Below are 111,676 nucleotides of genomic sequence, written 5' to 3' on the forward strand. Positions count from 1 at the left end.
GAACCGCATCGTCGAGGCCTACGACAAGAACCCCTCGCTCGAATCCCTGCTCGTCGACCCGTACTTCGCGAACGCCGTCGCCGAGGGTGAGGCAGCATGGCGGCGCATCGTCGGGATCGCCGCCGCGTCGGGGATCCCCGCGCCCGGATTCAGCTCCGCGCTGGCGTACTTCGACTCCCTCGCCTCCGACCGACTCCCCGCCGCGCTCATCCAGGGCCAGCGGGACTTCTTCGGCGCGCACACCTACCAGCGCATCGACAAGGACGGCACCTTCCACACCCTCTGGTCCGACGACGACCGCCGCGAGGTCGAACAGGAACCCTCCACCCACTGAGGAAGGCGGACCATGACCAACCGACCGGCCTCGCTCGACGTCGCCGCCCTGGTCGCGGAGCCCGAGGAGGCGATGGGCACACGGGTGTCGATGCCGTTGCAGCCTGCATCGACGTCGCGGGAGGCGCTGCGGGAGGGGCTGCGGCGCGCCATCGAACTCGGGCTCCTGAGACCTGGAACGCGATTGCGGCGGGGGAACGACATTGCCCGCGAAGTGGGCCTCAGCCGGAGCACCGTGAGTGCGGCCATGCACGACCTCGTGCACGACGGCCTCATCGACCGCTGCTCCGGCGGCGGCGCCGTCGTCCGCACGCGGGAGGATGACCACGTCCTGGTGCGGGTCGTGCCGTTGACCGAGGAAGTGGAGGGCGTGCTCGTCGAGGAGGTCGGGATCCTGGACTTCCCGGGTGCGGACGCACGCATCCGACGGTTCACCCAGTACCTGTGGGGGCGCAAGGTCGCCGAGGTGCGCATCGACTGCGAACCCCGCTGGTGGTCACCCGCTCCGACGCTCCGGTGGCGCGACCGACTCGCACCCCGACGAGGCGTGGTGTCCGCGACGGTCCAGGTCCACGAGGTGCTCGAATCCTCCGGCGACCGCCTCGTCCACGTGCAGACCGAGTACGTCGGTGCCCTCGGGACCTGCATCGTCGAGACGACCGTGGTAAAGGGGCTGTACGAGGTCCAGATGGCGTAGGTCCGGTGGCGACGATGCGCAGAGCGCTGGTCGATCGGATCAGGGGTGGGGCCAGGAGCGGCCACCCGTGCGCTCGATGTCGGCGTTGAAGCGCTTGAGGTACCCGGCGAACGCGTCCAGGTCGTCGGGGTCCCACTCCGACAGCACGGTGCCGAGCGCATCGACGAACCGGCGTCGTGCCTCCTCGAGCTCGGACGAGCCGTGATCGGTGAGCCGGAAGCGTCGGGCCATGCCCCCGTCCGGGTTGGGGATCCGCTCGAGCACGCCCGCCTTCACCGCGGCCGTCGTCTGCCGTTGCAGCGTGGACGCGTCCAGGCCGAAGGCCTCGCTCAGTTCACCGATGGTCATCGGGCCCTGCGCATTGATCCTGCTCAGCAGGAGGTAGGCACTGCGCTCGAGCGAGCCCTCTTTCCGGTGTTGCGCCTGGGAGTGACGGGCGAGCAGCATCTGGGCGTATTCGATCTCCGCGATCTTGTCGTCGACGGGCTGCGTCACCGTGCCGGCCGCTCCACCGCGGTCGAGGCCGCTGCCGAGTGGGGCCGGGTCGGCCTGATCGGTGAGAGCGGTCGCCTCGAGACCGAGGTCTCGGACACGCTGCTGCACAAGCAGCTCACGCTGACGGCGTCCTGGGTGACATCGCTGCAGGGGATGGAGGACGTGACCCGGATGCTCGCTGAGGGCGGCCTCCACCCGGAGATCGTCGTGTCGCACCGCCTCGGTCTGCTGGACGCAGACGAGGGGTACCGCATCGCAGCCGCGGGGGCGACCGGCAAGGTCGTCCTCGTCCCCCACACGGCGCCCGTCCGGTGACCGGGGCGCTGTCACTGACCACGATCGAGCGTGGTCCGCTCCGGGCGGTCTTCGCTCCGACCCGCGGTGGTCGTCTGCTGTCGCTCCGGATCGGGGAAGAGGAACTCCTCTGGCAGAACCCGTCCCTGCTCGGTCCCGACCCCAGCAGCTCAATGGGCCCTCCGCGGACCTGTGACACCGCCGACACCGCCCACGAACGGCCAGTCTCCGCGCATACCTCCCCTGCACCGATCAACGGTTCAAGGATGGAGACGACATGTTGCAGGCAGGTACGCTCGTGGTAGCTCTTCAGGATCACGGCGGTGTGAGCCGGTCGTTCGTCCGTAGCGGCGAGCAGGGCGTGGTCACGCAGGGCGGGTGGTGGCCGGTGCAGGTGCGGTGGCAAGGGCGGTCCTACAGTCAGCCTGCCTACGTCGACGAGATCGCCTGACAGGCAGCGCGGCGTCGTCACTGCGTTGAGGATGCGCGCGTCCCGAGCGCCCGCTCCCACACGCGGCGGGTACGGCGCGCGGTCGGGGTGTCCTCGCCCAGTCCGTCGCAGAACGCGCGGACCCAGCTCAAGGCGTCCTGCCGAGGCACTCGGAACTCGTTGCCCACGTAGTAGGCGGAGTCCGGCAGCGGCACGACGTTGATGATGTAGTACAGCGACCGGCGCGGCACACCGATCTCATCCGCGATCCAGCCCAGGCCGACGGAGGAACGGTCGGGGTGGCGGTGGCGGGGGAACGGTCGGCGGCGGGTGGTGCGACGCTCTTCCACGAACTGGCGGGCATCGTCGATGGGGATCTGGATCGAGTTGCCGATGCGGCGGGCAGAGTCGGGGAGGGCACCCTCGGAGCTGAGCACCCACACGCGTCGCTGGGTCACGTTCAGCTGCGCGGCGATCCACGCGAGGTCCACGGTCTCGACGTCGTCCGGGAAGGGTTCGATGCCGTACCCATAGAACCGGCGCTTGTCGGATCGGCGTTCCTCGATGAACGGCTCGGCGCTGGTGAGGGGGATGCGCAGTTTCCCGGTCTCGTCCCGGTAGGTGCCGGCGGGCAGTTTGCCCTTCGAGGACCAGGCGTAGGCGCTCCCCATCGCGACACCGACGGCGCCGGCGAGCTCGCGGAGGGTCATGGTCTCGGTCACCGGGACGTTCTTCGTGCTGGTGGTCATCTGGGGCTCCTGGTGCTACGGGCCGACCTGTTGACGACCTCATCGACATGTATGCGGCGAAACCAGGACGAGCTGTGGGTGCCGGTCGTCGTCAGTCGGTCAGCGGGGCCGGCTTCCCCGCCGACTCCACGTCCGGAAGTCGGAGCTATCCGGAGGGGCATGCCGATCGGCGGGGTTCCAGGGCACTAGTCTCGTCCCCTCCGGCCGGAGGGTAAGAGCTATGGATGGGGATCTATATGTATGGGGGAGGTGGGAGGGGAAATGTATCCCTCTTCTTCTTCAGATCTATATCTGTGTTCAAGAAGTTAAGAAGAAGAAGAAAGAAGGCCCTACTTCCCCAGCAGGCTGCGGATCTGGCTGACTTGCCAGACCGCTCAACCCGTTGAGCGTCAGCCGTGATCTTTGCAAGCCAGGGGCTGGATCAACTCGGGTTTCGCCGCATCGTGTTGAGCATGGCCAGCACGACCCACTTCTCTCGGTTCACCTCAGGACTCTCGCGCTGCCCGGGAGCCGAGCTGGAAGCCGAACCCATGGACCTCACGACCGCGGTTGGACTCCCGGTGACCACGATGATCATCAGCTGCGGCAGAGACTGCGCGGTCGTGGACGATGCGACGACCGCATTGCAGTGGATGCTCCGGGGCGCGACCACTCGGGCAGACTTCGCCTCCAGGACTGCCGAGGCCGCTCAGGCCGCGGAGCGAGCGCACTACGAACAGGTCCGGCGGTGCGTCGCTGCCCACAGGATGTCCGCTTCGCAGCACCGGCTCTACGCAGCACCGAAGGACACCCACTTCGACGGGCCGCTTCCGTTGCGGTGGCTCGGAGTCCCGCCGCTGTACCTGACGGGAACGCAGCTCGGCGAGCGACCGCTCCCGAGCGGTCTTACTGAACGGGTGTGCGGAGCGCCCGATGCGTGCTTGCGGCTGCTCGCTGACGCAGGCGTCATCGAGTTGTGGTGAATCGACGTGGGTTGCCCTGGTCCGCGCATAGGTGCCCCGAGGACGACAGCCGTCGTGGACGGGGATCCGGAACGGAGAAGCCACGTTGACCGAGGTACACCCCGAAAGGACGATCGAGCACTGGGGCGGTGTCCTCGTCACGCTGGACGGCGCGTCGGGCACTGAATGGCGCGAGTTGCCGTGGTCCCTCCTGCGCGAGGCGCTCCGTGCGCACGCGCTCGGTCCGGGCGGGGAACTGCTCGTCATCGAGTGCCGCGACACCGATGCCGAAGACGCCGCGGTACGCGGGCGAGCGCAGGTGCTCTCCCTCGGTGCCGGGTACGGCGTCATCGTGGAACTCCGGGACGACACCAAGGACGTGTCGTTGTACGAGCGCATCGCACTGCGCGACGAGCCTCGGGATGTCCTCCGACTGACGCTCTCTCCGACCTGGACCGCCGTCGTGCGCCAGGCCGAGATCCTCTCGCCGTGGCAAGCTGCCTCTGTCCTCGGGTGGATGATGCCCTGCGACGTTCCTCTGCTCGACGACTACTGGACGTCAGAGCAGGCTCTCGACTTCTGGCAGGACGTCCGAGCGGGCCGTCGCCGCCCACCGGTGTGATGCCGGACGACATCGTCTCGTCGCCAGTTCGTGGCACGTTTCTTGGCACGAATCTGTACGCATCGCCGTTCATCACCGTTGATGTCGGTTCCATCCGGAAGCCCGCACCGGCGCGGATCTCGGGGCAGATGCCAGCCACGACGGGCAGGCCGTTCGACGGCACATTTCCCTGACACGGAAGAGGTCACTGGTTCGATCCCAGTATCGCCCACAGCAGAGAACCCCCCGGTACCACCGGGGGGTTCTCGTGTTTCCGGGGTCGCCGCAGCAGTGGCGGACATCCTGCCTCCGGCCCTACGTCAGGTCGATGCCGTCCCGACGCACACCGACGACGAGTCGTCCCTGTCGAGTTGTCCGCGGATCCAGGTCGCTGCTGCAAGGAGCGACGCCGGCGTCCGCATGCGGATCGTTCAGCGCGACGCAGGAGTTTCGAGGTCGAGTCTGGAGGCGATGAGTTGCGCCGTTCTGCCTGCGCGGAGATCGCTCGTGTCGAGCCACCAACCGCGGTCTCCGAAGCCGCGACGCATCGACCGGTCAAGTTCGTCGTACCCGTCGAAGGTGAACCGCTTGCTCGCTTCTCTCCCTGCGTCGCGCTCCTTGCACGCAGTTGCGCCCGGGGCAAGAACAACCAGAGAGAAGGAATCCGACGAGAGGTGCCGGAGTAGCCGATCGAGGTGCGCACCATCCGGAATGACGCAGTCGATGACGGTGACGAACCCGGCCTCGGTGAAGTTCGCGGCCAGCGCGGCGAGATTCCGGTAGCTGAGCTCGACCTGGCGGGCGGCCTCTTCCGCGGGTTGACCAAGTGGCCACACGGCACCGGCGGTGATCATGGCGTTCAGTTCATCCGCTGCGATCCGCGCGGCGCGCGGCAGCCTCGTCGCGAGAAGTCGACTCACGGTGGACTTGCCGGCGCCGGGTACACCGGTGAGGATCACTGTCTGCACGAAGCCACCCGATCACGTCCGCGTTCTTCCGGCCTCGAAGTGAGCTACTCGACGTCGGCTTGGTCCGAACAGCCACGGGCAGCCGGTGCCCGGTAGCCGATCGTTGAGCGGACGATGCTCGATCTGCCGGGATCTTCCAGTTCGGTCCCCCTCGGCATGGCGTGAAGCGCACGGGATGTGCCGCAGATCCCGTCGTGGTCCCCGATGGGGTCGGAATGCCTTTCCGTGTCGGGCGAGATCTCGCGCACGATGGCGGTGTCACGTTGGCGGACCCGGATCCGGAGGGACCCTCGATCGGCGCTCTCGCGTGGCCAGGGCTCTTCTCCATCGCCTCGCAGCGTTCGGCTGACCTGACTCGGGCGGAGAGGGGGCTGCCCGTACGGAGCTTCCGCACGGGCCGTGACCGCTCTACGGATCCGGAGGTCGATCCTGAGCTACGGCGTACTTCCGTCGCTTCTTGCCCCCCGGCCCTACTGTGAAGTACGTCTGAGCAATCCCTGCTCCTACGAAGACGACAGCGACAACGATGATCAAGAACACATGCACAGAGCTGGACGGTACTGAGGCCCCTCCGCCTCGGACCGGTTGCTGTGGTCATTCCCACGCTCGACACCCGGGACCCCTCGGTAGCCGCTCGGCTTCCGAACGGCTTGCAGGATCGACGAACCTTGGGTCGAACCCGCTCACGGCCCGACTACGGTGCACTGCATGCGGCGCTTCGCAGCTCGTCCCCTCATCCTCGGCGTCGTCATGGCGATCGTCTCGGTAGCGGCCTCCCTAGCGCCACGCCACACGTCACAGACGGCGACCACCGGAGTGGTCCTGGCTGTCCTGTCGGTAGCGGCTCTCGTCCTCTCCGCGGTGGAGGCTCACCAGGATCGTGCGTCGACAGTCCTCCTCGTGTGGCGTCGGCACGACACCGGAGAACGACGTCCACGGCTGAGGTGAGGTCGGCGGAGCTCCTGAGGGGTCTGGGCTCCCGCCATCGGGATCGCGACCCTGTCGGTCCTCGCGAGCACGATCGCACCACAGCAGGCGGCGGGAGCCTTGCGCGGAAACGATGCCGTCGTACGCTCGAGGCATGACTGGAGTGGGGACCTGGCTCAGGAAGATCTTCGATCGACGCGACGCCGCAGCCGAACAGTCGGCGGCACTCGTGGACGAGCACATCCGCAACGGCTCGAGCATCGCCGTCGGCGAATCACTCGCGTGGGAAGTGCACGACGCGGAAGAAGACGCACCAGCGACGATCACTCTCACGCTACGGGAGCAGATTGAACGGGCACCGTCCGTGCACCTGAAAGGATTCGTCCTCGACAGCGCCTTCCACCACGCGCTGCCGGAACGCTGGAGGGCTACGGAGACCTACCGGGGGTCGCTCGACGACGGCTCCGAGATCGACGTGATCGCGCCGCTCGTAGTGGCCCCAGTGACCAATCTCGTCCCCGGCAAGCCACACACCCTCGCGATCCCCGTGCCGCTCGAGCGCATCGTTGCCCTGCAGTTCGGATCACTGACCAACAAAGCCTGGGTCGAGCGCGACGGCGAACACGTGTGGCTCGTCGACCACGATCGGTCGCCGCGCCTTGGTGACTGGTTGGCGCAGATGGGAACCGACCCGCTCGTCAGGCGCGTCGCCCTCCGCACGGACGGACCACTGCGGCTCGAGCCGGTAGAGGAGGTCCTCCTCAGCGAGCTCCATCGCCGCGGCGGCCAGTGAGACCTGGGGAAGAGAGCACCGACCGTCTCGATGGCCGATCGGCAACCCGACGCCCGACGGGTCGACCTCATCGGGTGTCCAGGCGGCGGTACGTCGTCATGGTCTGGTCCGGCCGATCAGCGACGTCGAACGAGGTGTAGGCGAGGCGTTGCACCTGCCCGTCGGCCTGCCTGACGCGCTTGATGCCGGCTCCTGGCGTCCCGACGTCGTACCGCGGCCACCACCGGTCGGCCTCCGGGCTGGCCCCGCGGAGATCGGCCTCGAGTTCCGCGTAGACCGCGACGCCGGGATGCCGTCCGGCTCGGGTCCGGAGCCGTGCGAGGAGTCCCTGGGCGACGTCGGTCCAGTCCGGCAGGACCTCGCGTGCATCGGGGGTCAGGAACACCCACCGGACCAGGTTGGGGTGCTCGCCGTGGTCGAGTGCGCCGCGGAACAGCTCGGTCGCTGCCGTGTTCCACGCGAGCAGGTCGAAGGTCCCCCCGGTCACGTAGGTCGGGGCGGGGTCGAGGAGTTCGACGACCCGCGCAACCTCCGGGTCGAGGACCTCGTCGGAGCTCGTCGGTACGGGCGCGTCGACGGCGATGGCGAAGAGGTGCTCCCGCTCCACCGCGGCGAGTCCGAGCGCGCGAGCGATCGCGTCGAGCACCTGACGCGACGGTCGGACGTCCCGGCCCTGCTCGAGGAACGTGTACCAGGTGGCGCTGATCCCGGCGAGCATCGCGAGCTCCTCGCGACGGAGGCCCGGGGTGCGACGGCGGGTCGATCCCGGCAGCCCGACGTCGACCGGGCTCACCCGTTCCCGTCGAGCCCGCAGGAAGGCGCCGAGCTCCCGACGCTGCTGCTCGGTAACGTCGCTCACGCAGTCCTCTCCTGGTGGTCCGGGTACCAGTATGCGGCGGCTCTGGATGGTCTCCTGCTGCCTGCGGAGACTGAGGGCATGCAGGCATGGACACTGGACGGACTCGGCTCACCACTCAGCGTCGAGGAGGTCCCGGACCCGCACGTCCGCAGCGGCGGTGTGGTGCTGCGCATGCTCGCGGTGCAGGTTCCCGCGTACACGCGGGTGCTCGTCGAGGGCGGCCGTGGCGGTATCGCCACCCCGACGGTGCTCGGCATCGGTGGTGTCGGGATCGTTGAGGAGGTCGCGGACGACGTCACGACCGTCCGGCCCGGTGAGACGGCGCTGTGCACCGGGTTCCTGCGGAGCGGTCGGGTCGCAGAGCCCGAGGAAGTCCTGCTCGGATGGACGGGGATCGGCGGCCGCGGGGCGACGACGGCGACCACGGACCGGATGCATCGGGCCTGGCGGACCGGCACCTTCGCCGAGCGCACCGTCATGCCCGGATCGGCCGTGCTCGCGCTCCCCGGTGCCGAGTGGTACCCCGACCCGACGAAGCTCGCGTTCCTGCCCTGGTTGAGTGTCGCGGCCGGCGCGGTCGAGCGCAGCGGCATGACCGCCGGCGACCGTGTCGTCGTCCTGGGCGCCAGTGGCCAGATGGGCGGAGCAGCGGTCCTCCTGGCGCTCGCCCGTGGCGCCGGTCGCGTCGTCGCCGTCGGCCGGGACACCGGGAGCCTCGGGCGTCTGGCGGCGCTGGACCGCCGGGTGCGGACCGTGCGGTCCATCGGGGTCCGCGACGAGGATGCGGCGGCGATCAGCTCAGCCCTCGAGGGTGAGGCGGAGATCGTCATCGACGCGCTCGGGCCGACACCGACCCCGGACCTCACCATGGCCGGGTTCGACAGCGTTCGGACCGACGGGACGATGGTCCTGCTCGGCGGCGTCCGGCAGCCCCTCCGGATCCCGTACGACCAGCTCATGCGACGCCGGATCACCCTGCGCGGCTCGTGGATGTGCTCCGAGGAGACCGCGTACCGGGTCTGGCGTCAGGTGCAGGCGGGCGTCATCGACCTCAGCGCCCTGCAGGTGACCACCGTCGGCATCGACGACCCGGCAGCAGCGCTCACCCAGGCGGAACAGATCCGAGGACTCTCGATCGCGGTGCTGACGCCCTGACGGCAAGACGAGCGCTCGAGATCCTCCACCGAGACCGGAAGGTGTCCGGTGAACGATCCGTGCGACTCGCAGATCTGCAGGCGGACGCGCCGGCACCACCGGTGCGGCGCTCGGCTGTGTGCTCGATGCCATGCTGACGCAATGGACCACAGCATCGTCACCGAGCACGCCGAGTCTCGGGACGGCACCTCGATCGGCTACCTCCGCCAGGGCACCGGACCAGCCAGCGTCCTCGTGCAGGGCGCAATGGCTGACGTCCACGCCTACCGGGAACTCGCCCTCGCCCTCTCCTCCTCGTTCACGGTCATCACCGCCGAACGACGCGGCCGTGGCATCAGCCCGCGCCCGTACACGGCCGACCACACCATCGCCCGCGACGTCGAGGACCTCGACGCGGTGATGACCGCGACCGGCGCGACGAAGCTGTTCGGTCTCAGCTCCGGCGCCGTCATCGCTCTGGAAGCCACGCGCACCCTGTCCAGAGTGGAGCAGCTCGCGGTCTACGAGCCTCCGTTCTACCGGGACGGCATCGACCGCGACGGTGTCCGCCGGCTCAACGCCGAGATCGAGCGCGGACAGTCCGGCGCTGCGCTCATCGACGCGCTCGTCGTCGCAGGGACCGCACCTGCGCTCATCGCGCGCGCCCCGCGGGTCGTCGCCCGAGCCCTGGGCCGTGTCGTCCTCGCGGTCCAGTCCCGGCAGCGGGGGCCGGCGTCATCGCTCGGCGACCTCCTCCCGGGCGTGCGCTACGACTTCCGCGCCGTCGCCGAACGCGACGGTCACGTGCAGGAGTACGCGAGCATCGACTGTCCGGTGCTGCTGCTCAGCGGGACCGCGAGCCCCGCGTTCCCCCGCGCTACGATCCGTGACCTCGCCCGGAACTCCCCGACGCGCGACACGTGGAGTTCGACGGCCTCGGCCACGACGGCCCTTGGAACGGTGGCGGGCCCGCGCAGATCAGCGCCGCGCTCCACGCCTTCTTCACACCTTGATTCCGTCTCAGCGGCGACGACGGTGCACCCGGGGAGGTGGCGGAGACGGGCACGTGCTCGACCCGGTCGACCACGGGTGTGCAGCCTGAGATCCACTCGAATACGATCGCTGCTGGGGGGATCGTCATGTGGAGATGCAGTACGGCGAGACCGACGGGACCGCTGTCGTGAGGGCAGTCGGAGCAGGTGACGGCCACACGGTCGAGACCGTCGCTCGGCAACGGACGAGCGCCAGGCTCGCGCCCGCGGTAGCCATCGTTCTCTCGCTCGTCCTGACCAGCTGTGCTGACAGCAGCACCACTCCGGACGGGACCACTGTGCGGGGATCCGAAGCCGAGAAGTCCATCGTCGACCTGGTCGAGCGTTCCTCGGAAGCGATCGGTGGAGAGTGGCAGGTGTCCCTCGGGCCGTCGGCGGAACCGTGCGGCGAGGATGTCGAGGATCGTGTGCGGTTCGTCTACGTCCTGGAACGCGACGGTTCCCCGGAGAGCGCCGAACAGGACATCACGACTGTCCAGGAGCTCTGGGAGCAGGACGGCATCGAGGTGTTCGAGACGGAGACCGGCGGGGACGAGCCCCTCCGGCGCATCCGGGGCAGGGGCGGCCCCACCACATCCGTCGGGTTCAACGCCTTCCCGGCGCGCTACAGCTTGTCCGGTGTCTCCGCATGCGCGGCGGGGAGCGCAGACGAAACGGGACACGAATGATCCAGAGCATCACCGCCCGCAACGGTGAACTCATCGGTCGTGCGGCTTGCGTTGCCGCACTCGCCCTGCCCATCCTCACCGGCTGCGCAGGCACCAGCACACCGCGGGATGCCCCAGACACCGACCCGAGGTCGGCGAAGCAGTCCATCGTCGATCTCGTCGAACGGTCGACGGCTGCGGTCAGGGGAGAGTGGACGGTCTCCCGCGGCCCGGCGGTCGAGCCGTGCGGACAGGACGCGGAGGACAGCGTCAGGTACGTGCACATCGTGGAACGAGCGGGAGCCACCACTGGTCTGCAGCACGATGTCGAGGTGGTTCGAGCCGTGTGGGAGGACGCGGGCATGGACGTGGTCGACACGAGCAGCGGCGGAGGGAGCAAGCCTGTCGGCCTCCGCGGGACCGGCGACCCCGTGACCTCGATCGGCTTCGACGCGAAGCCGGATCGCTCCAGGATCTCCGGCGTCAGCGTGTGCGCCGCCGGCAACGCGACGGAGCTGCGCGACGGGGAGATCGGGGACGCAGGATGAGTCGCCGGTCGAACTCGAGCGTCGCCCTGCTGGTCGCGACGGCGGCGGTGCTGACGGCGTGCACCGCCGACCCTGGTGGAATGAGGGCGGACGCGTCCGAGGCGAAGCGGTCGATCGTCGACGTGGTCGAGCACACGACGGCGTCGATCGGCGGCGAATGGAGTGTGTACAGCGGTCCCGCGGCGGAGAGCTGCGATCGTGCAGGCGCTGCGCCCGCCGCCCGGTGGAGCTACATCGTCGAACGGGTGGCACCGACGGGAGTCGACCCGGCCGCGGACGTCGAACGGGTCGAGCAGGTGTGGGAGGAGCAGGGCATCGCCGTCGAGCGCTTCGAGAGTGGAGGGGCGGACCCGCTGCTCGGCGTCCGCGGGAGCGGGGGACCGGTCACGACGATCGGTTTCAACGCCTTCCCGCAGCGCTACAGCGTGACCGGAGTGTCGACCTGCTTCGACGGGAGCGTCGACGACCTCCGAGGAGGAACGCCGTGAACGACGACCAGCGCACCGACCGGGACCGGCGCACCTACCGGATCATCTCCCGCACCGGCTTCGTCGCTGCTCCGGCGATGTTCTTCCTGCCGCTGCTCGTGCCCGTGTTCTCCGTCGGCTACCGGTCGTGGCCGATCATCTGCATGACGGCGGCGTTCGCGGTGCTCGTGTCCGCGTCCTCGTTCGCCGCCATGGCGAGTACGCCGCCCGACGAGAACCCCGGGAAGCACCAGCTGTGGGCGATCCCCGTGGCCGTGTTCGCCCTGCTGCCCGGAGCGGTCCTGTCCTCTGGGCTGTACCTGACGGTCGTCTCCTTGCTGAGTCAGGCAGCGGCGACAGCCCCGGGCTGACGGGAGACGCCCACCTGACAGGACACGCCGGCCCGACGCCGGACAGGGACGGCCCGTGTCAGACCGGACGGTAGATCGCGATCGGGGGAGCGGACGGGTCGCCGTCGTCGTGCGCGTCGCCCGTCGCGAGCCAGGTGCGGCCCTCGTGCTCGATCGTCGTCGGCAGGTCGCCGTGCACCAGGATGCGGACCGCGGGCGCGTCGCCGTCGATCAGGTCGACACCGTGTGCTTCGGTCCCGCCGGGGTTGTCGTGCACGTAGCTCATGCTCCGAGTGAACCCGGTCGGCCCTGAGAGCCCGGGACCGCCCGGCCGCTCGCAGGGTTCGGGTCGCCGCGAACGGCCGGACGAGGGGTGGGTGGCCCCGGTGCTCCGGTCGGGCAGGTCCGGGCACCGAGGAGAGATCCGGAGACGACGGACATCCGGATTGGTCGGCGTCGAGGCCTTGCGGCTTCCCGCAATCCTGCAACACGGCGACCGCGGAACCGCAACCTCCCGTGCGCGGCGGATCCCCACGACGCGCCCGGCCGCCCCGCAGATCACGGGCGCGGAACCGATCCGGGGTAGAGTGTCTCCGTACGCGGATGTGGCGCAGCGGTAGCGCATCACCTTGCCAAGGTGAGGGTCGCGAGTTCGAATCTCGTCATCCGCTCGGAACACGAAGGCCCTGGTCACCGACCAGGGCCTTCGTCGTGCAGCAGCCGGTCCTCGCCGTCACGCGCCGCCGAAGCGCTCCGCCCGGACCTCCGACAGGTCGTGCCCGAGCTCGCCGAGCCACCGCAGCACCTGCTCGACGAAGGGCGTCGAGCCGCACACGTAGACGAGCGCGCCGACGTCGGGCCCCAGCACCGACGCACCGAGACGCTCCCGGGTGAGCCGGCCCACCGGCTCGTCGGACCCGAGTGGTGCCCGCCGGCTGAACACGTGCGTGACCTCGAGCGGCGCGGACGCGTGCACGGCGGCCTCGAGCTCCTCGCGGAAGAACACGTCCTCCGGGGTACGGGTGGCGTAGAGCAACCGGAACGGCGTCGCATCGTCAGCCTCGGCGTGCGCGGTGACCATCGGGAGCAGGGGGACGATGCCCGACCCGCCGGCGATCAGCTGCACGGGTCGGCTCGACTCGCCGGGACGCCACACGAACCACCCGCCCAGGGGACCGTGCACGTCGAGGGCGTCGCCGACCTCGATCGCGTCGACGAGGAACGGCGAGACCTCGCCGCCCTCCACGCGGTCGACCGCGAGCGTCACCCGGGTGCCCTCGCCGGCCGAGGCGATGGAGTAGGACCGGGACGCCTGGTAGCCGTCCTCGGCGGTGAGCCGCACGTCCAGGTGCTGACCCGGGTCGTTGCCGGGCCAGGTCGGGACGTCGAGGACGATGCGGCGCGCGGCCGGGGTCTCGGGCGCGACGGCGGCGACGGTGGCGGGGTGCCAGGCTGGCCGCCTGCGGACGGGGGCGGGCCCGCGCGGGGTGATCCGGGCCTCCAGGCCGTCGACGGGGGGCCTGCTCACCAGTACCGCTCCTCCTTCCAGGGGTCGCCGTGCATGTTGTAGCCGGCGTTCTCCCAGAAGCCGGGCTCGTCCTCGGCCTGCATGACGATGCCGCGCACCCACTTCGCGCTCTTCCAGAAGTACAGGTGCGGGACGAGCAGTCGGGCCGGGCCCCCGTGCTCGGGGGTCAGGGGCTCGCCGTCCGCCTCGAAGGCGATCCAGGACTGCCCGTCGAGGAGCTCGTCGAGCGGCACGTTCGTCGTGTAGCCGCCGAAGCTGTGCACCGTGCAGAAGTCGAGCGATGTCTCGACCTCTGCGAAGAGCCGGTCGAGGGGGACGCCGCGCCAGGGCATGTCGAGCTTCGTCCAGTGAGTGACGCAGTGGATGTCGACGGTGACGTCCTCGACGCCGAGCGCGTGGACCTCGTCCCACGTCCAGGTGTGCAGCCCGGACTCGGTGCGGATCGAGAAGCTCCAGTCCTCGGGTGCGATGTCCGGCGTCGCCCCGGCGGAGAGCACGGGCCAGTCGCGCACCAGGGTCTGGCCGGGTGGGATGCGCGGGTCGTCGCGGTCGTCGCGTCGGCCGCCGAATCCGCGGGTGAACGTCGCCATCGTGGTCCTCCTGCTCACTGGTGGTGTGGCCATCCTGCCCCGTGGACCGGTCCGCGGCCCAGCGCGCGTCCGGCGCGCTCCGCGTCACGAGGACCGGCCGGGAGGCTCGTGGCGCCTCCTCGGGACGGCGCACGTCCGCCGCGGCGCCGGTCCCGGCGCGGTGGTCGCCGCTCAGCGACGGTGCGGGGCCGTCTCGTGGTCGTCGAAGAGCACGTCTGGGGCGTCGACCCGACGATCGGTCACGGTGGTCGGGCTCTCCAGGTGCACGGCGCCGGACGGCAGGATGCCCGCGCCGCCGAAGCGCTCCATGACCCGCCACTGCGCGACGACGTCCTCGCCCGAGTGCTGCGGGGGCAGGGCGTCCCAGAACCGGAAAGCCCCGACCTGCTCGAGCGCGGCGCGGTCGTACACGACGCACGCGCCGACCCAGGCGACCCGGTAGGGCACCCACCCACCGGTCTCGACGTCGAGGTCCGCTGCGACGTGCGCCGGGTTGGCGGCGTTGTGCAGCGACAGCCGGTCGAAGCCGGGCGTCCCGCGGCGCACGACCTCGGGCACGACCGGGCCGTCCCACGGCTCGAACACGGCCGTCTCGTGCGGACGGCGGTCCTGCAGGTACGAGAGCCCCTGCACGGCGCTGCCGACGAACCCGCACCCGAGGTCGCGGAGCGCGTCGAGCATCCGGCGGACGGTGCCCGGCTCGAGCCAGACGTCGTCGTCGAGGTAGAGCACCGCGGGTGCGGTGGCGTGGTCCAGGAGGTGCTGGCGGTGCTCTGCCAGGCCACGCCGTTCCGGGTGGGCGAGGAGCGTGACGGGCCGGCCCTGCGCCTCCAGGACCCGCAGCATGGCGGCGACCGCAGGCTCGGAGGCGGCGTCCTGACCCGCGGACTGGTCGCTGAGGACCAGGCGCAGGTCGACGTCCGTCTGGGCGGCGAGCCCGGCGAGCGTCGTCGCGAGCTCGGCGGGTCGTCCGACGGTCGGCACCAGGACGTCGACCTCGGCCGGACCGCGGTCGTCCGTCAGGGGACGCGCCCAGGCGCCGGACCAGCGGGCGGCGGTCACGGTGCCGGGTCGGGCTCGACGGCGGGCGCCGATGCGTCAGTGGTGTCGGTCGGCGTCGAGCCGGCTGCTGCGGCCGCTGCGGCGGTGGCCTCGCGGATGCGGCGCACGACCGCGGTCGTCGAGTGCTCCGGCACGTAGTCGACCATCACGACCTCGCCGCCGTACGCCCGCACGACGCCGGTCTCCTCGAGCATCTCGGGGGAGTAGTCGCCGCCCTTGACGTAGACCTCGGGTCGCAGGCGCTCGATGAGCGGGATCGGGGTGTCGGTCGCGAACACGGTGACCAGGTCGACGCAGGCCAGGGCGGCGAGGACACCGGCACGGTCCTCGGCGGTGTTGATCGGGCGCTCCGGCCCCTTCAGTCGGCGGACCGAGTCGTCGTCGTTCAGGGCGACGACGAGCAGGTCACCGAGCTCGCGGGCCTGCCGCAGGTAGGTGGTGTGTCCACGGTGCACGACGTCGAAGCAGCCGTTCGTGAAGACCACCCGGCGTCCGGCGGCGCGGGCCGCCTCGACGGCCAGCGCGAGGTCCTCGTGGTCGACGACCGTCGCGGCGGGTGCCGTCACGGAGTCGATCAGTGCGGCGGCGGTGCAGACCGAGGTGCCGGCCTCGCGGACGACCACGTCGGCGGCTGCCTGGGCGACGGCGATCGCGTCGCGGAGCGGGGCCCGGACGGCGAGGGCGACCGTGGCCGCGGCGCAGAAGGTGTCGCCCGCGCCGGACGCCTGCTGCTCGGACGCGGGGGTGGCTCGGGTGCGGAAGGCCTGGTCGGTGCCGGGCTCGAGCAGGACGGTGCCGTCGCGGTCGAGGGTGACGACGGCCGCACGGGCGCCGCTGCGGGCGAGGACCTCGTGGCGGGCGTCCACGACGACGGGGACCCGGGCGGAGCCGGCGCCGAGGTCGCGTCCGAGCAACCCGGCGGTCTCGCCGGCGTTCGGCGTGACGAGGTCCGGGTGCAGGTCGGCCCAGCGCGTGAGGTCGTGGGCGTCGACCACGACGGCACCGGGGCGGTCGCGGTCGAGCACGGGCACGACGTCCTCGGGCTGCACGCCGAGGCCGTAGTCGCACACCACGGCGGCGTCGGCGCACCGGACGGCGCGGGCGACCGCGTCGGCGAGACGGGCTCCCGCGTGTGCGTCGGGGGTCGCGGCGATCTCGTCGACGCGGACGACCACACGGTCACCGCCGACCACCCGCGACTTCGTCGTGGTGCGTGTGCCGGTGACCTCCACCAGGTACGTCGTGTCGACGCCGGCGGTCTCGAGCCGCTCGCGGAGCACGCGGCCGGACTCGTCGTCGCCGATCAGGCCGACCATGCGGACGCGGGCGCCGAGGGCTCGGGCGTTCACCGCGGTGTTCGCTGCGCCGCCCGGCACCGCCACCGTCTCGGTGACGCGCACGACGGGTGCCGGTGCCTCGCGGGAGACCCGTTCGGCCTCGCCGACGGTCCAGCGGTCGAGGATGCAGTCGCCGATGACGACGACGAGGGGTTCGCGGTCGTCTACCGTGGCGACCAGGTCGCGGACGAGGCGGACGTCGGCGGTCATCGGGTTCCTCCGGAGGTGGTGCGGGCGGGAGCGGGTTCGAGGTGCACGACGGTGGTGGTCGTCATCTCGTCGAGCAGGTGCGGGCCGTAGCCGAAGCCGGCGCCGGACGCTCCGCGGGGCTGGGCGCTGCCACCGGGGGCGCCGCCGAACACGGCGTTCACCTTGACGGTCCCGACGGGCAGCTCGGCCGCTGCACGGAGCGCGTGCCCGGTGTCGCCGGTCAGCACCGTCGCGGCGAGGCCGTACCGGTCGGCCGCGGCGAGGCGGAGGCCCTCGTCGAACGACTCGACGACCCGGACCGGTGCGATCGGACCGAAGGTCTCCTCGGTCATCACGAGCATGTCGTCGGCGCAGTCGGTGAGCACGGTCGCGGGGTAGAACGTGCCGACACCGCCGGGCGTCGTCCCGCCCGTGCGGACCACGGCCCCGCGCTGCACGGCGTCGTCGATGTGTGCCTGCACCGCGGTGCGGAGCCGGTCGTCGACGAGCGGACCGAACTCTGCGGCGGGCGATGCCGTCCGACGCTCGGCCTCGGCGACGAGCGCCGCGGTGAACTCCTCGGCGACGTCGCGGTGCACGTAGACGCGCTCGACGCTCGTGCAGATCTGGCCCGTGTTGGCGAACGCGCCGAGCGCCACCTGCGCCGCGGCCCAGGTCGGGTCGACGTCGGCGTCCACGACGACCGCGTCGTTGCCGCCGTTCTCGCGGATGACGTGCGCGCGGGTCCGGGCGGCGACCTCGGTGAGCCGGTCGCCGGTCGCGGTGGACCCGACGTGGGCGTAGACGTCGATGCCGTCCTGCTCGAGCAGGGCCTCGCCGGTCGTGGCGTCACCGTCGACGCCCACCAGGACGCCCTCCGGCAGGACCTCGGCGAGCAGTGCGTTCAGGCGGGCGATCGTGCCGGGGCACCGCTCGCTGCCCTTGTGCACCACGGTGTTGCCGGTGACGATCGCCGCACCGAGGATGCCGAGTGCGACGGCCACCGGGTCGTTCCACGGGGTCAGGGCGAGCACGACGCCACGGGGGTGGGGGACCGACCAGTCCGCGGCGCCGAACTGCCCTCGGAGGGCCTCGCCACGGTGGACCGGGCCGAGCTCGGCGTACTGCACGAGGGTCCCGATGCCGGCCTGGACTCCGCCCATGGCGTCGCCGGGGACCTTGCCCGTCTCGCGGGTGTTCAGGTCGGCGAGCTCCTGCGCGTGGTCACGGAGGTGCGCGGCTGCGGCGTGGAGCAGGGCGCCCCGCTCCGCCGGGGCCGTGCGCGCCCAGCCGGGGGCGGCTGCCCGTGCGCGCGCGACAGCGTTCGCGACGTCCTCGCTCGTGGAGCGCGGGGTCGTCGTGGCGATCGACCCGTCGACGGGGTCGGTGACGACCAGGTGGTCGGTGTCGGTCGCGGTCGCTGACGGGGTGGCGATGCTCATGGTGTCCTTCCGGAGACGGGCGTACCGCTCCACGTTCCTCGGGGGTACCTGTGCGGGGCGTCGGTTTCGCGCCCTCGGTCCGCGGAACGCACCGGGAGGCCCGCGGCGGACCGCTCCCGGTGGTCCTCACGGGTCGCGACGGGTAGACGGGTCTGGTGCAACTGATCGGCAACGGTGGAGACCGCTTCGACGACGTCCGGGAGATCGCGGTGCTCCGAGGTGGTGGCCTGGGCGACCTGATGTTCGCGGTCCCGGCGCTCGAGGCGCTCCACGCCGCGTACCCGGACGCCCGCGTCACGCTGCTCGGCAGCCCGCTGGCGCCCGCGGTCCTCCGCGGACGCACGGACGCCGTGCACGCGTTCGAGGAGCTCCCGGTGGTCCCCGGCGTGCGCGACGGCGGCAGCGGAGCACCCACGCTCGAGGACTTCGAGTCGCGGCTGCGGGGTCGGTTCGACCTCGCCGTCCAGCTGCACGGGGGAGGGCGGAACTCGAACCCGTTCCTGCTGCGCCTCGCCGCGCCGCACACCGTCGGCACCGCCACCGAGGACGCCGAGGTGCTGGAACGGTGGGTCCGGTACGTCTACTACCAGCACGAGGTGCTGCGCGGGCTCGAGGTCGTCTCGCTGGCCGGCGCCGCACCGGTCACCCTCGACCCGCGTGTGCACGTGACCGCGGAGGAGTGGCACGCGGTGCGGGACCGGCTCGGTGTGCGCGGGCACCTGCTCGCCGTTCACCCCGGCGCGACCGACCCCCGCCGGCGCTGGAGCCCCGAGCGGTTCGCTGCCGTCGTCACCGCCCGGCTCGACGCCGGCGACGACGTCGTGCTCGTCGGTGATGCCACCGACGTGCCCGCGGCCGAGGCCATCCGCGGCGCCGTCCCGGTCGCCCTGCAGGACCGGCTCCACGACCTGACCGACGCCCTGCCGCTCGCCGAGCTCCCCGCGGTGCTCGCGGCGGCCGACGTCGTGGTCGGCGACGACTCCGGTCCGCGCCACCTCGCCGTCGCCGTCGGGACGCCCACCGTCGGGGTCTTCTGGTTCGGCAACGTGGTGAACGCGGGACCGATCGACCGCGGACGGCACCGGGTGCACCTGTCCTTCGTCACCCGCTGCCCGGTGTGCGGCGTCGACGTCACGCAGGTCGGGTGGACCGCGGAGCGCTGCGAGCACGACCCGTCCTACGTCGACGAGGTGCAGCCCGAGGCGGTGCTCGCCGATGTCGAGGACCTGCTCGCCACGGTGCGGCCCCGGGAGCGCGCGGTCGAGCCTGTCGCCTGACACGGCGCCAGCAGTCACCCGGGTCGTTCCGGTCGCACGACACGGCACCAGCGGTCGCCCAGGTCGCACGACGTGCCGCCCGACTCGAAGTCGAGCGGCACGTCGTGCGACTCCGAGTGGGGCGAGCGGGCGAGACACGCGGCTCGGCGGAGGGTCGAGCGGCACGTGGTGCCACCCGAGCGGGCACGACACGCCGTGAGCGTGCCACGGCGCGGGTGCAATCCGTCGCTTGACGGCGCCGAGTGTGACAGATCTGGCCCGCTCGGCGGAGCGGGACCGGGCAGCAGACGCAGAACGGGAGGCGCGGCGCCGTCCGGCACCGCGCCTCCCGTTGCGTCGTCGGGCAGGGCCTACGGCCAGCTGGGCTCCGTCGCCGGCATGATCGACAGCTCCCGGATCTCGCACCCGGCTGGCTGCGAGAGCGCGAACAGGATCGAGTTCGCCACGTACTCCGGCTCGATGAGCTGCGCGTCCGGACCCGGCTTGTACTGCTCGGTCCGGCCCTCGAAGAACGCGGTGCGCATGCCCGCGGGGATGATGTTCGTCACACCGATGCGACCCGCGGTCTCGGCAGCCAGCGCCTGCGAGAACCCGCGCACGCCGAACTTCGACGCCGAGTAGGCCGTACCGTCGCCGACGCCCTTCAGCGCGAGCGACGACGAGATCGTCACGACGCGGCCGTGCGTCGCCTCGAGGGCGGGGAGCGCGGCGCGCACGACGGCGGCGGTGCCGAGCAGGTTCACACCGACGATGCGCTCCCAGTCGCCCGACGAGATCCCGCCGATCGGGGCGGGCTTGTCGATGCCCGCGGCGGTCACGACGGCGTCGAGCCCACCGTGGCGCTCGGCGGCCTCGCGGACGGCGCGCTCGGTCGCCTCGGTGTCCGTGACGTCCACGGCGACGGCGTCGGTGCCCTCCGGCACGCCGTCGACGCGCAGGTCGAGGACGATCGGGGTGCCGCCGGCCTCGGCGACCGCGGCGACGACCGCCGCGCCGAGACCCGAGGCGCCGCCGGTGACGAGGACGCGGCCGATGGGGGTGGTGGGGACGGGCATGGACTTCCTTCCGGGAGTGGCGTGGTGCCGGTCCGTCGGCGGTGCCGACGGGACGTGTGTGGTGACCGGTGCCGGACGGGAGGCTCGTGGCGGCGGTGCGCCGCGCCTCCCGTCCGGCACGCGGTCGGGTGGGTCGGGTCAGCCGACCGCGGCGAGGGCCGCGGCGAGCCGGGTGGTGGACCGACCGGGGTGGAACGGGACGGTGACGACCCGGCCGCCCCACTCGGCGAGCGTGGCCGCCTCGGGGAGCTCGCTCGCGGCGTAGTCGCCGCCCTTCGCCCAGACGTCCGGCCGGAAGCGGCGGAGCGCCTCGTCCGGCGTGTGCTCGTCGAAGACGACGACCGCGTCGACGCAGTCGAGCGCGAGCAGCAGCTCGACCCGGTCGTCCTGCGTCATGATCGGTCGCTCGGGGCCCTTGAGCGCGCGGACCGAGTCGTCCGAGTTGAGGCAGACGACCAGGCAGTCGCCGAGCGCCCGGGCCGCGGAGAGCGTGCGGGCGTGCCCGGCGTGCAGCAGGTCGAAGCAGCCGCCGGTCGCGACGACGGTCCCGCCGGCGCTCCGGACCTCGTGCACGACGCGCAGCGCGTCGCGGTCGACACCGGGGACGGGCACGGGTGCGGGACCGGCGTCGGCGAAGAGCGCGGTCACGCCGCCGGCCGCCAGGTACTCCGACGCTGCGAGCACGCCCGCGGTGACGGCCTCGGCGACGTCGGCGCCCTCGGCGAGGGCGATCGCGACGCCCGCGGCCAGGCGGTCGCCGGCGCCGCAGGGGTCGCCCGCCGTGACGGACGGGGCGGGGACGAAGCGGCTGTCGAGCGCTGCCGGTCCGGTGCCGTCACGGCCGCGGCGGGAGGCGACGAGTGCCCCGCGGTCGCCCATCGTGACGGCGACCGCGGCGACGTCCCAGGTGCGGACGAGCTCGGCAGCGGCGTCGGTGGCGAAGGGGACGCCCTCGCCGGACAGGTCGGTGAAGCGGCGGGCCTCGCTGGTGTTCGGCGTCACGACGGCGGTGCCGGCGACGGGGGCGGCGCCCTTGGGGTGCGGGTCCCAGACCACCGGCGTCGTGCGGGCCGCGGCGGCCAGGGCGTCGCGGAGCCCCGCGGAGGCTGCGACACCGCGACCGTAGTCGGCGACGACGATCGCGTCGGCGACCTCGAGCGCTGCGGTCATCTCGGCCGTGGTGTCGGGCACGGGCGGCGTGGCGCAGCCCTCGTCGATGCGGACGAGAGCGTGGTCGACGACGCGGACGCGGGTCTTCACCGGGGTCGGTGCGCCGGAGGGACCGGCGACCACCCGGACGTCGGGCAACAGGGCGCGGATCTCCGCGGCGCGGTCGTCGTCGCTCAGGACGGTGACGAGCGTCACGTCGTGGCCGTCGCGTACGAGCATCGAGGCGACCAGACCGGCACCACCGGCACGGCGGTCGTCGGTGCGGACGTCGACGACGGGCACCGGGGCGTCCGGGCTCAGGCGCTCGCTCGTGCCCGAGACGTCGACGTCGAGCAGCGTGTCACCGACGACGACGATGCGGCGCCGCGTCCCGTCGGCCTGCGCGCGGTCGGCGGTGCGCTGCGACGTGGCCCCGGTGTCCCCGGCGCGCGGTGCGGTGGTGCCGCCGTGGGCGGTCACCGGCGGCCGCCGCGGCGCAGGGCGGGCTCCATCGCGCGGCAGAGGGCGTGCACGAGGACGAGCTGTGCCTCCTGCACGTTGGCCGAGGGCCCCTCGATGCGGATCGCGTCGTCGACCGCGTCCGCGAGCGGGTTCGGGCCGGGGCCGGTCATCGCGATCGAGCGGGCGCCGACGGCCCGCGCGGCCTCGGCGGCGCGGAGCAGGTTCGGGCTCTTCCCGCTCGTGCTGAGCAGCACCACGACGTCCCCGGCGCGCGCGTGCGCCGTGACCTGGCGCGCGAAGACCTCGTCGTAGCCGTAGTCGTTGCCGATCGCGGTGACGGCGGAGCTCTCGGCGTGCAGGGAGATCGCCGAGTACGCCGGGCGGTCCCCGTCGAAGCGGCCGGTCAGCTCCGAGGTCAGGTGCTGCGCCTCTGCTGCTGACCCGCCGTTGCCCGCGGCGAGCAGTCGACGACCGGCCACCAGGCGTGCGGCGATGTCGTCCGCCCAGGCGGCGATGTGGTCCTTGTGGTCGACGAGCGAGGCGATCACGGGGACCGAGGCGGCGATGTGGTCGACGACGGTCCGGACGCTGGCGCTCCCTGTGTCCGGCTCGCGGGTGCCGGTCTGCTGCTCGATGGTCATCGTGCGGTCCTCTCCGTCGGGTGCGGCAGCACCGCGGGCGTCGGACGGGCGGTCCGTCCGGCGCGTCCGGGACGAGCGCCCGGGGTGGTCGTGGCGGGGGTGATCGTGACCGGGTCGTTCGACCCGGGTGCCGTGTCGGTCCCGGTGGCCGCAGCCGCGGGGGCGGCGAGGGCGTTCGCGGCACCGGCGACGAGCCGCTCGTAGACGCGCTCGCTCTCGGCGGCGACCTTCTGCCAGGTGTACCGGGCCTCGGCACGCTCGCGTCCGGCGCGCCCGTAGGCCTCGCGGCGCTCGGGGTCGTCGAGGATCGCACCGACGGCGGCGGCCACGGCGTCCTCGTCGCGCGGCGGGACGTGCAGGCCCGTGGCGTCCTCGACGACGGTGTCGATCAGGCCGCCGACGCTCGACGCGACGACCGGACGACCGCAGGCCATGGCCTCGAGCGGCACGATGCCGAACGGCTCGTACCAGGGCGCGCACACGACGACGTCGGCGCTGCGGTACACGGCGGGCATGTCGTGCTGCCCGAGCTGGCCGCGGAAGGTCACGTGCTCGCGGACCCCGAGCGACCGGGCCAGGGCGTCGAGGCGCTGGTACTCCGGGTCGTCGGCCAGGTCCGCCCCTGCGGTGCCGGCGCCGCCGACGACGACCAGTTCGGCCTCGCGGCCCTCGTCGAGCAGCTTCGCGAGCGCGGCGATGGTCGTGCCGACGCCCTTCCGGCGCACCAGGCGGGACGCGGTCAGGACGCGGAAGGGGCGCCCGCGTTCCTCGACGGGCCCGTCCGGGCGGAACAGGTCCGTGTCAACGCCGCACGGCACGACCGAGATGGCGTGCAGCGGGACGCCGAGCGCCTTGAGCTCGAACGCCTCGTCGGAGCACGTCGCGACGACCTGGTCGACGCTCCGGCCCACGGCGGGCTCGATCCACTCGCGCTCGGCGGGGCTCGTGTCGGCGGTGCCCTGGTGGCGGCGCTTCACGACGCCCAGCGCGTGGAAGGTCTGCACGACCGGGATCCGGACGCCGCCGGTGCGGGCGTGGACCTGCTTGACGGCTTCGAGCGCGGCGTGACCGGACATCCAGAAGTGCCCGTGCACCACGTCGGGACGGTCGACGAACCACTCCGCCGCGAGCACCGAGGCGAACGTGTCCATGAACGGGAACAGGTCGTCCTTCGGCACGTGCCGCGCAGGACCGGCGTCGACGTGCACGACCTCGACCCCGGGGCGCAGCAGCACCCGGACGGGCTGGTCGGCGTCGTCGCGCCGCGTGTACACGGTCACCTGGTGGCCGCGGTCCGCCAGGGCCCCGGAGAGCTCGGCGACGTGCACGTTCTGTCCGCCGGCGTCGACTCCGCCGAGCACCGCGAGCGGGCTCGCGTGCTCGGACACCATCGCGATCTTCATCGGAGGCTCCCTTCCAGCGCGGCGTCCGCCGCCGCGCTTCCGCGCCGCGCACCCCGCGCGACGGCGTCGTCGAGGAGGTCGTCCCAGTCCGCCAGGTACCGGCCGAGCGCGTGCCGCGCGAGCGCGGCCTCACGCGCGACGGCACCGCGGCGGCGGGCCTCCTCGGGGTCCTCCAGGAGCGTCCTGGAGGCACGGACCAGCTCGTCGACGTCGGTCGCGATCGCGCCGGCATCGGCGGGCACCGTCCGGGGTGCGTCGGTCGTCGCGAGCACGAGGACCGGCATGGCCATGTGCATCGACTCGATCAGTGACAGGCCGAGCGATGTCCAGCGGTTCGGGTGCACGTAGGCGCGTCGTTGCGCGAGCGCGGCGTGCATCGGGGCGGCGGGGACGTCGCCGAGGGCGACGACGCGGTCGCCGAACCCGAGCTCGGGCAGCCGGTCGGTGCCCATGCCCCAGAGGTCGACGGGTGCGACCTCGGCGAAACGGGGGAGCAGGTCGGTGCCCACCACCCGACCGCGACGGACCGGTTCGTTGATGACGACGCCGAAGCGTTCGAGCTCGCCGGTGTACAGCGGGCCCGGGTCGACGACGCCGTGCTCGACGACCGTGGTGCGGGTCGTGCCGCAGTCCCACATCAGGGCGTTCCAGTGCGTGACGTGGGCGATCACCAGGTCGTCGCGGTCCCGCATCGGGTGCAGGCTGCTCGGGACGTCGATCCGCGGGGCGTTGTGCTCGACGAAGACCATCGGCACCTCGCGGCCACCGAGCAGGCGTCGGGCCTCCTCGAGCTCCTCGGTGCGCTGCAGCACGACCACGTCGACCTCGGCATCGGCGAGGTCCGCGGGGTCGATCTCGATCGCGTTCGTCGGCCAGTCGCGCCCACCGCGTCCGAGCCCCCAGCCGTCGCGGGCCGGGGTGGTCGGGATGAGGTACTCGTGGGGGCCGCGGACGAAGGCGTCCATCCAGCCGCCGTGCACGTGCCACACGAGGATCCGCATGCAGGGCCTTCCGTTCGTTCGGTGCCCCTCCGGACGGCTCGTGACGCGGGTCCGCGCGGTCGCGCGGGCGCCCGTGCGAGGAGCAGGAGGAGCAGTGGCGCACGCTACGGGAGCACTGCTGGTGCTCCTCGCAGCTTCTCCTGCTTCATCCGCTGAGCGCAGTGCGGTGCTCGTCGGCGGTGGAGCCGGCCGCACGCGCGAGCAGGCGGTCGTGGGCTGCGAGCACGTCCGACACGCCGACACCGGAGAGGCACGGGTGACCGGGGACCGGGCACTCCCGCGCACGGCTCAGGCGGCAGGCGGCCGTCTGGTCGCCGAGCAGTTCGACGTTCGGCGTGTACGGCGCCCACTTCACGGCGGGCACGACCGGGGAGAACAGGCTGACGATCCGCGCGCCGACCGCGGCGGCGAGGTGTGCCGGTCCGGTGTTCCCGACGACGACGACCTCGGCGCCGGCGAGTACGGCGGCGAGTTCCGCGGGCGAGGTCCGACCGCCGAGGTCGACCGCGCCGTCGCCCGCGACGGCCGCCGTGAGCGCCCGCTCGCCGGGGCTGCCGGTGACGACCACCGGGACCCCGCGCTCGGCGTAGGCCGCGACGAGGGCGCGGTGGTGGTCCTCCGGCCAGGAGCGCGCCGGGACGCTCGCTCCGGGGTGCACGACCACGTAGCGGCCCAGGGCGACCACCTCGGGCGGTGCGACGGCGTCGTGTCGGACCGCGAGCCTCCCGTCGTCCCCCGGCGGCAGCGAGAACCCGGCGGCCTCGGCGATGCGGAGGGCGCGCTCGGGTTCCGGCAGGTCCTCGGGCAGGTCCTCACCCGGACGGAGTCGGACGTCGAGCAGCGACCCGGGGTGGTCCACCGATGCGCCGGAGACTCGCGGGACCCCGGCGAGACGGAGCAGCAGGGCGACCGGCAGGGGTGACTGGTGGAACGAGGTGAGCACGACGGCCTCGTCGGGCTGCTCCTCGGTGACGAGCGCGCGGAACTCGCCGAGCAGCGCGTCGTCGATCGGTCGGGCGGTCTCGGTCACCCACGGCGCCGCCCACACCCGCACCCGGTCGACGCCGGGCAGCAGGTCGGCGGCGGGGGAGCCCTGGGGGCCGCAGAGCATCGTGACGTGCGAGGCGCCGGCGGCGACGGCGCGGACGGCGGGACCGGCGACCAGGACGTCGCCGAACGAGTCGAGCCGGACGACGAGGACGCGGGGTCCGGTGCGAGGGCCGCTCGTGCGCGGGCCGCTCGTGCGCAGGGCGGGACCGCTCACGCGTGCGCCGCCGGGACGCGGGCCAGCACGAGGGACACCGCGTCGTCGAGGGAGGCCGCGACGGTCTCGGCCGCGTCCACCTCCTCGGTCCGTGTCCGGGGAGTCGGCACCAGGATGCCCTGGGCACCCGCGGCGGCTGCGGCGCCGACGTCCGCGCCGATGTCCCCGACCACGACGAGCTCCGCCGGGTCGAGCCCGAGCCGACGGGCCGCGTCGAGCACCATGCCGGGACGCGGCTTCCGGCAGTCGCACCCGTCGTCGGCGTCGTGCGGGCAGACGCACCAGACGTCGAACGGTCCGACCAGCTCGTCCACGCGGGCGTTCGTCGCGTCGACCTGCTCGCGGGTCGCCAGTCCCTTGGCGATCGCCGACTGGTTCGTCACGACCCCGACCCGCAGTCCTGCGGCGCGTGCGCGCTCGACCGCCCGGTGGGCGCCGGGTACCGGCACCACCTTGTGCGGGTCGGCGTTGTAGGGGACGTCGATGACGAGCGTGTCGTCACGGTCGAAGAGCAGACCGCGGACGGGGCGGTCCTTCGCGAGAGCCATGCTCCTTGGTACCGCCCGGAGGCCGGGAACCGGCCCAGGCGCGGCCGGATAGCGTCGGACCGTGACCGCCGTCCCCGCCCTGCCCCCGTCCGACGGACGCCCCGACCTGCTCGTCCTCCGCGCCATCAAGCTCGGCGACGCACTCGTCGCCGTCCCCGCCCTGCACGCGCTCCGCCGGGCGTTCCCCGGCCACCGGATCACCCTGGCCACGACCGCGTGGCTCGCTCCGGTCGTCGAGCTGCTGCCGGTGGACGTGCACCTCGCGCAGCACGGGCTCGACCACCCGATCGCCGCACCGGCCGGCGCGGTCGACGTCGCGGTCAACCTGCACGGCGCCGGACCGGAGTCGTCCGACCTCGTCGCCGCCCTCGGCGCCCGTCGCGTGATCGGACACGCCGACCCGACCCACGGGTACGAGGGTCCGGTGTGGCCCGACGACGTGCACGAGCGGGAGCGCTGGGCGGACCTGCTCACCTGGCACGGCATCCCGGCCGACCCGGACGAGGTCGCCATCGCCCGCCCCGCCGCGCCGTCGGTGGCGCCCGGCGCGGCGGTCGTGCACGTCGGCGCCTTCCACGGCGCGCGGCACTGGCCGACGGACCGCTTCGCCGCCGTGGTGCGCGGGCTCCGCGAGCGCGGCCTCGAGGTGGTCCTGACGGGAGGCGCGGACGACGTCGAGCGCGCCGCCGCCGTCGCGCAGGCGGCCGGCCTGCCGCCGGAGGCGGTCCTCGCCGGTGCGCTGGAGCTGCAGGCCTTCGCGGGCGTCATCGCGTCGGCCGCGCTCGTCGTCACGGTCGACACCGGGGCCGCGCACCTCGCCTCCGCCTACGGGATCCCGTCGGTGGTGGTGTTCGGTCCGGCGCCGCCCGAGGCGTGGGGTCCGCCGGCCTCGGGTCCGCACGTGGTGCTCACCGACGCGTCCGTCCGACGGGGCGACGTGTTCGCCGAGGACCCGGACCCGGCGCTGCTCGCGGTCGGGGTCGACGACGTGCTCGCGGCGGTCGACTCGTTGCCGGTCCGTTCCGCCACCTCGCCGTGAACCTGGCAAGGGCTCGCCGGTAGCGTCGAGGGGTACCTGTCCTGCTCGAAGGGAGCGCCCCGTGTTCGAAGCCGCCAACATCCGTGACTGGATCGGCCTGCCCGTCGTAGACGAGACCGAGGACAAGATCGGCACGCTCGAGAGCATCTACTACGACACCGCGACGTCCGAGCCCGCGTTCGGCGCCGTCACGATCGGGCTGCCCGGGTTCCAGAAGCTGCTCTTCGTCCCGCTCGTCGGTGCCACGGTGGCCCCGAAGCACCTGGTCGTCACCTTCCCGAAGAAGCTTGTCAAGGACGCGCCGTCGATCCCGACCGACGGCGAGCTCGAGGCCTCGACGGAGCCGGTGCTCTACGAGCACTACGGGCTGCAGTACCAGACCGGCAGCAACGGGGAGCGACGCCTGGGACGCCGCTGACACCGCCGCTCGGGTCGGGCAGGTACCCTTGCCCGACCCGAAGCCGTGCCCACCCGGAGGACCCCCTGCACCGCACCGCCCGCCCGAAGCGGCTGACCGCCCTCGCCGTCGTGCTGGCGGTCGTCGTCGCGGCGGTGGTCGCACCATGGGGTCCCGTCGCGGGCGCGTCGAGCGACGCGGCGGTCGCGGCGCCGATGTGGCCCGTCCCCGCGCCCTACCCGGTCACGGACGACCCGGTCGAGACCCTGGCCGACCTGCCGCCCGGCAGCGAGTACGTCGCACTCGGTGACTCGTACTCGGCCGGCTACGGCCTGTCCGACCCGACGCACCTGCCGACGAGCGCCTGCGGCCAGTCGGCGCGGGACTACCCGCACCGACTCGCCGCGCAGTTCGGCTTCGCGCTGACGGACGTGACGTGCGCGGGCGCCACCAGCCGCGACGTCGTCTCCGGGTACCAGTTCCGCGGCGTGCCGCCTCAGGTCCGCGCCCTGTCCGAGGACACCCGACTCGTCACGCTGACGATCGGCGGCAACGACGCCGACCTGTTCGGCACCGCCGCATCCTGCCTCGCGCTGTCGTCCCGCGGCCCGGTGTTCTCCGGCCGGGACGCGCCGTCGTGCCGCAGCACGCTCGTGCACGACGGTGTGGACGACCTCGAGGTCCGCATCCGGTCGCGGGTGGCCCTGGGGATCGCGGACACCCTCGCCGCGGTCCGACAGGCCGCCCCGAACGCGGTCGTGGTGTTCCTCGGCTACCCGGCGATCTTCCCGGACGCGGCGCACACGCCGGCGAAGGGCTGCTTTCGCTCAGCGCTCGACCTCGGGTCCCTCGTCGGCTCGTTCCCGCGGGACACCTACCCCTTCACGAACAGCGACGTCCGGTACCTGCACGGGGTCCAGGAGTCCCTCGACGAGGTCTCGGCGTCCGCGGCCGAGGCGGCCGGGGTGCCCTTCGTCGACGTGTTCGCCGGGTCGCAGGCGCACTCGGCCTGCGCCACCGACCGACCGTACGTGTCGGGCGTCTCGCTCTCCGGCACGGGCGACCTCAGCAGCATCGACATGGAGCCCGGCGCCCTGCACCCGAACGGTCGCGGGGTCGCCTGGCTGACGCGGCAGCTCGCGGCGGAGCTCCGCACGCTCGCCGGGTGAGGGCCGCCGACGATCGGCTGACCGCCGACGGCGGCGGTCGGCGTCATGCGGTGCGTCCGGCGGCTGCATCGACGTGGGCCGCGGGCGGCACCACGCACACCGGCGCCACGGTCTCGCGCAGCACGTCGTGCAGGACCGACCCGGACAGCGCGTGCACGTGGCCGACGCCGAGCACGACGAGCGAGGCCCGCCGGGTGTGCGCGGCGATCGCACGACCCGGGTGGCCCTCCACCAGCAGCGGGTGCACCCGGACGTCCGGGTGCCGCGCGCGCACCCCGGCGGCGACCCGCTCGAGCAGCTCGGCGTTCCGGGACCGCCACCGCAGGGGGTCCTCGGCGAAGTCGGTGAGCCCGGTGCGGGTGAGCACCGGCATCTCCCACGCGCGCAGGAGCGTCAACCGGCGGTGCGTGCGGCGCGCCTCGGCGACGGCGATCGCCTCGGCGTGCTCGTCGACCGGCTCGTCGACGGCCAGGACCACGTCGCCCGCGATCGGGTGCGGCCCCTCCGGCACGACCACGGTCGGCACCGACACCCGCTCGGCGATCCGGGCCGCCTCGCTGCCTGCCGTCGATCCGCGCCGGTTCCGGAAGGTCCCGACGACGAGCAGGTCACCGTCGTCGGACTCCTCGACCAGTGCGAGCGTCGGGTGCCCGGCGTGGCGACGGACCACCACCCGGGCCTGCGGCAGCGCCGACCGGACCGCTGCCGCGACGGCGTCCGCGACCCGGCCCCCGGTCCATCCGGTCCGGCGCTCGCTCGCCGGGTCGGCCCCGATCACGTGCACACGCTCGACGCCGGTCCCGACGTGTGCGGCGAGCCACCGGACCGCCTCGTCGTGGGGTCGCGCCGCGTCCGCCGCGAGCGTGACCGCGGCCCACCGTCCGTCCATCCCGACCGACCTCCTCGTCGTGCAGGTCCAGCGGGGCGTCGCCTGGCGCTCCTGCGGTGCAGGGTACGCCGGCACGGCCGTCCGCGGCCGTCCGCGGCCGTCCGCGGACGATCCGGGGTCGGCCGTCGTACGCTCGGGGCGTGGTCACCAGCGCCGGACTCCTGCTCCACCGCAGTGCACCCGTCGACGGGACGACGCAGGTGTTCGTCGCGCACATGGGCGGACCGTTCTGGCGGAACCGTGCGAGGGCGTGGTCGATCCCCAAGGGGCTCCTCGAGGACGGGGAGGACCCCCTGGCCGCAGCCCGCCGCGAGTTCGCCGAGGAGATCGGCGTCGCCGCGCCGGACGGCCCGGTGCTGGACCTCGGCGAGGTCCGACAGGCGTCGGGGAAGCGCGTCCGGGTCTTCGCCGTGCAGGCGGACGACTTCGCGGTCGACGCGGTCCGGAGCAACACCGTCCTGGTCGAGCTGCCGCGCGGGTCCGGCCGGTCCGTCGAGGTACCCGAGGTCGACGACGCCCGCTGGGTGGCCGTCGACGAGGCGCGCGAGCTGCTCGTGGCCGGTCAGGTCGCCGCGCTCGACCGTCTGCTCGTGGCGACCGAGGGTCGCTGACCCGCGACCGGCATCCGGACCTGCCCCGGCATCCGCACCCGGGTCTGGCCCTCGTTCGCGTCACGCGGATAGCCTGAGGAAGCGTCGAGGATCGCTCGACGCCGACACAGGGGAGCACACATGCGCAGACGGCGCACCTTCACCGCCGGCGGCCTCGCCGTCGCACTCGGGGCAGCACTGGCGGTGAGCGGCGTCACGAGCGCGACGGCCGCGACGACCGGCAACTGGGGCACCTTCACCGTGGACGGGTCGACCCAGGCGTACACCGGCTCGGTCGCACTCCCGGGATTCCCGGAGACGACCTTCACCTCGACGTCACGCCAGGCCGGCGTCGTCTCCGGCGCATCGACGTGGCAGGGGCCGTCCACGCCTCCGGGCGCCGCCTACGGCACCAGTCGCGGCGAGACCTACCTCAACCAGCGTCCCGCAGCGGACAACGCGCAGGGTCCGGCCGTCACGACCTACACCTTCGACGGCGGGACGCCCGGCGCCGGCGGGTGGTCCTTCGTCCTCGGGGACATCGACGCGGACCAGGCGACGATCTCGGCGACCCTCGCCGACGGCACGCCGGCCACCGTGGCCCAGCTCGGCTACGAGGGGTCCTACAACTCGTGCTCGACGGTGTCGCCCGGCGGGTGGAGCTGCCCGCGCGACCCCGGCGACGTGGCACCGGGGCAGGACCGCCCGACGTGGGACCCCACCACCGGGGTGCTGCGGGGCAACGACGCCGCCAACGACACGGCCGGCGCCAGCGCCTGGTTCACGCCGACGACCTCGCTCGCCACGCTCACCATCACGTACCAGCAGCGCAGCGGCTTCCCCGTCTACCAGACGTGGTTCGCGAACCGGACGTCGTCGCTCTCCGGCACCGCCCTGCTCGACGGCGGGCCGCTGGCCGACACGCTCGTCACCGTCACCGCGCCCAACGGCACCGCGTACACGACGACCACGGACGCGGACGGCACCTACACGTTCGACGCGCTGACCCAGGCCGACGACTACCGAGTGTCGATCGCGACGCCGGACAACGCCACCGTCGACGCCGCACCGGCGCCCGTGAGCCTGCGCAGCGACGTCACCGGGGCCGACTTCGCGTTCAGCACACCCCCGGGCACCGTCGACCTCGACGGCACGGTGGTCGACGCCGACGGCCGGCTGGTGGCCGACGCCGAGGTGACCGTGACGGACGCCGCGGGTGTGCCGCTGGCGACCGTCGTGACCGACGCCGACGGTCGCTGGCGTGCCACGGGCCTCCCGGCCGGCACCGCGGTCGTCGCGAGTGTGGTCGGTGCCCCGCCGGTGACCGGCACGACCGGGGCCGACGGCGCCGCGGCCACCGTGCTCGACCCGATCGTCCTCCCGATCAGCGTCGGGACGCTCGCGGGGCGGGTGACGCTCGACGGCGCCGCCCCCGCCGCGCCGGCGCTCGTCGAGGTGCTCCAGGGCGACACGACGGTCGCCACGGTCGAGACGGAGGCCGACGGCACCTACGCCCTGGCGCTCCGACCGGGCACGTACACGATCCGGACCCAGGCGCTCGTCGTCGGAGCCGCGGAGCCCACGGAGCTGACGGTGACGGTGACGGCGGACGGCACGGTCCGTGCGGACTTCCCGTTCACGACGCCGACGCCGGAGACGGTCCGACAGGACGGGACGGTCCGGTACGAGGACGGCACGGCGGTGTCGGGTGCGGCCGTCACCGCCACGCCGGTCGAGGCCGGATCGGGCGCGATCGTCACGACGGCGACGGCGACCGACGGGAGCTTCTCGCTCGGCGGGCTGACGCCGTCGACGGGCTACACGATCAGCGTCGACGGTGCTCCGGCGGTGACGGTCACGTCCCCGGCGACGGGCACCGCCACCGATCCCGTCGACTTCGTCCTGCCCCTGCCGACCGTCGAGCAGCCGGGCACGGTCAGGGCCGCGGACGGTACCGCTGCCGCGGACGTGCCCGTGGTGGCGACACCGACCGGTGACGACGACGGTGCGGCCGTGACCACGACGACCGGTGACGACGGTGCGTTCACGCTCGCGGGGCTCCGTCCGGAGACCGAGTACGCGGTCTCGGCCGGGACGGGCGACGAGCAGTCGGACCCGGTGGTGATCACGACGGCGGCCGTCGGGACCACGCCGACGCCCGTCTCCCTCGTCCTCTCGGCGGTCGCCGGCACGCCGACGCCCACCCCTACCGGGACACCGCGACCCACGGACGGACCGACGCCGGGCACGGCACCCGTCGCCGGGGGTCCGGGCTCGAGCGTCGGCGGCGGAGCAGGCGGCGGCGGACTCGCCTTCACCGGCGCCGATGTCGCCCCCGCGGTCACCCTCGCCGCGCTGCTGCTCCTGGCGAGCGGCGCGCTGCTCTCCGCCCGTGCCGCACGTCGTCGGCGGGTGCCCGAGCAGGACTGACCGGGACGCCGAGACGCAGGGACACGCGAGCGGGGCGGGTCGACACCGGTCGACCCGCCCCGCTCCCGTCCGACCGCGTCAGCGCCGCCGCTGGGCCTGCATCGACCCCGTCGCGGTCGAGACGGATCCGGTGACCACGCCGACGGACCCGGTGATGGTCGCGATCGCCCGACTGACGACGGGCACCGAGGACGTGACGACGGCGAGCGACGAGGTGATGGCCTCGACCGAGGTGGTCGACAGGTGCTCCTGCGCGTGCGTGTGCACTGGGAAGCCACGGCGCGCCGCGAGCACGACGCCGAGCGAGCCGACCAGGACGACGGCTCCGGCGAAGGGCAGGTACTGCAGACCGACCGCGCTGAGCGCCTGACCGCCCACCGCTGCACCTCCCGCGATGCCGATGTTCGACGCGCCGTTCACCAGGGCACCGGCGATGTCGGGGGAGACGCCTCCCGTCCGGATCGCCGCAGCCATGAACAGCGTGCCCGTCGTGCCGTTCGCGGCCATCCAGACGCCCGCGACCACCATGGTGCCGAGCAGCGACCCGTGCACGAACGGCAGCACCGCGAACGCGACGGCCATCACGGCCACGGCGGCGATCAGCGTCTGCCGCGGTGCCCGGTCGACGAACATGCCCGCGAGCCACAGCCCGACGATGCCGGTCCCGCCGAGCACCAGCAGCGCGCCGCTCACCATGCCGGCGTCGAGTCCGGCGTCGATCGCGTAGGGGCCGATGTAGGTGTAGACGACGTAGTGCCCGGCGAAGAGCAGCAGGTCCGCGACGACGACCGAGAGCAGGCCGGTCCGTGCCCAGGCCCGCGGCGAGCCGATGTGCGGGGAGGCGGTCCCGCTCACCGCCGGCAGGAACGCGAGGGCGACCACCGCGAGCACGGCCGCGGCGAGCGCCACGGCACCCACGGCGGGGCGCCACCCGATCGTCTGTGCGACCCACGTGGCGAGCGGCACGCCGAGGACGAACCCGAGCGAGCTGCCGGAGTAGACGAAGGCGATCGCCCGCCCGGCGAGTCGCGGCGGCACGATGCGGGTCGCGTACGCGGACGCCACCGAGAAGAAGAGTGCGTGCGCGACACCGCCGACGACGCGGCCCGCGCACACGACGGCGAAGCTCGGTGCGACGGCGACGAGCACGTTCGAGACCGCGTAGCCGACGAGCGTCGCGACCAGCACCGCCTTGCGGGGGAGCCGTGCCGTCAGCGAGGTCAGCGGGAGGGCGAGGATCGCCACGGCCGCCGCGTAGACGGTGACGACGATGCCCATCGTCGACTCGCTGACGTCGAGGTCACGGCTCATCGTGCCGAGCAGCCCGACCGGCATGAGCTCCGTGGTGATCGCGAAGAAGGTGGCGAGCCCGAGCACGGCGATGCCGACGATCGACTGGGTGGTGACGGTGATCGGCCGCGTGTTCGTCGACACGGCCGAGGTGGTGGTGTTCGTGGACACGCTGCTGACCTCCTCCGGGGAACGCCGGAGCGCGCGTCGGACCGGCCGTCGTGACGGCGGTGCGCGGTGCGCGCTCGCGGTGGGTGTGGTGCGGGTCGGACGACCCGGTGATGTGACGACTCCACGGCGAGTGCGCTCCTCCAGTGTTGCACGGAGCATCCGGATCGCGCGAGGGGGTCGCCGAAGATTCTTGTAGCGCTCCAACGAGATGCACGGGAACACATTCCTGATCGGGCCCGATCAGTTCTCGTTCGTCACCGTGCCCTGCACGCCGCCACCGCGCAGCGTGATCGTCAGCGTCCCGCTCGTCGACTGCGCGGAGAGCGAGACGTTCCCGTGCAGGGCGTCCTCGCGCGGGTAGCAGGCCGTGGTCGACTCGAGGCGGTTCGCGGTGGCCACCAGGCAGATCGTCTCGCGGTCGGTCCCGACGCCCGCCCACACGTTCCACGGGGTCTCGAACGAGCTGCCGTCCAGGGCCCGGTTCGTGAAGACGAGTCGCGTCGACCGGAGGCTCACCGGGGCCTCGACCGGCCCGGGCAGCTGGTCGGCGTAGGTCTGCGGGATGTCGAGGAGCTCCTCGAGCGTGATCGCCCCGGGTGTCGGCGTCGTGCTCGGCGCGGCGACCCGCTGTCCGTCGGAGGTCCCGACCAGCGTCCCCGCAGCGAACGCCAGGCCGACGACGACCGCCGCTCCGAGCGCGATCCACACGCGGGGTCGCGCGGTCCAGAGCAGCCCGCTCGCGCGCGTCCGCCAGGTGGGCCGCCCGGCCGGGAGGCCCATCCCACCGCCGTCGGGGACCGCGCCCGGTCCCGTGGTCGGTCGCCCGTCCGCGGCCGCCTTGCCCGGTCCGGTGACGGTCCGCGGCGCGTCCGCTTCCGGTGCCGGTCGTGTCGCGTCCGGCACCGCTGCGGGTGCCGGTCGTGTCGCGTCCGGCACCGCTGCGGGTGCCGGTCGTGTCGCGTCCGGCACCGCTGCGGGTGCCGGTGCCGGTTGCGTCGCGTCCGGCATCACGGCCGGCGAGGTCGCTCCCCGGATGGTGGCGTGGTCGGCGCTGTTCCCGGTGCCCTCGAGGTCGCGGAGCGCGAGTCGAGCGCGCGCGGCGACCTCCGGCTCGACTCCGGCGCCCCAGGCGAGGGCCTCGAGTCGTGCCCGTTCCGCCGTGACGTCCTCGTCGGCCATGCGCGCTCCCCGTCCGGACGCACCGGACACGCTCATGCTCCCACCCGGACGGCGTCGCGTCCGGCCCCCGAGCGGGTGCTGTCCAGTCCCCGAGGGGTAGACGGGACCCATGACCACCGACGCAGGAACCGGCCACGGCGCCCCAGGACACGACGGCATCCGGCACGACGGCACCGGACACGACGGCACGCCGCAGGACGGCACCCGGTACGACGCCGTCCGCCACGACGCTGATCCCGAGATCCTCGAGGCGCTCAGCCACGACACCCAGTCCGGCGAGGCCGACTACGTGGCGACCAGCCCGGGCGGCACCGGCACGGAGCGGCACGTCCCCACCCCCGACGAGGAACAGGGTCGCGGCACCGAGTACGACCCGGTCGACCAGGGCCCGCAGCAGGAGGGCCAGGGCGGCTGACCCACTGACGGCGTCGGGTGTGGGCCCGGTCTCAGCGCACCAGGCGCCGTAGCACCGCACGCTCTCCGAGGGCCCAGACGGCGCTCGTGACCACGTACAGCGTCGCGGCCAGCGGCACGACCGCGGCGAAGACCACGGACACGAACGGCGCCCACCGGGCCGACGCCGTCGCGATCCCCGCTCCCGGCTGCCCGGGGCCGGGGGCCTCGACCGGGTTCCAGTGCGCCGCGGCCCGACGCGAGACCTCGACCGCCACCGCCAGGACGGCGAGCAGCACGAGCACCACCCAGGCGTGGCTCCACAGCGGTGACGTGACGACGGCGAGCAGCGTGTGCCCGAGCGGGATCCCGACCAGCGTCGCGTCGAGCAGGGTGTTCGCGGCGCCGGCGATCGAGGCATGGGTGAAGAGGGCGTACACGAGCGACAGGACGGGCGCCTGCGCGAGCACCGGCAGGCACCCGGCCAGCGGGGAGACGCGTTCCGAGGTGTACAGCCGCTGCACGGCTTCCTGCAGGCGGCGGTTGTCGGTCCCGTACCGTCGCCGGAGTGCGGCGAGCTGCGGCGCGAGCCGTCGACGGTCACGCTCGGCCCGGACCTGCAGGACGGAGAGCGGGACGAGCACGATGCGCACGCCCAGGGTGAGCGCGACGACCGCGAGTGCGGCGGCCGCGCCCCCGGCGACCGGGGCGAGCAGGGCGGTGAGGGAGGTGAGCAGATCGGCGCCGGCGTGCAGCAGGCCGCCGACGACGGGCCCGACGACGGGCAGGGTGGAGAGGTCCATGACGTTCCGTTCGGTGGAGGGGTGCGTGACGACGTGACCCGACCACCCGCGGGCGGTCAGGCCGGTGTCGACGCTCCCGGCGCTCGCGACCGCACCTGGCCGTCCGCGTCCGGGTGGCTCCACGCGATGCGCGTCGGCCGTTCCACCGCCGCACCGGTCCGCGCGGCGGGACCGGCGTCCGGGTCGACCCCGAGTGCCGTCGCGAGCAGGCGGACGACGATCACCGTGACGGCGACCGCGGCGAGCCCGAGCGCCGCGACGGCGAGCAGGGGTGCCGGGGACCCACCCGGGCCGAGCAGGGCGGCGTCGCCGGTCTGCAGCACCGCGAGGGCGCGCAGGAGGAGTTCGACGACGGTCATGGTCCGTTCAGCGTAACCCCCGCGTGCCGCAGCCGACCGGCAGGTCCGGGCGGGCAGGATCGGGCCATGACCGCAGGATCGCCGAGCACCCCAGCGACCCTCGCCCTCGAGCGGGCGGGGATCCCGTTCACCCCGCACGTGTACGAGCACCACGAGACTGCCACGAACTTCGGCGAAGAGGCGGCCGCGGCGCTCGGGCTCCGCGAGGACCAGGTGTTCAAGACCCTCGTGGTCTCCGTGGACGGTCAGCTGGCGGTGGCGGTCGTCCCCGTCGCGAACCGGCTCGACCTCAAGGCGATCGCGGCGGCGCTCGGCGGGAAGAAGGCCTCGCTCGCGCAACCGGCCCTCGCCGAGAAGCGCACGGGCTACGTCGTCGGCGGGATCAGCCCGGTCGGCCAGAAGACCCGGCTGCGCACGGTGGTCGACGCATCCGCCCTGGAGCACCCGAGCATCTTCGTCTCCGGCGGGCGACGCGGGTTCGACATCGAGGTCGCTCCCGAGGACCTCGTCCGGGTCACCGAGGCCTCGACGGCGTCGATCGCTCGGACCTGAGTCGAGCTGACGCAACTTTTTCAGCCGACCGGGAATGGTCGGGTCCTCCATGCGTTGCATTGAGTCGAAGGCACTCAAGTTCCCAGGAGGTCCCGTTGCCAGCACCATTTGGCCCGACCGGTGGCGACGACGCGTTCGACGCGTTCCTCGCACGGCTCATCGCGGCCCAGCAGGCCGGCGCCCAGCGATCCGCACCGCTGGGACGCCCGGTCGACATCACGCGGCTCCTCAGCCGCCGCACCCACGAGCTGCTCCAGCGCACCGCCGAGTACGCCGTCACGCAGGGCCAGCACGAGATCGACGCCCTGCACGTCCTGCACGTCCTCGTGCACACCGAGCCGTTCACCGCGGTCGTGCGCAGCGCCGGTGTCGACCCGGAGCAGCTCGCCGCCGAGGTCGAGCAGCGGCTCCCCGTCCCGGCGGAGTCCCGTCCCGAGCGCACCGGACAGCCCGCGCTGACCGGCACCGCGCAGCGGATCCTGCTCGAGGCGACGCAGGCCGCCCGGGCCTTCGGCAGCACGTACACCGACCCAGAGCACGTCTTCTTCGCGCTCGTCACCGACCAGGACACCGTCGCCGGGCAGCTGCTCGCGAGCGCCGGCGTCACCCCGCAGCACCTGCAGGAGCACGCCCAGCAGGCCGCGGCAGCAGCACGAGAGGGGCGACCGATGCCCGGAGCCACCGACACCACCGCCGAGTCCACGAGCGACACCCCGACGCTCGACCGGTTCGGCACCGACCTCACCGAGCGTGCCCGCGACGGCCGCATCGACCCGGTCATCGGCCGTGCGGACGAGATCGAGCAGACCGTCGAGGTCCTGCTCCGCCGCACCAAGAACAACCCCGTCCTCATCGGCGAGCCCGGCGTCGGCAAGACCGCGATCGTCGAGGGCCTCGCGCAGCGCATCGCCGACGGCGACGTGCCCGCGCTGCTCCAGGGCAAGCGCGTCGTGGCGCTCGACCTGGCGGGCATGCTCTCCGGCACCCGGTACCGCGGTGACTTCGAGGAGCGCCTGACCACGGCGATGGACGAGATCGCCGCGCACGCCGACGAGCTGATCGTGTTCGTCGACGAGCTCCATACCGTCGTCGGCGCCGGTGGCGGTGGCGAGGGCGGCTCGATGGACGCGGGCAACATCCTCAAGCCCCGTCTCGCCCGCGGCGACCTGCACCTGGTCGGCGCGACGACGCTGAACGAGTACCGCCGGATCGAGAAGGACGCGGCCCTCGAGCGCCGCTTCCATCCGGTCACGGTGGGGGAGCCGAGCGTCGAGGACGCCGTCGCGATCCTCGCCGGGCTCGCCCCTCGGTACGCCGAGCACCACGACGTCACCTACACCGACGCCGCCCTGCGCGCCGCGGTGGAGCTCTCGCACCGGTACGTCACCGACCGGCACCTGCCGGACAAGGCCATCGACCTCGTCGACCAGGCCGGTGCCCGTCGTCGCCTCGCCCTCTCGGGCGACGTCGACGTCGAGGCGCTCCGCGACCAGGTCGGGGAACTGCAGGCCGACAAGGACCGCGCGGTGGCAGAGGAGCTGTACGAGGAGGCGTCGCGCCTGCGCGACGAGATCGACGGACTGGAGGCGCGGATCACCGCAGCCTCGACGGGTGACGCGAGCAGCGCCTCCCGTCCGACCACCGCCGACCGCGTGATCACGGAGGCGGACATCGCGGAGGTGGTGTCCCGTGCCACCGGCATCCCGGCCACCCGCCTGTCCCAGGGCGACCGGTCCCGGCTCGCCGCGCTCGAGGACGAGCTCCACGAGCGCGTCGTCGGCCAGGACGACGCCGTGCGCGCGATCGCGACCGCGGTCCGGCGCAGCCGGACCGGCATGGGCGACCCGCGTCGCCCGGTCGGCAGCTTCCTGTTCCTCGGCCCGACCGGCGTCGGCAAGACCGAGCTCGCGAAGGCCCTCGCCGGGTCGCTGTTCGGCGACGAGTCGGCGATGCTGCGCTTCGACATGAGCGAGTTCGGCGAGCGGCACACCGTGTCGCGCCTGGTCGGTGCCCCTCCCGGGTACGTCGGCTACGACGAGGCCGGCCAGCTCACCGAGCGCGTGCGCCGCAACCCGTACTCGGTCGTGCTGCTCGACGAGGTCGAGAAGGCTCACCCGGACGTCTTCAACCTGCTCCTGCAGGTGCTCGACGACGGTCGCCTGACCGACGGGCAGGGGCGGACGGTCGACTTCCGGAACACGGTCGTCATCATGACGTCGAACATCGGGTCCGAGTTCCTGGCGTCGCGCTCCGGTGCGCTCGGGTTCTCGGCAGTCGGGTCCTCCGACGGGTACGCCGAGGAGGACCTCCGTGCCCGCGTGATGGGCAGGCTGCGCGAGGCGATGCGGCCGGAGTTCATCAACCGCATCGACGAGATCGTGCTCTTCCGCAAGCTGGAGCGCTCGCAGCTCCGGTCGATCGTGGACCTGCTGCTGCAGGACACCGCGCTCCGGCTGCTCGCGCAGGGGATGACCCTGTCGGTGTCCGCCGCGGCGACCGACTGGCTCGCCGAGCACGGTTACGAGCCGGAGTACGGCGCGCGTCCGCTCCGTCGGCTCATCCAGCGCGAGGTCGACGACCGCATCGCGACCCTGGTGGTCGACGAGCAGGCGCACGACGGCGACACCGTGCGGATCGACGTCGAGGACGGCCGACTCGTCGCCCGCGTGTCCGCCCCGGCGACGGTCTGATCCGACCCGCTCGCACAGCACGGCCCCGGTACCCCAGCGGTACCGGGGCCGTTCCGCGTCCTGCGTCGTCCTCGTGTGTCCCGCGACGCAATTCCAGAAATGTTCGAGAAAGGGGTTGCGCTCGCATTCCCGGCCCCGATAGTGTTCACGAGCATCACCGGCTGTACGAGACCGAGAGGGGGCCGACACAATGATGATCTTCACGACGAACCCGTTCCGTGGAATCCGTGGGATCGGCGGCACCCCGCTCCGGTCGCACTGACGCGGGACGTCCCGCTCCAGCCGTTCCCCTCGGTCGCCGAGGCGACTGCACCGCTGCCGTAATGGCGTGGTGACACCGCACCGGTCGACCCGGCACAGCCCTGCTGCGCCGTACCCCACCTCCAGCGCCCGCTGCGGCCGCTCGTCGTCCTGACGGGCGTCCGAGCGGTCGGATGCCCGTCCTGACGGCAGCCGCGCGCTCGGCGAGTGGATCGAGGTCGGACCGCGAGCGGACGACGTCTCCCGCGACGGATCCACGCGGTGACCGCAACCGGTCATCGACAATGCAGCGTGGCGCATTCCTGCGCGCCCTGCGATCATTCTCGCCCGCATTCCTCGGGCGTTCTCCCGAACCCGTTCCCGACGCATTCGTGCGCTCGGCAGTCGGGCTCACCGTCGTGCCCTCGGGCACGCAGTATCCGTGCCCTCGGGCACGCGGAATCCATGCCCTCGGGCACCCACCAGTCATGCCCTCGGGCACACACGAAAGGCACCATCGTGTCGAACGACATCGACGTCCGTCCCCCCGATACCCGCGCGGTGCGCCGCCGGGTCACCCTCGCCGACCGCATCGCCCTCCGGATCGGCATGTCGCTGATCATCTGGAGCCGTCGGACGCACCACGTGCGCCCCTCGGTCGACTTCGCCACCCGGCAGCGGCTCGACCGCGAGCGGCGTGAGCGCGAGCTCGACCTGCTCGTCCGGAGCGCCGCGATGCACATGTGGCGCTGACCAGCGCCGCACCGCGCGCACTCGGCGGCGGTCCGCCCCGCGGTCGAACCACGGAGACGACATCGAACCAGCGTGCGCGCCTGGTTCGATGTCGTCCTCCTGGTTCGGCGCCGGGAGCACGCGGCGCTGCCGACCTCCCGGCCGCGCTCAGCGCTTCCGGTTCGCCACCAGTGCGACGGCGTACGACGGGAACCACGTCCCCGCCGCCGGTCCACCGTTGCAGGTCCCGTCGCTCGCACCCGGCGTCTTGATCCAGAGCAGCGCGTCGAGTCGTGTCCGTCCCGCAGCCACCTGCGGACTGCGGCCCAGGCCGGCCCCCGTCGGGTTGCACCAGGTGCCGAGCCACCCGCGGGCGTTCCGCGACGTGTCGATGACGTACCGCGCACCACCGGTCAGGGCGCTGAGCCGCTCGGCGTACGCCCGCTCGCCGTCGACGCGGTAGAAGTTCGCCACGTTCGTGAAGAAGCCGCGGGCCTCGGCGATGCCGGCCTCCCGCAGGTACGTCGCCTGCAGCTCGGGGCTGTTCCAGTTCTCGTTCCCACCGTCGAGGTAGGTGGGGACGCCCGCGGCGGCGTACTCGTGCACGGCCCCGGCGATGATCCCCGGGCGCCGCTCGCGTTCGGCGGTGCAGGAGCTCAGGTGGGACAGGGAGTCCGGCTCCACGATCACGACCGCCCGGTGCCCCCTGAGGTCGGCCGCGATGCGACGGTTCCACTCCGCGTACGCCGTCGGGGAGAGCCCGCCCGCCGAGTACCCGCCACAGTCGCGGTTCGGGACGGCGTAGGTGACGAACACCGGTGTCCTCCCGACCTGCTCGGCGGCGGCGAGGTTCCGGGCGATCACCCGGTCCAGTGCGTCGCCGGTGTACCACTCACCCAGCCAGATCGCGACCGGCTGCTGCGCGATGGTCCTGGCCGCTGCCGCCTCGGTCGCCGTCCCCGACGTGCTGAGCGCCGTCGCCGCCTGCGCGGCCTGGCTGTCCGGCTGCACGAACAGTCCGCCCGCGAAGACCTGCCCGGGCGTCGCGGTGTGGAGTGCTGCGGGCGGCAGCGGTGCGACGGCAGCTGCCGACGCGGCGGTCGGCGTGGTCACGACGATCGTGCCCGCGACCGTCGCGGCGAGCGCGGTCGCGAGCGCGAGGGCGCGCGCGACCGTCGTCCTGGTCCTCGAGTGCATGGTCCCCGTCCTGTTCCCGTCCGAGCGGGAACGATCCGGACGCCCCTTGCGCCCGTTCCACCTGTCGCAGACCATGAGAACCCACGGACCGGTACCCCGGCGATCTCCAGAACGAGGGACAGGCGTCGTCCCGGCGCACAGAGCCACCCTCGCCGTCGCGTACCGTTGTGCGGTGACCGAAACCGCAGCTGCACTCGTCGAACGCCTGACCGCCATCGTCCCGGACTTCCCGAAGCCGGGCATCCTGTTCCGCGACGTGACGCCGGTGTTCTCCGACCCGGTGGCGTTCGGTCGCGTCTGCGAGGCCCTCGCTGCACCCTTCGCCGTCGGCGCGGGCTTCCAGGCGGTCGCCGGGATCGAGGCCCGCGGCTTCGCGCTGGCGGGTGGCATCGCGGCGCAGCACCAGGTCGGCGTGCTGACCGTCCGGAAGGCCGGCAAGCTCCCCGGCGAGGTCCTCAGCGAGCAGTACGCACTGGAGTACGGCGAGGCCGAGCTCGAGCTCCGCCCGGGCCAGCTCCCGCAGGGCACACGCGTGCTCGTCGTGGACGACGTCCTCGCGACCGGCGGCACCGCGGCGGCGACGATCACCCTGCTCGAGCGCGCCGGGTACGAGGCGATCGGCTTCGCCTCGCTCCTCGAGCTCGACGGGCTCTCGGGCCGGGAGCGCCTCGAGCCGCGCCTGCCCGTCACGACGCTCGGCCGCGTCCCCGCCTGAACCGCCGCGGCCGCGCACTAGTCTTGACCCACCCCTGAACCAACCGAGGAGCACCACGATCGTGACCGACGCAGTCGCACCCGAGCCCGCAGACCTGCCCCAGGCACCCGAGCCCCGCACCGCGACGACGGCCACGACGGGCACCGAGCTCTTCGACGGCGAACGCGGCGTGGTGGCCATCCGTGTCGACGGCGTCCTCAAGGACCTCGCCGCCGACGTGCAGGCCGGTGAGACCGCCGAGGCCGTGACGCTGCAGGAGCAGGACGGCCTGGACATCCTCCGGCACTCCGCCGCGCACGTGCTCGCCCAGGCCGTCCAGCAGGCCAACCCGGACGCGAAGCTCGGCATCGGTCCGCCCGTCACCGACGGCTTCTACTACGACTTCGACGTCGCCGAGCCGTTCACGCCCGAGGACCTCAAGGCGATCGAGAAGGGCATGGACCGGATCATCCGCCAGGCCCAGCGCTTCCGCCGCGTCGTCGTCACCGAGGACGAGGCGCGCGAGCGCATGGCGGGGGAGCCCTACAAGCAGGAGCTCATCGGCCTCAAGGGCGCAGCGGCCGAAGGCGATTCCGGCGAGAGCGTCGAGGTCGGCGCCGGCGAGCTCACGGTCTACGAGAACGTCGACCCGAAGTCGGGCGAGGTCGTCTGGCAGGACCTCTGCCGCGGCCCGCACGTCCCGCACACCCGGTGGATCGGCAACGCATCGAAGCTCATGCGCGTCGCGGCCGCCTACTGGCGCGGGTCCGAGAAGAACCCGCAGCTCCAGCGCGTCTACGGCACCGCCTGGCCGGACAAGGACCAGCTGAAGGCGTACCTCGAGCGCCTCGAGGAAGCGGCCAAGCGCGACCACCGCAAGCTCGGTGCGGAGCTCGACCTGTTCTCGTTCCCCGACGAGATCGGCTCCGGCCTGGCGATCTTCCACCCGAAGGGCGGCATCATCCGCCGCGAGATGGAGGACTACTCGCGCCGCCGGCACGAGCAGGAGGGCTACTCCTTCGTCTACACGCCGCACATCACCAAGGGCGATCTGTTCGAGCAGTCCGGCCACCTCGGCTGGTACAAGGACGGCATGTTCCCGGCCATGCACATGGACGAGGCCCGCGACGAGGACGGCAACGTCACCCGCCAGGGCGCGGACTACTACCTCAAGCCGATGAACTGCCCGATGCACATCTTGGCGTACCGCTCGCAGGCCCGGTCCTACCGCGACCTGCCGCTGCGGATGTTCGAGTTCGGCACCGTCTACCGCAACGAGAAGTCCGGCGTCATCCACGGCCTGACCCGTGTCCGCGGCATGACCCAGGACGACGCCCACATCTTCACCACGCAGGAGAAGATGAAGGAGGAGCTGACCACGACGCTCGAGTTCGTGCTCTCGCTGCTCCGCGACTACGGCCTGGACGACTTCTACCTCGAGCTCTCCACGAAGGACCCCGAGAAGTACGTCGGCGACGACGAGGTCTGGGAGGTCGCGACGAACACCCTCCGCGAGGTCGCCGAGGAGTCGGGCCTCGAGCTCGTCCCGGACCCCGCCGGCGCGGCGTTCTACGGCCCGAAGATCTCCGTGCAGGCCCGCGACGCGATCGGCCGCACCTGGCAGATGTCGACCGTGCAGCTCGACTTCAACCTGCCGGAGCGCTTCGAGCTCGAGTACACGGCACCCGACGGCTCCCGGCAGCGCCCGGTGATGATCCACCGCGCCCTGTTCGGCTCGATCGAGCGCTTCTTCGGCGTGCTCACCGAGCACTACGCGGGGGCGTTCCCGGCGTGGCTGTCCCCGGTGCAGGTCGTCGCGATCCCGGTCGCGGCGGAGTACGGCGACTACCTCGACGAGGTCGTCGCGAAGCTCCGGTCGCACGGCGTCCGTGCCGAGGTCGACCACTCGGACGACCGCATGCAGAAGAAGATCCGCACGCACACCAAGGCGAAGGTGCCGTTCCAGCTCATCGCGGGTGGCGACGACCGCGACGCCGGTGCGGTCTCGTTCCGCTTCCGCGACGGCCGCCAGGACAACGGCGTCCCGGTGGACGAGGCGGTCGAGCGCATCCTCACCGCCATCCGCGACCGCGCGCAGGTCTGATGGACGAGGCGCAGCCGGGAGGCACCGAGCACGTCCCCGGGACCGGTCACGTCGTCGACGCGGCCGGCTCCGGGGCCCCCGGTGCGTCCGCCACGTCGGCTCCGGCAGGTGCGATCGGCGCCGCGGGCACCGGCGGCACCGACGACCCGCTGGTGATCCGCGACGCCGCGACGGGTGCCGCGGTGCCGGACGCCTTCCAGCGGCTCTGGAACCCGCACCGGATGGCGTACATCGACGCCGGGCGCGAGGGGAAGGGCCGCGGGCACGAGGACGACTGCCCGTTCTGCGAGGCGCCGCAGAAGTCCGACGAGGACGCCCTCATCGTCGCCCGCGGCGAGCACGCCTACGTGCTGCTGAACCTGTACCCGTACAACAACGGTCACCTGCTCGTCTGCCCCTACCGCCACGTCCCCCTCTACGACGAGGCCACCGCGGACGAGACCCGCGAGATGGCCGCGCTCACGCAGACCGCGATGCGCGTCCTGCGTGCGGTGTCGCACTGCGACGGCTTCAACATCGGCATGAACCAGGGCGAGATCGCCGGCGCCGGGGTGGCCGCGCACCTGCACCAGCACATCGTGCCGCGGTGGGCGTCCGACTCGAACTTCTTCCCGATCATCGCCCGCACGAAGTCGATGTCCCAGCTGCTCGGGGACACCCGCCGACTCGTCGCCGAGGGCTGGCCCGCTGCGGACTAGACTGTCGGCATCATGAGCGACAGCACCAGCACCTCGGGCACCAACGGCACCTCGATCACCGGCTCCGACCGCGTCAAGCGCGGCCTCGCCGAGATGCTCAAAGGTGGCGTGATCATGGACGTCATCGACGCCGAGCAGGCCCGCATCGCGGAAGAGGCCGGCGCCACCGCCGTCATGGCCCTCGAGCGCGTCCCCGCCGACATCCGCGCGCAGGGCGGTGTCGCCCGCATGTCCGACCCGTCGATGATCGAGGAGATCATCGCCGCGGTGTCGATCCCGGTCATGGCGAAGGCCCGCATCGGCCACTTCGTCGAGGCCCAGGTGCTCCAGGAGCTCGGCGTCGACTACATCGACGAGTCCGAGGTGCTGTCGCCCGCCGACTACGTCAACCACATCGACAAGTGGAACTTCACCACGCCCTTCGTCTGCGGTGCCACCAACCTGGGCGAGGCGCTCCGTCGCATCACCGAGGGCGCCGCCATGATCCGCTCCAAGGGCGAGGCCGGCACCGGTGACGTGTCCGAGGCCACGAAGCACATCCGCACCATCTCCAAGGAGATCGCGGCGCTGCGGTACCTCAAGGAGGACGAGCTCTACGTCGCCGCGAAGGAGCTGCAGGCCCCGTTCGACGTCGTGAAGGAGGTCGCACAGACCGGCAAGCTCCCGGTGGTGCTGTTCACCGCCGGTGGTGTCGCGACCCCGGCCGACGCCGCGATGATGATGCAGCTCGGCGCGGACGGCGTGTTCGTCGGCTCCGGCATCTTCAAGTCGGGCGACCCGGCCAAGCGCGCCGCGGCGATCGTCAAGGCCGTGACCTTCCACGACGACCCGAAGGTCATCGCCGAGGTCTCCCGCGGGCTGGGCGAGGCCATGGTGGGCATCAACGTCGCCGACGTCCCCGCCCCGCACCGCCTCGCCGAGCGCGGCTGGTGAGCGCCCGACCCCGCATCGGGGTCCTCGCGCTACAGGGCGACTTCCGCGAGCACATCGCGTCGCTGACGGAGCTCGGCGCCGACGTGGTGCCGCTCCGTCGGCCCGAGGAGATCGACGCGCTCGACGGCGTCGTGATCCCCGGCGGTGAGTCGAGCGTCATGGACAAGCTGTCCCGGACGTTCGGTGTCGCCGAGCCGCTCAGCGCGGCGATCCGTGACGGGCTCCCCGCGTACGGCACCTGTGCCGGGATGATCATGCTGTCGTCCCGGATCGCCGCTGGGATCCCGGGGCAGCAGACACTCGGCGTGCTCGACACCACGGTGCGCCGCAACGCGTTCGGCAGCCAGAACGACTCCTTCGAGACCGACATCCCGATGCCGGCACTGGGGGAGGCCCCCGTGCACGCGGTGTTCATCCGCGCACCCGTGGTGGAGCAGCACGGCGACGGCGTCGAGGTCCTCGGTGCCCTGGCCGACGGACAGGTCGTCGCGGTGCAGCAGGACAACGTGCTCGCGAGCGCGTTCCACCCCGAGGTCGCCGGCGAGGACCGTTTCCACCGCCGCTTCCTCGACCTCGTCCGCTCCGCCTGACCCCCCCCCGCTCGAACGACGCGGAAGGGAACCAGGTTCCGGACACGGAACCGCGCTGCTTCGTGGTGCCGTGTCCGGAACCAGGTTCCGCGGGGATGGCGGAGCGGACCGGGTCGGGCGCGACCCGCGGGGCGGCGGCGATCCGCGCCTCCCGGCCGGTACACTGGTGCGGATCTTCCGCTAGACGCAAGGAGCACCGTGTCCGGGCATTCCAAGTGGGCAACGACCAAGCACAAGAAGGCGGTCATCGACCAGCGCCGTGCGAAGTCGTTCGCCAAGCTCATCAAGAACATCGAGGTCGCCGCGAAGATGGGCGGCGCGGACCTGTCGGGCAACCCGACGCTGGTCGACGCCGTGCAGAAGGCGAAGAAGACCTCGGTGCCGAACGACAACATCGACCGCGCGATCAAGCGCGGCGCCGGCCTGACCGGTGAGTCGATCGAGTACACGACGATCATGTACGAGGGCTACGGCCCGAACGGCGTCGCCATGCTCGTCGAGTGCCTCACGGACAACAAGAACCGTGCCGCGGCCGAGGTCCGGACGGCGATGTCCCGCAACGGCGGCACGATGGCCGACCCGGGCAGCGTGGCGTACAACTTCTCGCGCAAGGGCGTCATCTCGGTGACGAAGACCGACGGCCTCGACGAGGACACCGTCATGACGGCCGTGCTCGACGCGGGTGTCGAGGACGTCATCGACCAGGGCGGTGGCTTCGAGGTCATCACCGAGGCGACCGACCTCGTCGCGGCCCGCACCGCGCTGCAGGACGCCGGGATCGACTACGACTCCGCCGACGCCGAGTTCGTGCCCGGCGTGAAGGTCCCGGTCGACGCCGAGACGGCGCGCAAGGTGTTCAAGCTGATCGACGCACTCGAGGACAGCGACGACGTGCAGAACGTCTACGCCAACTTCGACATCCCCGCGGACGTCCAGGCCGAGCTCGACGAGGACGAGGACTAGTCCGGTGCTCCGCGTGCTCGGGGTCGACCCCGGGCTCACCCGGTGCGGTGTCGGTGTGGTCGAGGTCACACCGAACCGGCGCGCACGGCTCGTCCACGTGACGGTCGTGCGCACGCCTGCGGACATGGCGCTGGAGCAGCGTCTCCTGCGCATCGCTGACGGCATCGCCGCCGAGATCGACGACCACCGCCCCGACGCGGTGGCCGTCGAGCGCGTGTTCGCGCAGGCGAACGTCCGCACCGTCATGGGCACCGCACAGGCGGCGGGGCTGGCCCTGCACGCCGCGGCGGCCCGCGGTCTCCCCGTCGGGCTCCACACGCCGTCCGAGGTCAAGGCCGCCGTCACCGGGTACGGCAACGCCGACAAGCGCCAGGTGCAGACGATGATCGCGCGGGTGCTCGGCCTCGACGAGGCGCCGAAGCCCGCCGACGCCGCCGACGCGCTCGCGCTCGCGGTCTGCCATGCCTGGAGGCTCGGATCACCGGATCGCGTCGGCCCCGGCCCGTCGACGCTCACGTCGGCACAGCGGGCCTGGCGGGACGCGCAGGCCGGGGCCGCGGACTCCCCGCTGGCGCGCGCTGCCGCCGCTGCGTCGCGCCCGGGCGCCGGTGGCGCAGCCGCTGCACGCCTGGGTGCCGCTGCCGCCGCGCGGCGGTCCGGTTCCGTCGGTGGGCGGCCCTAGGCTCGTGGGCATGATCGCGAGCCTCCGGGGAACCTGCATCGACGTCTCCGGATCGGCCGTCGTGGTCGAGGTCGGGGGAGTGGGGTACGCCGTCACGGTGACGCCCGCGCACGCCCTGACGATGCGCCAGGGCACCGAGGTGTTCCTGCGCACGGCGATGATCGTGCGCGAGGACGAGCACCTGCTCTTCGGGTTCGAGTCGGCCGACGCCCTCCAGGTGTTCGACCTGCTCCGCAGCGTCTCCGGCGTCGGGCCGAAGTCGGCGCTCGGCGTCCTCGCCCACATGGACCCGGCGCAGATCGCGAACGCCGTCGCGAGCGAGGACGACGCGGCCTTCCGCAAGGTCTCCGGCATCGGCCCGAAGACCGCGAAGCTCATCACGGTCGCCCTGTCCGGCAAGCTCGTCGCGTTCGAGCAGGCCCCGACGGCCGCGGTCGGCACGGGCACGGCGGCGCACCCCGCGGCGGTCGACGTCGTCTCCGCGCTCGTCGGGCTCGGCTGGCGTGAGGACGCCGCGCAGTCCGCCGTCGACGCCGTCGTGGCGAACGACCCGGGCGCCGCGGCCATGGGCACGCAGGCGCTGCTCCGCGCCGCGCTCGGCACGCTGCGGCCCACGGGAGCGGGACGGTGAGCGGCATCACCTCGGCCGGCGCCGAGTCGCAGGAAGAACTGGCGTTCGAGGGCGCGCTGCGTCCGAAGTCGCTCGACGAGTTCGTCGGCCAGCGCAAGGTCCGCGGCCAGCTCGACCTGCTCCTCAAGGCCGCGGCGCTGCAGGAGCGCACGCCCGACCACATCCTGATGGCCGGCCCGCCGGGGCTCGGCAAGACGACGCTCGCGATGATCGTCGCCCACGAGTCCGGTCGTCCCCTGCGGATGTCGAGCGGCCCCGCGATCCAGCACGCCGGTGACCTGGCCGCCGTGCTGTCCTCGCTGGTGCCGGGCGAGGTCCTGTTCATCGACGAGATCCACCGCATGGCGCGCTCGGCGGAGGAGATGCTCTACCTGGCGATGGAGGACTTCCGCATCGACGTCATGGTCGGCAAGGGTGCCGGCGCGACGAGCATCCCGCTCGACCTCGCACCGTTCACGCTGGTCGGAGCGACGACCCGCGCGGGCCTCTTGCCGAACCCGCTGCGCGACCGGTTCGGCTTCACGGCCCACCTCGAGTTCTACGAGAAGGACGAGCTCGAACAGGTCCTCATCCGGGCGGCACACCTGCTCGAGTTGCAGATCGACCGGTCGGCGTTGCGCGAGATCGCCGGGCGCTCTCGCGGCACCCCGCGCATCGCGAACCGACTGCTGCGTCGGGTCCGCGACTACGCCCTCGTGCACCGCACCTCGGACGGCATGGCCGCGGTGCAGGGTGCCCTCGACCTGTACGACGTCGACGAGCTCGGGCTCGACCGACTCGACCGCGCCGTGGTGGAGACGATGCTCACGCGGTTCGACGGCGGTCCGGTCGGCCTGAACACCCTCGCGGTGTCCGTCGGCGAGGAGTCCGAGACGATCGAGTCGGTCGTGGAGCCGTTCCTGGTCCGCGTCGGGCTCGTGACCCGGACGCCCCGCGGCCGGATCGCGACGCCGCAGGCCTGGCGCCACTTCGGGATCACCCCGGGCGAGGGCGTCGGCGGGCAGCCCGGGCTGTTCGACGACTGAACTCGTATGCAGTATTCTGAGTGATCAGCAGCATCATCGTGGGACCACGCTCAGGTGGCTGCCCGATCACGGACACGCCCGTGCCCTAGACTGCTACGGCCCGAAGCCGAGCAACGTCCGCTCCGGCTGGATCCGAGCAACCAGAGAAGGCAACGCCCCCATGGACCAATCACTCTTCCTCATCGTCATCATCGTCGCGTTCGCCGCCTTCATGTTCTACAGCAGCCGCAAGCGCAAGAAGCAGCAGGCGGAGCTGCAGACGAAGATGGTCCCGGGCGCCCGCGTCATGCTGTCGTTCGGTCTGTACGGCACGCTGCTCTCGGTCGACGACGAGAAGGTCACCGCCGACGTCGAGATCGCGCCGGGAACGGTCGTCACCGTCCACCGCCAGACGCTGTCGCGCGTGGTCGACGAGAACGCGTCCGACGTCGAGACGGCCGTCGTGGCCGATGACGACACCGCGGCGCCGAAGCCGGTCGCCGAGCTCAACGGTGAGCCGGTCTACGGCGAGCGGGTCGACGAGACCGACCCGAACAAGCGCAAGACCGAAGACTGACGCCCTCGGTCGCCGGGTCAGCAGACCCGGCGACCCCCACCGCCGCCGGCCGCGTCGCCGTCGGTCCTGAACAGAAAGACGAGACGACCGGTGGCACGATCGACACCCGTCAAGAAGGCGCTGCGCTCGCTCACCTGGTTGGTGATCATCATGGCGGCCCTGGCCGGCCTGAACACCGCTGCGTCGGTGCTCGCGGCCAACAGCAAGGACGACACGAACGAGTGGTTCGCCGGTGCGAGCTGGGTGCCGGAGCTGGCACTCGACCTGCAGGGTGGCACGCAGCTCACCCTCGCCGCGCAGAACACCGAGGGCGGGTCCGTCACCTCGCAGCAGTTGAACCAGGCGGTCAACATCATCCGCCAGCGCATCAACGCGACGGGCGTCTCCGAGTCGCAGATCAACACGCAGGGCACGAACAACATCGTCGTGTCCATCCCGGGCAAGCCGGACAAGGCGACGATCGACCGCATCGAGGCGGCCGCGAAGCTCACCTTCCGTCCGGTGCTCTACACCGAGGCCGCGACGAACACGGCGGTCGGCGGGGACGGAGCGACCGCGTCGCCCACGCCCTACTCGCCGCCCGCGTCGCTCGAGGCGACCCCGAGCACCAAGCCGACGAACGGCAGTGACCTCTCCCAGGTCACGCCGGCGCTGCAGGACCTGTACACGAACTACAACTGTGCGGCCCCGGACGACGTCACCACGGCGCCCGACGACGAACCGCTCGTCACGTGCGACCAGGACGGCACCGCCAAGTACATCCTCGGCCCCGTCGAGGTGTCCGGTTCGGGCATCAGCAACGCGACCTCGGGCCTCGCCACCGACTCGCAGGGCGCGACCACCGGGCAGTGGGCCGTCAACCTGACGTTCTCGGGCAAGAGCTCGGAGGACTTCCGCGACGTCACGAGCCGCCTCGTCAAGCTCCCGTCGCCGCAGAACCAGTTCGCGATCGTGCTCGACGGCACCGTCATCACGGCGCCCGCCTCGAACGCGGCGATCACGAACGGCAAAGCCCAGATCACCGGCAACTTCACCGCCGAGTCGTCGAAGACCCTGGCGGACCAGCTGAAGTACGGCGCCCTGCCGATCAACTTCCAGGTGCAGTCGAACGAGCAGATCACGGCGACCCTGGGCACGGCCCAGCTCGTCGGCGGACTCGTCGCCGGTCTGATCGGTCTGATCCTCGTCGTGATCTACTCGATCATCCAGTACCGGGCGCTGGCGTTCGTGACGGTGCTCTCGCTCGGTGTCGCAGCGGCGCTGACCTACCTGGTGATCGCGATCATGTCGTGGCGGGTCGACTACCGCCTGTCGCTCGCGGGCGTCGCCGGTCTCATCGTCGCCATCGGCATCACGGCGGACTCGTTCATCGTGTACTTCGAGCGCATCCGTGACGAGCTGCGGGACGGCCGCGGGCTCGAGAGCGCGGTGGAGTCCGGGTGGAAGCGCGCCCTGCGCACGATCCTGGCGTCCGACTCGATCAACTTCCTCGCGGCGGTCGTGCTCTACATCCTCGCCGTGAGCGACGTGAAGGGCTTCGCGTTCACGCTGCTCCTCACGACCCTGATCGACGTGATCGTGGTGGTGCTCTTCACCCACCCGATGATGCAGCTCATCGCCCGCAGCCGGTTCTTCGGCGAGGGGCACCGGTTCAGCGGACTCGACCCGTCCGCCCTCGGCGCGGTCTACCGCGGCCGGGCGCAGTTCCGTGCGCCGGTCGTGGACGGCAAGCGCCAGCGCAGCGCGGGCGAGGCCCAGCGCCGCCAGACGATCGCAGAGCGGAAGGCCCAGCAGGCCTCCGGCGGCAACGGCTCCACGCCGGACGGGAAGGACGACTGATGGCCAGCTTCAGCCAGTTCGGCAGCGACCTCTACACCGGGAAGCGCTCCTACGACATCGTCGGGCGCCGGAAGACCTGGTACCTCATCGCCCTGATCGCGATCGTGATCTCGCTCGTGGTGCCGTGGCTCCGCGGCGGATACCACCTCGGCATCGAGTTCACCGGCGGGTCCGAGTTCACGATCTCGAACGCGAAGACCCTCGACCAGTCGATCGCCACGCGGACGGTCGAGTCGGTCGTCCCCGAGGGGATCCCGCGCGTCTCCCAGCTCGGTCAGGACGGCATCCGCGTCCAGACCGAGCAGCTGACGGACCGCGAGACGACCGAGGTGCAGGACGCCCTGGCGCAGGCCTACGGCGTGTCCGAGGACCAGGTCGCCTCCACCTACATCGGTGCGACCTGGGGTGCGGACGTCCTCGCGCAGGCGATCCGCGGTCTGGTCATCTTCCTCGCGCTGGCGGCCGTCGTGATGGCCCTCTACTTCCGCACGTGGAAGATGTCGGTGTCCGCCATGGTCGCGCTGCTGCACGACCTGCTCATCACCGCCGGCGTCTACGGCATCGTCGGACTCGAGGTCACGCCGGCCGCGGTGATCGGCTTCCTCACGATCCTCGGCTACTCGCTGTACGACACCGTCGTGGTGTTCGACAAGGTGCGCGAGAACACCTCGCAGGAGTCGCACCGCACCTTCGTGCAGTCGGTCAACCTCGCGGTCAACCAGACGCTCGTGCGCTCGATCAACACGTCGGTCGTGGCGCTGCTGCCGGTCGCGGCGATCCTCTTCATCGGGTCGTACGTGCTCGGTGCCGGCACGCTGCGGGACATCTCGCTCGCGCTCTTCATCGGCATCATCGTCGGCACCTACTCGACGATCTTCATCGCCTCGCCGATGTACGCCCACCTGCGCGAGAACGAGCCGAAGGTCAAGGAGGCCGACGCGAAGAAGACGCGCGCGGCCGAGAAGCGCCAGCGCGAGCTCGACGCCGCGGCCGAGGTCGTCTGATGGCGGTCGAGGTGCACGACGTCGACGTCGCCGAGGCACGTCGGCGGCTCGGTGCGGGCGCGCGCCTGTTCGACGTGCGCGAGCAGGGGGAGTGGGACGAGGTCCACGCACCCGAGGCGACCCTGGTACCGATGTCCGAGCTCGTCGCGCGCTGGCAGGAGATCGACGGCGGCGACCAGCCGGCGATCGTCGTCTGCCACTCCGGCGCCCGGTCCGCGCGGGTCGTCGCGGCCCTCGAGCAGTCGGGGGTGCCTGCGGTCAACCTCACCGGGGGCATGGTCGCCTGGGAGCAGGCGGGCCAGCCCGTCGTCCGGGCCGCAGGGGCCGACGACGCCCAGGGCGAACCGCGTCACGAGCACTGACCGGACGCGCGTAGGCTTGCCAGATCGTACCCGGACACCGGTCGCAGGAGGCGCATCATGACGGACACCCGTGAGTCCTCGTCCCAGGGTGCGCCCACGCCCGGCGCGAGCCGTCCCGGTTCCGCGCCACGACCCTCCAGTCCGCTGAACGCGACGACCACCGGCAATCTCGGGTCCCTCCGGTCGCTGTTGCCGCGCCTGTTCTCGCGGGCGCAGCCCGCGGGTGCGGTCGACACCCTCATCCGCACCGTCCGGTCACACCACCCCAAGGCCGACGTGACGCTCATCGAGCGGGCGTACTCGGTCGCCGAGCGCGCGCACGACGGGCAGAAGCGGAAGTCGGGCGAGCCGTACATCACGCACCCGGTCGCCGTCGCGCAGATCCTCGCCGACCTGGGGATCGGGACGATCACGATCGCCGCGGCCCTGCTGCACGACACCGTCGAGGACACCGACTACCAGCTCGACCAGCTCCGGTCCGACTTCGGCGACGAGATCGCGATGCTCGTCGACGGCGTCACCAAGCTCGACAAGGTCAAGTACGGCGACAGCGCGCAGGCCGAGACCGTCCGCAAGATGGTCATCGCGATGTCCAAGGACATCCGCGTCCTCGTCATCAAGCTCGCCGACCGCCTGCACAACGCCCGTACCTGGGGCTTCGTGGAGTCCGCCTCGGCCACGCGCAAGGCGAAGGAGACCCTCGAGATCTACGCGCCGCTGGCGCACCGGCTCGGCATCCAGATGATCAAGCTGGAGCTCGAGGACCTGTCCTTCGCGGTCCTGCACCCGAAGCTCTACGTCGAGATCGACAGCCTGGTCAAGGAGCGCCAGCCGAAGCGCGAGCAGTTCGTGCAGAACGTCATCGGCACCCTCAAGAAGGACCTGAAGGCGGCGAAGGTCCGCGGCGAGGTCATGGGCCGGCCGAAGCAGTACTACTCGATCTACCAGAAGATGATCGTCCGCGGGCGCGAGTTCGACGAGATCTACGACCTGGTCGGCATCCGCGTGCTCGTGCCGACCGTCCGCGACTGCTACGCGATGCTCGGGTCGGTGCACGCGCGGTGGACCCCGCTGCCCGGGCGGTTCAAGGACTACATCGCGACGCCGAAGTTCAACCTGTACCAGTCCCTGCACACCACCGTGCTCGGACCGCAGGGCCGTGCCGTCGAGATCCAGATCCGCACGCACGAGATGCACCAGCGGGCCGAGTTCGGTGTCGCGGCGCACTGGAAGTACAAGCAGCGTGCGCAGGGCCGTGACGTCGACGCCTCGTCGACCACCGACGACCAGGACATGGCGTGGCTCGCCCACATCACCGACTGGCAGGCCGAGACGAGCGATCCGGGCGAGTTCCTCGACTCACTGCGCTACGAGATCGGCGCGAAGGAGACGTACGTCTTCACCCCGCAGGGCAAGGTCATCGGCCTGCCCGCCGGCGCCACCCCGGTGGACTTCGCGTACGCGGTGCACACCGAGATCGGGCACCGCACGATGGGTGCCAAGGTGAACGGCCGGCTCGTCCCGCTCGAGAGCACGCTGTCGAGCGGCGACGTGGTGGAGATCTTCACGTCGAAGAACCCCGACTCCGGCCCGAGCCAGGACTGGCTTACCTTCGTGCGGAGCCCCCGGGCGCGCAACAAGATCAAGCAGTGGTTCACCAAGGAGCGCCGCGAAGAGGCGATCGAGCAGGGCCGCGACGCCATCGCCCGCGCGATGCGCAAGCAGAACCTGCCGCTCCAGCGCATCATGAGCCAGGACTCCATCGCCGAGGTCGCCTCGTCGATGCGGTACGACGACGTCTCCGCCCTGTACGCCGCGGTGGGCGAGGGCCACGTCTCCACGCAGTCCGTCATCGAGAAGGTGCTCGGGAACGTCCAGGCGGAGACCGAGACGGACGAGCCCGAACTCGCCTTCCCGCGGCAGGTCACGAGCCGACAGCTCCGGAACAGCGACAGCGGTGTGCTCGTGCGTGGGGCACCGGACATCCTGGTGAAGCTCGCGAAGTGCTGCACGCCGGTGCCGGGGGACCAGATCGTCGGCTTCATCACCCGCGGCCAGGGCGTCTCGGTCCACCAGGCGTCGTGCACGAACGTCAAGTCGCTGATGAACGAGCCGGACCGGATGATCGAGGTCGAGTGGGCCCCGTCGTCGAAGTCGGTCTTCCTCGTACAGATCCAGATCGAGGCGCTCGACCGCTCCGGGTTGCTCAGCGACGTCACCCGTGTGCTGACCGACCACCACGTGAACATCCTGTCCGCGACGGTGTCGACGTCGTCCGACCGCCTGGCGCTCAGCCGGTTCGTGTTCGAGATGGGCGACACGACCCACCTCGACCGGGTGCTGAACGCCGTGCGGCGCATCGACGCGGTGTACGACGTGTACCGGGTCAGCGCGGGCTGACCCCGGTCAGGGACCGCGGTCAGCGCCGGCTGACCCCGGGCACCGACCGCCGTCAGCACGGGCCGACGCCGGCCGGGACCCACCCGGCGGTCGCCAGGTCGAGTCGGCGTTCCGCCTGACGCACCATCGGGATCGTCCCGAGCGCGTCCAGGCGGCGGTGAACATCGACCGTCGAGACCGCGCCGATGGCGACGAGTCCACGGAGGGCGTCGCGTGCCGACGTGTCGAAGGGCCCCGGCGCGCGGAGCAGGTCCACCGCCGTCCGCTCCGGCGTGGTGACCCGGGTCCGACCGAGGCGCACCGTGTCCTCGGTGGTGAGCCGCACCTCGCGGAGCCGGACGTCCGGGTCGACGCGCAGGCGGAGGGTCGGCGGCACGCTCACCTCGATCGGCGACGGCGGACGCGACGTGGCGCCCCAGATCCACGCGGCGGACCGACCACTGGCCACCAGCCGGACGTCGGGCACTCGCCACGCGTGCGCGGCGGCGCGCAGTCCGGGCGTCTGCGGCTCCGCGGGGGAGGCCCAGCACCACCCGACGGGGACGAGCTCACCCGCCAGGACGGCGGCGCGGAGCTCCGCCTCCGGCCAGTCGTCACTGGTCAGCAGGCGAGGCGTCGGCACCCGCTCATCCTGCCGGACGGGCGGCGGTCGCGGTCAGCCCTGTGGAGAGCACCGCGCCCCTGACTCAGCGCAGGACGTCCGCGCGGTGCACGAGCGCTGCTGCCCCGATGAGCGGGCCGTCCTGGGACAGCCCGGTCGGGACGATCCGCACCTTCGTGACGAAGCCGAACTCGACGCGCTCGGCGACGGCCTCGCGGGCGTACTCGAACAGGTCGGGCGTGACGTGCGAGAACCCGCCGCCGATCGCCACGACCTCGAGGTCCACCAGGCTCGTGGCCGCCGCGATCGCCTGCCCGAGCGCGCGACCGCTCCGTCGGACCGCGGCCACGGCGACGTCGTCACCGGCGGCGTAGGCCGCGGAGAGCTCCTCGCCGGTGCTCCCGGTGAACCCCTGCCGCTGCGCCCAGGCGACGGTCTTCGGTCCGCTGGCCACGGCCTCGAGGCACCCGGTCCCACCGCAGGCGCACGGGTCGTCGAAGCCGCCGCACTCGACGTGCCCGATGTGGCCGGCGTTGCCGGTCGGGCCGCTCACGGTGCGCCCGTGCAGGATCAGCCCGCCGCCGACGCCGGTGGACACGATCATGCCCATGACGTGGTCGGACCCCTGTGCCGCGCCGACCCAGTGCTCGGCCAGGGTGATCGCGAGGCCGTCCATCCGGAGCGTGACCGGGACGCCCTCCGGGACGAGGGCCGCGATGGCGTCGCGGAGCGGCCACCCGCGCCACACCGGCATGTTCAGGGGGGAGACGAGGCCGTGCTCCTCGTCGACGGGTCCGGCAGCGCCGACGCCGACACCCACGAGCTGCGCGTCCGCCGGCAGCGTCGCGAGCGTCGCCGTCACGACCTGGTCGACCGCAGCCTGCAGCTCGTCCGCGCTCCGCAGTGGCCCGGTCGGCTGGCGGTGCCGGGTCCCCGGCAGGACGACGCCCTGGTCGGAGACGAGGGCCGCCTCGACCTTGGTACCGCCGAGATCGACGGCCAGCGCGATCGCGGACGAGGGGGACTGGGCTGCGGTGCTGGACATGCGCGCTCCGATGCGGCGGTCTGGAGGCTCGGCTCGCCGTGACGACGCGACCTCGCGTCGGTGCGGGCCGGCCCGGGCGATGTGGTCGGGTCGGGTGGTGTCGGTCCGGCCGCGGCCGGTCCGGGTCGTGCTCTGGGTGGTGTGGTCTGGGTGGTGCCGTCCGGGGGAGCGGACGGCGGGTCGTCAGTAGGAGGAGCTGTCGTCGCCGAGTGCGGACGCGGAGCCGGTCTCGGCACGGTGCGCAACCTCGTCGAGGATGCGTGCCGAGGCACTCGTGCCGATCCGGTCGGCACCCGCCTCGACCATCTCGAGCAGGGTGTCGAGGCCACGGACGCCACCGGACGCCTTGACGCCGGTGTCGGGGCCGACGGTCTCGCGCATCAGCCGGATGTGCTCGGCCGTCGCGCCGCCGCCGGCGAACCCGGTCGAGGTCTTGACGAACGCGGCACCCGCGCGCTGGGCGGCCCGGGACGCGGCGACGATCTCGTCGTCGGTCAGGAACGCGGTCTCGAGGATGACCTTGACGACGGTGTCGCCGGCTGCGTCCACCACCGCGCGGACGTCCTGCTCGACCCGGTCCCAGTCACCGGACCGCGCCGCGCCGATGTTCTGCACCATGTCGAGCTCGAACGCGCCGTCGGCCAGGGCCTGCAGCGACTCTGCGACCTTGGCGGCGGTGGTCGTGGTGCCGTGCGGGAACCCGATCACGGTGCCGACGCCGACGCCGGTGCCCTGCAGGCGCTCGACGGCGTGCGCGACGTCGCTCGGTCGGACGCAGACGCTGAAGACCCGGTGGGCGGCGGCCTCGTCGAGCTGCGCGTCGACGTCGGCGCGGGTCAGCTCGGGCTTGAGGATCGCGTGGTCGATGAGGGCGCGCACGGCGTCGGCGCCGAGGTCGTGCTGGTCGGCCCGGTGCTGGTGTGCGGGGATCGCTGCGTTGTCCACCCGGAAAGCCTACCCGGAGGCGACGCGCGTACCGTGCCCTGCATGCAGGTCCTCGTCACCGGTGCGACCGGGTACATCGGTGGGCGTCTCGTCCCCCGCCTCCTCGAGGCCGGACACGACGTCCGCGTCTTCGTCCGCACGCCGCGGAAGCTCCAGGACGTGCCGTGGCACGACGACGTCGAGATCGCGGAGGGCGACCTGCAGGACGCCGACGCAGTCCGTTCCGCCGTGCGGGGCATCGAGGCCGTCTACTACCTCGCGCACGCCATGGGTGCCGACGGGGACTTCGAGCGGGCCGAGCGGGACGCCGTCGAGACGATGGCGCGCGAAGGCCACGGCGCCGGCGTCCGGCGGTTCGTGTACCTCGGCGGGCTTCACCCGGACGGCGAGCTGTCGAAGCACCTCCGGAGCCGGAAGGAGGTCGGGGACGTGCTCCTCGCCTCCGGCGTCCCGACCATCGCCTACCAGGCGGGCGTCGTCATCGGGTCGGGGAGCACCTCGTTCGAGATGATCCGGCACGTGACCGACGTGCTGCCCTGGATGCCCGCGCCCCGGTGGGTCCGCAACCGCATCCAGCCGATCGCCGTCCGCGACGTCCTGTACTACCTGGTCGCGGCGCTCGACATCCCCGCGGACGTCAACCGCACGTTCGACATCGGCGGCCCGGACGTCCTGAAGTACGGGCAGATGCTCAACGGCTACGCGGTCGAGGCCAAGCTGCCCCAGCGGCGCTTCACCGTCCTGCCCGTCCTGACCCCCGGTCTGTCGGCGCACTGGTTCAACATCGTGACGCCGATCCCGCGGAAGCTCGCGACACCGATCATCGAGTCGCTCCAGTTCGAGTGCGTGCAGCGCGAGCACGACATCGACGACGTCGTGCCGCGGCCTGAGGGCGGACTGACCTCGTACCGCCGGGCGGTCCGTCTCGCCCTGACGAAGATGCGCAAGGGCGAGGTCGAGACGAGCTGGCGGAGCGCCACGCTCACCGCGACCCCGGCGGACCCGCTGCCGAGCGACCCCGAGTGGGCCGGGCACACGGTCTACGTCGACGACCGGAAGCGGCACTCGAGTGCCAGTGCCGAGGACGTCTGGCGCGTCGTCGAGTCGATCGGCGGCGAGAACGGCTGGTACTCGTTCCCCCTGGCCTGGGTCGCGCGCGGCTGGATGGACAAGGTCGCCGGCGGCGTCGGACTGAACCGTGGTCGCCGCGACCCGCACCGCCTCGAGCAGGGCGACGCGCTCGACTGGTGGCGCGTCGAGCGCCTCGAACGGGGGCGCTACCTGCGCCTCCGCGCGGAGTTCAAGTCCCCCGGTCGCGCATGGCTCGAGATGCGGGTGTCCCCGAGCGACGACGGCGGCAGCGACTACCACCAGCGGGCGATCTACTTCCCGCAGGGGCTGCCCGGACGCCTGTACTGGTACGGGATCCTGCCCTTCCACGGCATCATCTTCCCCGGCATGGTCGAGCGCATCACCGCCGCGGCTGAGCGCGAGTCGCAGCACACGGAATCGACGGGGCGGAACTGGACCCAGCAGAATGGGGCGCAGGAACCGGTCCACGAGGAGGCAGCATGAGCACCGAACACCCCACCGTCCTGTTCCTGGGCGACAGCATCACCGAGCAGGGGTCCTGGGACCAGTGGCTCCCGGCGGAGCGCACGAGCAACCAGGGCGTCGGCGGCGACACCACCGACGGTGTCCTCGCCCGCCTCGACGCCGTGATCGCCGAGCAGCCCGAGGTGATCGTGCTGCTCATCGGGACCAACGACTTCGGCAACCACCGGTCGAGCGTCGAGCACGTCGTCCGCGGGGTCGAGTCGATCCTCGTCACGCTGCGTCGGGAACTGCCGGGCGTCCGGCTGCTGCTCGTGTCGATCCTGCCCCGCCAGGCCGACTGGAGCGCGAAGATCGAGGAGGCGAACCGGCACCTGCGGCAGTTCGTCGCGACCTGCCACGCGCAGTACCTCGACCTCTGGCCCGCGCTGGCCGAGGACGACCACCTGGCCGAGCGCTTCACCGAGGACGGCCTGCACCTCAACGCGGACGGCTACCGTGCCGTCGTCGACGAGCTCGTGCCGGCGCTCGAGCGCGTCCGGGACCTCCCGCCGATGTCCCGGCCGATCCAGGCGATCGACCTCGAGGAGGCCGGCGCCTGATGGCGCGGAAGGGTCGGCCCCCGGCCGGGTCCTCGCTGCAGGGCCTCCCGACCGACCGGCCCGGACCAGGGCGCCCGGCCGCTCCGTCAGCCGGCCCGACCTCGGCCGATGGCACACCGCCCTTCACGCGTCCGGCCCTGGCGCCGTCGCTGCTGGCCGCCGTGGTCCTCATCGCGTTCGTGGCCGTCATCGACTCCTCGGGCTTCGTCTTCGTCCGGTGGGGCGTGACGGTGCTCGCCCTCATCGTGCTCGTCTTCGCGTTCCGCGGTCGCACCTGGTGGGCGGTCGCGCTCACCGCCGCGATCGCGGTGTGCTGGAATCCGGTCGTCGTCGTCACGATCCCCGGCCAGGTCTGGGCGGGCCTGCAGCTCGTCGCAGCGGCCGCGTTCATCGTGGTGGGGATCACGGTCAAGGTACGGCGCGGGACGGACGCGGGGCGCGCCTCCCGTCCGTCCGCCTGAGGCCAGCGGTACCGACGCGACCGGTACCGGGCTCCCACGGCCGACGCGCGCTCCCGGCGCGCCGCCGGACGGTAGGATCACAGGAGCCGGGCACAGGGTCCGGCGCACGCGATGCGAAGGGCATGGATGAGCCACGAGACCGAGCCGGCGACCGAGAGTCCTCTGCTGAACCCTCGACCGTCCTCCGGCGGTCTCGACCGACCTGACGTCGTCGTCCGCAAGGGACGCCTGACCCTGGTCAACGGGCACCTGACCCCCCAGCAGTCGATGATCGAGGACCTGTTGTTCCTCGACGACGCACTCACCGCCGGTGACGTCGACCACCTGCTCATCCGCGGCAACGACCGACGACCGGTGATCGCCGTCGACGAACGCGACCGGCAGCGCGCCGAGAGCGCGATCATGGCCGCCGCAGCCAACGAGCCGTTCTACGCGAAGCCGCCGGGGGAGCCGGCAGTGCTCGTCCTCGACGACGGCCTCGGCTCCGTCGACGAGCCGGTGCTCCGCGTCTTCCGGCCCCGGCTCGAGCCCATGGGTCGGCTCCGCTACGGCGCCGAGACGAGCGTCCAGCTCGAGTTCTGGCGCGTCACCGACACCGAGGTGCTGGCGCCCGTCGAGAACGCCCTGATGCGTCGCAGCCTGCCGATCGACGAGTTCGTGCTCGTGGACATCGAGCGCTACGGCCGCACCTGGCGGACCGTGGAGCACATGTTCGACGACCACGTGTCGGACATCCGCTTCCCGATCGACATCGTGTTCTCGTGGGTCGACGGCAACGCGATCGAGTACCAGCGTGCCCGCCAGGCGGCTCAGGCGAACGCCGTGCTGGGGGAGGGCGACGACGCCCCCGCACGTTTCCGGCAGATCGACGAGCTGAAGTACGCGCTGCGCTCGGTGCACACCTTCGCGCCGTGGATCCGTCAGATCTACATCGCGACCGACTCGCCGGCACCCGCCTGGCTCGCCGACCACCCGAAGGTGCGGATCGTCCGGAGCGAGGAGTTCTTCGCGGACCCCTCGGTGCTCCCGACCCACAACTCGCAGGCCGTCGAGTCCCAGCTGCACCACATCCCGGGCATCAGCGAGCACTTCATCTACTCGAACGACGACATGTTCTTCGGGCGGATGGTCGAGCCGTCGGTGTTCTTCAGCCCGGGCTCGGTGTCGAAGTTCATCCTCGCGACCACCCGTATCGGCCTCGGCTCGAACAACGCGGCCCGCAGCGGGTTCGAGAACTCCGCCCGCGTCAACCGCCGACTGCTGCAGCAGCGGTTCGGTGCGGTGACGACGCGGCACCTCGAGCACGCGCCCACACCGCTGCGCGCCTCGATCATGACCGAGATGGAGCACGAGTTCGCGGCGGAGTTCCGCGCCACGGCGGCCTCACGATTCCGTGCGGCGGACAACATCTCGGTGACGAACTCCCTGTACCACTACTACGCGCTGCTCACCGGGCGGGCGATCGTGCAGGAGAACGCGCCGGTGCGGTACGTCGACACCACGATGCAGTCCGGGCTCAAGGCGCTCGACGAGCTGCTCAAGAAGCGGAACGTGGACTTCTTCTGCCTGAACGACGGGAGCTTCCCGGAGGTCTCGGACGAGGAGCGCACCCGGCGCGTGACGGACTTCCTCGAGAAGTACTTCCCGTTCCCCGCGCCGTGGGAGAAGCCCGGCACCTAGGACGCGCCGGGCGTGCCTCCGGGTTCGTCCCGGTCGCTGCGCTTTGGGCGGGTTGCCGTCACCTGCGCCGAGCGTGCACCATCTGTCACCTTCGACCGTGTCGAGCGACGCATCACGCCCGATGCCGGATCGACCGGCGGCATGTCGTGCCCGTTCGGGGGCCGCTGCGGGCTCGGCTGCCGCTGCCGGTCGGGGTTCTCGTCGCGGCCGGCTGAGGTTCTCGTCGCGGCCGGCTGGGGTTCTCGTCGCGGCCGGCTGGGGTTCTCGTCGCGGCCGGCTGGGGTTCTCGTCGCACGACCTGCCGCTCACCTTCGACGGCGGCGGCATGTCGTGCGACCGGAACGACCGGCGACGGCACGTCGTGCGACCGGGAGCGCAGGATGAAGCAGCGGGCAGCAGGCAGCGGGCAGCGGGCAGCGGGCAGCGGGCAGCATGCAGCAGGCAGCGAGCACCCGGCAACAGGCCGCCGGCAACCGGCCGCGGGCACCCGGCAGCCGGCCGCCGGCAACCGGCGGCCGGTGCCTCAGCGGCGGATGGGGGAGGTCGGCACCGTGTCGAGCGTGAACACCGGGATGCTCGCCGTGACCGGAGCGGGCTCGACCGCGGGCGCGATCGTGACCCCCGCAGCGGCGAGCCGTGCCTCGGTCTGTTCCGACGACACGGGTTCGCCGACCGTCGAGTAGTGCCCGATCGGCACGACCGAGTGCACGACGTTGTTGCCGTAGACGTGCACGAGGTTGAACGACTGGGCGCCGTCCTGCCCGCGGGTACCGCCCTGGTACTCGGTGAGGTCCTGGGTGTAGCAGGTGGCACTCGCCACCGACACCGGGACACCGGCGAACACGGCGCTCGTGGAGTAGTGCAGGTGCCCGGCGATGATCGAGATGACGTCAGACCCCTCGACCACCTCGGCCAGGGCTGCCTGGTCGCGGAGCTCGACGAGGACCGCGAGGTCCTGCACGCTCGGGACCGGCGGGTGGTGCATCGCGAGGATCGTCCCGTGCGGTGCCGCTTCGGAGAGGACCTCGGCCAACCAGTCGAGCTGCGCGGGGGAGACCTCGCCGTGGTGTGCGCCGGGCACGCTGGTGTCCAGGGTGATGACGCGCAGGCCGTTCACGTCGTAGACGAAGTCGACCGGACGATCGGTCGGCTGGAGTCCGAAGAGCTCCTGCCGGAACGCACCGCGCTCGTCGTGGTTGCCCATGGCCCAGATGACCTGTGCGCCGATGCGGCGCGCCGCCGGTTCGACGATGTCGCGGATCCGTGCGTACGCGCCGGGCTCGCCCTTGTCGGCGACGTCGCCGGTGACGACGATGGCCTCCGGGTGGGTGCCGGAGGCCTCGATGTCGGCGATGATCGCCGAGAGTCGTGCTGCGGAGTCGACGTCGCCGTAGAGCACGCCGTCACCTGCCACGAGGTGGGTGTCGCTGAGGTGGAGCAGGAAGTGGTTCGGCCTGGGGTGTTCGGCCGTCCGGCTGTCCATCGGTCTCTCGTTCCGTTGGCGGATGCGTGGTGCAACACGTTGCCACACCGTCGAGGACGAGTCCAGCACGCCACTCTGAATGCACGGTGAACCGGAACCGGCGGCTTCACGGCGAATGACGGAAGGCCCTCGACCACGAAGTGGTCGAGGGCCTTCCGTTCTTGCCGAGCGGTGCTTGCTGGCTAGTGGTTGCCGGCGCCGAGCGCGGGAGCCTGGGCCTGGAGGTCGGCCTCCAGCTCCGGGCCGTGGTGCGCGGCGTGCGCTGCCTCGAGTTCCGCCTTCGTGACCGGCGCGATGCGGTCCTCGAAGAAGAAGCGGGACAGGTTCGCACGGACCTTCTGCACGCCGGTGATCCGGCCCTTGGCGTCCGGACGGACCATGAGCGGCTTGTACTCGTTGAACTGCAGGAGCTTCCAGCGCTCGTACTCGTCGAGCTGCTCGTGGACCTCGATGTACTCGCCGTGCGGCAGTCGGACGATGCGACCCGACTCGTAGCCGTGCAGGACGATCTCGCGGTCCTTCTTCTGCAGCGCCAGGCAGACGCGCTTCGTGATCCAGAAGGCGACGAACGGGCCGAGGACCGTCGTGGCCTGGATGACGTGAATCACGTGCTCGATCGACACCATGAAGTGCGTGGCGATGATGTCGGACGAGGCAGCAGCCCAGAGCGACGCGTAGAGCGTGATGCCCGCTGCACCGAAGGCGGTGCGGGTCGGGGCGTTGCGCGGACGGTCGGCCAGGTGGTGCTCACGCTTGTCGCCGGTGACCCACGCCTCGAGGAACGGGTAGGCGAACATCGCGATGATGAGCGCCATGAGGACGGCGATCGGCACGAGGATGTTGAACGACACCGTGTAGCCGAACCACACGACCTCCCAGTGCGGCGGCACCAGACGGAGCGCGCCGTCCGCGAAGCCGATGTACCAGTCGGGCTGGGTACCGGCGGACACGGGGGACGGGTCGTACGGGCCGTAGTTCCAGATCGGGTTGATCGTGAACAGCGACGCGATGAGGGCCAGGATGCCCGCGACGATGAAGAAGAAGCCACCGGCCTTCGCGGCGAACGCCGGGAGGATCGGGACGCCCACGACGTTGTCGTTGGTCTTGCCCGGGCCCGCGAACTGCGTGTGCTTGTTGATGACGACGAGCACGAGGTGCACGCCGAGCACCGCGACGAGGATCGCCGGCAGCAGCAGGATGTGCAGCGTGTAGAGGCGGCCGACGATGTCGGTGCCCGGGAACTCGCCGCCGAACAGCAGGTAGGCGATCCAGACGCCGATCACCGGGACACCCTCGATCATGCCGACGATGATGCGGAGACCGTTGCCGGAGAGCAGGTCGTCGGGGAGCGAGTAGCCGGTGAAGCCCTCGGCCATGGCCAGGATCCACAGCACGAAGCCGAAGACCCAGTTGAGCTCACGGGGCTTGCGGAAGGCACCGGTGAAGAACACGCGGGCCATGTGCAGCATCACCGAGGCGACGAACAGCAGGGCCGCCCAGTGGTGGATCTGCCGGACGAACAGACCACCGCGGATGTCGAACGAGATGTTCAGGGTGGACTGCAGGGCGGTCGACATCTCGACGCCCTTGAGCGGCACGTACGAGCCGTTGTAGACGACCTCGGTCATCGACGCCTGGAAGAAGAACGTCAGGAACGTCCCCGAGAGCAGGACGACGACGAAGCTGTACAGCGCGACCTCGCCGAGCATGAAGCTCCAGTGGTCGGGGAAGATCTTGCGCCCGACCTCCTTCACCAGGCCCGAGATGCTCGTGCGCTCGTCGATGTAGTTGGCGGTGGCCCCGATGAAGCGGGACCCGCGCGTCGGCTCGGGCCGGGTGGCCGTGGTCGGCGCGCTCGTGGTGGTGGTGCTGGTCATCAGCGTTCACGCTCCCAGAAGGACGGTCCGACCGGCTCGTGGAAGTCGCTCTGCGCAACCAGGTAGCCGTCGTCGTCGATCGCGATCGGAAGTTGGGGGAGGGGACGTGCAGCCGGGCCGAAGATGACCTCGCAGTTGTTCGAGACGTCGAACGTCGACTGGTGGCACGGGCACAGCAGGTGGTGCGTCTGCTGCTCGTAGAGCGCGACCGGGCACCCGACGTGGGTGCAGATCTTGGAGTAGGCGACGATGCCGTCGTACCCCCAGTCCTCGTGCCCCTTGGCGGGGTTGAGGTCCTTCGGGTCGAGACGCATGAGGAGGACGGAGGCCTTGGCCTTCTCCTCCAGCATGTGCTCGGAGTCGAGCATGCCGTCCGGGATGACGTGGAAGACCGAACCGATGGTGACGTCCGACGCCTTGATCGGCAGACCCGTCGGGTCCTTCGTCAGGCGCATGCCGGACTTCCAGAAGGTGTGGCGCAGGAGCTCGTTCGGGTCCTCAGCCGGGGCGAAGTCACGGACGAGGACGACGCCGGGCAGCGGGAAGGCAACCAGGGCACCGATCATCGAGTTACGGATCAGCTTGCGACGGCTGAAGCCGGACTCCTTGTCGGCGAGCTGGAACGCCTCCACCGCCTTGGCGCGGGTCGCATCGGTCCCACGGGTGCTGTGGCGCATCTCCGTGATCTCGCGGTCCACCACGAGCGACTTGGACCAGTAGACGGCGCCGAGGCCCAGCGCGAGGAGGGCCAGGGCGATCGCCAGACCGAGCCAGAGGTTGCCGGCGCGGACGGTGCCGAAGTCCTCGGGGTCGATCGGGAAGGCGATGTACGCCGCGATCGCGAGGACGCTGCCCACGATGGACAGGTAGAAGAACGTGGCGACCTGACGCTCGGCCAAGCGCTGCTTCTTCGGGTCGACGTCGGTGCGGCGCGCGCGGTGCGGCGGCTCACCCGGGTTCTCGAACGGGTCCGCGGGGACGACCGCGGTCCCGGCCGACGTGCTGGTCGCGCCGTGCTTCTCGACAGCCGAGGACGAGTTCAGTGCCTCGTCGTCGTGCTCTGCCATGGTGTTCCCTTCAGTGTCGTTCGACACGGACGATCAGTTGGACTTCGCGGTCAGCCAGACGGTCATCGCGACGACCGCGCCGAGTCCGAAGATCCAGATGAACAGACCCTCTGCCACCGGGCCGAGGGAGCCGAGGGCGAACCCACCGGGCGACTTGTTGTCCTGCACGTACTTCAGGTACGTGATGATGTCGGCCTTCTGCTCCGGCGTCAGGTTCAGGTCGTTGAAGACCGGCATGTTCTGCGGGCCCGTGACCATGGCCTCGTAGATGTGCTTGCCGGAGACCGTCTGCAGGTTCGGGGCGTACTTGCCCTCGGTCAGCGCACCGCCGGCGCCCGCCACGTTGTGGCACATGGCGCAGTTGATGCGGAAGAGCTCGGCGCCCTCGGCCGCGTCTCCCTTGCCGTCCGTCAGGGACGAGGAGGGGACCGACGGGCCGGGTCCGAGCGATGCCACGTAGGCACCCATGGCGTCGATCTGCTCGTCCGTGAACTGGGCGGGCTTCTCCTCGGCCTGGGGGCCCTGCGCGGCCATCGGCATGCGGCCGGTGCCCACCTGGAAGTCGACCGACGCGGCGCCGACACCGATGAGGGACGGACCCTCGCTGGTGCCCTGGGCGTCGAGGCCGTGGCAGGTGGCGCAGTTCGAGGCGAAGAGCTTCTCGCCCTCGTTGACCTTGGACTGGCTGGACACCGCGGAGGTGGTGCTGTCGTCGGCGTTCGCCGTCGAGCTGAACAGCGCGTACGCACCGCCGGTGGTCATGAGACCGACGACGATGAGCGAGACGGTCGCCATCGGGGAACGGCGGCCCTTCTTGGACTTGCTTCTGGTGAACATGCGGTGGGGGGTGTCCAGTTCCTACTTGAGAAGGTAGATGACAGCGAAGAGGCCGATCCAGACCACGTCGACGAAGTGCCAGTAGTACGACACGACGATCGCGGTGGTCGCCTCCTTGTGGCCGAAGTTCTTGGCGGCGAAGCCGCGGCCGAGGGTCAGGAGGAAGGCGATGAGACCACCCGTGACGTGCAGGCCGTGGAAGCCGGTGGTCATGTAGAACGCGGAGCCGTAGGCGCTCGACGAGAGCGTGACGCCCTCGTGCCAGAGGTTCGCGTACTCGAAGACCTGGCCGCAGACGAAGATCGCGCCCATGCAGTACGTGACGAAGAACCACTCCGTCATGCCCCAGTCCTTGGGGTTCCAGCTCGTGCGGTGCACCTGGAAGCGCTCCGCGGCGAACACCGCGAACTGGCAGGCGAAGCTGGACAGCACCAGGATGATCGTGTTCACCGAGGCGAACGGCACCTCGAGCTTGGCGGTCTCGGTCGCCCAGAGCTCGGGCGAGGTGCTGCGCAGCGTGAAGTAGATCGCGAACAGGCCGGCGAAGAACATGACCTCGCTGCCCAGCCACACGATCGTCCCCACGGCAACGGCGTTCGGCCTGTTCAGGACCGGACCGCTGGCGGATCTGGAGAGAGGGGTGCTAGTCACGTCCTCCATTATGGCCGAAACCACTGACAGTGTTTTCGCAGGACACTGGCGGGTCGTTCGAACTCAGTACCATCGAGTCATGTCCCTCACACTCTCCTGGCCTGCAGTCATCAGCGCGCTCATGGCGCGCGAGGACCTCTCGATCAGGCAGTCCACGTGGGCCATGGAGGAGATCGTCCAGGGACGCGCGACCGCCGCCCAGATCGCCGCCTTCGCGGTGGCGCTGCGGGCGAAGGGCGAGACCGTCGACGAGGTCGTCGGGTTCCGCGACGCGATCCTCGACGCCGCCGTCCCGCTGGACGTCGACCCGATGGCGCTCGACATCGTCGGGACCGGCGGCGACGTCGTCGGCACCGTGAACGTCTCGACGATGGCCGCGATCGTCATCGCTGCCGCGGGCGTGCCGGTCGTGAAGCACGGCAACCGCGCGAGCTCGTCGAAGTCCGGTTCGAGCGACGTGCTCGCGGCGCTCGGCCTCGACCTCACGATGGACGCCGCGCGTGTCGCGGACACCTTCCGGCGTGTCGGTCTGACCTTCGCGTTCGCGAGCGCCTTCCACCCCGGTTTCGCCCACGCCGCACCGGTCCGGCGGGAGATCGGCGTGCCGACGGTCTTCAACTTCCTCGGACCGCTGGTGAACCCGGCCCGGTGCGAGGCCAACGCCGTGGGCGTCGCGCAGCTCGAGCTCGTCCCGATCATCACGGGCGTGTTCCAGACCCGCGGCGCGACCGCGCTCGTGTTCCGCGGCGACGACGGCCTCGACGAGCTCACGACGACCGGTCACTCGCACATCTGGGAGGTGACGGGCGGTCGGGTCATCGAGCACGACCTCGACCCGCGCGACCTCGGCATCGCCCGTGCCCGGACCGAGGACCTGCTCGGCGGGGACCCCGAGCACAACGCCGCGGTGGTCCATCGTGTCCTCGCGGGGGAGACGGGCCCGGTCCGCGACATCGTCCTGCTCAACGCCGCCGCGGGGCTCGTGTCCTTCCGTCTCGCCGAGGACCCCGAGCAGGCGGACCGACCGATCCTGCAGCGCTTCCGCGAGCAGCTCGCGGTCGCCGCCGATGCCGTCGACTCCGGCGCCGCTGCGCAGAAGCTCGCCGACTGGGTCGGCGTCGCTCCCGTGGCCTGACCACCCCCGCCCTCGAGACGCCGGCGTCGACGCGAGACGCACCGAGCACGACGAGACGCCTCCGAATCCGGGGGCGTCTCGTCGTGGAGCGGGCGTCTCGCGAACCGGCTCGGGCTGTGCGCGTCCGCTCGCCACCGGAACGGCCTGGAGGCGCGGTGCCGGCCCGACGGACCGGCACCGCGCCTCCGGGCGGTCACCGCAGCTGTGTGTCAGCGCACGTCCTCGTCGACCCAGTCGAAGGTCTTCGTGACGGCCTTCTTCCACAGGCGGAGCTGGCGGTCGCGCTCGGCGTCGTCGAGCTGCGGCTCCCAGCGCTTGTCCTCCTGCCAGTTGGCACGGAGCTCGTCGAGGTTCGCCCAGAACCCGACGGCCAGGCCGGCGGCGTAGGCGGCACCGAGGGCGGTGGTCTCCGCGACGACCGGTCGGACGACCGGCACGTTCAGGATGTCCGCCTGGAACTGCATGAGCGCGTCGTTGGCGGTCATGCCGCCGTCGACCTTGAGCTCGGTCAGGTCCACGCCGGAGTCGGCGTTCACGGCGTCCAGGACCTCGCGGGTCTGCAGCGCCGTCGCCTCGAGGGCGGCACGGGCGATGTGGCCCTTGTTGACGTAGCGGGTCAGGCCGACGAGCGCGCCGCGGGCGTCCGGACGCCAGTACGGCGCGAAGAGCCCCGAGAACGCCGGCACGAAGTAGACGCCACCGTTGTCCTCGACGGTCTTGGCGAGGGCCTCGACCTCGGGCGCGCTGCCGATGATGCCGAGGTTGTCGCGGAGCCACTGGATGAGCGAGCCCGTGACGGCGATCGAACCCTCGAGCGCGTAGTGCGTCTCCTGGTCGCCGAGCTTGTAGCCGACGGTGGTGAGCAGCCCGTTCTCCGACCGGACGATCTCGGTGCCCGTGTTGAAGATCAGGAAGTTGCCGGTGCCGTAGGTGTTCTTCGACTCGCCCTGGTCGAACGCCGCCTGGCCGAAGGTCGCTGCCTGCTGGTCGCCGAGGATGCCGGCGATCGGGACCTCGCGGAGCAGGCTCGACGACTCGACGTGACCGTAGACCTCGGACGAGCTGACGATCTCGGGGAGCATCGACTTCGGCACCCCGAAGTCGGACAGGATGTCGTCGCGCCACTGCAGCGTCTCGAGGTCCATGAACAGCGTGCGGGACGCGTTCGTGACGTCGGTCTTGTGGACGCCGCCGTCGGTGCCGCCGGTCAGGTTCCAGAGGACCCACGTGTCGGTGGTGCCGAAGAGCAGGTCGCCCGCCTCGGCCTTCTCGCGCGCACCCTCGACGTTCTCCAGGATCCAGGCGATCTTGGTGCCGGCGAAGTAGGTGGCGAGGGGCAGGCCGACGATGGCCTTGTAGCGGTCGGTGTCGCCGTCGGCGAGCTTGTCCACGATCGACTGCGTGCGGGTGTCCTGCCACACGATGGCGTTGTAGACCGCCTTGCCGGTGTTCTTGTCCCACACCACCGCGGTCTCGCGCTGGTTCGTGATGCCGACCGCCGCGACGTCGTGGCGGGTGATGTCGGCGCGGGACAGGGCCTGGCCGATGACCTCACGGGTGTTGTCCCAGATCTCCGCCGGGTCGTGCTCGACCCACCCGGCGCGCGGGAAGATCTGCTCGTGCTCCTTCTGCCCGACCGAGATGATCGAACCGGAGTGGTCGAAGACGATGGCTCGCGTCGAGGTCGTGCCCTGGTCGATGGCGACGATGTAGTCGGCCATTGGTGCTCCTTACGGGTGTGTTCGGTGTGTGGAGAGGGTTCGGTCTGCAGCCGTCAGGAGACGACGGGGAGCAGGAAGGTCGAGGCACCGGCGGCGAGGGCGCCACCGATGAGCGGGCCGACGACCGGGACCCAGGCGTAGGACCAGTCGCTCGAGCCCTTGCCCTTGATCGGCAGGATGGCGTGGGCGATGCGCGGGCCGAGGTCACGTGCCGGGTTGATGGCGTAGCCGGTGGGGCCACCGAGCGAGACACCGATCGCGATCACGAGGAAGGCGACGGGGACCGCGCCGAGTTCGGCCGGCGTCTTGCCGTTGGTGAAGGCGAGCACGACGAAGACGAGCACGAAGGTGCCGATGATCTCGGTGACGACGTTCCAGCCGTAGCTGCGGATCGCCGGGCCGGTCGAGAAGACGCCGAGCTTCGCGGCGGCGTCGGGCTCCTCGTCGAAGTGCTGCTTGTAGGCGAGCCAGACGATGACGGCACCGATGATCGCGCCGATGAGCTGCGCGATCCAGTAGAGGAACATCTGACCGACGGTGATGTTGCCGAGCAGGGCCTGCGCCAGGCTCACCGCGGGGTTGAGCTGGCCGCCGGAGCTGTACGACACGCTGACACCGGCGAAGACCGCGAAGCCCCAGCCGATCGTGACCATGAGGAAGCCGGCGCCGAAGCCCTTGGACTTCGTCAGCGAGACGGCGGCGACGACACCGCCACCGAGGATGATGAGCAACGCCGTACCGACGAGCTCTGACATGAAATTGACGCCGATGCCGTCCATCGGTGACCTCCAGTGCGAGTGGTGGGGGTCCGGTGGCTGCTGCGTCCGGCACTCCCCGTCGAGTGATTGGGGCCGAGCATAGTGAGGCCGATCGCCGCGACGCGATCACGGAGCGAGCCGAGTTCGCGAAACTGCACGAACGTGCACACCCGGTGTGCGGTCGAGCATCGCGCGGCGGGGCTGCGGCGGCATCCTGCTGCACGAACGTGCACCGGAGTCGAACGGGCGGTCGCTGTAGGGTGAACGCACTCCGGTCGACGACGGCGGTGTGTCTCCGCCCGCGGTCGGCCACCGCACCCGTGGAGGTCCGTCATGAAGAAGCTCATCAACGATCCGCACGACGTCGTCACGGAGACCGTCCGTGGGTTCGCCCGGGCGCACGAGGGGCACGTCGTGCTGGTCGAGGACCCGATCCACCTGCACCGCGCCGACGCACCGGTCCAGGGCAAGGTCGGCATCGTCAGCGGTGGCGGCAGCGGGCACGAGCCCCTGCACGCCGGGTTCGTCGGCCACGGCATGCTCGACGCGGCCGTCCCCGGTCCCGTCTTCACGAGCCCGACCCCCGACCCGATCGTCGCGGCGACGAAGGCGGTGGACGGGGGAGCGGGCGTGCTCCACATCGTGAAGAACTACACCGGCGACGTCCTCAACTTCGAGACCGCCGCCGAGCTGGCCGCGATGGAGGACATCCGCGTCGAGTCCGTCGTGGTCGACGACGACGTCGCCGTGCAGGACAGCCTGTACACGGCCGGACGTCGCGGCGTGGCCGGCACCGTCGTCGTCGAGAAGTGCGCCGGTGCCGCAGCCGAACGCGGCGACGACCTCGACGCCGTAGCGGCGGTCGCCCGTCGGGTCAACGAGGTCACCCGGTCGATGGGCCTCGCCCTCGGCTCCGGGACGGTGCCGCACGCGGGGGAGCCGTCCTTCGCCCTCGCCGACGACGAGGTCGAGCTCGGCATCGGCATCCACGGCGAGCCGGGACGCGAGCGCATCCCGATGGCACCGGCCGACCAGCTCGTCGACCGCGTGCTCGAACCGGTGCTCGCGGACCTCGACGCCCCGGCCGGCTCGCAGCTGCTGCTCCTGGTCAACGGCATGGGCGGCACCCCGCTCTCCGAGCTCTACATCGTGTACCGACGCGCCGCCGAGGTGCTCACGGAGCGCGGCCACCACGTCGCGCGTAGCGTGGTCGGCGACTACGTCACGTCCCTCGAGATGCCCGGCTTCTCGATCACCGTCACGGTGCTCGACGAGGAGCTCACGGCCCTCTGGGACGCCCCGGTGGAGACCCCCGCGATGCGCTGGGGTCGCTGACCACCGTCCACCATCCAGGAAGGAACACGAATTGGCGCTCGACACCGCATGGGCCATCGACTGGGTGCGCCGCACCGCCGCGACGATCGACGACCACCGCGCCGAACTGGTCACGCTCGACCGTGAGATCGGCGACGGCGACCACGGCGAGAACCTCGACCGGGGCTTCCGCGCCGTGGTCGAGGCCGTCGACGCCGGGTCGTTCGACACCCCCGGCGCGGTCTTCAAGACGGTGGCGACGAAGCTCATCTCGACGGTCGGCGGCGCCGCCGGTCCGCTCTTCGGCACCGCGTACCTCAAGGCCGCGCAGGCCGCCGGCGACGCGACCGAGCTCGATGCGGACGCCCTGGTCGCCGTCCTCACCGCCGCCCGCGACGGCGTGGTCTCGCGCGGCAAGGCCGAGGTCGGCGACAAGACGATGGTCGACGCGTGGTCGGCCGCCGTCGACGCCGCCGCCACAGCGGCAGCGGCGGGCGAGGGCCCGGAGCGCGTGCTCGAGGCCGCCGCCGACGCCGCCGTGACCGGCGCCGAGTCGACCGACCCGCTCGTCGCCCGCAAGGGCCGCGCGAGCTACCTCGGGGAGCGGGCGGTGGGGCACCGCGACCCGGGCGCCCAGTCGACGGCGTACATCCTGCGCGCCGCGGTGGACGCCGCGTGACCGTCGGCATCCTGGTCGTCTCGCACAGCGCGGCGATCGCGACCGGCACCGTCGAGCTCGCCCGCCAGATGGCCGCGGACGTCCCGCTCGTGGCCGCCGGCGGGACGGACGACGGCGGGATCGGCACGTCGTTCGAGGCGATCACCGACGGCATCCACGAGCTCTCCTCGGCCGACGCCGTCGTCGTGCTCTGCGACCTCGGGTCCGCCTACCTGACCACCGACACCGCGCTCGACTTCCTCGACGACGCCGACCGCGGGCGCGTGCACGTCTCGCAGGCACCGCTCGTCGAGGGCACGGTCGCCGCGGCGGTGGCCGCGCAGTCGGGCGGCGACGTCGACGCGGTCCTGGCCGCCGCCTCGACGGCCGCAGGGTCCGCGGACGACGGCGGGGGAGCCTCCCGTCCGGACGGGGACCAGCCGGGAGGCGCGACCCGCGTCGACGACGACGGTCCTGCCGACGGAGCGGTCACCGCGACCGTCGAGCTGGTCAACGAGAGCGGGCTGCACGCCCGTCCGGCGGCCGAGTTCGTGAAGGCCGCGGCGAAGCACGAGGCCCGCGTCCGCGTGAACGGCGTGGACGCCAAGAGCCTCCTGGCGATCATGGCGCTCGCTCTGCCGAAGGGAGCGACCGTGACGATCGAGGCGGACGGACCCGACGCGCAGGACGCCGTGGACACGCTCGTCGCGCTCGTCCGTTCCGGCTTCGGCGAGTGACGCCGGCGCCTCCGCGCCCGTCCGCCGGACGGGCGCGGAGGCGATCGCGCCCGTCCGTCAGGTCGGTCACGGTGACGACCACCTCCATCAGGACGTCGCGAACTCCTGCAGCCCGGTGACGCGGAGCAGGTCGAGCTTCGCGGCGTCCTCGCTGCCCGGCACCGCCGTGTAGACGACGATCCGCAGGTCGCTGCCCGGGACGCTGAGCACGTCGCAGTCGACCTCGACCGGACCGACGGGCGTGTGCACCACCTTGCGGCTCGTGCGGTGCTCGGCGATGCGACCGCCGTGCCAGCGCCGCTCGAACTCCGGGGACTCACGGCGGAGCCGGGCGACCAGCTCCGCGAGCCGCCGGTCAGCGGGGTAGCGCCCGACGGCGGCGCGGAGGTCGGCGACCAGGTCGCTCGAGAACTCCTCCTGGTGGGTGTCGTCCCACTCGACGCCGTCGTGCCCCTGTGTGAAGTGCCGCCACACCAGGTTGCCGTCGAGCCCGGTCCAGGCGCCCGGGTCACCCGACACCGCCGCCCACAGGTCGTTCCAGAGCACGATGTCGTGCGCCGCCGTGAAGACCGCCAGGGGGACGTCCCCGAGCCGGTCGACCATCCGGTGCACGCCCGGTGGGACGTGCCGCGGGACCTCGGCTCGCGACGGCACCGCGGCGCCCGCGACCCGGAACAGGTGGTCGCGCTCGGCCTCGGTCAGCCGGAGGGCGGTCGCGAGGGCGCCGAGCAGCTGGGGCGACGGGTTCGTGGCACGACCCTGTTCGAGCCGGACGACGTAGTCGACGCTCACCCCGGCGAGTGCCGCGAGCTCCTCACGCCGGAGCCCGGCGGTGCGTCGTCCCGGCCCGGCGGGCAACCCGACCTCCGCAGGGCGCACGCGGTCCCGCCAGGCACGCAACACCTCCGCGAACTCGCTCATGCGTCCATCATCGCCCCGGTCGGCCGGACGGTCCTGGTACTGCCGGTCCCACCGTCGAGGGGTGCCTGGGAGGACGGGCACGGCGCGAGCACCCTGGAGCCATGACCACCACACTCATCACCGGAGCGAACCGCTCCCTCGGGCTCGAGACCGCACGCCGACTCCTCGAGGCCGGCCACACCGTGTACGCCGGGATGCGCGAGACCGCGTCCGGCGATGCCGTCCGCACGCTCGGCGCGCGCCCCGTGCAGCTCGACGTGACCGACCAGGCGAGCGTCGACGCCGCGATCGCGTCGCTGCCGGAGCTCGACGTCCTCGTGAACAACGCCGGTGTCCTGGGCACCTCGTTCGGCGTTGACGACCTGGACGCCGACGCGATGACCGCGGTGCTCGACACGAACGTCGTCGGGGTCGTCCGGGTGACGCAGGCGGCCCTCCCGCTGCTGCGCCGCTCGTCGCACCCGGTGATCGTCAACGTCGCGTCCGGGGTCGGCTTCGCCCGCTGGCTCACCACCCCGGGGCACGACGAGTACCCGGTCGCCGCCGTGCCGTACGCGGCGTCGAAGGCGGCGCTCATCGCGGCGACGGTGCAGTACGCGAAGAACCTGCCGGGGTTCCGGGTGAACGCGAGCGACCCGGGCTACACCGCGACCGACTTCAACGGCAACGGCGGGCACCAGACGGTGACCGAGGGAACGGACGCGACGGTGGCGCTCGCGCTGGTCGGCCCGGACGGGCCGACGGGGGAGTTCCACGACCGGACCGGGCGGATCGCGTACTGACCCGACCGGACGGCGGACGGGAGGCGCGTGGCGGGCTCGCCCCGCGCCTCCCGTCCGTCGCTCTGCCAGGATGACGGGATGCGCGCAGTCCGGTACGACCGCTTCGGGTCCACTCCAGTCATCGTCGAGGTGCCGACACCGGAGGCGGCCGCCGACGGCGTCGTCGTCGCCGTCCGCGCGACCGGTGTCTGCCGGAGTGACTGGCACGCGTGGAAGGGCCACGACGACTCGGTCTCGCTGCCGCACGTACCGGGTCACGAGTTCTCGGGGACCGTGGCGGCCGTCGGATCAGAGGTCACGGGGTTCGCGGTCGGCGACCGGGTGACCGCACCGTTCGTCTTCGCCTGCGGGACGTGCGAGCAGTGCCGAGACGGCGCCACCCAGGTGTGCACCCGGCAGCAGCAGCCCGGCTTCACGCTGCCGGGGTCGTACGCCGAGTCCGTGGTCGTACCGCACGCCGACGTCAACCTCGTCGCCCTGCCGGACGAGGTCGGCTTCGCCGAGGCGGCGGGGCTCGGGTGCCGCTTCGGCACCGCGTACCACGCACTGCACGCCCGGGGCCGAGTCGCGCCAGGGGAGTGGGTCGTCGTCTTCGGCTGCGGCGGAGTCGGTTTGTCGACCGTGCTGGTCGCGGTCGCCGCGGGTGCCCGAGTCGTCGCGGTCGACGTCTCGGCAGCGGCGCTCGAGCGGGCGGCGGCACTCGGCGCGACGACGGTGACGATGGGGGAGGACGCCCCGTCGACCGTGCAGCGACTCACCGGCGGCGGCGCCCACGTCTCCGTCGACGCCTACGGCAGCCGGGCGACCTCGGTGGCCGCGGTGGCCTCGCTCCGTCCGCGCGGCCGGCACGTGCAGGTCGGGCTGCTGCTCGACGACGAGGCGACCCCGGCGATCGCGATGGGCCGGGTCATCGCGGACGAGCTCGAGCTGCTCGGCAGCCACGGGATCGCCGTGGGGGAGTACGCCGCGATGCTCGACGACGTGGTCGCCGGACGGCTCCGTCCGGCGGACTCGATCGGGAGGACGATCGGGTTCGAGGACCTGCCGGAGGCACTCGAGGCGATGGACCGGCCGGCGACCGGGTCGGGCATGGTCGTCGCGGTGTTCTGAGCGCTCGTTGCCGGATGGCTGGCTGTGCAGAACGGCGGACAGCCGAGGTGACATCTGGAATACTGCGACGATGACGTGGGGAAGTGGAGCGGGCATCGAGCTCGACGAGACCGAGCTGATCGACGACTGCCGCCTGGTGGCGCCGCCGGGGGTCGACCGGGCGACTCGACCCGGAGCGGTCCGGTCGTTCGTGGCGCGGATTCCGCCAGGAGGATCGACGGGGTGGCATCGACACGACGCCTGGCAGACCGGCATCGTCGCCCGGGGTCGTCTCCGGCACCGGACCGCAGACGTCGTACGGCACTTCGAGCCGGGTCAGGTGCTCGTCGAGGAACCGTTCGTCGACCACGAGGCGACGAACGTGTCCGACGAGGAACTGGTGCTCGTGTTCGTCGCGGCTCAGGTCGCCGGATGTCCGCTGGTCACACCGCGGCCGGCGCCGTGAGTCGGGGAGCCGGAGTGGCCCGGGAGCGCCGCCGTCGTTCCAGCTGAGTTGACATAATATGCATTATCGGCGCTTCACGACCCATGGGCCATGAGCGATGGGGCCGCTGTCGTCGTGCTGCTGAGGTCGCACGACACGCCGTGCGCAGACGTTCCGGTTGCACGACGTGCCGTTCACGGAGATCGTGAGCGGCACGTCGTGCGACCAGGTGGTCAGGAACGGAGCGTCGAGACCCAGCCGTCGGGAACCGAGCGGCAGGGTCCGATCGCCGGCGTCAGTGCTCGGGCGTCTCGTTGCCGGTCGGCACGTCGTCGGCGTCGATCTCGAGGGCCGCGTCCTCACGGCCGTCCTCCTCGACCTCGGAGCGGTCGGTGTCCGGCTGCTCCGGCGCCTCGGCCTGGGTGGTCTCTTCTGCGGGGTCCGGCTGGCTGTACGTCATGGCGCGGACGCTACTCGGACCGGGCTGGACCGGTCTCGACGACGGAACGACGATCGTCGGGTACCGGACAGACGGACGGGAGGCGCGTGGCGGACCCGCCACGCGCCTCCCGTCCGGTGTCGCTACTGGTTCTGCAGCATCTGCGCCGCGACCACGGCGCCGAAGATCATGAAGATGATCGCGATGACGATGCCGATGATGCTCAGGACGATGCCGGCGAGCACCATGCCGCGGCTCAGGCCGCGGCGGCGCGCGACGAAGCCGAGGATCAGCCCGACGATGCCCGCGATCAGGCCCACGATCGAGAACAGGAAACCGAAGACGACGGCGACGATGCCGAGCACCAGCGAACCGATGGCGAGACCGTTGCCGCCGTTCGTCGCGGGAGCCGCACCGGGCGTGTTCGGTGCCGGCGGGAAACCGTTCGTGGACATGGGAGCTCCTCGTGTCAGGGGCCGCTGGCACGGGTTGCGTGCGGCCGTCTGCGCACACGGTATGCGCTTCCTGCGAAGTGCGTTCGGATCAGCTGGGCACGAGCGCGGCCGACGGCCTCAGGCGTCCCGGTGCCGACGGACGAGCTGCGGGAGCTCCGCCGGCTCGAACGGTTCGTCGGTCGCCTCGAGCTGCTCGGCCGTCCACCAGCGCGACGCGAGGATGTCGACGCGCTCGTCGTCCGTCCACTCGGCGTCGGACAACTCGAACCCCGGCGTCCGCACAACGTAGAACTCGCTGTGGCCGCGGTCGTGGTCGGCAAGGTCCCACTCCACGGAGAAGTCCCACGACCACACCGACTCCCCCGGGTCGTCGACGACGATGCCCGTCTCCTCGCGGAGCTCGCGGACGGCGGCATCGCGGTGCGACTCCCCCGGGTCGACGCCGCCGCCCGGGGTGATCCACCGGTGGGACCCGTCGGACGACGGCGACCGCGTGTCCATGAGGAACACGCGGCCGTCCGGGTCGAGCAGGAGGATGCGGGACGTCAGACGCAGACCGGGCTTCGCTGTCACGCGCCCGAGGCTACCGGCGTCCTGCGGGTGTGGTCAGGCGGTGAAGCCGCTCGTGTCGCCGACGAGCTTGGTGTGGTCGGCGGGGATCGGCTCGACGGCGGCGAGGGCGATCTCCGCGGCGAACTCCGACACGCTGTAGAGCTTGCCGACCTCCTGGCGACGACCCTCGATCGCGCCGGGGTTGAGGCGGTTGAGCAGCGTCGCCGTGATGGTGCCCTCGATCATGTCGCCGGAGACGGTGACGAACTCGATGCCGGCTGCCTCGAGCTGCGGGATGAGCTCGCGCAGGGCGAGTTCGCCGGCGCGCTTGCTCTTCGCCACCGGGACGTACTCGTCCATGGTCTCGGCGGTCTCGACGAAGTGGGCCTGGTGGCTGGTCACGAAGACGACGCGCGACCCGGCCGGCATGTGCGGCACGGCGGTCTGGAGCATGTCGACCTGCGCGTCGCGGTTCAGGCGGAGCGCGTAGTCCTCCCCCAGGTCGGCCTCCATGCCGCCCGACGCGTTCAGCACGAGCAGGTCGATGCCGCCCCAGTCGGCGACGACGCGGTCGACCATCGCCTGGACGGACTCGTGGTCGGTGAGGTCGGCACCCACGGCGATCGCGGAGCCACCGGCGGCGACGACCTTCTCGACGATCTGCTCGGCACGCCGGGCCTTGTTGCGGTAGTTCACGACGACCTTCGCGCCTGCCTCCGCCAGGTAGCCGACGGTGTCGGCGCCGATGCCGCGCGACGACCCGGTGACGAGGGCGCGCTTGTCGGCGAGGGATCCGGGGGCGAGGGGGTTGCTCACAGTCGTGTTCTCCAGGTCGCTGCTGTGGCCGGTTCGGCCGCGCACGAGCCTACCAACCGCCCGTCCCGACCCCGACGAGTCCGAGCGGGTCTCGCACGGACGTGAGCGAGACACGATATGTTGAACGGAGTTGGACCGGCCGTCGCGACGCTGCACGCCGGAGCGCGCGATGCGAGGGAGGGAGATCGCGTGAACATCGACTGGATCCAGACCGTCGTCTGGATCGGACTGACGCTGCTGCTGGGTGTGGTCGAGATCTTCACCCTCGACTTCATCTTCCTGATGCTCGCCGCGGGTGCTGCCGGAGGGCTGATCGCCGCGCTGGTCGGTGCCCCGTGGTGGCTCTCCGCGATCATCGCCGCCGTCGTGGCACTCGTGCTGCTCTCGCTCGTCCGCCCGCGGCTGCTCGTGGCGCTCGGCCGGAACGCCGACCCGCACCGAACCAACATCGAGGGGCTGATCGGCCTGCGCGGCACCGTCGCCGTGGCCTTCACGTCGTCGTCCCCCGGGCAGGTCCGGCTCGCGAACGGCGAGACCTGGAGCGCCCGGCTCGCCGCCGACTCCCCCGACCGCACACCGCCGCTCGGCACCCCCGTGGTCGTCGAGTCGATCGAGGGGTCGACCGCGGTCGTCCGCCTCGGAGAAAGGGCCACCTCGTGACCATCTCAGCCGGGACGATCGCCCTGATCGTCCTCGTCCTCGTCGTCGTGATCTTCGTGATCGTCGTCCTGTCCCGCGCGATCCGGATCGTGCCGCAGGCGACGGCCGGGATCGTCGAACGACTCGGCAAGTACCACAAGACGCTCAGCCCGGGACTCAACATCCTCGTGCCGTTCATCGACCGGCTCCGTCCGCTCATCGACATGCGTGAGCAGGTCGTGTCGTTCCCGCCGCAGCCGGTGATCACCGAGGACAACCTCGTCGTCTCGATCGACACCGTCGTCTACTTCCAGGTGACGGACGCCCGCGCCGCGACCTACGAGATCGCGAACTACCTCGGCGCCGTCGAGCAGCTCACCACGACCACGCTCCGCAACGTCGTCGGTGGCCTGAACCTCGAAGAGGCCCTGACGAGCCGCGACAACATCAACGGCCAGCTGCGCGTCGTGCTCGACGAGGCCACCGGCAAGTGGGGCATCCGCGTCGGCCGTGTCGAGCTCAAGGCGATCGAGCCGCCCGTGTCGATCCAGGACGCCATGGAGCAGCAGCTCCGCGCCGAGCGGAACCGTCGTGCCGCGATCCTGCAGGCCGAGGGCACGAAGCAGTCGCAGATCCTCGAGGCCGAGGGCCAGCGGCAGGCCGCGATCCTCGCCGCCGAGGGTGACGCCAAGGCCCAGGTGCTCCGCGCCGAGGGTGAGGCTCAGGCGATCGCGACCGTGTTCGACGCGATCCACACCGGTGACCCGGACGACAAGCTGCTGTCCTACCAGTACCTGCAGACCCTGCCGAAGATCGCCGAGGGCACCGCGAACAAGCTCTGGATGATCCCGAGCGAGTTCACCGAGGCGCTGTCCGGCATCGCCAAGGGCTTCACCGCCGGTCGCACCGGCAGCGGCCCCGTCGCGGGAGCCGGCGGCGGTGCGGACTTCCTGTCCCGCATCTCGAAGCTCGCGAACGAGAGCCTGGCGAACACCGCGACCGCGGACGGCGCGGCGGCGGCGAACCCCCGGCCCGACGCCACGGCGGCGGACATCGTGCCGGACGCGGCACTCGACGAGCGGCTCGCGGAGTCGGACCGCAGCGTCGACGCGCACCTCGCGGCGGCCGACGAGGCCTCGGAGACCACGCTCGGGGACGACCGCCACCAGCAGTAGGACCGCGGGCCTGCAGGCCCGGACACGACGACGCCCGCCCCGGGGAACCGGGGCGGGCGTCGTCGTGTCGTCGGTGCTGCGGCTCAGGCGCCGCGTCGTGCGCGCAGGAATGCCAGGCGCTCCTCGAGCAGCTCCTCGAGCTCCTCGCGCGAGCGTCGCTCGAGCAGCATGTCCCAGTGCGTCCTGGGCGCCTTGACGTCCTCGGCAGCGACCTCGACGGGGATCCCGTCGTCGCCGAGCAGTCGTCCTTCGCGCCCCGTCCGCGGTTCCGACCACGTCTGCGGTACGTCGGCCTCGGCGGAGAAGACGACGTCGAACGTCTCCCCCGACTCGGTCTGGTAGACCGCGCGCTTCCGGTCGGAGAGCTCGACGCCCTCCTCGCTCTGGAGACTCTGGCTCCCGAGCCGCATCCCGCGGAGACTCCGATCAGCCATGTGTGTGCTCCTCTCGCTCGTCTGCCCTCCTCAACACTGTCCCACGCGGGTTGCATCCCGATGGGGCGCATTCACAGAGCGTTCCCAGTGGGAGGTGGCGGTGTTCAGGCAGCGCGGCGACGAGGACGAGCGCGACGCCGTCCCCACGGTGCGCACGCGAGCAGCACCAGGAGGGCCCCGAGGGAGACCACGAGGGTGACGGACCCGGACGCGACCGTCGCCGGCGTGGTGCCGGTCCCGAGCGGCACGTCGGTGATCATCGAGGTCGCCGTGTACTCCGGGACGCGGTCGATCGTCCGGCCGGTCGGGTCGATCACCTGCGAGGCACCGACCGTGGAGACGTTGACGAGCGACCGACCGGTCTCGACCGCGCGGAGCCGGGCGATCTCGAGCTGCTGCAGGTTCTCGTCGGTGCCGGAGAAGTCGGCGTTGTTCGTCTGCGCGAGGATGACCTGCGCTCCCCCGCGCGCCATGTCCGACGTCAGACCGTCGTCGACGATGTCGAAGCAGACCGCGATGCCGGCCCTGACACCCGCGACGTCGAGGACGTTGGGCTTCGTGCCCGGCGTGTAGTCGCGCTGCAGGAGCCCGATGAGCGACGGCGCGAGCTTCGAGAAGAACCAGCGGTCGGGGACGTACTCGCCGAAGGGCACCGGGCGCTTCTTGTCGTAGGACGACTGCCAGCCGTCGGCGGTCCACACGAACGACGTGTTGTGCAGGACCCCGGACGACGTCTGCGTGATCGCACCGGCGACGAGCGGCGCCCCGACGGTGTCCACGACCGAGTCGAGCGCGTCCGCGACGGCCGGGAAGCGCCGCGGGTCGGCCTCGGCTGCGGCCTCGGGCCAGACGACCAGGTCGACCCCGCGCGCCTCGACGTCGGTGGCGGCGACCTGCGCGGCCAGGACCTCGCCGGGCTGAGCGCGGTCGAAGTACCCGGCCGGGCCGTTGCCCTGCACGGCCTCGACGCGGATGCTGCCGTCGACACGGGTCGGCCACGCGGGCACGGCCAGGACCACGGCGACGAGCAGCCCGGCGGCCGCGACGCGGACCGGCGCGCCGAGGACGGCGCCGGGTGCGCGCGGCACCACGAGCGCGAGCGAGAGGACCACGGCGACGCAGTAGACGACGACGAAGGTCACCCCGAGCACGCCCACGTACGCGGCGAGGTGCGTGAACGGTCCCTGGGACTGGGACAGCCCGACGCGGCCCCAGGCGAAGCCCTCGTACGGCCAGCTGCCGGAGAACCACTCGCGTCCGGTCCACAGACCGGCGACGACGGCCGGGAGGCCCCACACCCGCCAGGCGGTCGACGGCAGGACGCGCGCGACCCACCGGTACGCGAGGGCGATCGCCACACTGCCGAGGGCGAAGTACGCGGCTTCGAACAGCGCGAGCGCCAGCCACGGGACCGGCCCGAGGTACCGCCCCGCCCACGAGATCGCCGGCAGCCAGAACGCGGCACCGGCCACGTACCCGAGCCAGGCGGCCCGTCGGGCGCGCTGCCCCATGGCGGCGAGGAGCATGCAGGCCATCGCCGGGTAGGCGAGGAACCACCAGCCCGGCTCGGGGAACGACAGGGCGAACAGCAGACCGCCGACGACGGCGAGCGGGAACGCCAGCCGCAGCGGCAGCGCGGCGAACTCGTCGCGACGTCCGTCCGGCAGGACGCCGCGCCCGCGCGGTGCCGCCGTGCTCGGGCGGGACCGGCCGCGGACGGCGCGGCCACGCGGGGTGGCGCCGTCGGACTGCGGACGTGTCGCGGTGTCGGGGACCTGCACCGTGCCTCCCGTCAGACCGTCGCGTAGGCGACGATGCCGCGGCGCACCGCGTCCGTCGCCCGCCGGGCGGTCTGGGCGAGTTCGTCGTCGCCGGCGTTCCGGACCTGGTCCAGCAGGTCGATCACCTGCTTCGACCAGCGCACGAAGTCGCCCGCGGGCATGTCGAGGGTCCGGAGCACGTCGTCGAGCGCGGAACCGGACGCCCACCGGAACATGCCGACGGACATGGCCGGGGTCGGCGGCTGGGACCCGGCGAGCCGGGCGTCCCGCTCGATGTCGTCGAGTCGGGCCCAGATCGTCAGGGTCTCGTCGAGCGCCGGACGGAACGCACCGCGGGGCAGGGCGTGCTCGGTGCCGGGGGCATCCTCGCGGCGCGGCTGGTAGACGATCGTCGCGGCCATGGCGGCGAGCTGCGCCGGCGTGAGTTCCCTCCACACGCCCGCCTCGAGGCACTCGGCGACGAGCAGGTCGCGTTCCCCGTAGATGCGCTGCAGGCGGCGACCGCCCGCGGCGACCGTGGCCTCGTCGTCGCCAGACGCCACGAGGTACCCGAGCTGGAGGAGCACGTTCGTGACCCGGTCGAAGGTCGTCGCGACCGCACCCGTCCGGGAGCGGATCTGCTGCACGAGCTTGTCGTTGGCGCGCTTGAGCTTGTACCAGCGCTCGGCCCACCGGGCGTGCGCCTCGCGGTCCGGGCACGCGTGGCAGGGGTGCCGCTGCATCTGCCGACGGACGTCCGTGATCGCCGCCTGGCGTTCCTGGCGGGCACCGTGCGAGGCCTCGCGGCCGCCGGGGACGTTCGTGCGCTCGAGGTCGGACAGGCGCCGTCGCAGGGCCGCGTACTCGGTGAAGTCACCGAGGTGGCACTCCATCGCGCGCTGGTACCCGTCGAGGGACTCCTGCTGCGACCGCACCTTGCGCGCGAGGTCGACGACGGACCGGTCCGCCTGGAACTGCGCGAACGAGGTCTCGAGGACCTCGCGCGTGCGCTGCCGCCCGAACTGCTCGATGAGGTTCACGGCCATGTTGTAGGTCGGCTTGAACGACGAGTTGAGCGGGTACGTGCGGCGGCTCGCCAGCGACGCGACGGCCTGCGGGTCGAGACCGTCCGACCACTGGATGACCGAGTGGCCCTCGACGTCGATGCCACGGCGACCCGCACGGCCGGTGAGCTGCGTGTACTCCCCCGGCGTGATCGGCACGCGGGCCTCGCCGTTGAACTTCTCGAGCTTCTCGAGCACGACCGTCCGGGCCGGCATGTTCACGCCGAGGGCCAGGGTCTCCGTGGCGAACACGACCTTGAGGAGCTTGCGCTGGAAGAGGTCCTCGACGACCTCCTTGAACGCCGGCAGGAGCCCGGCGTGGTGCGCGGCGACACCCCGCTCGAGGCCCTCGAGCCACTCCCAGTACCCGAGCACGGCGAGGTCCTCGTCGAGCAGGGTCCGGCAGTGGTACTCCGCCGTCTCGCGGATCTCGTTGCGCTCGTCGGTGGTCGTCAGCGAGATGCCCGACCGGAGGACCTGGCGGACGCCCTGGTCGCAACCGTTGCGGCTGAACACGAAGAAGATCGCCGGCAGGAGCATGCGCTCGTCGAGGACCTTCGCGATCTGCTCGCGGTACATCTTCTCGGTCCGGGGACCCCGGCGCTCGGGGTACCCGCCGCGACCGCGACGACCCCGGTGCCCACCACCGTGCCGCTCGCTGCGCGAGGCACCGCCGACGAGTCGGAGGAGCTCCGGGTTCACCCGGTTCGTCGCCGCCGCGCCGCTCGAGTCGAACAGGTCGACCATCTTCGAGCCCACGAGCACGTGCTGCTCGAGCGGGACCGGACGGTCCTCGGAGACGATGACGTCGGTGTCGCCGCGGACGGTCTGCAGCCAGTCGCCGAACTCCTCGGCGTTCGAGACCGTCGCGCTCAGCGAGACGAGCCGGACCTCGGTCGGCAGGTGCAGGATGACCTCTTCCCACACGGCGCCGCGGAACCGGTCGGCCAGGTAGTGGACCTCGTCGAGCACGACCCACGCGAGGTCGTCGAGCAGGTCGGAGTCCGCGTAGATCATGTTGCGGAGCACCTCGGTCGTCATCACGACCACGCGGGCACGGGGGTTGACGTTCGTGTCCCCGGTGAGGAGCCCGACCTCGGACTCGCCGTAGTCGGCAACGAGCTCGTTGTACTTCTGGTTGCTCAGCGCCTTCATCGGCGTCGTGTAGAACACCTTCGCGGTGGGCTGGCGCATCGCGAGCCAGATCGCGAACTCCGCGACGATGGTCTTGCCCGCGCCCGTCGGGGCGGCCACCAGGACGCTCCGCCCCTGGTCGAGAGCGTCGCAGCCCGCCACCTGGAACGGGTCGAGGTCGAAACGCAGGTCGGCACGGAACAGCTCGAGGTTGCGCGAGCGGTTCCGGACCTTCGCCGCCTGGTAGCGCTCGGCGGCACTGGGTCCGGGGGTCATCAGCGTGCGTACTCCTCGTCCAGCTTCGCCTGGCGCTTCGCCGCCCGGCGGTCGTGCAACCAGGTCACCAGGCAGGCGGCGGCGTAGAGCACCAGCATCGGCACCGCCAGCAGGAACATCGAGACGACGTCGGCCGACGGGGTGACGATGGCGCAGAACACCAGGATGCAGAGGATCGCCACGCGCCAGGACTTGATGATCGAGCTCGCCGACAGCACCCCGACGAAGTTCAGCAGCACCAGGAACACCGGCAGCACGAAGGCGATGCCGACGGCCACGATGAGCTTGATGACGAAGTCGTAGTAGGCCTTGGCGTCCACGATCGAGGTGTCCTGCGTCGACACGAAGCTGCCGAGGATGCCGACGACGTGCGGCAGGATGTACCACCCGAACCAGCAGCCCGCGAAGAACAGCGGGATCGCGGTGCCGAGGAACCCGAACACGTACTGCTTCTCGCGGCGCACCAGCGCCGGGACGATGAACGCCCACACCTGGTACAGCCAGACCGGGCTCGAGATGACCACGCCGATCGTGATCGCGATCTGCAGGCGCAGGTCGAACGCGCCCGTGATCATCGGGAAGTTCAGCTCGGCGGTGTGCCCGCCCACCTCGGCCAGCGAGGTCACCGGCTGCCGCAGCGCATCGAGCACGAACGGGGTGAGGAACCAGCCGCCGACGGCACACGCCGCGACCGCGAGGACCGCCTTGAACAGACGGTTGCGCAGCTCGATCAGGTGCTGCCCGAGCGACATGCGACCCTCGGTGTCCTTCTTCGGACGGCCCGGTCGCCCCGCTCGCCCGCTCGCGGTCGTCGAAGCCATGGCCCGATCCTACGGGACCGGGACCGACAGTCGGGCCGTCGGCGGCGGACCCACAGGAGGGATGCCGGACGGGAGGCGCGGGTCAGGGCCGCCACGAGCCTCCCGTCCGGCGGGTGCTGCCGTGCACCCGAGCGGGCCGGGTCGCGCCCCGGAGCGGGCGTCGCGGGCTGGCCGGCGGCCAGGGCCGCCTCGGCTCGGGTGTGGCGGGCTACTCGACGGCCAGGGCCGCCTCGGCGAACGCGCGCACGGCGGCACGCGCCGCCGGCGGGTCGAGCACGACGGCGCGACCGGGCAAGCCGGCCACCAGCCGGACCACCCCGTCGAAGCCGTTCGACGCCGCGAGGCGGATCCGGACGCGGCCGTCGGCGTCCTCGGCGTCGGCGGTGTCGGCCAGGTAGTCGGCGACGAGCGGCAGCGCCGAGCAGTCGAGCTCGACCGTGACGATCACGTCGCCGCCGGACTGCTGGAAGAGCGTGTCCGGGACCACGACGTCATCGATCGTCTTCTCGGCCGGGCGGTCGTCGACGCGCGCGTTCGTCATCCGGTCGAGCCGGAAGGTCCGCAACGCCTGGCGGTCGAGGTCCCACGCCCGCAGGTACCAGTCGGCGTCGATCGACTCGACACGCAGCGGGTCCACACGACGCGTGCCGCCGCGGGTCCGCGGTCCGGCGTACTCGAAGGCGAGCCCGCGACCGTCGGCGACCGCACGGCGGATGGTCGAGAGGGCCGCGTCGTGCAGGTCCTGGCCGACCGCGACGTTCGACGCCGCTCCCCCGGCGCCGCGGGAGAGCTTCGCCATGAGCGCCCGGATGGCGTCGCGGTCCGCGGCCTCGGGCAGGGCGGACAGGTACTGCAGTCCGGCGATGAGCGCCGAGGCCTCGCGTGCGGAGAGCCGGGGCGAGTCGTCGATGGCGACGAGGTTCGTCAGCACGATCATGTCATTCTGCTCGAAGTCGTCCCAGGCGATGTCGAACAGGTCACCGTGCTGGTACTGCATCGTCTCGCCGGGCACCCCGGAGACCGCGATGAGCTCGACGGCCCGGCGGATGCGCTGCTCGGGGACGCCGAAGTGCCGGGCGGCCTCGGCCACCGAGACGCGCTCGTGGTCGATGAGGTACGGCACGAGGACGAGCAGGAACGCGAGCTTGTCCTGGGCCTGCAGGGGTTGCTGATCAGCCACGGGCACCTCCGGCATCGGCGTGGTCGGCCTGGGCGTCGTCGGCGTGGTCGGCCTGGGCGTCGTCAGCGTGGTCGGCGACGAGGGCGCGCAGTCGGGCGACGACCCGCTCGCGGAGCGCGGCGGGGTCGAGCACCCGGACCTCTGGACCGAAGGCCGCGAGGTCCTCGGCGAGGATCTGCGGGTCGACGTGGTGCACCACGAGCACACCGTCGTCGTCGACCTCGGTGCCGCGACGACGACGGAGCCGACGCTCGGCGTCGGAGCCCGGCACGACCGCGATCCGCGCGGTGCGCTCGGCCCACACCCGGTCGAGCTCGGCGAGGGCCGTCTCGGCGGCACCGGCGGGCGCGGGGTGCTGCCCGACCTCGTGCACGCTGACCGGCCCGACGATCCGGGAGAGCAGGTAGTTCTTCGTGCCGCCGGTCGAGAACTCGTGCGCCGCGAGCATCCAGCGGCCGCCGTGCTGCACGAGTGCGAGGGGCGCGAGGTCACGGCGGCGCGGCGCGTGCTCCCCCGGCGTGATGTAGTCGAACCGGACCGCGGCGCCTCGGTCGAGGGCGGAGCGCAGCGGCTCGAACGCGGCGTCACGGGCGCGGAGCCGCGGCGCGTAGGCGCCCATGCCGGCGACGCCCTGTGCGGTGGTCGCTCCGTCGTCGTCCGACCCTGCGGAGCGCACCTTGAGCAGCGCGCGACGGGAGTCGGTGGACAGTGCCCCCTCGCGCCACGCCATCGCCGCGAGCGACAGCAGCGCGGACTCGTCCGGCGTGAAGCGCACGTCGAGCGGCAGGTCGTACTCGCCCTTCGGGATCCGGTAGCGGAGCGTCTGGTTGTTGCCGGCGGCGCCCGGCGTCTCGATGGTCTCGAGCGGGATGCCGAGGTCGCGGACGTCGTCCTTGTCGCGCTCGAACTGGCGCTCGAGCGAGGCGTTGTCCCCACCGGGCGTGAACCGCTGGCGGTAGCCCTGCACGTTCGCCAGGATCTCCGCCTTGGTCAGCCCGGCCTCGGTCGAGAGCAGCGCGAGCACGAGGCTGAAGAGCCGCTCCTCGGCGGGGACGCGGGGGGCTCGGGTGGCTGGCACGAGCCCGATCCTACGGCAGCGCGGGTGCCCCGGAGTGCACCCGCGCGCGGTCGGTGGAGGAGTGGTCGGGGCTCAGGCGGGCATCTTCCCGAGCACGTCGATGACGTACGCGGTCGTGCCGGACTGCTGGTGCACGATCGCCAGGACCTGGTCGCCGACGCGGTGGCCGAGGATCGCGTTCCGCACGCCGTCGATGACCTGCCCCTCGGCCAGCGGGACCGCCTGCGCACCCGAGCCGTCGGTCCAGTTCGACGCGACGACCGACGAGTCGCCGTTGCTGCCGGCCCACGAGACCGCCGTGTACTTGATGACCGCGCTGTCCTTCGCGGTGAGCTTCGCGCCCGACCCCTTGCGGAGCAGGTGGATCGCGTCGTCCTTCGGCGCGCTCCACGACGGGATGGTGATGCCGGGCGCCCCCGACGGAGCCAGGACGACCGCGGGCATGCCGTCGCCGGCGAGCTGCGGCGTCCCGGTGGCGCGGGCGTCGAAGGCCTGCTTGACGTCCACGACCGCAACGACGGCGTCTTCCGCCTTGCCCGACGAGCCGGACATGCCGGTGGCGCTGCCGCTCAGCTCGCTCTTCGGCAGTGCCACGGCGAGCCGGTCGCCGACGTGGGCACACTCGAGCGCGGTACCGAGGGGACCGTAGTTGGTGGCGCCGGCGGTGATCGGCGCGGTCTGTCCTGAGTACCCGCTGGTCTGCGCGACCTGCCCGGTGGTGCCGTCGACCAGCGTGTACTCGACGAGGACCGGCGTGCCCTCCTCGATCTGCCGGCCGTCACCGGAGCGCAGGACCGACACCTGGGTGCCCTTCGTGGTCAACCCGGAGGGCACCGACACCTTCGGCTCCTTGCCGAACGCGCCCGTCGCCGTCACCGCTGCCGAGGCGGCACCGGGCTCAGGGCACGCGGACGGTGCCGTGCCGGCCCCGCTGGCGGCGCACCCCGTCAGGGAGGCGGCGAGGCCGATGGTGACCAGGAGTGCGGGGATGGTGCGCACGGACCCTCTTTCCGTTCGGTGCTGGACGGGCATGCGTAGCCTAGCGGGCGTCGTCGGCGGCATCGTGCGGGGCAGCCGGAGCGGGCGGGGCACCGTCGTGCGACCCGGCGTCGGCGTCCGTCCCGGCCTCGGCGGCGGCGACCTTGCGAGCCTGGGCCGCGGCCTGGCGGGCCACCTTGCGGAGCTTCTTGTCGCTGGCGGACCGCTCGCCGACGGCGCCGGGCGTCCAGGCCTCGACGTCCTCGTCGGAGAACTCGACCTTGCCTGCGCGACGCTTCAGGTTCGGGAGCACGACCCCGTCCGCGAGGCGCCGCGCGGTCACGAGGAACCCGGTGTGTCCGACCATGCGGTGGTCGGGGCGCACGGCGAGTCCCTCGACGTGCCAGGTGCGGACGAGCGTCTCGCTCGACTGCGGGTCGGTGAAGCGCCCGGTGTCGCGCAGCGCCTCGGCCGTGCGGGACAGCTGGGTGACGGTCGCGACGTAGCAGACGATGAGCCCGCCGGGCACGAGGGCGTCCGCCGCTGCGTCGACGCACTCCCAGGGGGCCAGCATGTCGAGGACGACCCGGTCGACGCTCTGGGGCTCGGTGGCGCCGGGGAGCTCCTCGACGAGGTCGCCGACGGTCACCGACCAGTTGTCCGGCACCGCGCCGAGGAACGTGCCGACGTTGCCGCGGGCGATCGCCGCGAACTCCTCACGGCGCTCGAACGACTGCAGGCGACCGGTCGGACCGATCGCGCGGAGCAGGAAGAGCGAGAGCGCGCCGGAGCCGACGCCGGCCTCGACCACCCGGGCGCCCGGGAAGACGTCCGCGAACGCGACGATCTGCGCGGCGTCCTTCGGGTAGACGATGGCCGCGCCGCGGGGCATCGACATGACGTAGTCGTTGAGCAGCGGACGCAGCGCCAGGTACTCGTCGCCGGTGCTCGCCCGGATCACCGAGCCGTCGGGCTGCCCGATCACGTCGTCGTGCCGGAGCACGCCGCGGTGGGTGTGGTACTCGCCGGCGGTCTCGAGCGAGAGCGTCGTGAGCTTGCCCTTCGGACCGGTGAGCTGCACGCGGTCGCCGGCGCGGAACGGTCCGCGGGGCGGGGTGTGCGGCGCGCCGCCGGCGGTGTGCGGCAGGGCGACGACGTCGTCCGGCGAGTGCTGCGGGTCGTGCTGGGTCTGCTGGGTGTGCTCGGTCATCGGGTCGCCGTCTCGGTACGGGCCGCGAGGGCCGGGCTGGTCAGTTCGACGAGGCGGTCGACGTCCACGTCCGCCAGCGTCGTGAGGTGCACGTCGCCCCCGCCGATCTCGGACAACGGCACGATGTGCTCGACCGCGACGGTCACCGCGCCGGACGCCACGGCCGAGGCGACCCCGGTGGCGGAGTCCTCGATCGCGACGCACGCGGTGGGGTCGACGCCGAGCTGCGCCGCGGCGGCGAGGTAGGCGTCCGGGTACGGCTTCGGACGGTCGACGTCGTCGCCGGCGACGACCACGCGGAAGCCGCGGGCACCGATGGCGTCCGCGGTGACGAGCGCCATCGTGCGTCGGGACATCGTCACCAGCGCGGTCGGGATGCCGCGGTCGTGCAGCTCCTCGACGAGCTCACGGGCACCCGGCCGCCAGGGCAGCTCACCGCCCTGCAGACGCTGCGTCACGTAGTCGGTCATCCAGAGGACGATCTCCTCGACCTCCATGTCGACGCCCCGGTCGCGGAGGATCTCGCCCGACCGCTCGAGGCCGCTGCCGACCAGGGACAGGCCGTCCTCGTGGGTCCACTCGGCGCCGTACCGGTCGGTCAGCTCGACCTGGGACTGCTGCCAGATCGGCTCGGTGTCGATGATCGTGCCGTCCATGTCCCACAGCACGGCTGCGGGGAGGACGCGTTCGGGGTGCTGGGCGGTCACGGGCGACGAGTCTACCGGGGCGCCGACCGGCTCCACGGTTCCGCTCGGGGCGGACGGAGCGGTGCCGACGGCCGGCTCCGGCCTATCCTGGGTGACCGACCGTGTCCGGCCGCGCGCGAGCACCGCGTGCGCCCCGCTCCACCACCAGGAGGCCCCTCCGTGCCACAGCACTCCCCCTTCAGCGACGGCCGTCTGCTCGTCGTCGCGTTCGAGGGCTGGAACGACGCCGGCGAGGCTGCGAGCGGCCTCGCGCGCCGCATCGTCGACGCGCTGGAGCTCGACGAGCTGCGCGAGATCGACGGTGAGCGGTACGTCGACTACCAGTTCAACCGGCCGGAGGTCGGCACCGCCGAGGACGGCTCGCGCGGCATCCGCTGGCCCCGCATCGTGCTGCACGGCCCCGGTGCCGAGGGTCGCCCGGTGGTCGGCGCCGCGGGCTCCGAGACCGAGCGCGACGTGTTCGTCCTGGTCGGCCCGGAGCCCTCGCGGACGTGGCGCGGCTTCTGCGCCGAGGTCATCGACCTCGCCGACGTGTACTCGATCGACGCGGTCGTGTTCGTCGGGGCGATGCTCGCCGACGTCCCGCACACCCGCCCAATCTCGGTGTTCGTGTCGAGCGAGAACGCCGGTGTCCGAGCCGCGTTCGACGTCGACCGCTCGTCGTACGAGGGCCCGACGGGCATCCTCGGGGTGCTGTCCGACGCGATGGACACCGCCGGGCTCACCACCCTGTCGCTGTGGGCCTCGGTCCCCCACTACGTGCACAACTCGCCGTCGCCGAAGGCCACCCTGTCGCTGCTCGATAAGATCGAGGAGCTCGCCGACGTCACGGTCCCGCGCGGCAGCCTGCTCGACGAGGCCACCGAGTGGGAGGAGGGCATCGACGCCCTCGCCGCCGACGACGAGGACATGGCGAGCTACATCGGCCAGCTCGAGCAGGCCCGCGACACGGTCGACTCCCCCGAGGCGTCCGGCGACGCGATCGCGCAGGAGTTCGAGCAGTACCTGCGCCGTCGCGAGCGCAAGGACGGCAAGGACGGCGGGACCGCCGGCGGTGAGGGCCCGTGGCGGCCCCCGCAGCCGCCGCAGCAGTAGTCGCGACCCCGGGACGGACGGGAGGCGCGGTGCCGGCTGGCACCGCGCCTCCCGTCCGTCGGTGCGGCGGTCGGTACCCGCCCGTTCGCCCTGGTCGCACGACGTGCCGCTCACCTTCGGAGTGAGCGGCAGGTCGTGCGACCGGAACGGAACCGGCGGCAGGTCGTGCGACCGGAGCGGTCGGCTGACGCCGGGCGGGTGGCCGCGCGCCGAGTGCGCCTCAGGCCAGGCGGATGCCGAGCAGGGCGTCGACGAGGTCGACGAGCTCCGGCGTCGCGCGCGTGCCCGCCGCGATCGCGGTGTCGACGGCAGCGACCGCACCCGGGGTGTCGAGGTCGTCGGCGACGCGGGCCCGGATGCGCGCGATCGCCTCGGCGGCGTCGTCCTCGTGACCGGGCGCGTCGCCGGACGCCCACGCGTCCCAGGTCGCCAGTCGGGTCGTCGCGCTCGTCAGCTCGCCGTCGAACCACTCCCAGTCGTCCGAGTACTTGTGCGACAGCAGCGCGAGCCGGATCGCCCGCGGGTCGGCGCCGTCGTCGAGCAGTCCCCGCACGGTGACGAGGTTGCCGAGCGACTTCGAGATCTTCGACCCCTGGTAGGCGATCATGCCCGTGTGCACGAAGGCGTTGGCGAGCGGCTGGTGCGCGAGCGCCGCGGCGTGCCCGGCGCTCATCTCGTGGTGCGGGAAGACCAGGTCGCTCCCGCCGCCCTGCACGCTGATCGGCAGGCCGAGGCGGTCACCCGCGATGACGCTGCACTCGATGTGCCAACCCGGGCGCCCGGGGCCGACGGCGGTGTCCCAGCTCGGTTCGCCCTCGCGCGCGGCGCGCCACAGCAGCGGGTCGAGCGGGTCGCGCTTGCCGGGGCGGTCGGGATCGCCGCCACGCTCAGCCGACAGCGCGAGCATCGTCTCGCGGTCGAGGCGGCTCTCGTCGCCGAGCGCCCACGCCTCGGTGGGTCGGTTCACGTCGAAGTAGACGTCGTCGCCCTCGGAGTCGTCGGTCGGCACGTCGTAGGCGTACCCGGTCTCCTGCAGGTACGCGACGGCCTCGGCGATGCGCTCGACCTCGTCCGTGACCGCCACGAAGTCGTCCGGCGGCAGGACGCGGAGCGCCTCCATGTCGCGGCGGAACAGGTCGATCTGCGACGCGGCGAGCTCGCGCCAGTCGACCCCGTCACGCGTCGCGCGTTCGAGCAGCGGGTCGTCGACGTCGGTGGTGTTCTGCGCGTACTCCACCTCGAGCCCCGCGTCGCGCCAGGCGCGGCCGAGCGTGTCGAACGCCAGGTAGGTCGCCGCGTGGCCGAGGTGCGTGGCGTCGTAGGGCGTGATGCCGCAGACGTAGAGCGTCGCACCCTCCGCGCCCTGCGTCGGGTCGACCGGCTTGCCCGCCGCGGTGTCGTGCACCACGGGGCGGGGCGCGTCCCCGGGGACGGACGGGACGGACGGGACCTGCCAGGCCCTCACGGCTGGATCACTCCGAGCGACAGCAACACGATGAGCACGATACCGAGTGCGATCCGGTAGACCACGAAGGGCATGAAGCTGCGCTTGGCGATGTAGTTCATGAATCCGGCGATCACCACGAAGCCGACGACGAAGGCGACGACCGTCGCGACGAGCGTGTCGACCAGGCCGAAGGGCGCGCCGTGGTCACCGAGGCTGGTCGCGGCCTCGTAGAGACCGGACAGGAACACCGCGGGCACGGCGAGCAGGAACGCGAAGCGCGCGGCGGCAGGGCGGGTGTAGCCGAGCGCGAGGCCCATCGACACGGTGGCACCGGACCGCGAGACGCCCGGCACGAGCGCGAGCATCTGCGCGACGCCGATGAGCAGGCCGCTCCGGAAGGTCATCTGCTCGATCGGTCGGACCTTCCGCCCGACGACGTCGAGCACGCCGAGCACCACACCGAACACGATGAGCACGATCGCGACGATCCACAGCGACCGGAAGGTGGTCTCGATCGAGTCCTTGAGCAGGAGCCCCGCGACTCCGATCGGGATCGTCCCGAGGATCACCAGCCACCCGAGCCGCACGTCCGGGTCACCCTTCGGCACGTCGCGCCGGAGGACCGACCGGAACCACCGTCCGACGATCCGGGTGATGTCCTTCCAGAAGTAGATGAGCACGGCCGTCTCGGTGCCGAGCTGCGTCACCGCGGTGAACGCTGCACCCGGGTCCTTCGCGTCGGGCAGGAAGAGTCCGACGATGCGCAGGTGCGCACTGGAGGACACGGGCAGGAACTCGGTGAGTCCCTGCACGAAGCCGAGGAAGATCGCCTCGAGGATGTGCATCGAACGGGGCCTTTCGTGCCGGTCGTCACGGGTCGCCGCCGTGGGGCGACCCGGCAAGCTATCAGTACGTGGCGAGCAGGTCGCCGAGGACGCGCCGCCCGAAGGCCAGGGCGTCGAGGGGCACGCGCTCGTCGACCCCGTGGAACATCGCCGGGAAGTCGACGTCCTCCGGCAGGCGGAGCGGGACGAACCCGTAGCCCGCGATCCCGAGCCGCGACATCGCCTTGTTGTCCGTGCCACCGGACAGCAGGTACGGCAGCACGGGGGCGCCCGGGTCGTGCCGCTCGAGCGTCGCCCGGACGGCGTCGACGAGCGGGCCGCCGAAGTCCTGCTCGAGCCCCACGTCGCGGTGCGTCATGACGACCTCGACGTCGTCACCCGCGAGTTCCCGGACCCGCTCGAGCACGGCCTCCTCGTCACCGGGCAGGCACCGGAGGTCGACGAGGGCCTCGGCCGTGTCCGGGATCACGTTGTGCTTGTACCCGGCACGGAGGACCGTCGGGTTCGTCGTCGTGTGCAGCGCCGCGTGGATGAACCGCGAGGCGGACCCCGTCGCGAGGGCGACCTCGTCCGGCCCGCTCGCGATCGGGTCCACGCCGAGCAGCCGTGCGATCTCGCGGACCATCGCCTCCGTCGTGCTCGAGAGTCGGACCGGCCACTCCTCGGCGCCGATGCGCGCGACCGCGGCGGCCACCTTCGTCACCGCGTTGTCCCGCATCACGTGCGACCCGTGCGCCGCCGTCCCGCGGGCGACGAGCTTGATCCACATCAGGGCCTTCTCGCCCGTCTGCAGCAGGTACGCCCGCTGCCCGCCCAGGGTCACCGAGTAGCCGCCGACCTCGCTGATCGCCTCGGTCGCCCCGGCGAAGACCTCCGGGTGCGTGTCGACGACGTGGTGCGCGCCGAGCACCCCGCCGGCCTCCTCGTCCGCGAAGAACGCGATCACGAGGTCCCGCTCCGGAGCGCCCTGCCGGTCGACCACGTCGCGCAGGGCGGTCAGCATCATCGCGTCCATGTTCTTCATGTCCACGGCGCCGCGGCCCCAGAGCATGCCGTCGCGGACCTCGCCACCGAACGGGTCGACGGTCCAGTTCTCCGGGTCGGCCGGCACGACGTCGAGGTGCCCGTGCACGACCAACGCCGGCTTGTCCGCGTTCCGTCCCGCCACCCGCGCGACCACGCTCACCCGGCCCGGCTCCGACTCGAAGAGCTGCGGCTCGAGACCCAGGTCGCGCAGCTGCGCTTCGACGTAGTGCGCGGCCTCGGTCTCCCCGACCGACTTCCCCTCGCCCCAGTTCGTCGTGTCGATGCGGATGAGGTCCCGCGCGATGGCTGCGGTGGCCTCGAGGTCCGGCTCGGTCGGCAGGGCGTCGCTCATGCCGTCAACGCTACCGGCAGCCCGCGCCACGGCCGGGCTCGCACCCCCCCCTGCTCCCCCGTCGTGCCGCGGGACTCGCCCGGGATGCACGCCCGTGTTCATCGCGCGTTCAGAGCCGTGCTAGTGTCTTCTCTCGGCAGGAACGCCGGGGAAACAGCCCGGAACGACAGCCGAACAAGTGAATGATCACCCTGTCCGGGTGGCGGAATTGGTAGACGCGCTAGCTTGAGGTGCTAGTGCCCGTATTAGGGCGTGGGGGTTCAAGTCCCCCCTCGGACACAAGAAATGGGATGCCCCTGACCTGTCGGTCAGGGGCATTTCTCGTTCGTGCTTCCCGGCGAGCATTGCCATCGCTGCGCTCAGGGCGACGCCGCCTCCGTGCGGCCACTTCGCTGCGCTCGTGGCCGGTGCGTGCGCATGCTGCGACATCGCCGTTGTCGAACGACAGCCGTCTTGTCGCATTCCATGCACCCCACTCGGTGCGTGCGCATCGTGCGACATTGCCGCTGTCGAACGACAGCGGTCGTGTCGCAGGAGCGGTGCGATCTAGCCGCGACGCGAACGCACGACGCGTCGCCGGACGGGAGGCACGGGGCGGGGTCGCACCGTGCCTCCCGTCCGGAGCGTGGTCGGGACGGGCCGGGGCCGACGCGGCTCGCCCTCGACCGCCCGCGGACGCCTCAGCGCCGCCGCAGGCGACGCACGAGCAGCACCACGCCGCCGAGGGCGGCGAGCCACCCCCAGTTCGCGACGACCGGGTCGAGCAGCTGGTGCCGCCAGTCCCGTCGCGACGAAGTCAGGCGTGACGCGACCGGCCGGTTGCCGAGCTCGGCGCGCCACCCGGTCTCGTGCACGACCCGGTCCGGGCGGCCACGCAACGCGTCCGTCACCCGGTGCGTCGCCACGTCGATCCGGTCGCCCAGCACGAGGAGCAACCAATGCGCCAGCCGCCCCTCGCTGAAGCGTCGGTAGGCGTACCGCTTCACGACCCCGGCGAGCCCGGACAGCGGCTGCGCCGTCCCGAACACCGGGGTGACGTGGGCGTGCTCGATCGAGCGTTCACGGCCCTGGGCGCCGGGCTGCTGCTCCGGGACGTCCCAGTAAGCGCCCGAGTCGAGCCCGACCTCGCGGGACAGCTTCGGTACCGAGGGCCGGTCGGCGAGGTCGAGGTCGCTCGCCCACCCGGGGATGCGCTCGCGGAGCTCGGCCGACGCCGGCACCCGGCGGGGCGGATCGGCGACGTAGGGCGTGTGGTCGGTCACGGGTGTCTCCTTCACGGCACGATCACCGTCTTGATGCAGTCGTCGAGCTTCGACGAGAACAGGTGGTAGGCCTCGTCGATGTGCTCGAGCGGGACCCGGTGCGTGATGATGTCGCTCGGGCGGAAGTGCCCGGCCTGGATGTGCTCGAGCAGCCGCGGCCACTGACGCTTCACCGGCGCCTGGTTCGTGTGGATCGTCAGGCCCTTGTTCATGGCGTCGCCGAACTTCACCGCGCTCGGGATCGGCCCGTACGCGCCGACGGCCGAGATCGTCCCGCCCTTTCGGACACCGTCGATCGCCCAGTTGAGCGCGGTCGGCGACCCGCCCTGCCGCTTCAGCTTCGACGTCGTGACCTGCTGCGTGACGTTGCCGTCTGCCTCGGCACCGACGGCGTCGATCACGCTGTCCGCGCCCAGGAAGTCGGTCTGCTGCTTCATCTCGAGCACGACGTCGTCGACCTCGGCGAAGTTGATCGTCTCGGCGTGTGCGAAGGTGCGCGCCTTCTCGAGCCGGTACTCCAGCTGGTCGACGACGATGACCCGTCCGGCGCCCATGAACCACGCCGACCGGGCCGCGAACAGCCCGACGGGACCGGCACCGAGCACGACGACGGTGTCGCCCTCGCGGATCGAGGCGAGCTGCGCCCCGAAGTAGCCGGTGCTCAGCGCGTCGGTCATCAGGAGGGCGTCCTCGGGGTTCAGCCACTCCGGGATCACCGAGGGTCCGACGTCGGCGAACGGCACCCGGACGCGTTCCGCTTGCCCGCCGTCGTACCCGCCCGTGGTGTGCGAGTACCCGTAGATCCCGCCGACGGCCGTGGCGTTCGGGTTGACGTTGTGGCAGTTCGAGAACAGTCCCCTCGCGCAGAACCAGCACGATCCGCAGTACACGTTGAAGGGCACCATCACGCGGTCCCCCACCGCCAGGCTCGCGACGGAGGAGCCGACCTCCTCGACGACGCCGATGAACTCGTGGCCGAAGGTGTGCCCGACCCGGGTGTCCGGCATCATCCCGTGGTACAGGTGCAGGTCGGAACCGCAGATGGCGGCCCGTTCGACCCGGACGACGGCGTCGTTCGGGTGCTCGATCCGGGGGTCCGGCTTCTCCTCGACGCGGACCCGGTACGGTCCGCGGTAGGTCATGGCACGCATGGGCGCTCCTCTCGCTCGTGACCCCCACGGTCACCGCGGTGCCGTGCGTGCCGACCCAGGACCGCGTGATCTGTGCAGAACGCGCGCAGCGAGCGATGGCCGCACGGCAGAACGGACGGGAGGCGCGGTGCCGTCCGGCACCGCGCCTCCCGTCCGTCGTGTGGTGACGTCAGCTCTTGGAGGCCTCGACGAAGTTGCGTCGCGGGTCGGTCTCCTTGATCAGCGAGGTCGCATCGCGACCGGACACCGCACCGGTGATCCAGCCGATGACGATCCGGACCTTCCGGTTCAGGGTCGGCATCGCGTACACGTGGTACGCGCGGTGGGCCATCCACGCGAGCAGGTTCGTCATCTTGACGCCCTTGATGTTCGCCGCGCCCTTGCCGACACCGTACGAGGCGACGGTGCCGATCGACGGGTGGCGGTACTCCTCGAGCGGCTTGCCGGTGATCGTGGCGACCACGTTGTCGGCGGCGACGACGGCCTGACGGACGGCGTTCTGCGCGTTCGGCGGGTAGTAGGCCGGCTGCTTCTCGGCGGTCAGGTCGGGGACCTGCGCGACGTCGCCGAGACCCCAGACGCCCGGGACGACCTCGTGGGTGTCCTCGGCCTCGACCTGGAGCTTCGCGTTCGCGGCGAGGTGGCCCTTCGGACCGCGCGGCAGGTCGGACGCGTCGAGGAGCGGGTTCGGCTTGACGCCGGCCGTCCAGACGAGCAGACCGGCGGCGAACTCGTCGCCGTCGGAGAGCTTGATGACTCCGCCCTCGGCGCTCGGCATGGTGGTCTTCAGGCGGACGTCGATGCCACGGGCGCGGAGCGACTCGAGGGTCCACTTCGACAGCTCCGGACCGACCTCGGGAGCGACGCGGTCGAGCGCGTCGATGAGCACCCAGCGGGGCTGCTCGCCGGCGAGCGACGGGTAGGTCTTGATGGCGGCCTGCGAGACGTCGAAGAGCTCACCGATCGCCTCGACACCGGTGTAGCCACCGCCGACGAAGATGCTCGTGAGCAGACGGCGGCGCTCGTCCTCGTCGCGGGTGGCAGCGGCCTTCGCGATGTTGTCGAGCAGCTTGGCGCGGACGTAGGCAGCTTCCTCGACGGTCTTGAAGCCGACGCCGTACTCCTCGAGCCCGGGGGTCGGGAACGTGCGGGTCACCGAGCCGAGCGCGACGACGAGCTGGTCGTAGCCGAGCGTGCGGTCGTCACCGCCGGCCGTGGCGATCGAGACCGTCTTGTCCTTCGAGGAGATGCCGGTGACCTTGCCCTGGATGACGCGGGTCTTCTTGAGCGCACGACGGAGCTCGAAGGTCACGTCCTTCGGGGCGATGTGGCCGCCCGCGACCTCCGGCAGGAACGGCAGGTACGTGTAGTACGTGTTCTGGTCCACCAGCGTGATCCGCATCGGCACGGTCGCGGCGTGCTTCTGGAGCTGCTTGACCGTGGTGTAGCCGGCGGAACCGCCGCCGAGGACGAGGACGTGAGGGATGGAGTCTGCCATGCACCCGGTCTACCGGAAGTTGCGCCCGCACGTCACCAAGCCGCGCCGCCCGGTCCGCGCCCCGCAACCGGATCAGCCACTCGGTCGTCACCGTCCGCGCGGACGGTCCCGCAGGCGCCACCAGGCGGTCTCGGCCAGCTCAGGACCCGTGTAGACACCGTGCTGGGTGCGGCGGGACTCCGTGAGCGAGAACCGACGCAGGCGGTACCCGCCGCCGAAGCGGTCGATGATCGCCTCGGGCGACGACTCCGGCGTGCGCTTCACGAGCCACGTCCGGTCGTCGACGGGCTCGATCACCGTCGGTTGCCGATGCGGGAGCGGAGGACGTCGATGCGCTTCTGGATCTGCTCGATGCTCGCCTGCGCCACGGCGGGCCCACCGCTGATCCGACGGAGTTCGGCGTGGATCGCGCCGTGCGGTTCGTTCGCGTGCCGAGACCAGATCGACACGAGTCGTGCGAGCTCGGTCCGCTGCTCCTTGAGCGTCTGGTACATCGGGCGCGCGTCGTCCTGCTTCGGCTTCGGCATGCCGTCCTTCGCGGCGCGGCCCTTGGAGCGCTTCGCCTGCGACGCCTGGCGCGCCCGCAGCAGGTCGCGCACCTGGTCGGGCTCGAGGAGGCCCGGGATGCCGATGAAGTCGAGCTCCTCGAGCGAGCCGACCTCGCCCCCGGTACCGAACTCGCCGCCGTCGTAGAGCACCCGGTCGAACGACGCCTGCGAGTCGAGCGCCTCGAACGGCTGCACCTCGAGCAGGCTCTCCGACGCCCGGTCCTCCTTGTTGGCCTCGGCGACCATGGCGTCCTCGGGGTTGTACATCCCGTCGTCGCTGTCCTTCGGCCGGTCGAGGGCGTGGTCGCGCTCGAGCTCGAGGGACGCAGCGAGCGCCATCAGGCCGGGCACGCTCGGCAGGAACACGCTCGCGGTCTCGCCGCGACGACGGGCCCGGACGAAGCGGCCGATCACCTGGGCGAAGAACAGCGGGGTGCTCGCGCTCGTGGCGTAGACGCCGACGCAGAGCCGGGGCACGTCGACGCCCTCGGACACCATGCGGACGGCGACCATCCACCGGGAGGTGTCCTCGGAGTACGCCTGGATCCGGCTCGATGCGGCTGCCTCGTCGGAGAGCACCACGGTGGGTCGCTCGCCGGTGATCTGCTGCAGGATGCGGGCGTAGGCGCGCGCGGTCGTGGTGTCGGTCGCGATCACCAGGCCACCGGCGTCCGGCACACCGCGACGGACCTCGGTCAGCCGCTTGTCGGCCGCCGAGAGCACGGCGGGCATCCACTCGCCCTCGGGTGAGAGTGCGGTCCGCCAGGCCTGTGCCGTGATGTCCTTCGTGACCTGCTCGCCGAGGGACGCGGACATCTCGTCGCCCATGCGCGTCTTCCAGCGCATCTGCCCGGCGTAGGCCATGAACAGCACGGGTCGGACGACGCCGTCCTTGAGCGCGCGACCGTAACCGTAGTTGTAGTCCGAGATCGAGGTCCGGATGCCCTGCTCGTCGGGGGCGTACTGCACGAACGGGATCGGCGCGGTGTCCGACCGGAACGGGGTCCCGGAGAGCGACAGACGCCGCGTGGCCTTCGTGAAGGCCTCGCGGATGCCGTCGCCCCACGTCAGGGCGTCACCGCCGTGGTGGACCTCGTCGAGGATCACGAGCGTCTTGCCACCCTCGGTGATCCGCTGGTGCACCTCGGGGTTCATGCCGACCTGGGCGTAGGTGATCGCCACGCCCTGGTAGTGGCGCCCGAACATGCCGTCGCCGTTCTTGAACATCGGGTCGATCCGGATGCCCACGCGGTCGGCGGAGTCCGCCCACTGCCGCTTGAGGTGCTCGGTCGGCGCCACGACGACGATGCGGTCGACGGTGCCCCGGGCGAGGAGCTCGGTGGCCAGACGGAGCGCGAAGGTCGTCTTGCCGGCGCCGGGGGTCGCGGCCGCGAGGAAGTCGCGCGGCTCGGTCTCGAAGTACTTCGTGAGCGCCTCGACCTGCCAGGCACGGAGCTTCGACGCGGTGCCCCACGCCGCACGCTCCGGGAACGCCGGCGACAGGTGCTCGGCGGCCGCGTTGCCGGCGTTCTCCGCCTGGACCACGGCCTCGTCGTGGGGACGGGCAGCGGTCGGCGCGGCCGGTTCGTCACCGGCCGCGGGGTGCTCCCGCGTCGCCTGGTCGACGCCGTCCGGGGTGTCGCCCCACAGCGTCGCGGGCTGCTGCTGGTCGTCGTGTTCCGCTGCGCTCACTTCAGACGATCCTACCGTCAGGCGCGGTCCTGCCGGGCGTGCGGCGGACGCTGCTCGGGCGCGCCGCGCACCAGCGACGCCGGCCGCAGCACACCGGCGCCGAAGCGCGCGGCCACCGCGTCGACCGTCGCCTCCGTCTCGCGCCACGGCGCGTCGTCGTCCCACAGGGCGTTGCTCGCCGCTGCCGGCACCAGGTTCTCGCCCCGCACGCCGATCAGCCGGATCCGGTTGCCCGGGCGGTGCAGCACGTCGTAGAGCTCGACCGCCTCGTGGTGCAGCCGCTTGGCGACGTCGGTCGGCTCGGCGAGCGTGCGGGAGCGCGTGAGCGTGCTGAAGTCGGTGTAGCGGACCTTGAGCGCCACGGTGCGCGCCTGCACGTCGGCCCGGCGCAGGCGGACGGCGACCTTGTCGGCCAGGCGCAGGAGTTCGCGGGCGACGTCGTCGCGCTCGGTCAGGTCACGGCCGAAGGTGACCTCGTGCCCGATCGACTTCTCGCTGACGCCCGTGTCGACCACGCGCGGGTCCCGCCCCCAGGACAGGTCGTGCAGGCGCTGTCCGCCGGCGGGCCCGAGGGCGGCGACGAGCGACGGCAGCGGCGTGTGGGCGAGGTCACCCACGGTGCGGATGCCGCGGCGCTCGAGCTTCTCCTGCGTGGTCCCGCCGACGCCCCACAGCGCGGACACCGGCTGTGGGTGCAGGAACGCCACGGTGTGCTCCGCCGGCACGACGAGCAGCCCGTCCGGCTTGGAGCGGCTCGACGCCAGCTTCGCGACGAACTTCGTCGAGGCCGCCCCCACGGAGCAGTGCAGTCCGGTCTCGCGGAGCACCGCCGCACGGATCGCCGTGCCGATCTCCCACGGGGTGCCGTAGAGCCGCAGCGCCCCGGCGACGTCGAGGAACGCCTCGTCGATGCCGAGCTTCTCGACCTTCGGCGTGAACTGTCCGAAGACCCGCATGACCGCCGCCGACTTCGCCGCGTACTTCTCGAAGTGCGGTTCGACGATGACGGCGTTCGGGCAGCGTCGCTTCGCCACGGCCATCGGCATGGCTGAGTTCACGCCGTAGCGCCGGGCCTCGTAGGTGGCGGCCGTGACGACGGAGCGGTCGGAGTCGTGTCCGACGATCACGGGGAGCCCGCGCAGGTCCGGTCGGTCGAGCAGCTCGACGGAGGCGAAGAAGGCGTCCATGTCGACGTGCAGGACCGTCGCCGTCACGTCGTCGACCGGCTGCGCGGAGACGAGCCGGTTGCGTCCGTCCTGCTTGCTCACCCGGCGATGATGCCACGTGCCACCGACACCCGGCGGCACCGGGCGCCGGGCGGGCGCCGGCGACACTGCGCGCGCACTGTCCGACGTTGCACGCGTCGATCGACGCGTGCGACGTCGCAGACCCGGTGCCGGGCGGGCATCGGCCGCGCCGCCCTACGCGAGCGGTCCGAGCTCCGCCGCCGCGATCGTGCGCGCCGCCGAGTCCCGCGTCGACGGGTGGTACTGCCCGGCGCGCACGTCCCGCGCGAGCCGGGCGAGCTCCGACGTCGCACGGAACCCCGACCCGCCGGCGAGCCGGAGCGCCTCGTCCACGACGTGCTGCGCCGCGTCCACCGTCCGCGCCTTCGTGCCCACGAGCAGCGGGAACCAGCGAGCGCCGAGGTCGTCGGCCTCGTCGACCGCACGCGCGAGCGACGACACCTGCAGCGTCACTGCGTCGACGGCGCCACGGACGTCCGCGACCGCGCGACGGACGTCCGGGTCCTGCGACCGCGGCACCCCGTCGCGCCCGTGTCGCAAGGAGACCGCCTCGACGGCCAGCTCGAGCGCCCGCTCGGCGATCCCGACGTAGACCGACGCCACGAGCAGCTCGAAGGCCGCGAACACCCCGAAGACGAGCGGGTCCTGCGTCGGACCGACGGGGAGCACCCGGACGATCCGCGACGCCGGCACGTGCACGCCGTGCAGCAGCGTCGTGCGGCTCTGGGTGGCGCGCATGCCGAGGGTGTCCCAGTCGTCGAGGTGCTCGACGTCGCCGTCCGAGCGCAGCACGAAGCCGTGCACGAGCCGTGGCTCCGGTCCGCTGGCGTCCTTGCCGAACACGCTGAGCACGTCCCACGCGGGTGCGAGCGAGGTGGACACCTTCGTGCCGGTGAACCGGTAGCCGCCGTCGCCGTCCGGCTCCGCCGTCGTCGACGAGTCGAACAACATGGCGTCGTTGCCGGGTTCGCTCACCCCGAAGGCGAGCAGGTGGTCGTCCGCCGCGTGGTCGGTGACGGTCTGGAGGAACGACCCACCCCGCGCGGTGACGGCACGCGCCGCCTGCACCCACACCTGGTGCATCCCGAGACCGAGCGCGGTCGCCGGCGCGGCCCGTGCGAGCCGCCGCTGCAGGGTGCTCGTCGCGGCGAGGCCGAGCCCCGCGCCGCCCTGCTCGACCGGCACGCCGATCCGGAGCCAGCCCGCCGCGCGCAGGTCCTCGAGGTCCTCGGCGCAGAACGCGTTCTCGGCGTCGTAGCGCGGTGCGCGGGCGGCGATCCGCTCGAGCACGTCCTGCGGCAGCGTCCACCCGGGCTCGTCGACCAACGTCATGCGACGAGACTACGGTCGGAGGCGTGTCAGCTCGTCATGCGTGGTCCAGGTACGTCGCGATCGGTGACTCGTTCACCGAGGGGATCGGCGACCCCGACCCCACCGTGCCGGGTGGACACCGCGGCTGGGCCGACCGGGTCGCCGAGGTCCTCGCGGCACGGACCGACGACTTCTCGTACGCCAACCTGGCGATCCGCGGGCGCCTGCTCGGGCAGATCGTCGACGAGCAGGTCGAGCCGGCCCTCGCCCTCGGCCCGGACCTCGTCACCGTCTCCGCCGGCGGCAACGACATCATCCGCCCGGGCTCGGACCCCGACGAGCTCGCCGAACGCTTCGACGGCATGGTCGAGCGCCTGCGGAGCGGCGGTGCGACCGTCGTGCTCTTCACCGGCCCGGACGTCGGCATGACCCCGGTGCTCGGCATGGTGCGGGGCAAGACGGCGATCTACAACGAGAACCTGCACGCGATCGCCCTGAAGCACGGCGCGCTCGTCGCGGACATGTGGGCGCTCCGGGTCCTCCGCGATCCCCGGATGTGGGCGCCGGACCGGCTGCACCACTCGCCGACCGGGCACGCGACGGTCGCCGCCGCCGTCCTCGACGCCCTCGAGGTCGACCACGGACTCGACCCGGTGACGCCGGAGCCGCTCGAGCCGCGGCCGTGGCGCGAGGCCCGCGTCGAGGACCTCGGGTGGGCGCGTGAGTACCTCGTCCCCTGGGTCGTGCGTCGCCTCAGGCACACCTCGTCCGGCGACGGCATCAGCGCGAAGCGTCCCGACCTGCAGCCCGTCGCCGGGACCTCCGACACGCCCTGACGCGGGCTCCGGTCAGGCGGACGGCCGGCGCAGCGTCAGGCGACCGGGCGACGAAGCGTCAGGGGACCGTCGTGCAGGGGCTGGGTGACCCACTCCCCCGACGCCGTGCCGGTCGCGGGGTCGAGCCAGAGCCGAGCGGCGTGCGGGGTCTCGACGAACCGGACGAGGACCTGCACGACGCCGTCGGCAGCGGTCGCGGCGCTCGCGGCGAGCGGTCCCTCGACCGCCCACTCCCCCTGACCGACCGGGAACGACAGCAGTCCGCCGTCGACGTCGACGGTCAGCCGCCACGCGGCAGCTCCGGCAGCGCCACCGGCGTCGGTCCCGGCGTCGGTGTCGGGCTCCAGCCGGAGCCCCTCGAGCACGCCGTCCGACTCGTACGAGCCGGCCACACCATCGGTGAGGCGACCGCCCTGCACCGGCGGCAGCGCGAGCGAGGCGAGTCGAGCCTCCAGGCCGGCGTCCGCCCCGGAGGCGTCCACGGCACCCTCGTGGGGCGCCCCGCCGTCCTGCGCGATCGCCGGCAGCAGGTGCTGCCAGGCGGCGTCGAGCACTGCCTGCATGTCGAGCGACTGTCCGGTCAGGGCGAGCACGACGTCCTGCTCGGGCAGCACCACGCAGAACTGGCCGTAGGCGCCGTCCCCACGGAAGCCGTGCCGGGCCATCCAGAACTGGAAGCCGTAGCCCTGGCGCCAGTCGGCGTTCTCCTCGTCGGGGTTCTCGACCTGCGTGCTCGTCGCGGCGTCGACCCAGTCCTCGTCGAGGATGCGCTGCCCGTCCCACACGCCGCGCTGCAGGTACAGCTGGCCGAGTGCGGCGACGGCAGACGTGGGTGCGTAGGCGCCGCTGAAGCCGAGCTCGGCACCGGTGTCGTCGCGCTTCCAGGCGAGGTCGTCGATGCCGAGCGGGTCGAGCAGGCGCGGGCGCAGGTAGTCGACGAGCGACCCGCCGCTGGCCCGACGGACGATCGCGGCGAGCGTGTACGTGCACGGCTGGTTGTACGCGAACACCGTGCCGGGTTCCTCGTCCGGCGGGGTGAGGAGGAACCCGCGGACCAGGTCCTCCGGGTCGGTGGCCTCGGCCCGCTGCAGGGTCTCCTCGCGGTGTCCGGACGCCATCGCGAGCAGGTGCCGGACCAGGATCCGGCGGCTGCGGTCGTCGGTGACGTCCGCGTCGAGCTCCGGGAACCACGACAGGACTGTGGCGTCGAGGTCGACGAGTCCCTCGCGTACGGCGATGCCCACTGCGGCCGCGGTGAAGCTCTTGCTGAGGGAGTACAGCAGGTGCACGCGGTCGGCGGCGTAGGGCGCCCACCAGCCCTGGGCGGCGAGGTGACCGTGCCGCAGCAGCACGATGCTGTGCGGTTCGACGTCGGGGGTCGACTCGAGGGCGTCCAGGAACGCGGCGATCCCGCCTGCGTCGATGCCGAGTGCGGACGGGGTGCTGCGCGGGAACGTCGTCGTCACGCGGCAGAGCCTACGCGGCGAGCCCCCAGCGCTCCGTGGACGCCGTGGAGGCCGGCCCGGCGGCTGCGGTCGGTCCGGCGGCTGGGCCCGGCCCGGCGGCCGTGGTCGTCTCGACGCCGCGGAAGGGGTTCGTCCAGCGCCACCAGAGGCCCGGGTCCTCGATGGAGCGCTCGAGCTCGAGTGGCACGGTCACCGGGTCGTGGTGCTCGATCGTGAACCGCACCGTCCCCACCCGCTCCCCCCGTTCGCCGAGGGTCAGGCTGTCGAGCCGGGTGCGCGCGGTCACCGTGGTGTCGCCCCACACCAGGACCTCGGATGCCTGAGCGGCCACGGCGTCGGCGTCGTCGTGCCACGGCGTGGAGTATGTGCCGAAGGTCTGCCCGGCGTGCGTCAGCGTGACCACCTGGAAGTTGTCGGCGACCGAGCGGAGCAGGGTGCGGACGTCGACGTCGAGGGACGGGTGGTCCTTGCCGCCGAGCATCACCCCGACGACGGTGACCTGGCGTCCGCCGCGCTGGTACGTGGCGGCGAAGAGCAGACAGGCGCCCGCCTGGTCGAGCGTGCCGGTCTTGATGCCCTCGATCCCGTCGAGGCCGAGGAGCTTGTTCGAGTTCTCGATCTGACCGGCACCCGGCACCGTCACCTGCTGCGTGCCCACGATCTCCTTCACGACCGGGTCCGCGAGCGCGAGCTGTCCCAGGCGCACCAGGTCGGTCGCGGTCGACTGGTTCGCCGGGTCGAGACCCGTCGGCTCGTGGATCGTCGTGTCGTCGAGGCCGTGCTCGTCGAGCCAGGCCGAGGCCGCGCGCTGGTAGGCGTCCATCGACCCGAAGGCCCAGAGCGCCAGGGAACCGGCGTAGTTGTTCGCCGACTTCATCAGCATGACCTGCATGGTCTGGTACTCGGACAGCTGCAGCCCGTCCGGCATCGGGGCGACCTCGCCGTTCTGCGCGAGGTACTCGGCGTAGAGCGCCTGCATCTGTGG

General features: G+C 72.1%; 111 protein-coding genes and 2 tRNA genes (2 of these 113 running past the window's edge). 54 read left to right on the forward strand and 59 right to left on the reverse strand.

Annotated elements, in window-relative coordinates:
* On the forward strand, positions 1-334 hold the final stretch of the coding sequence (gene gndA, locus C1N91_RS07930) for an NADP-dependent phosphogluconate dehydrogenase (protein WP_137767299.1). The gene continues 1,133 nt to the left of window position 1, outside the view; 334 of the gene's 1,467 nt are visible here — the last part of the coding sequence; the start codon falls outside the window, past its left edge; the stop codon is at positions 332-334.
* Positions 335-346: 12 nt separating this feature from the next.
* Positions 347-1,030 (forward strand): GntR family transcriptional regulator, encoded by a 684-nt coding sequence (locus C1N91_RS07935; RefSeq protein WP_137767300.1) that lies wholly within the window; start codon positions 347-349, stop codon positions 1,028-1,030.
* Between the two features lie 39 nt (positions 1,031-1,069).
* On the opposite strand, the gene C1N91_RS16995 is transcribed toward C1N91_RS07935, so the two are convergent.
* On the reverse strand, positions 1,070-1,720 hold the full coding sequence (locus tag C1N91_RS16995) for a MarR family winged helix-turn-helix transcriptional regulator (RefSeq protein ID WP_254678391.1): 651 nt from the start codon (positions 1,718-1,720) through the stop codon (positions 1,070-1,072).
* Here C1N91_RS16995 and C1N91_RS16700 point away from each other — a divergent pair.
* Together C1N91_RS16700 and C1N91_RS17120 are read left to right on the forward strand one after the other, a co-directional pair.
* Positions 1,697-1,840: a hypothetical protein gene (locus tag C1N91_RS16700; RefSeq protein WP_175415961.1), complete on the forward strand. Its 144-nt coding sequence runs from the start codon at positions 1,697-1,699 to the stop codon at positions 1,838-1,840. The two genes, C1N91_RS16995 and C1N91_RS16700, sit on opposite strands and share 24 nt — an antisense overlap.
* 304 nt (positions 1,841-2,144) lie before the next feature.
* Entirely contained in the window at positions 2,145-2,270 is a 126-nt protein-coding gene (locus tag C1N91_RS17120; RefSeq protein ID WP_260981088.1) for a hypothetical protein, read from the forward strand.
* A gap of 17 nt (positions 2,271-2,287) precedes the next feature.
* On the opposite strand, the gene C1N91_RS07945 is transcribed toward C1N91_RS17120, so the two are convergent.
* The gene (locus C1N91_RS07945) at positions 2,288-2,998 is read right to left on the reverse strand and encodes a hypothetical protein (RefSeq protein ID WP_137767301.1); all 711 of its coding nucleotides are present in this window, start codon (positions 2,996-2,998) and stop codon (positions 2,288-2,290) included.
* A gap of 452 nt (positions 2,999-3,450) precedes the next feature.
* On the opposite strand from C1N91_RS07945, the gene C1N91_RS07950 reads away from it, so the two are divergent.
* On the forward strand, positions 3,451-3,960 hold the full coding sequence (locus C1N91_RS07950) for a hypothetical protein (RefSeq protein ID WP_137767302.1): 510 nt from the start codon (positions 3,451-3,453) through the stop codon (positions 3,958-3,960).
* Positions 3,961-4,045: 85 nt separating this feature from the next.
* Positions 4,046-4,561 carry a hypothetical protein gene (locus C1N91_RS07955; RefSeq protein ID WP_137767303.1) on the forward strand — a complete coding sequence of 172 codons (516 nt, stop codon included), beginning with the start codon at positions 4,046-4,048 and terminating at the stop codon, positions 4,559-4,561.
* Between the two features lie 410 nt (positions 4,562-4,971).
* On the opposite strand, the gene C1N91_RS07965 is transcribed toward C1N91_RS07955, so the two are convergent.
* Positions 4,972-5,508, reverse strand: coding sequence for an AAA family ATPase (locus C1N91_RS07965; RefSeq protein ID WP_137767304.1), 537 nt, complete (start codon positions 5,506-5,508; stop codon positions 4,972-4,974).
* A gap of 1,081 nt (positions 5,509-6,589) precedes the next feature.
* On the opposite strand from C1N91_RS07965, the gene C1N91_RS07970 reads away from it, so the two are divergent.
* Positions 6,590-7,228: a hypothetical protein gene (locus C1N91_RS07970; RefSeq protein ID WP_137767305.1), complete on the forward strand. Its 639-nt coding sequence runs from the start codon at positions 6,590-6,592 to the stop codon at positions 7,226-7,228.
* Positions 7,229-7,295: 67 nt separating this feature from the next.
* On the opposite strand, the gene C1N91_RS07975 is transcribed toward C1N91_RS07970, so the two are convergent.
* Positions 7,296-8,087 (reverse strand): helix-turn-helix transcriptional regulator, encoded by a 792-nt coding sequence (locus tag C1N91_RS07975; protein WP_137767306.1) that lies wholly within the window; start codon positions 8,085-8,087, stop codon positions 7,296-7,298.
* Positions 8,088-8,165: 78 nt separating this feature from the next.
* On the opposite strand from C1N91_RS07975, the gene C1N91_RS07980 reads away from it, so the two are divergent.
* The 6 genes from C1N91_RS07980 (at position 8,166) to C1N91_RS08005 (ending at position 12,306) form a co-directional block, all read left to right on the forward strand.
* A complete protein-coding gene (locus C1N91_RS07980; protein WP_137767307.1) occupies positions 8,166-9,242 on the forward strand; it encodes a zinc-binding dehydrogenase in 1,077 nt (358 codons plus the stop codon).
* A 141-nt stretch (positions 9,243-9,383) separates the two neighbouring features.
* Positions 9,384-10,424: an alpha/beta fold hydrolase gene (locus C1N91_RS07985; protein ID WP_137767308.1), complete on the forward strand. Its 1,041-nt coding sequence runs from the start codon at positions 9,384-9,386 to the stop codon at positions 10,422-10,424.
* Positions 10,369-10,941, forward strand: coding sequence for a hypothetical protein (locus C1N91_RS07990; protein ID WP_137767309.1), 573 nt, complete (start codon positions 10,369-10,371; stop codon positions 10,939-10,941). The genes C1N91_RS07985 and C1N91_RS07990 overlap by 56 nt, the downstream gene beginning before the upstream one ends.
* Complete coding sequence (locus tag C1N91_RS07995; protein WP_137767310.1) at positions 10,938-11,468, forward strand: hypothetical protein; 531 nt, start codon at positions 10,938-10,940, stop codon at positions 11,466-11,468. Before C1N91_RS07990 ends, C1N91_RS07995 begins: the two co-directional genes overlap by 4 nt.
* Positions 11,465-11,956, forward strand: a complete 492-nt coding sequence (locus C1N91_RS08000; protein ID WP_137767311.1) for a hypothetical protein — start codon at positions 11,465-11,467, stop codon at positions 11,954-11,956. The genes C1N91_RS07995 and C1N91_RS08000 overlap by 4 nt, the downstream gene beginning before the upstream one ends.
* Positions 11,953-12,306 carry a hypothetical protein gene (locus C1N91_RS08005; RefSeq protein WP_137767312.1) on the forward strand — a complete coding sequence of 118 codons (354 nt, stop codon included), beginning with the start codon at positions 11,953-11,955 and terminating at the stop codon, positions 12,304-12,306. The genes C1N91_RS08000 and C1N91_RS08005 overlap by 4 nt, the downstream gene beginning before the upstream one ends.
* A 58-nt stretch (positions 12,307-12,364) precedes the next feature.
* On the opposite strand, the gene C1N91_RS08010 is transcribed toward C1N91_RS08005, so the two are convergent.
* Positions 12,365-12,571 carry a hypothetical protein gene (locus tag C1N91_RS08010; protein WP_058727894.1) on the reverse strand — a complete coding sequence of 69 codons (207 nt, stop codon included), beginning with the start codon at positions 12,569-12,571 and terminating at the stop codon, positions 12,365-12,367.
* Between the two features lie 313 nt (positions 12,572-12,884).
* Here C1N91_RS08010 and C1N91_RS08015 point away from each other — a divergent pair.
* A tRNA-Gly gene (locus C1N91_RS08015) sits at positions 12,885-12,956 on the forward strand.
* A gap of 62 nt (positions 12,957-13,018) precedes the next feature.
* Here the strand turns inward: C1N91_RS08015 and C1N91_RS08020 are convergent.
* The 5 genes from C1N91_RS08020 to C1N91_RS08040 all read right to left on the reverse strand — a co-directional run bounded on the left by C1N91_RS08020 (position 13,019) and on the right by C1N91_RS08040 (position 18,433).
* Positions 13,019-13,813 (reverse strand): FAD-binding oxidoreductase, encoded by a 795-nt coding sequence (locus C1N91_RS08020; protein WP_137767313.1) that lies wholly within the window; start codon positions 13,811-13,813, stop codon positions 13,019-13,021.
* Positions 13,810-14,403, reverse strand: a complete 594-nt coding sequence (locus C1N91_RS08025) for a molybdopterin-dependent oxidoreductase (RefSeq protein ID WP_137767314.1) — start codon at positions 14,401-14,403, stop codon at positions 13,810-13,812. Before C1N91_RS08025 ends, C1N91_RS08020 begins: the two co-directional genes overlap by 4 nt.
* A gap of 171 nt (positions 14,404-14,574) precedes the next feature.
* Positions 14,575-15,465, reverse strand: coding sequence for a glycosyltransferase family 2 protein (locus tag C1N91_RS08030; protein WP_217496471.1), 891 nt, complete (start codon positions 15,463-15,465; stop codon positions 14,575-14,577).
* A complete protein-coding gene (gene rfaE2 / locus C1N91_RS08035) occupies positions 15,462-17,012 on the reverse strand; it encodes a D-glycero-beta-D-manno-heptose 1-phosphate adenylyltransferase (protein ID WP_254678392.1) in 1,551 nt (516 codons plus the stop codon). Before rfaE2 ends, C1N91_RS08030 begins: the two co-directional genes overlap by 4 nt.
* Positions 17,009-18,433 carry an aldehyde dehydrogenase family protein gene (locus tag C1N91_RS08040; RefSeq protein ID WP_137767315.1) on the reverse strand — a complete coding sequence of 475 codons (1,425 nt, stop codon included), beginning with the start codon at positions 18,431-18,433 and terminating at the stop codon, positions 17,009-17,011. The genes rfaE2 and C1N91_RS08040 overlap by 4 nt, the downstream gene beginning before the upstream one ends.
* A gap of 155 nt (positions 18,434-18,588) precedes the next feature.
* On the opposite strand from C1N91_RS08040, the gene C1N91_RS08045 reads away from it, so the two are divergent.
* Positions 18,589-19,710: a glycosyltransferase family 9 protein gene (locus C1N91_RS08045; protein WP_137767316.1), complete on the forward strand. Its 1,122-nt coding sequence runs from the start codon at positions 18,589-18,591 to the stop codon at positions 19,708-19,710.
* 350 nt (positions 19,711-20,060) lie between these two features.
* On the opposite strand, the gene C1N91_RS08050 is transcribed toward C1N91_RS08045, so the two are convergent.
* The 7 genes from C1N91_RS08050 to C1N91_RS08080 form a co-directional block, all read right to left on the reverse strand.
* Entirely contained in the window at positions 20,061-20,765 is a 705-nt protein-coding gene (locus tag C1N91_RS08050) for an SDR family oxidoreductase (protein ID WP_058727890.1), read from the reverse strand.
* Between the two features lie 138 nt (positions 20,766-20,903).
* The gene (locus tag C1N91_RS08055) at positions 20,904-22,292 is read right to left on the reverse strand and encodes a PfkB family carbohydrate kinase (RefSeq protein ID WP_137768728.1); all 1,389 of its coding nucleotides are present in this window, start codon (positions 22,290-22,292) and stop codon (positions 20,904-20,906) included.
* 98 nt (positions 22,293-22,390) lie between these two features.
* Positions 22,391-23,017: a D-sedoheptulose-7-phosphate isomerase gene (locus tag C1N91_RS08060; RefSeq protein ID WP_137767317.1), complete on the reverse strand. Its 627-nt coding sequence runs from the start codon at positions 23,015-23,017 to the stop codon at positions 22,391-22,393.
* Positions 23,014-24,420: a glycosyltransferase gene (locus C1N91_RS08065; protein WP_137767318.1), complete on the reverse strand. Its 1,407-nt coding sequence runs from the start codon at positions 24,418-24,420 to the stop codon at positions 23,014-23,016. The genes C1N91_RS08060 and C1N91_RS08065 overlap by 4 nt, the downstream gene beginning before the upstream one ends.
* On the reverse strand, positions 24,417-25,421 hold the full coding sequence (locus C1N91_RS08070) for a glycosyltransferase (protein WP_137767319.1): 1,005 nt from the start codon (positions 25,419-25,421) through the stop codon (positions 24,417-24,419). The genes C1N91_RS08065 and C1N91_RS08070 overlap by 4 nt, the downstream gene beginning before the upstream one ends.
* A gap of 145 nt (positions 25,422-25,566) precedes the next feature.
* Positions 25,567-26,685 (reverse strand): glycosyltransferase family 9 protein, encoded by a 1,119-nt coding sequence (locus C1N91_RS08075; RefSeq protein ID WP_254678393.1) that lies wholly within the window; start codon positions 26,683-26,685, stop codon positions 25,567-25,569.
* Complete coding sequence (locus C1N91_RS08080) at positions 26,682-27,233, reverse strand: D-glycero-alpha-D-manno-heptose-1,7-bisphosphate 7-phosphatase (protein ID WP_137767320.1); 552 nt, start codon at positions 27,231-27,233, stop codon at positions 26,682-26,684. Before C1N91_RS08080 ends, C1N91_RS08075 begins: the two co-directional genes overlap by 4 nt.
* Positions 27,234-27,294: 61 nt before the next feature.
* Here C1N91_RS08080 and C1N91_RS08085 point away from each other — a divergent pair, with 61 nt between their 5' ends.
* The 3 genes from C1N91_RS08085 to C1N91_RS08095 all read left to right on the forward strand — a co-directional run bounded on the left by C1N91_RS08085 (position 27,295) and on the right by C1N91_RS08095 (position 29,838).
* The gene (locus C1N91_RS08085) at positions 27,295-28,272 is read left to right on the forward strand and encodes a glycosyltransferase family 9 protein (RefSeq protein WP_137767321.1); all 978 of its coding nucleotides are present in this window, start codon (positions 27,295-27,297) and stop codon (positions 28,270-28,272) included.
* Between the two features lie 61 nt (positions 28,273-28,333).
* Complete coding sequence (locus C1N91_RS08090) at positions 28,334-28,690, forward strand: PRC-barrel domain-containing protein (protein ID WP_137767322.1); 357 nt, start codon at positions 28,334-28,336, stop codon at positions 28,688-28,690.
* A gap of 110 nt (positions 28,691-28,800) precedes the next feature.
* A complete protein-coding gene (locus C1N91_RS08095) occupies positions 28,801-29,838 on the forward strand; it encodes an SGNH/GDSL hydrolase family protein (protein WP_137767323.1) in 1,038 nt (345 codons plus the stop codon).
* 43 nt (positions 29,839-29,881) lie between these two features.
* On the opposite strand, the gene C1N91_RS08100 is transcribed toward C1N91_RS08095, so the two are convergent.
* A complete protein-coding gene (locus tag C1N91_RS08100) occupies positions 29,882-30,727 on the reverse strand; it encodes a universal stress protein (RefSeq protein ID WP_137767324.1) in 846 nt (281 codons plus the stop codon).
* A gap of 140 nt (positions 30,728-30,867) precedes the next feature.
* Between C1N91_RS08100 and C1N91_RS08105 the strand changes: the two genes are divergently transcribed.
* Both C1N91_RS08105 and C1N91_RS08110 read left to right on the forward strand, forming a co-directional pair.
* On the forward strand, positions 30,868-31,338 hold the full coding sequence (locus C1N91_RS08105) for an NUDIX domain-containing protein (protein WP_137767325.1): 471 nt from the start codon (positions 30,868-30,870) through the stop codon (positions 31,336-31,338).
* A 120-nt stretch (positions 31,339-31,458) separates the two neighbouring features.
* A complete protein-coding gene (locus tag C1N91_RS08110) occupies positions 31,459-33,747 on the forward strand; it encodes a carboxypeptidase-like regulatory domain-containing protein (protein WP_137767326.1) in 2,289 nt (762 codons plus the stop codon).
* A gap of 78 nt (positions 33,748-33,825) precedes the next feature.
* Here the strand turns inward: C1N91_RS08110 and C1N91_RS08115 are convergent, their stop codons facing one another.
* Together C1N91_RS08115 and C1N91_RS08120 are read right to left on the reverse strand one after the other, a co-directional pair.
* A complete protein-coding gene (locus C1N91_RS08115) occupies positions 33,826-35,208 on the reverse strand; it encodes an MFS transporter (protein ID WP_175415962.1) in 1,383 nt (460 codons plus the stop codon).
* A gap of 240 nt (positions 35,209-35,448) precedes the next feature.
* Positions 35,449-36,387, reverse strand: a complete 939-nt coding sequence (locus tag C1N91_RS08120; RefSeq protein ID WP_137767328.1) for a hypothetical protein — start codon at positions 36,385-36,387, stop codon at positions 35,449-35,451.
* Between the two features lie 109 nt (positions 36,388-36,496).
* Between C1N91_RS08120 and C1N91_RS08125 the strand changes: the two genes are divergently transcribed.
* Complete coding sequence (locus tag C1N91_RS08125; RefSeq protein WP_137767329.1) at positions 36,497-36,802, forward strand: hypothetical protein; 306 nt, start codon at positions 36,497-36,499, stop codon at positions 36,800-36,802.
* A gap of 31 nt (positions 36,803-36,833) precedes the next feature.
* Here the strand turns inward: C1N91_RS08125 and C1N91_RS08130 are convergent, their stop codons facing one another.
* Together C1N91_RS08130 and C1N91_RS08135 are read right to left on the reverse strand one after the other, a co-directional pair.
* Positions 36,834-37,583, reverse strand: coding sequence for a YidC/Oxa1 family membrane protein insertase (locus tag C1N91_RS08130; protein WP_137767330.1), 750 nt, complete (start codon positions 37,581-37,583; stop codon positions 36,834-36,836).
* Positions 37,584-37,639: 56 nt separating this feature from the next.
* Complete coding sequence (locus tag C1N91_RS08135; protein ID WP_137767331.1) at positions 37,640-37,942, reverse strand: hypothetical protein; 303 nt, start codon at positions 37,940-37,942, stop codon at positions 37,640-37,642.
* A 66-nt stretch (positions 37,943-38,008) separates the two neighbouring features.
* On the opposite strand from C1N91_RS08135, the gene ybaK reads away from it, so the two are divergent.
* The 3 genes from ybaK to C1N91_RS08150 all read left to right on the forward strand — a co-directional run bounded on the left by ybaK (position 38,009) and on the right by C1N91_RS08150 (position 42,177).
* Positions 38,009-38,494, forward strand: coding sequence for a Cys-tRNA(Pro) deacylase (ybaK, locus tag C1N91_RS08140; RefSeq protein WP_137767332.1), 486 nt, complete (start codon positions 38,009-38,011; stop codon positions 38,492-38,494).
* Positions 38,495-38,589: 95 nt separating this feature from the next.
* Positions 38,590-41,184, forward strand: a complete 2,595-nt coding sequence (locus C1N91_RS08145; RefSeq protein WP_137767333.1) for an ATP-dependent Clp protease ATP-binding subunit — start codon at positions 38,590-38,592, stop codon at positions 41,182-41,184.
* A 759-nt stretch (positions 41,185-41,943) separates the two neighbouring features.
* Complete coding sequence (locus C1N91_RS08150) at positions 41,944-42,177, forward strand: hypothetical protein (protein ID WP_137767334.1); 234 nt, start codon at positions 41,944-41,946, stop codon at positions 42,175-42,177.
* A 147-nt stretch (positions 42,178-42,324) separates the two neighbouring features.
* Here the strand turns inward: C1N91_RS08150 and C1N91_RS08155 are convergent, their stop codons facing one another.
* Complete coding sequence (locus tag C1N91_RS08155; RefSeq protein WP_137767335.1) at positions 42,325-43,353, reverse strand: glycoside hydrolase family 6 protein; 1,029 nt, start codon at positions 43,351-43,353, stop codon at positions 42,325-42,327.
* 172 nt (positions 43,354-43,525) lie between these two features.
* Here C1N91_RS08155 and C1N91_RS08160 point away from each other — a divergent pair, with 172 nt between their 5' ends.
* The 14 genes from C1N91_RS08160 to C1N91_RS08225 all read left to right on the forward strand — a co-directional run bounded on the left by C1N91_RS08160 (position 43,526) and on the right by C1N91_RS08225 (position 57,834).
* Positions 43,526-44,068 carry an adenine phosphoribosyltransferase gene (locus C1N91_RS08160; RefSeq protein WP_058727872.1) on the forward strand — a complete coding sequence of 181 codons (543 nt, stop codon included), beginning with the start codon at positions 43,526-43,528 and terminating at the stop codon, positions 44,066-44,068.
* 94 nt (positions 44,069-44,162) lie between these two features.
* The gene (gene thrS, locus C1N91_RS08165) at positions 44,163-46,151 is read left to right on the forward strand and encodes a threonine--tRNA ligase (RefSeq protein WP_137768730.1); all 1,989 of its coding nucleotides are present in this window, start codon (positions 44,163-44,165) and stop codon (positions 46,149-46,151) included.
* Positions 46,151-46,849 carry an HIT family protein gene (locus C1N91_RS08170; protein WP_175415963.1) on the forward strand — a complete coding sequence of 233 codons (699 nt, stop codon included), beginning with the start codon at positions 46,151-46,153 and terminating at the stop codon, positions 46,847-46,849. Before thrS ends, C1N91_RS08170 begins: the two co-directional genes overlap by 1 nt.
* Before the next feature lie 12 nt (positions 46,850-46,861).
* Positions 46,862-47,782: a pyridoxal 5'-phosphate synthase lyase subunit PdxS gene (gene pdxS, locus C1N91_RS08175; RefSeq protein ID WP_058727871.1), complete on the forward strand. Its 921-nt coding sequence runs from the start codon at positions 46,862-46,864 to the stop codon at positions 47,780-47,782.
* Positions 47,779-48,372: a pyridoxal 5'-phosphate synthase glutaminase subunit PdxT gene (gene pdxT, locus C1N91_RS08180; RefSeq protein WP_137767336.1), complete on the forward strand. Its 594-nt coding sequence runs from the start codon at positions 47,779-47,781 to the stop codon at positions 48,370-48,372. Before pdxS ends, pdxT begins: the two co-directional genes overlap by 4 nt.
* A 198-nt stretch (positions 48,373-48,570) precedes the next feature.
* The gene (locus tag C1N91_RS08185) at positions 48,571-49,335 is read left to right on the forward strand and encodes a YebC/PmpR family DNA-binding transcriptional regulator (protein ID WP_058727869.1); all 765 of its coding nucleotides are present in this window, start codon (positions 48,571-48,573) and stop codon (positions 49,333-49,335) included.
* Between the two features lie 4 nt (positions 49,336-49,339).
* Positions 49,340-50,017: a crossover junction endodeoxyribonuclease RuvC gene (gene ruvC, locus C1N91_RS08190; protein ID WP_137767337.1), complete on the forward strand. Its 678-nt coding sequence runs from the start codon at positions 49,340-49,342 to the stop codon at positions 50,015-50,017.
* A gap of 10 nt (positions 50,018-50,027) precedes the next feature.
* Positions 50,028-50,648: a Holliday junction branch migration protein RuvA gene (gene ruvA / locus C1N91_RS08195; protein ID WP_137767338.1), complete on the forward strand. Its 621-nt coding sequence runs from the start codon at positions 50,028-50,030 to the stop codon at positions 50,646-50,648.
* The gene (gene ruvB / locus C1N91_RS08200) at positions 50,645-51,673 is read left to right on the forward strand and encodes a Holliday junction branch migration DNA helicase RuvB (RefSeq protein WP_137767339.1); all 1,029 of its coding nucleotides are present in this window, start codon (positions 50,645-50,647) and stop codon (positions 51,671-51,673) included. Before ruvA ends, ruvB begins: the two co-directional genes overlap by 4 nt.
* 160 nt (positions 51,674-51,833) lie before the next feature.
* Complete coding sequence (locus C1N91_RS08205) at positions 51,834-52,229, forward strand: preprotein translocase subunit YajC (RefSeq protein ID WP_137767340.1); 396 nt, start codon at positions 51,834-51,836, stop codon at positions 52,227-52,229.
* 90 nt (positions 52,230-52,319) lie between these two features.
* Positions 52,320-54,068 carry a protein translocase subunit SecD gene (gene secD, locus C1N91_RS08210; RefSeq protein ID WP_137767341.1) on the forward strand — a complete coding sequence of 583 codons (1,749 nt, stop codon included), beginning with the start codon at positions 52,320-52,322 and terminating at the stop codon, positions 54,066-54,068.
* Positions 54,068-55,072: a protein translocase subunit SecF gene (gene secF / locus C1N91_RS08215; RefSeq protein WP_137767342.1), complete on the forward strand. Its 1,005-nt coding sequence runs from the start codon at positions 54,068-54,070 to the stop codon at positions 55,070-55,072. The genes secD and secF overlap by 1 nt, the downstream gene beginning before the upstream one ends.
* On the forward strand, positions 55,072-55,434 hold the full coding sequence (locus tag C1N91_RS08220; RefSeq protein WP_137767343.1) for a rhodanese-like domain-containing protein: 363 nt from the start codon (positions 55,072-55,074) through the stop codon (positions 55,432-55,434). The genes secF and C1N91_RS08220 overlap by 1 nt, the downstream gene beginning before the upstream one ends.
* Before the next feature lie 57 nt (positions 55,435-55,491).
* Positions 55,492-57,834, forward strand: a complete 2,343-nt coding sequence (locus C1N91_RS08225; protein WP_254678190.1) for a RelA/SpoT family protein — start codon at positions 55,492-55,494, stop codon at positions 57,832-57,834.
* 52 nt (positions 57,835-57,886) lie between these two features.
* On the opposite strand, the gene C1N91_RS08230 is transcribed toward C1N91_RS08225, so the two are convergent.
* From C1N91_RS08230 to deoC, 3 genes are all read right to left on the reverse strand, one after another.
* Positions 57,887-58,456 carry a type IV toxin-antitoxin system AbiEi family antitoxin gene (locus tag C1N91_RS08230; RefSeq protein WP_137767344.1) on the reverse strand — a complete coding sequence of 190 codons (570 nt, stop codon included), beginning with the start codon at positions 58,454-58,456 and terminating at the stop codon, positions 57,887-57,889.
* 64 nt (positions 58,457-58,520) lie between these two features.
* Positions 58,521-59,480 (reverse strand): ROK family protein, encoded by a 960-nt coding sequence (locus C1N91_RS08235; protein WP_137767345.1) that lies wholly within the window; start codon positions 59,478-59,480, stop codon positions 58,521-58,523.
* 183 nt (positions 59,481-59,663) lie between these two features.
* Positions 59,664-60,425: a deoxyribose-phosphate aldolase gene (gene deoC / locus C1N91_RS08240; RefSeq protein WP_394586409.1), complete on the reverse strand. Its 762-nt coding sequence runs from the start codon at positions 60,423-60,425 to the stop codon at positions 59,664-59,666.
* A 42-nt stretch (positions 60,426-60,467) separates the two neighbouring features.
* On the opposite strand from deoC, the gene C1N91_RS08245 reads away from it, so the two are divergent.
* From C1N91_RS08245 to C1N91_RS08260, 4 genes are all read left to right on the forward strand, one after another.
* Complete coding sequence (locus C1N91_RS08245; RefSeq protein ID WP_137767346.1) at positions 60,468-62,000, forward strand: SDR family oxidoreductase; 1,533 nt, start codon at positions 60,468-60,470, stop codon at positions 61,998-62,000.
* Positions 61,997-62,581 carry a GDSL-type esterase/lipase family protein gene (locus C1N91_RS08250; RefSeq protein ID WP_137767347.1) on the forward strand — a complete coding sequence of 195 codons (585 nt, stop codon included), beginning with the start codon at positions 61,997-61,999 and terminating at the stop codon, positions 62,579-62,581. The genes C1N91_RS08245 and C1N91_RS08250 overlap by 4 nt, the downstream gene beginning before the upstream one ends.
* Positions 62,581-63,042: a DUF6804 family protein gene (locus C1N91_RS08255; RefSeq protein WP_254678191.1), complete on the forward strand. Its 462-nt coding sequence runs from the start codon at positions 62,581-62,583 to the stop codon at positions 63,040-63,042. Before C1N91_RS08250 ends, C1N91_RS08255 begins: the two co-directional genes overlap by 1 nt.
* A 126-nt stretch (positions 63,043-63,168) precedes the next feature.
* On the forward strand, positions 63,169-64,722 hold the full coding sequence (locus tag C1N91_RS08260; RefSeq protein WP_137767348.1) for a stealth conserved region 3 domain-containing protein: 1,554 nt from the start codon (positions 63,169-63,171) through the stop codon (positions 64,720-64,722).
* 523 nt (positions 64,723-65,245) lie between these two features.
* Here the strand turns inward: C1N91_RS08260 and C1N91_RS08265 are convergent.
* The 5 genes from C1N91_RS08265 to ctaE form a co-directional block, all read right to left on the reverse strand.
* Positions 65,246-66,205, reverse strand: a complete 960-nt coding sequence (locus C1N91_RS08265) for a phosphodiesterase (protein WP_137767349.1) — start codon at positions 66,203-66,205, stop codon at positions 65,246-65,248.
* 182 nt (positions 66,206-66,387) lie between these two features.
* On the reverse strand, positions 66,388-68,082 hold the full coding sequence (qcrB, locus tag C1N91_RS08270; protein WP_137767350.1) for a cytochrome bc1 complex cytochrome b subunit: 1,695 nt from the start codon (positions 68,080-68,082) through the stop codon (positions 66,388-66,390).
* Positions 68,082-69,149, reverse strand: coding sequence for a cytochrome bc1 complex Rieske iron-sulfur subunit (gene qcrA, locus C1N91_RS08275; protein ID WP_058727855.1), 1,068 nt, complete (start codon positions 69,147-69,149; stop codon positions 68,082-68,084). Before qcrA ends, qcrB begins: the two co-directional genes overlap by 1 nt.
* Before the next feature lie 33 nt (positions 69,150-69,182).
* Positions 69,183-69,986 (reverse strand): cytochrome bc1 complex diheme cytochrome c subunit, encoded by an 804-nt coding sequence (qcrC, locus tag C1N91_RS08280; RefSeq protein ID WP_058727854.1) that lies wholly within the window; start codon positions 69,984-69,986, stop codon positions 69,183-69,185.
* Between the two features lie 21 nt (positions 69,987-70,007).
* A complete protein-coding gene (gene ctaE, locus C1N91_RS08285) occupies positions 70,008-70,646 on the reverse strand; it encodes an aa3-type cytochrome oxidase subunit III (protein ID WP_137767351.1) in 639 nt (212 codons plus the stop codon).
* Positions 70,647-70,716: 70 nt separating this feature from the next.
* On the opposite strand from ctaE, the gene trpD reads away from it, so the two are divergent.
* Complete coding sequence (gene trpD / locus C1N91_RS08290; RefSeq protein WP_137767352.1) at positions 70,717-71,772, forward strand: anthranilate phosphoribosyltransferase; 1,056 nt, start codon at positions 70,717-70,719, stop codon at positions 71,770-71,772.
* A gap of 209 nt (positions 71,773-71,981) precedes the next feature.
* Here trpD and glpK read toward each other — a convergent pair whose 3' ends face one another.
* A complete protein-coding gene (gene glpK, locus C1N91_RS08295; protein ID WP_137767353.1) occupies positions 71,982-73,493 on the reverse strand; it encodes a glycerol kinase GlpK in 1,512 nt (503 codons plus the stop codon).
* Positions 73,494-73,546: 53 nt separating this feature from the next.
* The gene (locus tag C1N91_RS08300; RefSeq protein WP_137767354.1) at positions 73,547-74,272 is read right to left on the reverse strand and encodes an MIP/aquaporin family protein; all 726 of its coding nucleotides are present in this window, start codon (positions 74,270-74,272) and stop codon (positions 73,547-73,549) included.
* Between the two features lie 312 nt (positions 74,273-74,584).
* Here C1N91_RS08300 and dhaK point away from each other — a divergent pair, with 312 nt between their 5' ends.
* The 3 genes from dhaK to dhaM are packed head-to-tail and all read left to right on the forward strand — an operon-like array spanning position 74,585 to position 76,960.
* Entirely contained in the window at positions 74,585-75,586 is a 1,002-nt protein-coding gene (gene dhaK, locus C1N91_RS08305; RefSeq protein ID WP_137767355.1) for a dihydroxyacetone kinase subunit DhaK, read from the forward strand.
* A 31-nt stretch (positions 75,587-75,617) separates the two neighbouring features.
* Positions 75,618-76,244 carry a dihydroxyacetone kinase subunit DhaL gene (gene dhaL / locus C1N91_RS08310; RefSeq protein WP_137767356.1) on the forward strand — a complete coding sequence of 209 codons (627 nt, stop codon included), beginning with the start codon at positions 75,618-75,620 and terminating at the stop codon, positions 76,242-76,244.
* The gene (gene dhaM, locus C1N91_RS08315; RefSeq protein ID WP_137767357.1) at positions 76,241-76,960 is read left to right on the forward strand and encodes a dihydroxyacetone kinase phosphoryl donor subunit DhaM; all 720 of its coding nucleotides are present in this window, start codon (positions 76,241-76,243) and stop codon (positions 76,958-76,960) included. The genes dhaL and dhaM overlap by 4 nt, the downstream gene beginning before the upstream one ends.
* An 87-nt stretch (positions 76,961-77,047) precedes the next feature.
* Here the strand turns inward: dhaM and C1N91_RS08320 are convergent, their stop codons facing one another.
* Complete coding sequence (locus C1N91_RS08320; RefSeq protein WP_137767358.1) at positions 77,048-77,881, reverse strand: helix-turn-helix transcriptional regulator; 834 nt, start codon at positions 77,879-77,881, stop codon at positions 77,048-77,050.
* 101 nt (positions 77,882-77,982) lie between these two features.
* Here C1N91_RS08320 and C1N91_RS08325 point away from each other — a divergent pair, with 101 nt between their 5' ends.
* From C1N91_RS08325 to C1N91_RS08335, 3 genes are all read left to right on the forward strand, one after another.
* Positions 77,983-78,663, forward strand: a complete 681-nt coding sequence (locus C1N91_RS08325) for an SDR family NAD(P)-dependent oxidoreductase (protein ID WP_137767359.1) — start codon at positions 77,983-77,985, stop codon at positions 78,661-78,663.
* 78 nt (positions 78,664-78,741) lie between these two features.
* A complete protein-coding gene (locus C1N91_RS08330) occupies positions 78,742-79,773 on the forward strand; it encodes an alcohol dehydrogenase catalytic domain-containing protein (protein WP_137767360.1) in 1,032 nt (343 codons plus the stop codon).
* 70 nt (positions 79,774-79,843) lie between these two features.
* Positions 79,844-80,218, forward strand: coding sequence for a cupin domain-containing protein (locus tag C1N91_RS08335; protein WP_137767361.1), 375 nt, complete (start codon positions 79,844-79,846; stop codon positions 80,216-80,218).
* A gap of 274 nt (positions 80,219-80,492) precedes the next feature.
* Here C1N91_RS08335 and C1N91_RS16705 read toward each other — a convergent pair whose 3' ends face one another.
* From C1N91_RS16705 to C1N91_RS08350, 4 genes are all read right to left on the reverse strand, one after another.
* Positions 80,493-80,657, reverse strand: a complete 165-nt coding sequence (locus tag C1N91_RS16705; protein WP_175415964.1) for a hypothetical protein — start codon at positions 80,655-80,657, stop codon at positions 80,493-80,495.
* Between the two features lie 122 nt (positions 80,658-80,779).
* Positions 80,780-81,091: a DUF4190 domain-containing protein gene (locus C1N91_RS08340; RefSeq protein WP_137767362.1), complete on the reverse strand. Its 312-nt coding sequence runs from the start codon at positions 81,089-81,091 to the stop codon at positions 80,780-80,782.
* Positions 81,092-81,208: 117 nt separating this feature from the next.
* Positions 81,209-81,664: an NUDIX hydrolase gene (locus C1N91_RS08345; protein WP_058727841.1), complete on the reverse strand. Its 456-nt coding sequence runs from the start codon at positions 81,662-81,664 to the stop codon at positions 81,209-81,211.
* Between the two features lie 33 nt (positions 81,665-81,697).
* A complete protein-coding gene (locus tag C1N91_RS08350; RefSeq protein WP_137767363.1) occupies positions 81,698-82,459 on the reverse strand; it encodes an SDR family oxidoreductase in 762 nt (253 codons plus the stop codon).
* A 189-nt stretch (positions 82,460-82,648) separates the two neighbouring features.
* Between C1N91_RS08350 and C1N91_RS08355 the strand changes: the two genes are divergently transcribed.
* Both C1N91_RS08355 and C1N91_RS08360 read left to right on the forward strand, forming a co-directional pair.
* Positions 82,649-83,119 carry an NfeD family protein gene (locus tag C1N91_RS08355; RefSeq protein WP_058750228.1) on the forward strand — a complete coding sequence of 157 codons (471 nt, stop codon included), beginning with the start codon at positions 82,649-82,651 and terminating at the stop codon, positions 83,117-83,119.
* On the forward strand, positions 83,116-84,273 hold the full coding sequence (locus C1N91_RS08360) for an SPFH domain-containing protein (RefSeq protein WP_058727839.1): 1,158 nt from the start codon (positions 83,116-83,118) through the stop codon (positions 84,271-84,273). Before C1N91_RS08355 ends, C1N91_RS08360 begins: the two co-directional genes overlap by 4 nt.
* An 83-nt stretch (positions 84,274-84,356) precedes the next feature.
* On the opposite strand, the gene C1N91_RS08365 is transcribed toward C1N91_RS08360, so the two are convergent.
* The 9 genes from C1N91_RS08365 to C1N91_RS08405 all read right to left on the reverse strand — a co-directional run bounded on the left by C1N91_RS08365 (position 84,357) and on the right by C1N91_RS08405 (position 94,915).
* Positions 84,357-84,707 carry an RNA polymerase-binding protein RbpA gene (locus C1N91_RS08365; protein ID WP_058727838.1) on the reverse strand — a complete coding sequence of 117 codons (351 nt, stop codon included), beginning with the start codon at positions 84,705-84,707 and terminating at the stop codon, positions 84,357-84,359.
* 104 nt (positions 84,708-84,811) lie between these two features.
* Positions 84,812-86,488, reverse strand: a complete 1,677-nt coding sequence (lnt, locus tag C1N91_RS08370; RefSeq protein ID WP_254678192.1) for an apolipoprotein N-acyltransferase — start codon at positions 86,486-86,488, stop codon at positions 84,812-84,814.
* Positions 86,489-86,499: 11 nt separating this feature from the next.
* Complete coding sequence (locus C1N91_RS08375; RefSeq protein ID WP_137767364.1) at positions 86,500-88,941, reverse strand: DEAD/DEAH box helicase; 2,442 nt, start codon at positions 88,939-88,941, stop codon at positions 86,500-86,502.
* Positions 88,941-89,693 carry a twin-arginine translocase subunit TatC gene (gene tatC / locus C1N91_RS08380; RefSeq protein WP_137768736.1) on the reverse strand — a complete coding sequence of 251 codons (753 nt, stop codon included), beginning with the start codon at positions 89,691-89,693 and terminating at the stop codon, positions 88,941-88,943. Before tatC ends, C1N91_RS08375 begins: the two co-directional genes overlap by 1 nt.
* Positions 89,694-89,970: 277 nt before the next feature.
* Positions 89,971-90,942, reverse strand: coding sequence for a helix-turn-helix transcriptional regulator (locus C1N91_RS08385; protein ID WP_137767365.1), 972 nt, complete (start codon positions 90,940-90,942; stop codon positions 89,971-89,973).
* Positions 90,935-92,020: a helix-turn-helix transcriptional regulator gene (locus tag C1N91_RS08390; protein WP_137767366.1), complete on the reverse strand. Its 1,086-nt coding sequence runs from the start codon at positions 92,018-92,020 to the stop codon at positions 90,935-90,937. Before C1N91_RS08390 ends, C1N91_RS08385 begins: the two co-directional genes overlap by 8 nt.
* A 72-nt stretch (positions 92,021-92,092) precedes the next feature.
* The gene (locus C1N91_RS08395; protein WP_137767367.1) at positions 92,093-93,019 is read right to left on the reverse strand and encodes an FKBP-type peptidyl-prolyl cis-trans isomerase; all 927 of its coding nucleotides are present in this window, start codon (positions 93,017-93,019) and stop codon (positions 92,093-92,095) included.
* 40 nt (positions 93,020-93,059) lie between these two features.
* The gene (locus C1N91_RS08400; RefSeq protein ID WP_254678193.1) at positions 93,060-94,208 is read right to left on the reverse strand and encodes a tRNA (adenine-N1)-methyltransferase; all 1,149 of its coding nucleotides are present in this window, start codon (positions 94,206-94,208) and stop codon (positions 93,060-93,062) included.
* A complete protein-coding gene (locus C1N91_RS08405) occupies positions 94,205-94,915 on the reverse strand; it encodes an HAD family hydrolase (protein WP_254678194.1) in 711 nt (236 codons plus the stop codon). The genes C1N91_RS08400 and C1N91_RS08405 overlap by 4 nt, the downstream gene beginning before the upstream one ends.
* Positions 94,916-95,074: 159 nt before the next feature.
* On the opposite strand from C1N91_RS08405, the gene C1N91_RS08410 reads away from it, so the two are divergent.
* Entirely contained in the window at positions 95,075-96,010 is a 936-nt protein-coding gene (locus tag C1N91_RS08410) for a proteasome assembly chaperone family protein (protein ID WP_058727834.1), read from the forward strand.
* A gap of 220 nt (positions 96,011-96,230) precedes the next feature.
* Here C1N91_RS08410 and mshC read toward each other — a convergent pair whose 3' ends face one another.
* The 3 genes from mshC to C1N91_RS08425 all read right to left on the reverse strand — a co-directional run bounded on the left by mshC (position 96,231) and on the right by C1N91_RS08425 (position 99,680).
* Positions 96,231-97,475 carry a cysteine--1-D-myo-inosityl 2-amino-2-deoxy-alpha-D-glucopyranoside ligase gene (gene mshC, locus C1N91_RS08415; protein WP_137767368.1) on the reverse strand — a complete coding sequence of 415 codons (1,245 nt, stop codon included), beginning with the start codon at positions 97,473-97,475 and terminating at the stop codon, positions 96,231-96,233.
* On the reverse strand, positions 97,472-98,302 hold the full coding sequence (locus C1N91_RS08420; RefSeq protein ID WP_137767369.1) for an undecaprenyl-diphosphate phosphatase: 831 nt from the start codon (positions 98,300-98,302) through the stop codon (positions 97,472-97,474). The genes mshC and C1N91_RS08420 overlap by 4 nt, the downstream gene beginning before the upstream one ends.
* A gap of 61 nt (positions 98,303-98,363) precedes the next feature.
* On the reverse strand, positions 98,364-99,680 hold the full coding sequence (locus C1N91_RS08425; protein WP_137767370.1) for a M20/M25/M40 family metallo-hydrolase: 1,317 nt from the start codon (positions 99,678-99,680) through the stop codon (positions 98,364-98,366).
* Positions 99,681-99,873: 193 nt separating this feature from the next.
* Here C1N91_RS08425 and C1N91_RS08430 point away from each other — a divergent pair.
* Positions 99,874-99,959, forward strand: a tRNA-Leu gene (locus C1N91_RS08430).
* Positions 99,960-100,360: 401 nt separating this feature from the next.
* Here C1N91_RS08430 and C1N91_RS08435 read toward each other — a convergent pair.
* The 7 genes from C1N91_RS08435 to C1N91_RS08465 form a co-directional block, all read right to left on the reverse strand.
* Positions 100,361-100,942 (reverse strand): hypothetical protein, encoded by a 582-nt coding sequence (locus tag C1N91_RS08435; RefSeq protein WP_254678195.1) that lies wholly within the window; start codon positions 100,940-100,942, stop codon positions 100,361-100,363.
* Between the two features lie 11 nt (positions 100,943-100,953).
* Positions 100,954-102,093: a zinc-dependent alcohol dehydrogenase gene (locus C1N91_RS08440; RefSeq protein WP_137767371.1), complete on the reverse strand. Its 1,140-nt coding sequence runs from the start codon at positions 102,091-102,093 to the stop codon at positions 100,954-100,956.
* Positions 102,094-102,262: 169 nt separating this feature from the next.
* Complete coding sequence (locus C1N91_RS08445; RefSeq protein ID WP_137767372.1) at positions 102,263-103,591, reverse strand: NAD(P)/FAD-dependent oxidoreductase; 1,329 nt, start codon at positions 103,589-103,591, stop codon at positions 102,263-102,265.
* Positions 103,592-103,678: 87 nt separating this feature from the next.
* Positions 103,679-103,888, reverse strand: coding sequence for a hypothetical protein (locus tag C1N91_RS08450; protein ID WP_137767373.1), 210 nt, complete (start codon positions 103,886-103,888; stop codon positions 103,679-103,681).
* On the reverse strand, positions 103,885-105,684 hold the full coding sequence (locus C1N91_RS08455) for a DEAD/DEAH box helicase (RefSeq protein WP_137768739.1): 1,800 nt from the start codon (positions 105,682-105,684) through the stop codon (positions 103,885-103,887). The genes C1N91_RS08450 and C1N91_RS08455 overlap by 4 nt, the downstream gene beginning before the upstream one ends.
* Positions 105,685-105,848: 164 nt before the next feature.
* On the reverse strand, positions 105,849-107,099 hold the full coding sequence (dinB, locus tag C1N91_RS08460) for a DNA polymerase IV (protein WP_137767374.1): 1,251 nt from the start codon (positions 107,097-107,099) through the stop codon (positions 105,849-105,851).
* A gap of 153 nt (positions 107,100-107,252) precedes the next feature.
* Positions 107,253-108,410 carry an acyl-CoA dehydrogenase family protein gene (locus tag C1N91_RS08465; protein ID WP_137767375.1) on the reverse strand — a complete coding sequence of 386 codons (1,158 nt, stop codon included), beginning with the start codon at positions 108,408-108,410 and terminating at the stop codon, positions 107,253-107,255.
* A gap of 23 nt (positions 108,411-108,433) precedes the next feature.
* Here C1N91_RS08465 and C1N91_RS08470 point away from each other — a divergent pair, with 23 nt between their 5' ends.
* The gene (locus C1N91_RS08470) at positions 108,434-109,225 is read left to right on the forward strand and encodes an SGNH/GDSL hydrolase family protein (protein WP_137767376.1); all 792 of its coding nucleotides are present in this window, start codon (positions 108,434-108,436) and stop codon (positions 109,223-109,225) included.
* Positions 109,226-109,260: 35 nt separating this feature from the next.
* On the opposite strand, the gene C1N91_RS08475 is transcribed toward C1N91_RS08470, so the two are convergent.
* A complete protein-coding gene (locus C1N91_RS08475) occupies positions 109,261-110,691 on the reverse strand; it encodes a serine hydrolase domain-containing protein (protein ID WP_137767377.1) in 1,431 nt (476 codons plus the stop codon).
* Between the two features lie 10 nt (positions 110,692-110,701).
* Positions 110,702-111,676, reverse strand: the 3' portion of a protein-coding gene (locus tag C1N91_RS08480; RefSeq protein WP_175415965.1) for a D-alanyl-D-alanine carboxypeptidase family protein. Its footprint extends 357 nt past the window's final position; only the last 975 of its 1,332 coding nucleotides appear in the window; the start codon falls outside the window, past its right edge; the stop codon is at positions 110,702-110,704.

Source organism: Curtobacterium sp. SGAir0471, assembly GCF_005490985.1.
Taxonomy (GTDB): Bacteria; Actinomycetota; Actinomycetes; order Actinomycetales; family Microbacteriaceae; genus Curtobacterium.

Excerpts from the sequence above, each read along its gene's own strand:
- C1N91_RS08245 (WP_137767346.1), top strand. The coding sequence starts at position 60,468 with ATGCAGGTCCTCGTCACCGGTGCGACCGGGTACATCGGTGGGCGTCTC.
- C1N91_RS07985 (WP_137767308.1), top strand. The coding sequence starts at position 9,384 with ATGGACCACAGCATCGTCACCGAGCACGCCGAGTCTCGGGACGGCACC.
- C1N91_RS08320 (WP_137767358.1), bottom strand. The coding sequence starts at position 77,881 with ATGAGCGAGTTCGCGGAGGTGTTGCGTGCCTGGCGGGACCGCGTGCGC.
- C1N91_RS08420 (WP_137767369.1), bottom strand. The coding sequence starts at position 98,302 with ATGCACATCCTCGAGGCGATCTTCCTCGGCTTCGTGCAGGGACTCACC.
- C1N91_RS08120 (WP_137767328.1), bottom strand. The coding sequence starts at position 36,387 with ATGGCCGACGAGGACGTCACGGCGGAACGGGCACGACTCGAGGCCCTC.
- C1N91_RS08220 (WP_137767343.1), top strand. The coding sequence starts at position 55,072 with ATGGCGGTCGAGGTGCACGACGTCGACGTCGCCGAGGCACGTCGGCGG.
- dhaK (WP_137767355.1), top strand. The coding sequence starts at position 74,585 with ATGAAGAAGCTCATCAACGATCCGCACGACGTCGTCACGGAGACCGTC.
- tatC (WP_137768736.1), bottom strand. The coding sequence starts at position 89,693 with ATGTCGCTCGGGCAGCACCTGATCGAGCTGCGCAACCGTCTGTTCAAG.
- ybaK (WP_137767332.1), top strand. The coding sequence starts at position 38,009 with ATGACCGCAGGATCGCCGAGCACCCCAGCGACCCTCGCCCTCGAGCGG.
- C1N91_RS08265 (WP_137767349.1), bottom strand. The coding sequence starts at position 66,205 with ATGGACAGCCGGACGGCCGAACACCCCAGGCCGAACCACTTCCTGCTC.
- C1N91_RS08225 (WP_254678190.1), top strand. The coding sequence starts at position 55,492 with ATGACGGACACCCGTGAGTCCTCGTCCCAGGGTGCGCCCACGCCCGGC.
- C1N91_RS08100 (WP_137767324.1), bottom strand. The coding sequence starts at position 30,727 with ATGGACGGACGGTGGGCCGCGGTCACGCTCGCGGCGGACGCGGCGCGA.
- C1N91_RS08065 (WP_137767318.1), bottom strand. The coding sequence starts at position 24,420 with ATGAAGATCGCGATGGTGTCCGAGCACGCGAGCCCGCTCGCGGTGCTC.
- glpK (WP_137767353.1), bottom strand. The coding sequence starts at position 73,493 with ATGGCCGACTACATCGTCGCCATCGACCAGGGCACGACCTCGACGCGA.
- C1N91_RS08400 (WP_254678193.1), bottom strand. The coding sequence starts at position 94,208 with ATGACCGAGCACACCCAGCAGACCCAGCACGACCCGCAGCACTCGCCG.
- C1N91_RS08040 (WP_137767315.1), bottom strand. The coding sequence starts at position 18,433 with ATGAGCATCGCCACCCCGTCAGCGACCGCGACCGACACCGACCACCTG.
- secF (WP_137767342.1), top strand. The coding sequence starts at position 54,068 with ATGGCCAGCTTCAGCCAGTTCGGCAGCGACCTCTACACCGGGAAGCGC.
- C1N91_RS08135 (WP_137767331.1), bottom strand. The coding sequence starts at position 37,942 with ATGACCGTCGTCGAACTCCTCCTGCGCGCCCTCGCGGTGCTGCAGACC.
- C1N91_RS07950 (WP_137767302.1), top strand. The coding sequence starts at position 3,451 with ATGGCCAGCACGACCCACTTCTCTCGGTTCACCTCAGGACTCTCGCGC.
- C1N91_RS07995 (WP_137767310.1), top strand. The coding sequence starts at position 10,938 with ATGATCCAGAGCATCACCGCCCGCAACGGTGAACTCATCGGTCGTGCG.
- trpD (WP_137767352.1), top strand. The coding sequence starts at position 70,717 with ATGTCCCTCACACTCTCCTGGCCTGCAGTCATCAGCGCGCTCATGGCG.
- C1N91_RS08255 (WP_254678191.1), top strand. The coding sequence starts at position 62,581 with ATGGCGCGGAAGGGTCGGCCCCCGGCCGGGTCCTCGCTGCAGGGCCTC.
- C1N91_RS08205 (WP_137767340.1), top strand. The coding sequence starts at position 51,834 with ATGGACCAATCACTCTTCCTCATCGTCATCATCGTCGCGTTCGCCGCC.
- C1N91_RS08250 (WP_137767347.1), top strand. The coding sequence starts at position 61,997 with ATGAGCACCGAACACCCCACCGTCCTGTTCCTGGGCGACAGCATCACC.
- C1N91_RS08110 (WP_137767326.1), top strand. The coding sequence starts at position 31,459 with ATGCGCAGACGGCGCACCTTCACCGCCGGCGGCCTCGCCGTCGCACTC.
- C1N91_RS08260 (WP_137767348.1), top strand. The coding sequence starts at position 63,169 with ATGAGCCACGAGACCGAGCCGGCGACCGAGAGTCCTCTGCTGAACCCT.
- C1N91_RS08330 (WP_137767360.1), top strand. The coding sequence starts at position 78,742 with ATGCGCGCAGTCCGGTACGACCGCTTCGGGTCCACTCCAGTCATCGTC.
- ctaE (WP_137767351.1), bottom strand. The coding sequence starts at position 70,646 with ATGGAGGACGTGACTAGCACCCCTCTCTCCAGATCCGCCAGCGGTCCG.
- qcrC (WP_058727854.1), bottom strand. The coding sequence starts at position 69,986 with ATGTTCACCAGAAGCAAGTCCAAGAAGGGCCGCCGTTCCCCGATGGCG.
- C1N91_RS08155 (WP_137767335.1), bottom strand. The coding sequence starts at position 43,353 with ATGCACTCGAGGACCAGGACGACGGTCGCGCGCGCCCTCGCGCTCGCG.
- C1N91_RS07945 (WP_137767301.1), bottom strand. The coding sequence starts at position 2,998 with ATGACCACCAGCACGAAGAACGTCCCGGTGACCGAGACCATGACCCTC.
- C1N91_RS08445 (WP_137767372.1), bottom strand. The coding sequence starts at position 103,591 with ATGGCAGACTCCATCCCTCACGTCCTCGTCCTCGGCGGCGGTTCCGCC.
- C1N91_RS16705 (WP_175415964.1), bottom strand. The coding sequence starts at position 80,657 with ATGACGTACAGCCAGCCGGACCCCGCAGAAGAGACCACCCAGGCCGAG.
- C1N91_RS07980 (WP_137767307.1), top strand. The coding sequence starts at position 8,166 with ATGCAGGCATGGACACTGGACGGACTCGGCTCACCACTCAGCGTCGAG.
- C1N91_RS08340 (WP_137767362.1), bottom strand. The coding sequence starts at position 81,091 with ATGTCCACGAACGGTTTCCCGCCGGCACCGAACACGCCCGGTGCGGCT.
- C1N91_RS08170 (WP_175415963.1), top strand. The coding sequence starts at position 46,151 with ATGGACGAGGCGCAGCCGGGAGGCACCGAGCACGTCCCCGGGACCGGT.
- C1N91_RS08335 (WP_137767361.1), top strand. The coding sequence starts at position 79,844 with ATGACGTGGGGAAGTGGAGCGGGCATCGAGCTCGACGAGACCGAGCTG.
- ruvA (WP_137767338.1), top strand. The coding sequence starts at position 50,028 with ATGATCGCGAGCCTCCGGGGAACCTGCATCGACGTCTCCGGATCGGCC.
- C1N91_RS08465 (WP_137767375.1), bottom strand. The coding sequence starts at position 108,410 with ATGACGTTGGTCGACGAGCCCGGGTGGACGCTGCCGCAGGACGTGCTC.
- C1N91_RS08070 (WP_137767319.1), bottom strand. The coding sequence starts at position 25,421 with ATGCGGATCCTCGTGTGGCACGTGCACGGCGGCTGGATGGACGCCTTC.
- C1N91_RS08000 (WP_137767311.1), top strand. The coding sequence starts at position 11,465 with ATGAGTCGCCGGTCGAACTCGAGCGTCGCCCTGCTGGTCGCGACGGCG.
- pdxS (WP_058727871.1), top strand. The coding sequence starts at position 46,862 with ATGAGCGACAGCACCAGCACCTCGGGCACCAACGGCACCTCGATCACC.
- C1N91_RS08325 (WP_137767359.1), top strand. The coding sequence starts at position 77,983 with ATGACCACCACACTCATCACCGGAGCGAACCGCTCCCTCGGGCTCGAG.
- C1N91_RS08130 (WP_137767330.1), bottom strand. The coding sequence starts at position 37,583 with ATGGACCTCTCCACCCTGCCCGTCGTCGGGCCCGTCGTCGGCGGCCTG.
- C1N91_RS16700 (WP_175415961.1), top strand. The coding sequence starts at position 1,697 with ATGCTCGCTGAGGGCGGCCTCCACCCGGAGATCGTCGTGTCGCACCGC.
- C1N91_RS07990 (WP_137767309.1), top strand. The coding sequence starts at position 10,369 with ATGCAGTACGGCGAGACCGACGGGACCGCTGTCGTGAGGGCAGTCGGA.
- C1N91_RS08060 (WP_137767317.1), bottom strand. The coding sequence starts at position 23,017 with ATGACCATCGAGCAGCAGACCGGCACCCGCGAGCCGGACACAGGGAGC.
- C1N91_RS08125 (WP_137767329.1), top strand. The coding sequence starts at position 36,497 with ATGACCACCGACGCAGGAACCGGCCACGGCGCCCCAGGACACGACGGC.
- C1N91_RS07935 (WP_137767300.1), top strand. The coding sequence starts at position 347 with ATGACCAACCGACCGGCCTCGCTCGACGTCGCCGCCCTGGTCGCGGAG.
- C1N91_RS08440 (WP_137767371.1), bottom strand. The coding sequence starts at position 102,093 with ATGCGTGCCATGACCTACCGCGGACCGTACCGGGTCCGCGTCGAGGAG.
- C1N91_RS08425 (WP_137767370.1), bottom strand. The coding sequence starts at position 99,680 with ATGAGCGACGCCCTGCCGACCGAGCCGGACCTCGAGGCCACCGCAGCC.
- C1N91_RS08025 (WP_137767314.1), bottom strand. The coding sequence starts at position 14,403 with ATGGCGACGTTCACCCGCGGATTCGGCGGCCGACGCGACGACCGCGAC.
- C1N91_RS08235 (WP_137767345.1), bottom strand. The coding sequence starts at position 59,480 with ATGTCCAGCACCGCAGCCCAGTCCCCCTCGTCCGCGATCGCGCTGGCC.
- qcrA (WP_058727855.1), bottom strand. The coding sequence starts at position 69,149 with ATGGCAGAGCACGACGACGAGGCACTGAACTCGTCCTCGGCTGTCGAG.
- C1N91_RS08300 (WP_137767354.1), bottom strand. The coding sequence starts at position 74,272 with ATGGACGGCATCGGCGTCAATTTCATGTCAGAGCTCGTCGGTACGGCG.
- C1N91_RS08375 (WP_137767364.1), bottom strand. The coding sequence starts at position 88,941 with ATGACCCCCGGACCCAGTGCCGCCGAGCGCTACCAGGCGGCGAAGGTC.
- C1N91_RS08080 (WP_137767320.1), bottom strand. The coding sequence starts at position 27,233 with ATGGCTCTCGCGAAGGACCGCCCCGTCCGCGGTCTGCTCTTCGACCGT.
- C1N91_RS07970 (WP_137767305.1), top strand. The coding sequence starts at position 6,590 with ATGACTGGAGTGGGGACCTGGCTCAGGAAGATCTTCGATCGACGCGAC.
- C1N91_RS08050 (WP_058727890.1), bottom strand. The coding sequence starts at position 20,765 with ATGCCCGTCCCCACCACCCCCATCGGCCGCGTCCTCGTCACCGGCGGC.
- C1N91_RS08365 (WP_058727838.1), bottom strand. The coding sequence starts at position 84,707 with ATGGCTGATCGGAGTCTCCGCGGGATGCGGCTCGGGAGCCAGAGTCTC.
- qcrB (WP_137767350.1), bottom strand. The coding sequence starts at position 68,082 with ATGACCAGCACCACCACCACGAGCGCGCCGACCACGGCCACCCGGCCC.
- C1N91_RS08010 (WP_058727894.1), bottom strand. The coding sequence starts at position 12,571 with ATGAGCTACGTGCACGACAACCCCGGCGGGACCGAAGCACACGGTGTC.
- rfaE2 (WP_254678392.1), bottom strand. The coding sequence starts at position 17,012 with ATGACCGCCGACGTCCGCCTCGTCCGCGACCTGGTCGCCACGGTAGAC.